This is a genomic window from Aquimarina agarivorans, assembly GCF_000218485.1.
Classification (GTDB): Bacteria; Bacteroidota; Bacteroidia; order Flavobacteriales; family Flavobacteriaceae; genus Aquimarina; species Aquimarina agarivorans.
Window position 1 is genome coordinate 1 of record NZ_AFPB01000181.1, and the last position, 93,843, is coordinate 93,843.

At 33.0% G+C, this 93,843-nt stretch carries 74 protein-coding genes, 1 tRNA gene and 1 pseudogene; 50 read left to right on the plus strand and 26 right to left on the minus strand.

What is annotated here, in order from left to right; translation table 11 throughout:
* Positions 1–192: 192 nt before the first annotated feature.
* The 4 genes from GMC_RS0117775 to GMC_RS0117790 all read right to left on the minus strand — a co-directional run bounded on the left by GMC_RS0117775 (position 193) and on the right by GMC_RS0117790 (position 6,364).
* Positions 193–2,787, minus strand: coding sequence for a carbohydrate-binding protein (locus tag GMC_RS0117775; protein ID WP_138940679.1), 2,595 nt, complete (start codon positions 2,785–2,787; stop codon positions 193–195).
* A 557-nt stretch (positions 2,788–3,344) separates the two neighbouring features.
* On the minus strand, positions 3,345–5,141 hold the full coding sequence (locus GMC_RS0117780; protein WP_010523413.1) for an ATP-binding protein: 1,797 nt from the start codon (positions 5,139–5,141) through the stop codon (positions 3,345–3,347).
* Positions 5,141–5,725, minus strand: coding sequence for a DUF4202 domain-containing protein (locus GMC_RS0117785; protein WP_010523414.1), 585 nt, complete (start codon positions 5,723–5,725; stop codon positions 5,141–5,143). The genes GMC_RS0117780 and GMC_RS0117785 overlap by 1 nt, the downstream gene beginning before the upstream one ends.
* 255 nt (positions 5,726–5,980) lie before the next feature.
* A complete protein-coding gene (locus tag GMC_RS0117790) occupies positions 5,981–6,364 on the minus strand; it encodes an SRPBCC family protein (RefSeq protein WP_010523415.1) in 384 nt (127 codons plus the stop codon).
* Positions 6,365–6,959: 595 nt separating this feature from the next.
* Between GMC_RS0117790 and GMC_RS0117795 the strand changes: the two genes are divergently transcribed.
* Positions 6,960–7,604: a transmembrane-type terpene cyclase gene (locus tag GMC_RS0117795; protein ID WP_010523416.1), complete on the plus strand. Its 645-nt coding sequence runs from the start codon at positions 6,960–6,962 to the stop codon at positions 7,602–7,604.
* Between the two features lie 59 nt (positions 7,605–7,663).
* Positions 7,664–8,617 (plus strand): methylenetetrahydrofolate reductase [NAD(P)H], encoded by a 954-nt coding sequence (gene metF, locus GMC_RS0117800; protein ID WP_010523417.1) that lies wholly within the window; start codon positions 7,664–7,666, stop codon positions 8,615–8,617.
* 85 nt (positions 8,618–8,702) lie between these two features.
* On the opposite strand, the gene nirD is transcribed toward metF, so the two are convergent.
* The 4 genes from nirD to GMC_RS0117820 form a co-directional block, all read right to left on the minus strand.
* Positions 8,703–9,080, minus strand: a complete 378-nt coding sequence (gene nirD, locus GMC_RS0117805) for a nitrite reductase small subunit NirD (protein ID WP_010523418.1) — start codon at positions 9,078–9,080, stop codon at positions 8,703–8,705.
* 64 nt (positions 9,081–9,144) lie between these two features.
* Positions 9,145–11,664 (minus strand): nitrite reductase large subunit NirB, encoded by a 2,520-nt coding sequence (gene nirB, locus GMC_RS0117810; protein WP_029489902.1) that lies wholly within the window; start codon positions 11,662–11,664, stop codon positions 9,145–9,147.
* 98 nt (positions 11,665–11,762) lie between these two features.
* The gene (locus GMC_RS0117815) at positions 11,763–13,115 is read right to left on the minus strand and encodes an MFS transporter (protein WP_010523420.1); all 1,353 of its coding nucleotides are present in this window, start codon (positions 13,113–13,115) and stop codon (positions 11,763–11,765) included.
* A 185-nt stretch (positions 13,116–13,300) separates the two neighbouring features.
* A complete protein-coding gene (locus GMC_RS0117820; RefSeq protein ID WP_010523421.1) occupies positions 13,301–14,725 on the minus strand; it encodes an alginate export family protein in 1,425 nt (474 codons plus the stop codon).
* Between the two features lie 456 nt (positions 14,726–15,181).
* Between GMC_RS0117820 and GMC_RS0117825 the strand changes: the two genes are divergently transcribed.
* A complete protein-coding gene (locus tag GMC_RS0117825; RefSeq protein WP_010523422.1) occupies positions 15,182–15,874 on the plus strand; it encodes a response regulator transcription factor in 693 nt (230 codons plus the stop codon).
* Positions 15,875–16,126: 252 nt separating this feature from the next.
* On the opposite strand, the gene GMC_RS0117830 is transcribed toward GMC_RS0117825, so the two are convergent.
* From GMC_RS0117830 to GMC_RS0117870, 8 genes are all read right to left on the minus strand, one after another.
* Positions 16,127–17,890, minus strand: coding sequence for a cytochrome c biogenesis protein (locus tag GMC_RS0117830; protein ID WP_010523423.1), 1,764 nt, complete (start codon positions 17,888–17,890; stop codon positions 16,127–16,129).
* Complete coding sequence (locus GMC_RS0117835; RefSeq protein ID WP_010523424.1) at positions 17,887–19,284, minus strand: cytochrome c biogenesis ResB family protein; 1,398 nt, start codon at positions 19,282–19,284, stop codon at positions 17,887–17,889. Before GMC_RS0117835 ends, GMC_RS0117830 begins: the two co-directional genes overlap by 4 nt.
* 32 nt (positions 19,285–19,316) lie before the next feature.
* Positions 19,317–19,700: a hypothetical protein gene (locus GMC_RS0117840; RefSeq protein WP_010523425.1), complete on the minus strand. Its 384-nt coding sequence runs from the start codon at positions 19,698–19,700 to the stop codon at positions 19,317–19,319.
* A gap of 3 nt (positions 19,701–19,703) precedes the next feature.
* Positions 19,704–20,420, minus strand: a complete 717-nt coding sequence (locus tag GMC_RS0117845; RefSeq protein ID WP_010523426.1) for a cytochrome c3 family protein — start codon at positions 20,418–20,420, stop codon at positions 19,704–19,706.
* Between the two features lie 14 nt (positions 20,421–20,434).
* Positions 20,435–21,472, minus strand: a complete 1,038-nt coding sequence (locus GMC_RS0117850; RefSeq protein ID WP_010523427.1) for a ferredoxin--NADP reductase — start codon at positions 21,470–21,472, stop codon at positions 20,435–20,437.
* Between the two features lie 25 nt (positions 21,473–21,497).
* Entirely contained in the window at positions 21,498–21,980 is a 483-nt protein-coding gene (locus GMC_RS0117855) for a hypothetical protein (RefSeq protein WP_010523428.1), read from the minus strand.
* A gap of 165 nt (positions 21,981–22,145) precedes the next feature.
* Positions 22,146–22,988, minus strand: coding sequence for a c-type heme family protein (locus tag GMC_RS0117860; protein WP_010523429.1), 843 nt, complete (start codon positions 22,986–22,988; stop codon positions 22,146–22,148).
* A 344-nt stretch (positions 22,989–23,332) separates the two neighbouring features.
* Complete coding sequence (locus tag GMC_RS0117870; RefSeq protein WP_010523430.1) at positions 23,333–24,169, minus strand: type IV pili methyl-accepting chemotaxis transducer N-terminal domain-containing protein; 837 nt, start codon at positions 24,167–24,169, stop codon at positions 23,333–23,335.
* Between the two features lie 264 nt (positions 24,170–24,433).
* On the opposite strand from GMC_RS0117870, the gene GMC_RS0117875 reads away from it, so the two are divergent.
* From GMC_RS0117875 to GMC_RS0117885, 3 genes are all read left to right on the plus strand, one after another.
* Positions 24,434–25,816, plus strand: coding sequence for a CmpA/NrtA family ABC transporter substrate-binding protein (locus GMC_RS0117875; RefSeq protein WP_010523431.1), 1,383 nt, complete (start codon positions 24,434–24,436; stop codon positions 25,814–25,816).
* Between the two features lie 177 nt (positions 25,817–25,993).
* Positions 25,994–27,079: an ABC transporter permease gene (locus tag GMC_RS0117880; protein WP_010523432.1), complete on the plus strand. Its 1,086-nt coding sequence runs from the start codon at positions 25,994–25,996 to the stop codon at positions 27,077–27,079.
* Between the two features lie 111 nt (positions 27,080–27,190).
* Positions 27,191–28,054: an ABC transporter ATP-binding protein gene (locus GMC_RS0117885; protein WP_010523433.1), complete on the plus strand. Its 864-nt coding sequence runs from the start codon at positions 27,191–27,193 to the stop codon at positions 28,052–28,054.
* Between the two features lie 86 nt (positions 28,055–28,140).
* Here GMC_RS0117885 and GMC_RS0117890 read toward each other — a convergent pair.
* Positions 28,141–28,213, minus strand: a tRNA-Gly gene (locus GMC_RS0117890).
* 153 nt (positions 28,214–28,366) lie between these two features.
* On the opposite strand from GMC_RS0117890, the gene GMC_RS0117895 reads away from it, so the two are divergent.
* Positions 28,367–29,188 (plus strand): ABC transporter ATP-binding protein, encoded by an 822-nt coding sequence (locus GMC_RS0117895; RefSeq protein WP_010523434.1) that lies wholly within the window; start codon positions 28,367–28,369, stop codon positions 29,186–29,188.
* Between the two features lie 868 nt (positions 29,189–30,056).
* On the opposite strand, the gene GMC_RS22435 is transcribed toward GMC_RS0117895, so the two are convergent.
* The 3 genes from GMC_RS22435 to GMC_RS0117905 form a co-directional block, all read right to left on the minus strand.
* Positions 30,057–30,161 (minus strand): hypothetical protein, encoded by a 105-nt coding sequence (locus GMC_RS22435; RefSeq protein WP_238528040.1) that lies wholly within the window; start codon positions 30,159–30,161, stop codon positions 30,057–30,059.
* Between the two features lie 20 nt (positions 30,162–30,181).
* Entirely contained in the window at positions 30,182–31,231 is a 1,050-nt protein-coding gene (locus tag GMC_RS20280; protein WP_010523436.1) for a molybdopterin molybdotransferase MoeA, read from the minus strand.
* Positions 31,232–31,591: 360 nt separating this feature from the next.
* The gene (locus GMC_RS0117905) at positions 31,592–32,422 is read right to left on the minus strand and encodes a hypothetical protein (RefSeq protein WP_010523437.1); all 831 of its coding nucleotides are present in this window, start codon (positions 32,420–32,422) and stop codon (positions 31,592–31,594) included.
* 168 nt (positions 32,423–32,590) lie between these two features.
* Between GMC_RS0117905 and GMC_RS0117910 the strand changes: the two genes are divergently transcribed.
* Entirely contained in the window at positions 32,591–33,100 is a 510-nt protein-coding gene (locus tag GMC_RS0117910; RefSeq protein WP_010523438.1) for a DinB family protein, read from the plus strand.
* Here GMC_RS0117910 and GMC_RS0117915 read toward each other — a convergent pair.
* The 6 genes from GMC_RS0117915 to rplS all read right to left on the minus strand — a co-directional run bounded on the left by GMC_RS0117915 (position 33,097) and on the right by rplS (position 41,308).
* On the minus strand, positions 33,097–33,327 hold the full coding sequence (locus GMC_RS0117915; RefSeq protein WP_010523439.1) for a DUF6095 family protein: 231 nt from the start codon (positions 33,325–33,327) through the stop codon (positions 33,097–33,099). The two genes, GMC_RS0117910 and GMC_RS0117915, sit on opposite strands and share 4 nt — an antisense overlap.
* A 2-nt stretch (positions 33,328–33,329) precedes the next feature.
* Entirely contained in the window at positions 33,330–34,139 is an 810-nt protein-coding gene (gene murQ / locus GMC_RS0117920; protein WP_010523440.1) for an N-acetylmuramic acid 6-phosphate etherase, read from the minus strand.
* 394 nt (positions 34,140–34,533) lie between these two features.
* Complete coding sequence (locus GMC_RS0117925) at positions 34,534–35,382, minus strand: DUF4249 family protein (RefSeq protein WP_010523441.1); 849 nt, start codon at positions 35,380–35,382, stop codon at positions 34,534–34,536.
* A gap of 2 nt (positions 35,383–35,384) precedes the next feature.
* The gene (locus GMC_RS0117930) at positions 35,385–37,760 is read right to left on the minus strand and encodes a TonB-dependent receptor (protein WP_010523442.1); all 2,376 of its coding nucleotides are present in this window, start codon (positions 37,758–37,760) and stop codon (positions 35,385–35,387) included.
* 519 nt (positions 37,761–38,279) lie between these two features.
* A complete protein-coding gene (locus GMC_RS0117935; RefSeq protein ID WP_010523443.1) occupies positions 38,280–40,505 on the minus strand; it encodes an NADP-dependent isocitrate dehydrogenase in 2,226 nt (741 codons plus the stop codon).
* Between the two features lie 452 nt (positions 40,506–40,957).
* A complete protein-coding gene (gene rplS / locus GMC_RS0117940; RefSeq protein ID WP_010523444.1) occupies positions 40,958–41,308 on the minus strand; it encodes a 50S ribosomal protein L19 in 351 nt (116 codons plus the stop codon).
* Positions 41,309–42,176: 868 nt separating this feature from the next.
* Between rplS and GMC_RS0117945 the strand changes: the two genes are divergently transcribed.
* From GMC_RS0117945 to GMC_RS0118155, 42 genes and pseudogenes are all read left to right on the plus strand, one after another.
* Positions 42,177–42,593 carry a hypothetical protein gene (locus GMC_RS0117945; protein ID WP_010523445.1) on the plus strand — a complete coding sequence of 139 codons (417 nt, stop codon included), beginning with the start codon at positions 42,177–42,179 and terminating at the stop codon, positions 42,591–42,593.
* 131 nt (positions 42,594–42,724) lie between these two features.
* Positions 42,725–45,205, plus strand: coding sequence for a DNA translocase FtsK (locus tag GMC_RS0117950; protein ID WP_029489906.1), 2,481 nt, complete (start codon positions 42,725–42,727; stop codon positions 45,203–45,205).
* 74 nt (positions 45,206–45,279) lie between these two features.
* On the plus strand, positions 45,280–45,909 hold the full coding sequence (gene lolA1 / locus GMC_RS0117955; protein WP_010523447.1) for an outer membrane lipoprotein periplasmic chaperone LolA1: 630 nt from the start codon (positions 45,280–45,282) through the stop codon (positions 45,907–45,909).
* Between the two features lie 6 nt (positions 45,910–45,915).
* Positions 45,916–47,367 (plus strand): LptF/LptG family permease, encoded by a 1,452-nt coding sequence (locus GMC_RS0117960; RefSeq protein WP_029489908.1) that lies wholly within the window; start codon positions 45,916–45,918, stop codon positions 47,365–47,367.
* A gap of 77 nt (positions 47,368–47,444) precedes the next feature.
* Complete coding sequence (gene ribB, locus GMC_RS0117965; protein WP_010523449.1) at positions 47,445–48,590, plus strand: 3,4-dihydroxy-2-butanone-4-phosphate synthase; 1,146 nt, start codon at positions 47,445–47,447, stop codon at positions 48,588–48,590.
* 70 nt (positions 48,591–48,660) lie between these two features.
* On the plus strand, positions 48,661–49,689 hold the full coding sequence (porQ, locus tag GMC_RS0117970) for a type IX secretion system protein PorQ (RefSeq protein ID WP_010523450.1): 1,029 nt from the start codon (positions 48,661–48,663) through the stop codon (positions 49,687–49,689).
* Positions 49,679–50,368, plus strand: a complete 690-nt coding sequence (cmk, locus tag GMC_RS0117975) for a (d)CMP kinase (protein WP_010523451.1) — start codon at positions 49,679–49,681, stop codon at positions 50,366–50,368. Before porQ ends, cmk begins: the two co-directional genes overlap by 11 nt.
* A 103-nt stretch (positions 50,369–50,471) precedes the next feature.
* Entirely contained in the window at positions 50,472–51,926 is a 1,455-nt protein-coding gene (locus GMC_RS0117980; protein ID WP_010523452.1) for a DUF1800 domain-containing protein, read from the plus strand.
* Positions 51,927–51,933: 7 nt separating this feature from the next.
* Positions 51,934–53,571, plus strand: coding sequence for a DUF1501 domain-containing protein (locus GMC_RS0117985; RefSeq protein WP_010523453.1), 1,638 nt, complete (start codon positions 51,934–51,936; stop codon positions 53,569–53,571).
* A gap of 98 nt (positions 53,572–53,669) precedes the next feature.
* Entirely contained in the window at positions 53,670–57,065 is a 3,396-nt protein-coding gene (locus GMC_RS0117990; protein WP_010523454.1) for a T9SS type B sorting domain-containing protein, read from the plus strand.
* 2 nt (positions 57,066–57,067) lie between these two features.
* Positions 57,068–57,985: a PorP/SprF family type IX secretion system membrane protein gene (locus tag GMC_RS0117995; protein ID WP_010523455.1), complete on the plus strand. Its 918-nt coding sequence runs from the start codon at positions 57,068–57,070 to the stop codon at positions 57,983–57,985.
* Between the two features lie 3 nt (positions 57,986–57,988).
* Positions 57,989–60,013: an OmpA family protein gene (locus GMC_RS0118000; protein WP_010523456.1), complete on the plus strand. Its 2,025-nt coding sequence runs from the start codon at positions 57,989–57,991 to the stop codon at positions 60,011–60,013.
* Between the two features lie 231 nt (positions 60,014–60,244).
* The gene (gene rpsA / locus GMC_RS0118005) at positions 60,245–62,056 is read left to right on the plus strand and encodes a 30S ribosomal protein S1 (protein WP_010523457.1); all 1,812 of its coding nucleotides are present in this window, start codon (positions 60,245–60,247) and stop codon (positions 62,054–62,056) included.
* Between the two features lie 610 nt (positions 62,057–62,666).
* The gene (locus GMC_RS0118010; RefSeq protein ID WP_010523458.1) at positions 62,667–63,296 is read left to right on the plus strand and encodes a GNAT family N-acetyltransferase; all 630 of its coding nucleotides are present in this window, start codon (positions 62,667–62,669) and stop codon (positions 63,294–63,296) included.
* 105 nt (positions 63,297–63,401) lie between these two features.
* On the plus strand, positions 63,402–64,595 hold the full coding sequence (locus GMC_RS0118015) for an argininosuccinate synthase (RefSeq protein WP_010523459.1): 1,194 nt from the start codon (positions 63,402–63,404) through the stop codon (positions 64,593–64,595).
* 80 nt (positions 64,596–64,675) lie between these two features.
* Positions 64,676–65,659, plus strand: a complete 984-nt coding sequence (gene argC, locus GMC_RS0118020) for an N-acetyl-gamma-glutamyl-phosphate reductase (RefSeq protein WP_010523460.1) — start codon at positions 64,676–64,678, stop codon at positions 65,657–65,659.
* Positions 65,660–65,776: 117 nt separating this feature from the next.
* Complete coding sequence (locus tag GMC_RS0118025) at positions 65,777–66,907, plus strand: aspartate aminotransferase family protein (RefSeq protein WP_010523461.1); 1,131 nt, start codon at positions 65,777–65,779, stop codon at positions 66,905–66,907.
* 159 nt (positions 66,908–67,066) lie between these two features.
* The gene (locus GMC_RS0118030; RefSeq protein ID WP_010523462.1) at positions 67,067–68,257 is read left to right on the plus strand and encodes a glutamate-5-semialdehyde dehydrogenase; all 1,191 of its coding nucleotides are present in this window, start codon (positions 67,067–67,069) and stop codon (positions 68,255–68,257) included.
* Positions 68,235–69,026, plus strand: a complete 792-nt coding sequence (gene proB, locus GMC_RS0118035) for a glutamate 5-kinase (RefSeq protein WP_010523463.1) — start codon at positions 68,235–68,237, stop codon at positions 69,024–69,026. The genes GMC_RS0118030 and proB overlap by 23 nt, the downstream gene beginning before the upstream one ends.
* 214 nt (positions 69,027–69,240) lie before the next feature.
* Positions 69,241–70,613 (plus strand): annotated as a pseudogene (locus tag GMC_RS20285) (UDP-glucose 6-dehydrogenase).
* Positions 70,614–70,651: 38 nt separating this feature from the next.
* Positions 70,652–71,659: a mannose-1-phosphate guanylyltransferase gene (locus GMC_RS0118045; protein ID WP_010523465.1), complete on the plus strand. Its 1,008-nt coding sequence runs from the start codon at positions 70,652–70,654 to the stop codon at positions 71,657–71,659.
* 4 nt (positions 71,660–71,663) lie between these two features.
* A complete protein-coding gene (locus tag GMC_RS0118050; protein WP_029489911.1) occupies positions 71,664–72,614 on the plus strand; it encodes a GDP-L-fucose synthase family protein in 951 nt (316 codons plus the stop codon).
* Between the two features lie 34 nt (positions 72,615–72,648).
* Entirely contained in the window at positions 72,649–73,761 is a 1,113-nt protein-coding gene (gene gmd / locus GMC_RS0118055) for a GDP-mannose 4,6-dehydratase (protein ID WP_010523467.1), read from the plus strand.
* A gap of 20 nt (positions 73,762–73,781) precedes the next feature.
* Complete coding sequence (locus GMC_RS0118060) at positions 73,782–75,062, plus strand: oligosaccharide flippase family protein (RefSeq protein ID WP_010523468.1); 1,281 nt, start codon at positions 73,782–73,784, stop codon at positions 75,060–75,062.
* A 10-nt stretch (positions 75,063–75,072) separates the two neighbouring features.
* Positions 75,073–75,570, plus strand: a complete 498-nt coding sequence (locus tag GMC_RS0118065) for an acyltransferase (RefSeq protein ID WP_010523469.1) — start codon at positions 75,073–75,075, stop codon at positions 75,568–75,570.
* A gap of 30 nt (positions 75,571–75,600) precedes the next feature.
* Positions 75,601–76,692: a glycosyltransferase gene (locus tag GMC_RS0118070; RefSeq protein WP_010523470.1), complete on the plus strand. Its 1,092-nt coding sequence runs from the start codon at positions 75,601–75,603 to the stop codon at positions 76,690–76,692.
* Between the two features lie 415 nt (positions 76,693–77,107).
* The gene (locus GMC_RS0118080) at positions 77,108–77,920 is read left to right on the plus strand and encodes an O-antigen ligase family protein (protein ID WP_157998181.1); all 813 of its coding nucleotides are present in this window, start codon (positions 77,108–77,110) and stop codon (positions 77,918–77,920) included.
* On the plus strand, positions 77,907–79,049 hold the full coding sequence (locus GMC_RS0118085) for a glycosyltransferase (protein ID WP_238528041.1): 1,143 nt from the start codon (positions 77,907–77,909) through the stop codon (positions 79,047–79,049). The genes GMC_RS0118080 and GMC_RS0118085 overlap by 14 nt, the downstream gene beginning before the upstream one ends.
* Before the next feature lie 24 nt (positions 79,050–79,073).
* Positions 79,074–80,477 (plus strand): Coenzyme F420 hydrogenase/dehydrogenase, beta subunit C-terminal domain, encoded by a 1,404-nt coding sequence (locus tag GMC_RS0118090; RefSeq protein ID WP_010523474.1) that lies wholly within the window; start codon positions 79,074–79,076, stop codon positions 80,475–80,477.
* The gene (locus GMC_RS0118095) at positions 80,474–81,637 is read left to right on the plus strand and encodes a polysaccharide pyruvyl transferase family protein (protein WP_010523475.1); all 1,164 of its coding nucleotides are present in this window, start codon (positions 80,474–80,476) and stop codon (positions 81,635–81,637) included. The genes GMC_RS0118090 and GMC_RS0118095 overlap by 4 nt, the downstream gene beginning before the upstream one ends.
* Complete coding sequence (locus tag GMC_RS0118100) at positions 81,624–82,166, plus strand: LbetaH domain-containing protein (RefSeq protein ID WP_010523476.1); 543 nt, start codon at positions 81,624–81,626, stop codon at positions 82,164–82,166. The genes GMC_RS0118095 and GMC_RS0118100 overlap by 14 nt, the downstream gene beginning before the upstream one ends.
* Positions 82,159–83,094: a glycosyltransferase family 2 protein gene (locus GMC_RS0118105; RefSeq protein WP_010523477.1), complete on the plus strand. Its 936-nt coding sequence runs from the start codon at positions 82,159–82,161 to the stop codon at positions 83,092–83,094. The genes GMC_RS0118100 and GMC_RS0118105 overlap by 8 nt, the downstream gene beginning before the upstream one ends.
* A 52-nt stretch (positions 83,095–83,146) precedes the next feature.
* Positions 83,147–83,905 carry a glycosyltransferase family 2 protein gene (locus GMC_RS0118110; RefSeq protein ID WP_010523478.1) on the plus strand — a complete coding sequence of 253 codons (759 nt, stop codon included), beginning with the start codon at positions 83,147–83,149 and terminating at the stop codon, positions 83,903–83,905.
* Positions 83,906–83,970: 65 nt separating this feature from the next.
* Positions 83,971–84,162, plus strand: a complete 192-nt coding sequence (locus tag GMC_RS0118115; protein ID WP_010523479.1) for a glycosyl transferase — start codon at positions 83,971–83,973, stop codon at positions 84,160–84,162.
* Between the two features lie 2 nt (positions 84,163–84,164).
* Positions 84,165–85,100 carry an MraY family glycosyltransferase gene (locus tag GMC_RS0118120; RefSeq protein WP_010523480.1) on the plus strand — a complete coding sequence of 312 codons (936 nt, stop codon included), beginning with the start codon at positions 84,165–84,167 and terminating at the stop codon, positions 85,098–85,100.
* 122 nt (positions 85,101–85,222) lie between these two features.
* Positions 85,223–87,517, plus strand: coding sequence for a GumC family protein (locus tag GMC_RS0118125; RefSeq protein ID WP_438829891.1), 2,295 nt, complete (start codon positions 85,223–85,225; stop codon positions 87,515–87,517).
* Between the two features lie 148 nt (positions 87,518–87,665).
* A complete protein-coding gene (locus GMC_RS0118130; RefSeq protein WP_010523482.1) occupies positions 87,666–88,088 on the plus strand; it encodes a lipocalin family protein in 423 nt (140 codons plus the stop codon).
* Positions 88,089–88,187: 99 nt separating this feature from the next.
* Positions 88,188–89,144: an N-acetylornithine carbamoyltransferase gene (locus tag GMC_RS0118135; protein ID WP_010523483.1), complete on the plus strand. Its 957-nt coding sequence runs from the start codon at positions 88,188–88,190 to the stop codon at positions 89,142–89,144.
* A gap of 118 nt (positions 89,145–89,262) precedes the next feature.
* On the plus strand, positions 89,263–90,042 hold the full coding sequence (argB, locus tag GMC_RS0118140) for an acetylglutamate kinase (protein WP_010523484.1): 780 nt from the start codon (positions 89,263–89,265) through the stop codon (positions 90,040–90,042).
* A 10-nt stretch (positions 90,043–90,052) separates the two neighbouring features.
* Positions 90,053–91,123, plus strand: coding sequence for a M20 family metallo-hydrolase (locus GMC_RS0118145; RefSeq protein ID WP_010523485.1), 1,071 nt, complete (start codon positions 90,053–90,055; stop codon positions 91,121–91,123).
* A gap of 101 nt (positions 91,124–91,224) precedes the next feature.
* A complete protein-coding gene (gene argH / locus GMC_RS0118150) occupies positions 91,225–92,502 on the plus strand; it encodes an argininosuccinate lyase (RefSeq protein WP_010523486.1) in 1,278 nt (425 codons plus the stop codon).
* A gap of 66 nt (positions 92,503–92,568) precedes the next feature.
* Positions 92,569–93,756, plus strand: coding sequence for a tetratricopeptide repeat protein (locus GMC_RS0118155; protein WP_010523487.1), 1,188 nt, complete (start codon positions 92,569–92,571; stop codon positions 93,754–93,756).
* Positions 93,757–93,843: the final 87 nt, after the last annotated feature.

Genomic DNA, 93,843 nt, shown 5'->3' on the forward strand with positions numbered 1-93,843 from the left:
TAAAAAGTAAAGCCACTTTTTGCAAAGTGACTTTACATCGCCTACGAATTTTAAATTTTTATTTGAAATAGTTTTTTTTCGCTTGAAACTTTAAAATAAAACAACAACTTGCCTAAGAGTACATTTGTTTTTTCTTTCTGATTCAAACAGAAATCTTAATTTTATTTAAGTAATTATAAATCAAAAATGCTATTACTCTTTTATTAAAGTGGCTTTGTAGGTGTTTTTGTGAGTATGCATTAGCGTGATATAAGATCCTTTTTTTAAACCATTCAAATTTAATTTTAATTCCCGTTGTTTGGTGCCTTTAAACATCCCAACAAATTTTCCAAAACTATTATGTAGTATTACTTTAGTAATAATTTCAGGTGCACTAAAAACTACATCGGCAATTGAAGGATTTGGATAAATACTAACATTATTTTCCTCAGTAATTGAATTTGAGTTATTGGCAGGCAGCTGAAAGGCTGTGGCTGCAGTAATATTAATTTTATCAATATTAAAACCACCAGTTAAAGAGGTGAATCGTAAAATTTTTTGTCCCGCGGTCAGTAAAATATTTTCTTGTGAAATGGTTTCAAAGTTTTCCCAGTCACCTGTATTTGGTACGTCATATTGCTGACCTACAACAACTCCATCAATTGTTAATTCAAAATTCCTTTCGGAAAAAATAGACGAAATTACAGCATTAATATTATAATTCCCTGTTTGTTCAATGTTTATGGTATATTCAATCCATTCATCCTTTTGTATCCATGCCACTATACCTGCATACATATCTACATCATCGGTTCTTAAATAATTACCATTATTTCCTGTGTCCTTATCATTATAAGCAACTCCTTGACCTCCAACATCGTAAAATTCCATTTCAATCGTACCTGGAATAGTTTGAGCAATGCCATTGTAGGGCAATTGTTCGGGTATTGAAGAATTTAATGAAAAATCTAGTTTGTCAAAATTAAATCTGCCAGAAGCTGTTTCAAATCGCAGTACTTGACGACCAGCAGTCAAACTAATATTTGAAATCGCAGTTTCTTGGTATGATTGCCAATTTCCAGTATTTGGCACCTTAAAATTTTCGCCTAATTTGTTATCGTTCATATAAAGTGTAAACGTATTATTGTTTGTAAGTGAAGCTACATTAGCAAAAATTGTATAATTCCCAGTTTCTTTCACTTCAACAGTATACTCCATCCATTCATTAGCATTAATCCAACCGACATTACCGTTAACTGATCCTTTTTCAACATCAACATCGTCAATTCTTAAATAATTACCATTATTACCATTACTAGTATCATAGTAAGCCACTCCTTGACCACCTAAGTCGTAAAATTCAGCCTCAATACTACCAGGAATGGTTTGAGCAACCCCATTGTAAGGTAATTGCACTTTCGTTTTAGGCGGTAATGATGATTTACTAAAGCTTAATTTATCGATATTAAAACCCCCAGTATTACTGGTGAATCGTAATGTTTTTATGCCTGCTTCTAACGGGATGTTTGGTTGACTTACGTTTTGATAATTTTCCCAGTTTATTGTATTTGGAACAATAAAATCATTTCCAATAACGGTATCATCAATACTCAATGTAAATGAACTACTATCAAAAACTGAAGCAATGTTTGCATTGACGGTAAAATTGCCTGATTCCTCAATATTTACAGTATATTCTAGCCATTCACCAGCTTGAATCCAGGCAACGCTACCTCCAGTAATGTCAACATCATCGTTTCGTAGCTGATTGCCATTATTACCAGTATCAGTATCATTGTAGGCTATTTCTTGTCCCCCCAAATCATAAAATTCCATTTCAATAATTCCTGGAATGGATTGCGTAACTCCATTGTAAGGGGATTGACTATTGGTTGGGATTTTTTTGAGATCATTTCTGTAATTTTCGGTCGTGAATCGAGCTTTTTCTAGTTGTTGTGGTGATAATTTTGTTCTGCAACTGTGTCTGGAGTAACTCATGATATTGCTAGTATCTGGATTGTATACATCTCCATTGCTATCCGTTTCAAAAAACGTATAGTTACAGTTAGTATTTACTTTGGCAAAAGATAATTGAGGGTCTGCGGGAGTGTCACAGATAAGATCCCCCGTGGTAGAACAATTTGTTCCATTGACATACTCGCTTCCACGGAAAGTTTCATGCGTGTGAAATAAATCTAAATAGTGACCAATTTCATGAGTAAATGTAGTTTCAGGAAAACCACCCATGCAGTCGTTATCCATAAAAATACGATTTAAATCATTTTCAAGATCCGATGGATTGGGAAAATAAGCGTAGCCACAATAACTACCGCCGTTAGCATTTAGGATACTATTTGCAAAAAATAAGTTTAAAACCTGATCTACTTCGTACGCATTGGTAATGGCAGTTTCATCGTTCATTATAAAATCGTAAAATTGATCTGAATTTATGTATTTAGGACTTTGATACTCCTTTAATTCTACACCTATATTGGCAAAAAAATCATTGGTGTATCGTATGCCTTCATTTATTTTTTTTAAAGATATGCCACCTGTGCCATCAGCTCTGGTGATAATTTGAGAAATAAAGGGAATAATAATTTTAGCTCTCGGTAAAGGATTTCCATTATGTAGGGTACGTTGTTGTAACTTTTGAGAGTCTATTGCTGCATTAATTAACAGTGCGTTGTCATAGTCTTTTTGAGTAACTTTTGTAGCACAGCCTTGGCTGTAAATTAAAATTGGTTTAGCTAATAAAAAAACGATAATCATCATTGTGTGTTTTAATGATTGTTTTAGTAAGTTCATTTTTAAGTAGTTTTATAGTTTATTTAGTGACGTTCATGTATCATTTTTTGAGCTACTTGAAACTACTTTATTGCATTTTTTTTTAAAATTGAGGCGTGATAAATTAAGGTTACGAAATTCGTTTTGTGAATTTTACAAAAAAAAAGGTTGAATTTTTTTAAGAAATCCTTTGAATAAATTTGAGGACTAGCGATTTGTTAAAATTTATATAATTAATTTATAAATCTGATTTTTAGCATTTTGTAAATTTTATACCAAAACTCATGAAAGTTATGAAAACGTTAAAATTATTATAAGAATTGGATTACAAAATAAATTTGAAAAATCCTGTCGATCTATTTTGTAGCGCATAAAGTTTTCAAAATGAGCATATTTATAAAGCCATTTTTTAAAGCTTTTCTAATAAAAAAGAATCTCGTTTTTAATAGCGCTTTGAAGATTTTTTTATAACGTAAGGCAGCGTTTCATTGACCTATTGAGTCATAAACAATTGCTTTAAAAAACGCTCTTTTAGCCTACTAAATAATACTAGTTGTGAATTAAAAAGCTGTTGAAAATTATTGAATAGGATAATTAATCACCACTCTAGTGCCGTTACTTGGAGTGGAATTTAAAAACACGCGACCATTGATATATTCCATGCGCTCTTTCATAAAAAATAGCCCCATACCACCTTCGGAACTATCTTTTGGGGATTCGGGCATTTTTGAAGCATCAAATCCTTTGCCATTATCAGTGATTGAAATACTTAATAATTGATCTGTTTTTTTCATTGAAACTAAAATATAGGTAGCCTCAGCGTATTTTATAGCGTTATTGATCGATTCTTGAGTTACTCTATATAAGTTGGTTTCTACTAAGGTTTCAAATCGAAAATTGTCTTCAACATTGTTTTCAAATAATATTTCGGTTCGGGTAAATTTGTTAAGTTGATTGGTCATTTTTTGAATGGCAGTAGTGATCCCATAATCCAACAATTCAGGCGGAGTCAAATTAAAGGTAGCCATGCGGACTCCTAAAATGATATTTTTTGTTTGGTCCTTTAAAACATTAATTTTTTCGGTTAATTTTTTTCCTTGCGAAAGGTCAAGGGATTCAATATTAAATTTTAAAGCTGTAAGCATTTGTCCAATACTATCATGAATATCTTTAGCAATTCGCTTACGTTCTTCCTCCTGAGCTTCTACAATTAAGCTAGCCTTTGATTTTTGTATTGCAGATTCTGTTTTTAATTTATCTTCTCTAAGGATATCAATTTTTTCTTGAGCTTTTTTTCGTTTTGTAATGTCCAGACAAACAATTAAATATTCAACAACTCCTTTATTTTTAATTATAGGAAAAATGGAAATGTCCATCCATTTAATCGGTGTATGTTTAAACGATACTTCAAATTCATGATTTAAAATAGTTCCCTTTCTTGCGTTTATAAGTTGTTTCAACTCTTGCTGTTGTACTATATTTAATCCCAAATTTTCATAAATAATATGCTTAAGGTTACCTTTTTCTTTATTAATTATCTCCTGCATTTTTTTTCCGCTGGAAATTATTGTACCGTCCTGATCAATTCTAGTAAAAAATAAATTTTGATTAATTGCTTTTTGTAGCACTTGCAACTCTTCTAACGTTTCATTTTTAAGTTTAACGGCTGTATTGGCTTTGTCAGCCATTTTAACAGCGTTATCTTTTGAATGTATTAATTCGGAAATAGTACTTCTAATTTTACTAGTAACGGGTCTAAATAACAAAAAGAATTCGGCCAATAATAAAAGGAATAAAAGGAAAAAAGCAACATATTCAATTTTTTTTATGGAACTCATTTTCCATGAAACATAAGATTCGTAGGCATACACATAATTATTCATGGTTGCCAAAAAACTAGGTTCTTTTTTTATAAAAGCGGTTATCCATTTAGTGGCTTCAGTTTCATTTCCGTATATGGAGGCTTGTATATTTTTGCTAATCTTTAATAATTCTTCAATTTGAAGATTGACTTCAAAAAAAATGTTTTCTAGATTTTTTTTGCGAGAAGATTTAGGGAGTTTTTTAAGGTTGTTTTTTAAAAGAAGATGCGCCTCAGACCACTCTTTTAAAGCATCATTCAATTCAGCATTATTATCCCGCGTGATATTAAGTGGTGCGTTCCAAAGTAAAATACTTTTACTGATTTTTTGACTCAGCATTCGTTGTTTACCAGCAATATTGATTATTTGTGCATCATAATCATTATTTGATAAAGCCCTTTGAATAAAAATTTGCGTTATAATGACTAAAAAAGCAATAAAGCCTAAAGCAATAACATAAACCTTACTTAAGGAGCTAAATGTTTTAGCATCTAAAGATTCTTTGGTGTTCATTAAGCAATAGCTTTTTGTATTAAAGCTAAACCTTGTTCAGAATATAAAATTGCAAGAGCAGCTTGATGTCCAGTTTTAGACATTTTTTTCCAGGTTTTTTTTACAATATCGATTACTTTTTCATCAGTGTGTTTTTGCCTAAAAGTTTCGTAATAATAGTTAAGAAAAACCAGACATATAACATCCTCTAAAGTTTGAGTGTCATTATCTTTTTTTAAGTGTTTTTTTTCCAACAAAAAGGCAACTCGTTCAATAATTGTTTGCTCAAAATTCAACCTATTCAAAATATCGGAGGCAATTTTTGCATGAAATTTTTTTAATTCAGTACGCCACTTTAAATACCCAACTCTGTTCATTTCATAAGCACTTCGAGGTATTTCCCAGCGGCAAATATGTTGACTGCGCGCAGCCAAGCGTAATGCTACGTTCGCATCTGGAGCAAAATCATTTAACACTTTCGTCATTCGCTGACCGTAAATTAATTCTTTAGATACTGATTTTCCATCAACAATTTCAGTATTTGGATCTTTTTTATTAGCGTGGTCAAATGCCTCGTAAGCTTTGTTAATTTGAAGTGTATTCATGCTTGTAAAAGTATAGCAAATTGAATTTAAAATAAAATTTTAAAACTTTTAACTATTTATGTAATCTATTTTTTGATTTCTACTGCGTCAGTTGTCAGTTGTCAGTTGTCAGTTGTCAGTTTTCTGTTGTGAATTGTCAGTGGAGATTTTCATAGATTCTAAGTCCTTCAGGTCTTAAGTCAGTTAATGCTCAAGAAAAGTCTATTCCTTATCATCTATAAATGTAGTGGTCAATATTTTTAATGTAATAAGTTATTATTTGTTTTCCAAAATCTGTTTTAGGTTGCTGAGTCCTTTACTAAAATCTTCGCCAATTGTCTTTTCAAAATTCATTATTAAAATTAAAGCATTAAATGGGTAATCCATGTGTCCATCAGAGCCCCAAGTTACTTTAGTTTGATTCTCAGTAATGGCACTTGTCAATAAATATCCATGGTCATCTGATTTAAATGGCTCAAAAAAGCGCAGTTTAAAGTCAATACTTTCTCCTTCAACAATTTTTTCAATCTCTTGCTCGCCTACACCAACATCTTTATGTGTGCTTGACCATGCCGACACAAAACCTTCGGTTCCATCTGTACCTTGGTAAGTTTGTTTCATATTAGGATCTATTTTGGCCCAAGGACTATAATTGTCCATGTTTTTTAAATATTTGATGTAGTTGAAAACTTCGTTTTTCGGTTTATTAATTGTAATTGATTTTTGAATTTGATAATCTTTTTTTAAGAAAAGCGCAACTATAAAAGGTAAGGCAATTAGGATAGCTACTACAACTAGAATTTTTTTGAGAGTTTCATGATGTTGTAATTAGGGTTAGCACTAAGTAAAAACTGACGTAAGATTTTTTCTAAAAAATTGTATTATAAATTTACGAAAAAGTTAAAAAATAATGAATATTTTACAATAAATATTTAATTATTATGATTTTACTACAATAGTATACTTTTTTTCATCAATTATTGTAAACTGTCTCTTTTGGAATTTTAGCTGTAAATTTTAGTAATTTTGTTTCTTGTTTTTGTTTGATTAAGGCATCCAGATTTGGTTTGTAAAGCTATTGATATAATGATTTAAAAATTAGTTTTGGATGTTAAGTGTGCAGCATTTTGTAAAGGTGTTCCTTGTAATATAATATGTGCAATGCAACAATAAAAGCCAGAAAATTAGATGACGATTTTAGGTTAACTGGGGGTATTTATGTACAACGTAATATTTAGTTTTAAAAATACATTCAATGAATATTAAAGTATTCCTTACCCTATTGTGCGGAATTTGTTGGACGGTTACCTATGTAGAATGTATCCGAATTGGTTTCAAACATAAAATTCATGCCATGCCCTTTGTGGCTTTAGTGCTAAATATTACTTGGGAAGCTTTTAATACATATCAAGGAGGATTTTTAGCAGGTTGGTCGCATATTTCTACATTGTTTGATGGATTGTGGTTTTTATTGGATGGAGCAATTCTTTACACTTACTTTGTTTATGGAAGAAATCCAAAAACTTCGTCAATACGTTTTTACGGTAAGGTATTGCTTGTTTTAATTTTGAGTTTTTTGTTCCATTATACACTCAGCGTACAGTTTGGTTTTATACCAGGTGCATTGTATTCCAGTTCTTTTATGGGGGTGTTAATGTCTTTGTTATTTATTAAAATGTATTTTGATAGAAAGGGCTCACGTGGACAATCATTAATCATTGCAATAAATAAGTGCATAGGAACTTTATCAGCAAGTGTATTAGTAGGCTTGGTAGGCGTAAATAGTTTGGGTGGTGCATACAGGAGTATTTTGTATGTAGGTATTGTGATTTTCATTATAGATCTGTATTATATTTTATTGCTGCGCAAAGAAAAGTATTTGGAAAAATCAATTTCTTAAGCTAATTATTAGCAAGGTTCAACTCTTCAAGTTATTTTTGTGACCGATTAAAAGTAATCATGAAAGTAACTGAGCACATTGAGAAAACATCAGGGAAAACCCTGTTTTCGTTTGAAATAGTACCACCGCAAAAAGGGAGTAATATTAACGATTTATATGCCAATATAGATCCATTAATGGAATTTAATCCTCCTTTTATTGATGTAACCACATCCCGAGAAGAATATGTTTATATAGAAAAGGACGGTTTATTTGATCGCAAAATTACGCGCATGCGTCCTGGAACAGTTGGTATTTGTGCTTCATTACAATATAAATACGGAGTAGATGCTATACCGCACGTATTGTGTGGCGGATTTACTAAAGAGGAAACGGAGTATCTATTGGTTGACTGTCATTATTTAGGTATTGATAACCTGGTAGCTTTACGGGGTGATCCTATGAAAGGTGAAAAGTATTTTGTTCCTGCTAAAGGTGGAAATACTTATGCTATTGATTTGGTAAAACAAATAAAGCAGATGAATGAAGGGCAATTTTTACATGGTAACGTAGCTATGAAAAACAAACCAGATTTTTGCATAGGCGTAGCTGGGTACCCTGAAAAACATATCGAAGCTCCAAGCATGGAGGCTGATTTAAAACGGCTGAAAGAAAAGGTTGAGGCTGGAGCGGATTATGTAGTAACACAGATGTTTTTTGACAATCAACGTTATTTTAAGTTTGTTGAAGCAGCCAGAAAAATTGGTATTACTGTACCCATTATACCGGGAATTAAACCAGTGGCGGTAAAAAGGCATTTACAAATATTACCTCAAGTTTTTTGGTTAGATATGCCACAAGCATTAATAACTGAAATTGAAAACGCTAAGGATAATAAAGCAGTGCGTCAAATTGGTATTGAATTTGGAATTCAGCAATCTAAGGAATTGTTAAACTACGGAGTCCCTTGTTTGCATTACTACTCTATGGGGAAATCAGATAATGTAAAGGCTATTGCCGAAGGAGTTTTTTAAAATTACAAAAAAAGGTCGTTACAAATGTAACGACCCTAGAAAAACAAAAATCAAAATTAATTGATTATTTACGGATTACTAATAGCTATTCAGCAAATCCAATAAATACAGTATCCCCTTCAACTTTTACAGGGTATGTGGCAATAGGTGCAATATCACCGTTTAGGTTTTCTCCATTTTCTAATGAAAATGTTTTTTTGTGTAAGGGGCATGCTACTTTAGGAGTACCTTTGTCATCACCAATCATACCACGGCTCAATACCATTTCCATTTTATGTGGGCATACATTTTGGCAGGCATACCACTTATTTGTTCTTGTAAAATTAAACACCGCTATTTGCTTGTCTTTGTATTTTACGCAAGCACCACCATCAATAGGGAAATCGCTTATTTTTGCGGCTTCAAACCAAACTTTAACTTCGTCTAATGAAGTACTATTATATCTATCTAGAATTGCTTCCATACTTTAAATTCTTGTTACATTAATTGCGTTAAAACGCGGAAATCATTTTGTTAATTGACTAGTATTATTTCCAGTGTTCTGGCATTTTTTGATCCCTTAACGGAACAAATACCAAATTATCATCCGATTCATCACTATTTACAAAGTGGCTGAAACGCTTCATCATTTCTGGACTTTCAATTGCTTGTTTCCACTCGCATTCAAATTTATTAACAAGAGTTTCCATCTCTTTGTCAAGGTCTGCAGCAATTCCTAATTTATCTTCAATAATTACTTCTTTTAGGTATTCAATACCACCTTCTAAACGGTCTTGCCATGCGGCAGTACGTTGTAAAGGTTTAGCCGTACGCATATAGTACATTAAGTATCGATCTAAGTATTTTACTACTGCTTCATTATCAATTTGTTCGGCCAGCAACTCAGCATGACGCGGTGTAGCACCACCATTTCCACCAACATATAAATTCCAGCCACCGTCCACAGCAATTAAACCAAAGTCTTTTCCACGAGCTTCCGCACATTCGCGGATACATCCAGAAACACCTCCTTTAATTTTGTGTGGAGAGCGCATTCCTCGGTAACGATTTTCTAATTCAATACCAAAACTTACGCTTTCATCCATTCCGTAACGGCACCATGTAGAACCTACACACGTTTTTACAGTACGTAATGATTTACCATAGGCATGACCACTTTCAAAACCGTAATCTACCAATTCTTTCCATATTTGTGGTAATTGATTTAGTGTAGCTCCAAACATATCGATACGTACACCACCAGTTATTTTAGTGTACAAATCATATTTTTTAGCAATTTCACCTAAAGCAATTAATTTATCAGGAGTAATTTCTCCTCCAGGAATTCTTGGTACCACTGAATACGTACCATTTCGTTGAATGTTGGCTAAAAAACGATCGTTAGAATCCTGAATTGCATATTCTTTATTGGCAGTGTCTGCATGAATTGTTGCCATTAATGAAGCCACTAAAGGCTTACATAATTCACATCCATGCCCACCATTCCCATGATGATCCAAAACCTCATTAAAAGTTGTATATCCTTTTACTTGAATAAGGTCATAGAGTTCTTGACGGTTGTAGTCAAAATGTTCACACACATTGTCCTTTACCACACGTCCTAATGATTTTAAGATAGCATCAACTAAATCTTTCACCATGGGTTTACAACCACCGCAACCCGTTCCTGCCTTAGTACAGGTAACAACATCGCCTAAATCATTAGCCTCGCCACTTTCAATAGCATTACATATTTGTCCTTTACTTACGCTTTCGCAAGAACAAATTTGAGCATCATCTGGTAAGTCCATAACATCACCTAATAATGATCCACCTTCGCCACCTCGACTGCCCAAAATTAAATCTTCAGGCTCTTCGGGTAGCTTCATTCCGTTACTATAAATTTGGAACAATGAGTTGTAGTCAGAAGAATCACCAACTAGGATACCGCCCAATAATTTTTTTCCGTCCTTAGTAACATTTATTTTTTTATAAATTCCATTACGTTTATTAACATAGGTAATTTCGTCTAAATCTTCTTTAGCATCATTCAAAGCGTCACCAAAACTAGCCACTTCAGTACCAATAAGTTTTAATTGAGTAGACATGTCAATATACTCAGGCATTGCATTATCATTGCCTGTAATTTGATCAACAGCAACTTCGGCCATATCATAACCTGGAGCCACCAAGCCATAAATCATGCTATTTAACAAGGCACATTCGCCAATGGCATAAATATTAGGATCGGAAGTAAGCATTTGTTGGTTTACAACAATACCACCTCGGGTACCCACTTCCAAACCACATTCGCGAGCCACTTCATCTCTTGGTCTAATACCAGCTGAAACTACTAGCATATCCACTTTTAGTTCCGTGCCATCAACATACTGAAGTCCTTCAATAGCTTTATCACCTTGTATATGTTGTGTTTGTTTTGATAAATGCACCTGTAATCCCAGACTTTCTATTTTTGCCTGTAGCATATCACTTGCGCCTTTGTCCAGCTGTCTTGGCATAAGGCGAGGAGCAAATTCTACTACGTGAGCGTTTAGTCCAAGGTTTTTAACTGCATTGGCAGCCTCTAAACCTAAAAGCCCACCACCTAATACAGCAGCATCAGTTTTGCCGGCAGCTTTTAATTTTTTAGCATAAGCTTCGGTCGCTTCCAAATCTTCAATAGTACGGTATACAAAAACACCTTCCTTTTCCACTCCGGGAATAGGAGGAACAAAGGCAGAAGATCCGGTGGCTAGTACCAAATAATCATACGCGTATTTATCACCACGATGATTGGCAACAGTTTTATTAACGCGATCAATTTCGGTAATCATTTCCGAAACATGAAGATCAATATTATTTTCAGTATACCAAGTTGCTGAGGACATACTTAAATCTTCAGCCGTTTTGCCATCATAAAATTCACTTAAATGTACACGATCGTAAGCGCGTCTAGGTTCTTCGCCAAATACAACAAGTTTAAAATCTGAATAGTTTGGGTGAGCGGCAAGTTTTTCGCAAAACTTATACCCAACCATACCATTTCCAATAACTATTACTTTCTTCATTTTAATTTGTTTTTCCATGACAAAAATACGTATTTGCACTTAAATCTAAGTATAAATACGTATTTTTTTACTGATTTAGTTTAAAATCTAAAAAATCCTTACGAAGTTGCTAGAGTGTCGATTCTTTTTTGGAGGTTTTCTAATTTTGATTGCTCATCTTTAGCAATTTGCTCTTCTTCAGGGGTAAATCGAACTAACAGGCCTAAGAATCCTACAGCGGCTACTATAAATCCAAATGCAAAAAATGCTTCTTGAAGACTAGCGCCACTTCTTAATAAATATTGCGCATAAAGTACTGCTCCTACGTTACCACCTGCGCCAACGATTCCGGCTACAGCACCTAAAGCTTTTCTGTTGATAAATGGAACAACTGAATAGGTAGCACCTTCAGCCATTTGAACAAATAGAGAGAAAAACACCATTGATGTTACCGCTAAACTTAATGAATTCATTTGCGAAAATAACAGTAAGGCTAACCCTTCAGCAACTACTACGTATACCAAAATTTTTACCCTTCCGTTAAGTCCTGAGTTTTTTCCGAATTTATCAGCAATCCACCCCCCAGTGGAACGGGCAAATAAGTTCATTGCACCAAAGAATAGTACAATAAATCCAGCAGTTTCTTGACTTAGGCTAAATTTTTCTTGATAATAGGTAGAAGCCTTCCCGGTAACAAATAATTCCATTCCGAAACATCCTGCGTACATTAAGAATAAAATCCATACTCTTTTATCCGAAGCTGCAGCCATGAAAGAACCTTTTTCACCTTTTTTGGTTTGCGGTCTTTCTTCCGGAAGGTCTTCATAATTCCCTTTTGGGCAATCTGTTGTGTATTTCCAGTATAAAAATGCGACTAGTAACATAATTGCAGCAGGGATATACATCGCAATTCTCCATGATGATGTAGCTTCAGCTAAGCCTAAGGCGGTAACACCAGCGGCTATTAATGGCATAGTAGCGTTGGTAACACCACCACCTAAATTACCCCAACCAGCAGTAGTTGCATTGGCTATACCAATTACATTGGGGGCAAACATAACTGAAGTGTGATATTGCGTAATTACAAAAGATGCACCAATAACACCAATTGCCAAACGAGAAAGCAAATAAGTTTCCCATGTATTAGCAAATGAAGACCCCGCAACAGCTAAGGCACCAAAAATTAGCAAGTATACGTAACTTTTTCGTGGTCCAATTTTATCACATAAAGGACCAATAAGTAAACGGGCAAAAATGGTAACCCCTACCGATGCAATAAATGCTAATGTAGTTTGTGCTTTGGTTAATGCCAAATCTGGTGCAATAGTTGATTTCATTAATGGCGCATGAGAGAACCATCCGAAGAAACATAAAAAGAAAGCGATCCAACTCAAATGGAAGGTTCGCATTTGTACACTTTTAAAATCTGTAAGCTTTATTTTAGTAGCTTTACTAGTAGTTAAATTTTTCATAATTTTAGGAAGTATTGAATAAATCGACCGCAAAAGTAAGCGTATTTTTTTTTAAATACGTAAGTATTTGTACTTATTATTTTGAATTGCGTAATTAAGGTTTAATGCAAAAAAAAGCTTGCCGATTGATCGACAAGCCTTTTTGTTGTAATAAAGTTAGTATTCAGTTAAGTGCTTTATATATGTTATTTAGCTTCTGGAGCAGCTTCTTTTTTCCATTTAAAAATGTTAGGGTTAACAGTAATCATTACCCATCCCCAACTTTGGTTACTGTCAGCTTCTAAAGGGATATCATTACCTCTACTTGCTCTTGCATTAGCAAAGTCATCTCCAAGAAACGACTGAGAATATCCAACTTTAATGTTAGCATATGGTGTGATTCCTTGCACATAAACTAAATCAACAGAAGTTCCAAGGTTTGAATCCATTCCATCACGCGCATCAGCAGCACTGAAATTATGAACAAAACCAATAAGTTTAGATTTAGCACCAGTTTTTATTACAGATTTAAGGTGGATGTCGATTAAACCAACATCATTGGCGTGTCTTCCAACATAAAAGAAATCCTGAAATCCGTTAAATTTGTGGTTTGTACCAAATAAAGGAAAGAACGCGGTAGTTTCTCCTCCGCCAACGCCATCTTTGTCGCCACTTAGGATTTCAGCTCCTAAACCAATTAATTTGAATGCGCCACTGCTTGGTTTATAGCCCGCAAATAAAGAAGCTTGATATGCAGAAATGTCTACATTTTTATTGAATTTCCCAAATTGGTAATAGACACTACCTGTTAAAGTGAAATTAGGGACATTGTATGCTCCGTAAAAACCAGTAGTTTGTCTTGATGATGTTCCATCTGTTGTTACTGATCTAGCAGGTGATGCAGGTGTTGGAAGTACTATTGGGAAAGACGTAAGGTTACCAGGAGTGGCTTCTACAGCAGGAATTGTTTCTCTATCCTGAAAAGTATTATTCATGAAAAGAAAGCTCCCTTTAAAATTTTCTGATAGTTTTCCTGACAAGTGTGCAAATTGCATTGCTTTATATTGAAAAATTTGTCCTCCAAGGCCTCTACCATTAAAAATTGTATTAAAATTGTTTCCACCATCTCTTTCTTGATTGAAAGCAAAACCAACATCTAATTTTAGACTAGATTTTTTATATCTAAACAAAGCAACGTCATGAGTTCTCTGTTGTTGTGCCCATCCAAGTCCTCCAAGAATCCTTTGGTCGTCATAGCTTAATAATTGACGTCCTAATTTTGTAGACCATCCTTTATTTCCTAATTTAATTTCAGCCCAAGCTTGATTAACTAAGAAACCAGTTTGATTAGTTGGGTCATCATTTGCTGATAATTGAGGGCGATCTCCCCATACACTTACATCCTGAAAATCTAAAAAGGCAGTAATTTTGCTATCAGAATATTTTACTAATAATGACGATCTTTGTGAAACGAAAGCCGCAGGCTCTACACCATCAGGTGCTACGTCTTGAAAACCATGTCTATATTCAAAACGCGGTCTAATCATTGCATCAATAGATAACTCTTGTGCTGATGCACTATAAAGCCCTAATCCTAAAAGAGCACTAATAAGTAAATGTGATTTTTTCATAAAATTTAGTTATGGTTATAAATAACAACGAGACAAATATAAGTATTAATACTTAGTTGATATCTAAGTATTTTTATTTTTTTTGTATAAAAGTTTATTTTTTGAAACGAGTAAGATCAGTAAAAGAGAGGTGTTATACTGTGTGTTTAGGTTTAATATATTTACTATCATTTATTTAGTATTCAAAAATACGTATTTTAAGTATAGGTACGTATTGTAAAATATTGTTAAAATTTAAAAAATTGGTACGCTCAGAAGCCTATTTAAAAACAAAATAGAATTCAAATATCTGTTTTTGCTACTAGAATTATCCGATTTTTTGTTATTGCATTATTTTGTTAGCTCAAATAGAAAAATTTATAGTATTATCATATTTTGGATTACTTATAAAAAAAGAATTTTGTATATTTCATTACTTAGTTATTTTTGTACTTTTTTATAAATAGAAAATTTTAAATGCATATAAATAAAATTTTACTTGTTGATGATCACTCCTTAGTGCGTGATGGAATTAAATCCTTGTTGGAGAATGAATCTGATTTAGAAGTTGTAGGAGAGGCTTCAAATGGTGAAGAGGCTATTCAGGCAACAGATACATTTAAACCTGACTTAGTCATTTGTGATATTCGAATGCCAAAAAAAACGGGTATTGAGGCAGTATCCTATTTAACTAAGCAGCATCCTACAATTAAATTTATCATGCTATCCATGCATGATTCTGAAGAATATATTTTGCAATCCATCCAAGCAGGTGCTCATGGATACTTGCTTAAGGATGCAGGTAAGGATGAAGTATTGAAAGCTATACATTCCGTTTTGGATGGAGGGAAGTATTTTAGTGGCGATGTTTCATCAATTTTGGTAAATAATCTTGTAAGTGGCGGATTAAACGTAAAGACAATTAAGCCAACAGAACCAGAAGCCAATACATCAGATGGTGTAGCCAATTTTAATTTAACCAAACGAGAAAAGCAAATTTTAGAAAAAGCCGTTGCAGGATTAAGTAATAAAGAAATTGCGGAGGAATTAGGTATCAGTAAACGTACAACCGAGGTGCATCGTTTTAATTTGATGAAAAAATTAAACGTTAAAAATATTCTAGATTTAAGTAACAAAGCTCGTAAATATGGGCTACTTGATGAGAAGTAAAATTAAATTAAGTAAACTGAGATTTATTAGTATACGTATTGATTCAAAAATACTTAAAAAGCCATATCAAGTTATATGGCTTTTTTGTTTTAGCATGTTATTTTTATTTAAAGTTTCCAAATAAAACTAAATTGTAGTTAGAGAGACCTATGTTTTTAGATTCAACAAAAATTCATAATTTTAATTTGAGTAATTTAAAATATAACTGGTAGTACTTATTATACAAAAAATGATAAAATATTTACTGACTTATTACTGTATGCGTTTCCATCTAATTTTTGCAAATACAGCTATTAAAATTAAAATAGGTACAACTATAAAAATCCACGTTGGTATAGGAACTGGGTTACCTTTGGCGTAGGAGTGAAGTCCTGATAAGTAATAATTCACTCCAAAAAAAGTCATTATCAAGCTGCTTAAGGCAAATAAGCTAAAAACATTATAAGTGTACAAAAAGTTGCTTTTAAAAATAATTCTTATGTGTAACACAAAAGAATAAATAATAATACTAATTAAAGCCCAGGTTTCTTTAGGATCCCAACCCCAATACCTGCCCCAAGACTCGTTAGCCCAAACACCTCCTAAAAATGTACCAACACTTAACATAAACAGACCAATTGTGGTGGTTTTTTCATTTATTTTGGTGAGCTCAATAATTTTTGGATGAATACGTTGTTTTTGGGCTTTTGAAATAAAGAGCATGCAAATTAATACGATTAGCGCCAGTAAAGACCCCATGGTTAAAAAACCATAACTTCCTGTAATAACAGCTACGTGAATCATCAACCAATAGGATTTTAATACGGGGACTAAATTGGTAATTTCGGGATTCATTAAATTTCCATGGGCAATTCCCATAAGGCAAACAGCAATGAGTGCAGTAGCAGCTGCTGGTAGTTTGGATTTTTTACTAAATGCAATTCCTGCAAGGACAGCTATCCATGAGATAAAAATTGTGGCTTCATATCCGTTACTCCATGGTGCATGACCTGAAACGTACCAGCGTAAAATAATTCCAAATCCATGGTAGGCAAAAATTGCAATTACTCCTATGAATCCAATTTTTCCGATAACAAAAATCCATTTTTTGTCAAAAAATAACTCAAAAAAACCGGCAATAAGGAGTATGATGCCCACTAACGTGTAAGCCATCATGCTTTTAAAAAAAATATGCTGTTTGTTATAGCTAATTTCCCAAGCAATTTTATTAGGAGATATTAGTAAATTTGGAGCATTCTTTTTCTGAAACGCAGTAAGTATGTCAATAGTTTCGTTGGCCGCGGTCCAGTTGTTACTAGTTTTTGCTTTTTGCAATTGCAGTAAATAATTTGGAATTATTTTATTGTATACTAATTGATCATCGCCAATAAAATTAGCCTCTTCTTTAGGAGCATACCAAGTATTATTTTCCGCAATAGGACTTGGAAAAATTTTTAAAAATTGTCCATTAAAAATAGCCCATATAATATTCAGGCGTTCATCAATTTTGATAATACTTTTATCCAGCGTGTTGCGTTTACCTTCTACTTTAGCATAAGCATCAGTAACTAAGGGTTTAATTAGGTAATTCCCATCAAAACTAAAAAATTGTGCAGGTTTTGCATATCCTTTATCGGATATGGGTAGGAGGTTGCTTATAGTGTCATGAACTGTTTTTTCGATCTTAATACAAGGTAGTAACTGCCAGGAGTCAGGTTTAAATTGCATTCCTAGAAAAGCCTGAGTAGCGGTTACTTTTTTTATCTTGTTGGATTGATCTTTATACTTAAAATTATCCTTTCCGTAAATTTTACGGAGCAAATCTACAGCAAGTGTATGCACAGGTTTTATGCGTCCTTGAAAGTCCTGTATTTGAATTTTTGCAAAATTTTCGGCGTGATCTGCATCAATAAGCTGGCGATTTATTAATTCATAAGGGGCTAATTTATGGAGCTGCTGCGCCACAGTAATTTGAATTTGTAAGCTAAAGATTAGTACAAATACAGTTAAAATTTGATGTTTTCTATTTGATTTCATACCATGTTGGTTTTAGGGATGAAAGCAAATAATTGGGTGTTCCACAACAAGCTACAAAACATACCTAAGGCGAGTAATGCATAACCAATGTAAGTGACAAAAGTGCCCCAATAATCGTGATTTACAGATAATATAGTACCACTTTCGTCAGGCAAATATGCCGACTGAAAAAATCGATATCCTTTGTAATCCAATACATTATTCATAAAAATTTGATAGTCCAATGTATCAGATGGGCTTGTAAGCTGTAAATCGCTATAAAAAGCTGATGGACTGTCCGAGCCCGGATAACGTTCCAAAGTAAAATTCTTTAATCTTACGGAAAAGGGTAAATGAATAGGGCGGGATCCGTACCGAAGTTTTAAATGCATATTGTTGATATATAAAGTGGTATTCGGATTCATGTATCCTTTTCCTCCAAATAATGTTAATTCTTTACTTTCAGTACCTGAAGTTACTTGAATTTTAATTGCGGATTCTGGATTTTTTACCTTTGGGTCAATCTCTTTTTGGATTAATTGTAGTGTCTTGTTATTTTCAACGCTATTGAAAACAATTGGCACCTTATTAATTTCGCTAAGCGCCTTAAATTTTAATGGGGTAAATGTATTTTTTTTATAAGAACCCGCTTTATTTTCAAGCATTGAAAAATAATTAGTGGTTTCAGGAAAACGTGCTACAACTGCAGAATCGGTTGTTTTAATATAGATTTCATTTAACAACTCATATGGGGTTTCAAAAGCAATGGTTAATCCATAAAAGTTTTTTCGGGTTCCTTTTTTTAAATAAAAGTCCTTGCGCTGAGCATCATCAGCAATAACAAGGTGTAAAAAATCATCCCCATTTTTAGCATCCTTTAACACGTAGGCAGCTCTAGGTATAAATTTATTGAGTGTTACATTAATTTTTTTGTCTTGAAAAGTGTAATTCTCATTTATATGGTTAAATCCAAGCTGACTCATTATTACAGGAGTGGGACTATAATTTTTAGTAAACTTTTCATCATCTGCCTGTAGTTGTAAAAAACTATCAATACTTAAAATACGGTTGGTATTTTCATTTTCCTTAATAGTTACCAATGCCTCAAAACCACGGTATTTAGTAATTCCAGCTCCAATAATTATAATAATGAATGCTAAATGTAACAGTAAAACAGGAGCCTTTTCCCAACTAACTAAATTGTATTTGGCTATATTTCCCATAAAATTAACACCTAATAATACTATAATAATCTCAAACCATTTGGCTCCATAAATTAAAGCTTTACTAGTTTCCGTTCCGTAATCATTTTCAATAAATGTGGCTATAGCCATGGCTAATGCAAAAATGATAAGTAAAACACCAGTAAGTTTAGTGGAAAAAAAGAATTTTAGAATAGTATTCAACAAGCGCATATATCAGAAGGGAAAAGATTGGAAGGTGAAAATTACTTTTTCATTCCTGTGGAAATCCAAGACGAAATCAGGGCTATGGAACAAGTATCTATTTTTTTATTTGCTTTATAAGGCATTGGAACAAAACCTCTTTTATGTGTTAATGCACCCAATAGAAAGCCACTTTCGGCCATTTTTTTTAAATTCTGATAATCGTATATTTTATTTCGCGATGCCTTTTGTTTGTATACATCTGGCGCATGGCATTTAAAACATTTTTCTTCAATTACAGCCGCTACGTCATTAGTATATGTAATTTGTTCGGAGGTATTGCAATTCACTTTAGGCTTGTTGTTGCAAGCCATTAAAAAGAGGCCTATAACACTATAAATTAACACGAATAATTTGGTTGCAGATGGGAATTTTAAAGTTTTCATAAGCTACTTTTTATACTTTGATTTAATTTTTTTCCACTCTTCTTCACTTAAAGGTAAATGTTTCTTATTTTTGGTAAAAGGATCATCGCCTCCAGCTAAGTAATCTTGTATTTTGGTAAGGGCTATAGTATCTTTAATTTTTTCGGCAGTTTTGTAAATATGATTTCCATGGAAATCATGACATTGCAAACAAGTACTCCATTGTTCATTAGCAATTAATTGACTATGAGGAACATCAATAGGGTCATTTTTAACCTTAAGATCATAGTGGCAATTTACGCAAAAGGTAGCATCGGCAAGTACAACTCGGGTATCGTTATGCTCACGGTGACAAGTTTCACATTGGGTAGCATCAATTTTGGCAATGGCATCTTTAAATTTAGGTTCAAAAAAACGATGCGTAGGGTGCCTATCATTAGGCCTGTCATGACATTCTAAACATTTTTTTGTATCCACATTTTCGGTTCCAAAATCCACAGGTTTTTTACGTGTGCCAAAAGTAAAAGCAACGTTAGCTTGTATTTGTTGCATTAAATTTCCTTTAGCATCAGTGTGGCAAGCATCACATGATAGTCCTTCATGTCCAGTGTTCATTGGACCCAGGCTTAAAAAATCTTCTGTAGCCTTTTGGGGCAGAATGATAAAAATAAGTAAGCCGATACCAATGCCAATTAATGAACCTATGTATTGTCTTTTACGAAGTGGATTTTTATTAAACATGAATTAAATTTACATTATTGAGGAAGCGTGATCGCTACATTTTCAGATGTAGGGAAACTGATACAAGTCAAAATATAACCTTCGGCAATTTCATTTTCGGGTAACAAATGACCATCTAACATTTTAACACTACCCGATGTACATTTTGCTTTGCAAGAGCTGCACATTCCTGATCTGCATGAATATGGAATTTCGACATTACTATCCAAAGCAGCTTTTAGAATTGTTTCACCTTTGTTAACAGTAATGGTAGAGTCAAATCCTACACCACTTAATGTTACCGAGGATGCATCAACACTTTCTGCTTCCATTTTGGAAAGGTCAGCCGTAAAGGCTTCCAGCATTATTTTATTTTCAGGAACACCGTTATTTGTAAGTATAGCTACTGCGGCATCCATAAATCCCTGAGGGCCACATAGCATGAATTTACCAGTACTATAAGCAATACCTTTGGTTTGAAGTATTTCATTTAATTTAGTTTCATTTAACCTTCCTTCATAATAATGCTTTTCAGGAGTGTCCACAGATTCTAAAAAATGGTGCATTACAATACGATCTGGGTATTTTTGAAGCAATGCTTCAAGCTCCTTTTTGAAAATGATCGTATTTTTATTTTGGTTAGCGTAAATTAATAAAATACTTGATTTGGGTTCTTTTTCAAGTACCGATAGAATAATTGAATATATTGGTGTAATACCACTACCGCCAGCAAGTAATATATATTGATTAGCTTCTTTTTTATTGGGAACTACAAAAAAGTTTCCCATGGGTTTATCAATTTCAATTTTTTGACCTTCCTTAAGTTGATCGCATATATAATTTGAAACCAAACCATCTTTTACTTTTTTTACAGTAATACGTAAATATTTGTGTAACCAAGGGCTGCTACTTAGGGAGTAGGATCTATTTTCGATTCTGTTTTTAACCGGAACTTTTAAAGTTAAAAATTGTCCAGATTTATATTTAATCGAACTAAAAAAGCCAGGTTTTTTAAAAATGACACTTACCGCATCATCGGTTTCTTGTACTATTTTGTCAACTGTTAATAGCATGCCTTTTAAGTATTTGTTAAACTAGTTATTCGTAATAAAAGACTACTCCAATGTGGAATAGACTAACAAATGTGATAATTATTGAAAAAGCAACATGGGTGATCATCCAGGATTGGAATACCCAGTTTTTTTTGGATTTTATGATATCTAAATTGACAACACCTAATAACATATTTGTAAAAAACAAATAGGAGAGTAGTGCTAAATACCCATACCCAAACTCCATAACATGTACGTAAAATAGTATGGGAGAAAAAGCCCCTATCCATTTGTGGATGGTGGTTAATTTTACGGAATATTTCCAAAGTCGCTTCCAAACTCTAGAAATAGTTAAAACCCATTGAAAAACAATAAGCAAAAATACTGCAAGACCTGACCAGCGCTTATACATTTGATTGTGTTCCTGCAATTCATAAAGCCACATCCATTTTACAGGTAAAAAGTATTGTACAATGTATAATACGAATAAAAAGATACCGATATTAAAAAAAGAAAACACTCGTTTCATAGCAATTAGGATGTTCTTGTTTTACCCTTTTTTGGGATTTGTTTTTCAGGAGTAAACCTTCGAATTTGCAGTAGTGCTTCGAAGGTTTAATTCTGATTCAAGCGCTAACATAAAATGCATGCAATTTTTTTTATGCAAATTATTTTAGAAAAAAAATTGTTTTATTTAATTTGAAGCTACTGGAACTCCTTTTTTAACCAATATTTCAAGTGATTTATATGATGTTAACTTACGTACACTATCAATAAATACTTCTGCTGTTGGTAAATTAAATCCTTTTGAAGGCCATGTATTACCAATTGCTGGTTTTGGACTGTTTTTAAAGTTGGCAATTTCAGCTAAATAAGCGTTGTAAATTGCTTTGGTTCCATTTCGGTAAGCGTTCAGTACACCTATAGCTTCTTTGTATGATAAAGAATCGGAAGGATATTGCCATGTTGTAGCTCCCATTACATCACCTAACTTCCAATCTTTTTTTGTAGTATTTTTATGATCATTGTGGCAATTTACACAAGGGGCAGCCATGGCCATATCAGCAAACATTGCCGTGTGTAATTTTTGTGATTCATCATAAAAAAATTGAGGCTTTTGGTTTGCTTTAATTTTTTTGAATAATTCGGCTTGCTTACCCTCTAATTTGTTGGATGCATTAATCGGAAAATCAGAACCTAAGTATAAGCCTAGCGGCACACTACTTTTTCTTATGTCTGATGAGATTCCTCTTAAAAATAAAGCAGGTAATGGTCCGGCTTCAACTTCATCATCTTGCCAGTCCTCATCAAATTTTAAACCTTGTTTTTTGCCAGCGCCTACGATACCTTTTGTATAAAGTGTTCTTGTAACATCGTTTTCTGATGCTACCATTTCTAAAACCTCTTCAACAGAAAAAGCTTTGTCATTAATAGCTATTTCTGTTGCACTTTCTTCAGGCATACTACCACCACATGATGTTAGTATTTTAGTCAAACTTAATACTAGTGCAAATTTTGTAAACTTTAGATTTTTCATAAACAAATGAATTTAATGGATTTTTATGTTAACAACTATGTAGGGAGTGTGCACATGATTTCAACAATAAATTCAATATCAAACTAAGTACAAATACTTAGTTATTTTTTGGTAAAAATAAGTAATAGTATCTAAATAGAATGTATGATTGTATTTTTTTTTCGCTGAAAAGTAAAGTTTTGATAATTGTTCATTTTTTAAAATCATTATTGCTTATTATGCAATAGCATTTAAAACCCAAAAAAGGGATTACCTTTACAGTAATCCCTTTTTTTAATTATCATTTATTAGTTAAATATCAATAAAAATAGTCTCTATGTAATTTTTAAGTGTTTTAAATTGTGTTATAATGAAGTATACTGACCGGTAATAATATTGTATAAATTGGTAATTTTATTACTCAGCATCATTATTTTTGATAGTGGTATTTTATTATTGAAAAAATCTCTTTTATTGTCTTCAATTTGGTTAAATAAAGTTAGCACCTCGCCAATTTTTTGTTCAATAGTAAAAGTGTTTAAATCATTTATAAGTAATGAATTTAAGGAGTTATTCATTTCTGCATAAATTTTTTCAACTTCAACACACAATCCTTTGTAATTTAGTTTTTCTTTTCTGAAAACCCTACATGCGGTGTAGTATAAGCATAGCCGTTGTGATAGCATGCGTTGTTTTCCAGATAAATTGACAGTTTCCACTTTTAACTGATCTTCGTTGTTGCTTTCAGAAAACTCTTTGCTGTATTTTGAGTCTTCTTCAATAGCTAATACTAAAGAGTGGCAGCGTTTCAATAATTCGTTTGAAGATGTCATTACATTGTTCAAGTTTTTGTTGGACCTGTTATTAATGATGTTTTTGAACGTTTCCCATTGTTCTTTTTCTCTTTTGACTGCTGCACGTACCTTTGGAGATGATTTTTTGGAATTCGTTTCAAGTATACTCAGGTTACGTTGAAATAATTGCAAACTTGAATTGTATTCGCTATTCACTTCATTTCCATTGGCTCCAGCCAAACGTAATAAGTAAATTTTTGCAATACGCTGTGACAGCATGCGTTGTTTTCCTGAAATATTTGTAGCTTTTTCATAACTAATATTTCCAAATTTTTCTTGCTCGTTAGCAAAACTAAAATTAATAACACAAAGTAGTGTTATTGTAGAAAGGGTAATTAACTTTTGCATTTGTTATAAATTGGGGGTTGTATTTATTTTTTTTCACAAATTTAAGTAATACTTATCTATAGAACTAAGTATTTTGTGTAAAAGTAAGTATTAAATGTATTAAAAAAGATCTTTACTGACTTTTTTTGTAGAAAATATCTTACATAAATATTTATTTAACAGTTAATTGAGTATTTATTTTAAAAAAATAAGTATTATCTACGTATTAATACGTAATTAATACTTATGTTTGTGGTGTTAAAGAAAATAATCAATCCTATATTTATGAAAAAAACATATTTACATATAGCAGCAGTAACTTTTGCAGCTATGCTAGTTTCTTGCGGAGGCGAAAAGAAAAAGAAGGCTTCAACGGAATCAACTCCAGAGCCAGAGTCAAATAGTGAGCAGTTAGTTATTGAAAAGCCACAGTTAAAGTTTGGTTTTATTAAACTGACAGATATGGCGCCTTTGGCAATTGCTAAAGAAAAAGGATTTTTTGAAGATGAAGGGTTGTTTGTTTCTGTGGAAGCACAATCAAACTGGAAAAACATTTTAGATCGTGTAATTGATGGTCAGTTGGATGGATCACATATGTTAGCAGGTCAACCTATTGCTGCTCAAGCAGGTTTTGGTCGTCAGGCAGAATTAATTACTCCCTATTCCATGGATTTAAATGGTAATGGTATTACCGTATCTAACGATGTTTGGGCTAAAATGAAACCTAATGTAAAAAAGGACGGAAATGGTAAGCCAGTGCATCCAATTTCAGCTGAATCTTTAAAGCCAGTAATTTCTGAATATAAAAAAGGTGGTAAGGCATTTAAAATGGGAATGGTATTTCCAGTATCTACGCATAACTACGAAATCCGTTATTGGTTAGCTGCAGCAGGAATTAATCCTGGAATGTATACAGCAGAAAATATTCAAGGGCAGGTAGATGCTGAGGTATTGTTATCAGTAACTCCTCCACCACAAATGCCAGCTACTTTAGAATCTGGTACTATTTATGGATACTGTGTAGGGGAGCCTTGGAATCAGCAAGCTGTATTTAAAGGTATTGGAGTTCCAGTGACTACAAATTATGATATCTGGAAAAATAATCCTGAAAAAGTATTTGTAATGACTAAAGAGTTTACTGAAAAGTATCCAAATACTACAGTGGCAATTACAAAAGCGCTAATTAGAGCAGGAAAATGGTTAGATACACCTGGTAACAGACCAGAAGCGGTTGAAATTTTATCACGTCCTGAATATGTAGGTGCACCAGTGAAAGTATTAGCAAACTCAATGACAGGTACCTTTGAATTTGAAAAAGGCGATAAAAGAGAGATGCCAGATTTTAATGTGTTCTACCGTTATAACGCAACTTATCCTTTTTATTCTGATGCAGTTTGGTTTTTAACACAAATGCGTCGTTGGGGGCAAATTCCTGAAGGGAAGCCGGCAGATTGGTATGCAAGCAAAGCAAAAGATATTTACAAGCCTGAAATTTGGAAAAAAGCAGCTGAATTGTTAGTGGCTGAGGGTAAAATACCAGCTACTGATATTCCTCAAACTGATGGGTATAAGCCAGCTACAACTGAGTTTATTGATGGTAATAAGTACGACGGTAAAGATCCAATAGGGTATATCAATAGTTTCAAGATTGGAAACAAGGATAAATAATTTAGGGAGTGTTGAATTTTTTTAACACGTGAATTTGGAGGGGTTGTGATACGCTCCTCCATTTTCTTCAAAAATTCAACAACCTATAATAGTGTAATCAAATTTTTAATATTATTTAATTTTTAAATAATTCAATACTCGATATCAGTCAGATATTAATCCCTAAAAATATATATTATGAAAGATAAATCGATCAATCTTTTAAACTTTGTTGGCTTAGGTATTTTTGAGCCAGTAGTTAGATTAGCAAGTGGCGAAGAGGTTAAAAAAAACCTTTCGCAGCTAATGAAAAGTATTGTATTTCCGATACTTTCAATTCTTTTGTTTTTGCTTTTATGGCATGTAGGTGCTAATGCACTTTACAATACAGAAAAAGAATTTAAAATTGAATCAGCTCGTGAATCAGGAGGCGAAGCAGCTGTAAAAAGAGAGTTAGCCCGAATTGATTCTGGCGAAAGCTCAATAAACTCGTTACCATCGCCAATAGCGGTAGTTGGAGCGTTTAAAACACTAATTGCAGATCACAAAGAAATTAGTGCAAAAAAGTCAGCTTTTTTAGAAAAAACTGCAGCAATGAATGAAAAGCGCGAAGCCCAAGGTTTGGCGCCAATTACATATACAGGTAGGCCGTCATTTATAGATCAAGTACTCACTAGTTTAAAAACAGTTTTTGCTGGATTCTTTTTGGCGTTGTTTTTAGCAGTACCTATTGGTATGATTTTAGGGTTGAGTGAATCTTTAAGAGCTTCATTCAACTGGCTCATCCAAATTTTTAAACCAGTATCACCCGTAGTTTGGTTTTTATTGGTGTATATGATTGTTAAATCATTAACCCTTACTTATGATGGAGATGTATCTTTTATCATTTCATTTATTGCAGTTGGATTATGTGCTATGTGGGCTACATTGGTAAATACTACTTTAGGGGTATCATCAGTGGATCAGGATTACATAAACGTTGCTAAAGTATTGAATTTAAGTGTAGGTCAAAAGGTGTTTAAAATTGTATTACCATCAGCATTTCCATTAATATTTACAGGTTTACGTATTACGGTTTCTGTGGCTTGGATGGTACTTATCGCTATTGAGTTATTATCGCAAAGTCCAGGACTAGGAACATTTGTTTGGGAAGAATTTCAAAATGGAGCAAACGATTCAAATGCAAAAATAATTGCAGCTATGTTTGTCATCGGTATTATCGGTTTCTTGTTGGATAGGTTAATGTTTTCTGTACAGAAATTAATGACGTTCACTGAAGCTTAATCGGTTATTAGTTGATCATTTGTAAGCCGTATGATTGGTTCTTTAAAAAAAGTTAAAAATAAATAACCAATAGGCGAATAACTGATAACTGACAACCATAAACTAAAATTTATGGCAGCACATATTGAATTAAGAAATGTATCAAAGTCTTATGGAGAAGGTGATGATAGAGTAGAGGTGTTACGAAATATCAATTTAGTAATTGAAGAAGGAGAGTTTGTAGCAATTGTAGGTTTTTCTGGTAGTGGAAAAACAACGTTAATAAAATTGATTTCTGGATTAGAATTTCCTGATGAAGGAGAGGTGCTTTATAAAGGAGCTCCTGTGACTGGTCCAAGTTTAGATAGAGGTGTTATCTTTCAGAATTATTCTTTATTGCCGTGGTTAAATGTTAGGAATAATGTAGGAATGGCGGTAAAGGAAAAATTCAAAAAATGGACTAAAAGTCAGGTAGGATCTCATGTTGAAAAATATGTTGATATGGTAAGTTTATCGCATGCGATAAACAAACTACCTAAAGCTCTCTCGGGTGGGATGCGCCAAAGGGTGTCAGTTACCAGAGCATTATCTTTAAGCCCTGATGTTATTTTAATGGATGAACCTTTAAGTGCATTAGATGCGCTTACCAGAGGTACGTTGCAAGATGAAATTTTAAATATTTGGAGTAAGGATAAAAAAACTGCGTTATTAATTACTAATGATGTTGATGAGGGTATTTATATGGCTGATCGTATTATACCATTGCGTCCAGGACCAAAGGCAACTCTTGGGCCCATATTTGAAGTAAATATTGAGCGTCCAAGAGATAAAACGGAATTGAATAATAACGATAATTTTAAAAAATTACGTAATTCAATTTTGGAATATTTAATTAAAATAGGTTCGGAGCGGGCAGCTAAACTGACTAATGAATATACGTTACCTGATTTAAAGCCAATTCCAAAGGGTAGGTTGTTTCAGGGAACAAGAGCTTAATGAGCTGTAAAGAGGTAATAAATTTATTTTAAGTATTATTTAAAATAAAAAAATCTCGTAAATAACTATCTACGAGATTTGTTTCGAGCGGGAGACCAGGTTCGAACTGGCGACATTCAGCTTGGAAGGCTGACGCTCTACCAACTGAGCTACTCCCGCATACGCTTATATAATTAAGCGGTTGCAAAAATACACTTTTTCTTCAATTTTAAAGGAGAAAACAAACTTTATTTGATAAAAAGTATAACAAGCAGTTTAATAAGTCAATTGTAAGTTTTTTATACTTTTTATAAAAATTTAAAGACACTAAAAATGGCAGAAACAACAATAAATAAAGAATCTCGAATAGATAATGGTTTATTTAGCAACGAGATTATGTTAGATATAAATCAATTAACTAAAATATACCCTACTCCTAAAGGAGATTATGTTGTTTTAGATGATTTGGATTTAAAAGTAAAAAGAGAAGAGTTTATTTCAATTATTGGGCATTCAGGTTGTGGTAAAAGTACCTTGTTAACAATGATTGCTGGGTTAAATGAAATTTCCAGAGGAACCATTGTTGCCGATAATACCACGGTAACTGGTCCTGGTCCTGATAGGGGTGTAATTTTTCAATCTCCTAGTTTATTACCTTGGTTAAGTGCTTATGACAATGTAATGCTTGGTGTAAAGCAAGTATTTGCGCACGGAACTAAAAAAGACCGCGATGATATTGTAAAGTATTACTTGGCTAAAGTTGGTTTGGAAGATGCAATGTTTAAAAAAGCCAAAGACCTTTCACAAGGAATGCAGCAACGTGTGGGTATTGCTCGTGCTTTTGCATTAAAACCTAAAGTATTATTATTGGATGAGCCTTTTGGAATGTTGGATTCATTAACTAGAGGTGAATTACAGGATGTATTGGTTGAAGTTTGGAATCAGGAAAAAATTACTGCAATTATGATCACGCATGATGTTGATGAATCTATTTTATTAGCTGACCGTGTTATTATGATGACTTCAGGTCCTAGAGCTAAAGTGGGTGATATCCTAGAAATTGATTTTGAACGTCCTCGTAATCGTGCAGAATTAATTGAGCATCCAGATTATTACAAATACCGTGAGCATTTAATTAATTTCTTAGAACATTAAGATAAATAGTTGATTATCCCGTTAGTGTTTTTAGTTAAAATTTTCATGATAGTAGCAAACGCTTTATAAGTTAGAAATCTGACGGGATTTTTTTAAATAACTAAGTATGTAAATAGATCTATTTTTTTTTATTATTTACTACTCTATAAGTTAAGAATATAATAGCTTAGCTAGCCAATTTGGGTTATCATATTTTAAGTCTGTACCAATGCGAACCTTTTTGATTGCGTTGGTTTTTTTATGTCCTTTGTTTGGTTTGGTATTTTTTTTACTTCAAGTAGCTAAGGCTTAAGGCTGAAGATCTTATAAAAAGTTAAATACGTTATATTGATACAAGAATGTAGAATGGAGGTATTAAAACTATGTTTGTGATTACTTCATTTTACAAGTCATTTATTTATACGCCTGAAGTAGTGGGCGTGACCAATAAAGTAAAAATATAACTGATACTTCCTATTTCTAAAACGTTACTATCTGTTTAATTACGATTTTTTTTTTGCAATTAGCTCAGTTTCATTTTTAGAATAACTGATAGTATAAAAGTTTATTAATAAATGATTTCTATAGAAAATTACTGTTATTAAAAGCGAGTAATTTGCAGTTTATTTTACATATATCCATCTAATTACGCTGTTTATGTATATAATTTTGTGTAAAATGATTGATTTTTTAAATTTTAATAAAAAATAAGAAAATAGTTAAATACTTATTTTTTATTAAGTATTAATGCGTAATTTTGAGATAGATTTACGTATAAGATTACGTAAGAAAAATACTATAAAATAGTATCCCTGTTTATTAGAATATTGTTAGTATTCAAAATAGTTAAGCTTTGACTCGTTTTGCAACAGGGATACTTGTTTTTTTATTATTTAGGAAGTAAAATCACTTCTACTTTTTCAAATGATTTGATAAAATTAGTGTTTTCAGGTATAAAAACCAAAGCATTCGCATTGTTGAAGCCCTGAATCATTGCAGAGCTTTGATAGCCTACTATTTCCACATTTTTTTTGTTACTATTGCTTTTAAAAATTGAGCTCGTACGCCTTTTACTTGGTAGTCATGACTTATTATCTTTTCTGTTTTGGGTAAATGAATTTGATGGTGTTGAGAAAAATTTCGTAGTAATGGAAGGGCATAAATATAAAAGCAAGTTAATGCTGAAGCAGGATTTCCCGGTAAGGCAAAAATATAAGTATGGTCTTTTTTTCCAAAAAATAGCGGCTTGCCAGGTTTCTGTTTGATTTTGTAAAAAATTTCAGTCGTGTTCAAATTTCTTAAAGCTTTTCCTACAAAATCATAATCTCCTACCGATATTCCACCGCTCACTAAAACAAAATCATTTTCAGCAATTACTTTACTCAATAAATCTTTAGTACTTTGATAATCATCTTTTACTTTATAAATACTGTAATCATGAATGTGATCATTTTCTAATGTAGTACTCAGTAGTATGGAATTACTTTCGTATATTTTACCTGCTGGAAGTGTTTTTCCTGGAGTAACAAGTTCGCTACCAGTTATTACAATGCCAACTTTAGGTTTTGGATAAACGTTTAGTTCGGCGATGCCCAAGCTGGCCAAAAAACTTAATTTTGATGGGGTTAACTTACTTCTTTCTGCCAAAGCAAGTGCTCCTTTTTTTATTTGTTCTCCTAAAGGGCGAATATTTTGTTCGTCAACAGGTGGTTCTTGCACTTGTAAGGCTCCTTTAACAACTTCGGTTTTTTCTTGCATAATTACTGCGTTGGCACTGTTAGGTACAGCAGCTCCAGTAAATATACGAACAGCATCTCCTACATTTAGTTGTACATCAGCAGCGTCTCCCGCTTTTATTTCGCCAATTATATTGTAAATATTTGTTTCATTAGTGTTTACGGCGTAACCATCCATTGCAGATTGCCTAAATGGGGGCATATTTATCAAAGCATGCACATTTTCAGCGGTAGTATAATTTAAGCATTTTGAAATAGGTAGCCTTATTGGAGTAGCTTTTTGTTTGTGAGCTTCTATTTTTTGTAAAGCTTCAGCAACTGAAATCATGGTATAATTTTTTGTAAAAATACGCAATGCTATGCATAACTTAAACAGACTAGATATTGAATTTTTTTTCTAGTGCAATGTTGATATGTCAATAATTAAAGGTACTGAGGTGTAAAGTTATTTTTTTGTGCTTAAGGCTACTCTAACGTGAATAAAATATTAATAGCTATTTCACAGTACGGATTAAAATTAGTAGCTACAAAATAATAAAGTGCGAATTTGCTTTGTATTTTTTTATTACACTTTGGGGCGAAATGTTGCTACTAAAGTTGAGCAATACAAACAAAAACGCACTTGTTTTAGGTTAAGTTTTTTATGGGGTAAATGAGCAATAAAAACGTTAGTTTTTTGAAGAGGTGATTAAAATCCTGAAGCACAGTTAGAAAAAAGTAACATAGCCTTTTCAGATATTTCATTTAATTTTTCGGTATATCTGAATTTAGTATCGTTTAACTTTTCAACTTTTAGTTGTTGTTGAGTAAAGGTGTAGTTTTGTTTTGCGGCTCTATAAGCTTGTTCGCAGCCAAGCGTTTTGGCTAATTTGGTGTAAGCACTTTCAATTTGAGCTAAGGCAGCTTCGGCGTTTGATTTTATAGATAATTGTTTTTGTAATTCTAAATGTTTTTCCTGTTTAAGTTTTAGCTCTTCTTGTTTTTTTAATTCAAGCTTTTGTTTTAGCTCTTTTTGAAGTCTAACTAGTTCTTCCTGCTCTGCCAATAATTCATCCCGTTCAGCGGCTATGTTGTCAAAATCATCATCGTAGCTATTGTCAGCTACTGCAAAGTTGTCCAAAGATTCACTTCTGTTTTTGTATTTGGAAACGTCTGTGTTAGCACATATGGATAATGCATCGATCATTTTTTTAGCTTTTTCTCTAGCTCTTTTGGCGTAAAAACGACTGCGTTCCCAAGTATTTTCTTCCAAAGATTTTTCAGCGGCTACAATTCCTTCGTAAGCATAATTTGAAGCATCATTACAACCACAATTTGCAGTTACTTGTTCAACTTCACTCAACGTTTCAATAGCTTTTTCAGTCCATTCTTGGACATGATCCGTATTGGTAGCCTCGTAGGCGTTGTTTGTATGTGCTACACTATAGTTAGCTGCACTAAAGGCATCATTACATTCCGATTGGCTGTAAATATTTACAAAAAAAAGTAGACTAATGATTAAAATTGAAAAATTTTTCATGCTATTAGGTTGATTTAATTTTATTTGTGTTTTACAAAGATAATATAATTTTGCATTTAATCGAATAAAAATGCTTTTAATCCATTATTTAATATGTTAAAATTTTCCAAAAAATAATTTAACTTACTTTAACTTAGTAGTTAATTTTATAATAAGTATATTTAAATTATGAGATCAGCCATAGTATCAGCAATCAATCAACATTTAAATCAAGCTAGTTTATTACTAGATGTAATTACTAATCAACAATATACTGATGAGAGTGTAGGCCCTTATTACTCAAGTGTTGGCTCGCACCTTCGACATACTCTTGACTTTTTTAATTGCGTTATTGACGGTTTGGATCATAATCAAATTGACTTAACGGCTCGTAAACGGCAAGAAGAGGTGGCTACTGATAAAGAAGTTGCTAAATTGCATATTGCAAGAATTCAAGAAACTCTTGTAAGTTTTTTGGATATAAATACCGATTATCTGCTACATGTTACCGATAATCTAGGGCAAGGGAATGTAACAGTCAATTATACACTTGACAGTATTATGGCGCACGCAAACAGTCACGCAGTGCATCATTTTGCAACTATAGGGTATGTTTTGCATCAATTAAATGTGGAACATACCATAAAAGGTTTTGGATACAATCCTACAACGCCAATAGAAAAAAGAAAGGGGATTTAATCAAAAAAACTTTTTAGCATAAGATTCAATCCTTTTAATATAAGGAATATGGCTAAAAACATGATCAGGACTCCTGGTATAAGTACGACTAAAAACCAAGGGTGATCTTTATTCATAAAAGCATTATATACAATTACTGGCCCCAAGGCAATAGCGCCTAAAGCCATTACTAAGGTTTTTACGCCTTTTGCCAGTAATTCTTTGTTGGTTTTTTTTTGATTTTGCATAGTTATTTTAGGGATTCTAGTGCTTTTCTTACATTACCATATTTACTAATAAGTTTTTTTGCTTCAATGTGTGGGATATTTGCAGTATCTACAAGCATTTGAATGGCTCTTTCCACTAATTTGTCGTTGCTTAGTTGCATATCAACCATTCGGTTTCCTTTTATTTTGCCAAGTAATACCATTGTGGCAGTTGAAATCATATTTAAGGTCATTTTTTGAGCGGTACCCGCTTTCATCCTGGAGCTGCCAGTCACAAATTCAGGACCTACGTTAATTTCAATAGGGAATTGCGCTTCTAACGCAAGTGGACTATCAGGATTGCAAGTAATGCAAGCAGTAGTTATTTGATTGTTATTGCATTTTTTTAATGCATGAATCACATAAGGCGTTGTACCCGATGCAGCAATACCTATAACAATATCTTTAGAGGTTATTTTTTTTTGTTGAAGATCTAACCACCCCTGAATGATATCATCTTCGGCATTTTCAACAGCTTTTCTAATAGCGGTATCTCCACCAGCAATTAAACCTTGTACCAATTCGTGAGAAACACCAAAAGTAGGTGGGCACTCGCTAGCATCTACAACACCCAGTCGGCCACTGGTACCTGCACCAATATAAAAAATTCGCCCCTCTTGCTTTAGCAAAAGCGCAGCGCGTTCAATAACACTACTAATTTGAGGAAGTGCTTTTTCAACCGCAAAGGCAACAGTTTTATCTTCATTATTTATACTCTTTATCAACTCAAGAGCAGTCATGTGCTCTAAATTTGAATAATTGGATTCTTGCTCTGTTATTTTTTTAAAAGACATATATGCAAAGGTATTTAACCTTTTATAAATACGTTGATGCTTCGTGTAAATTTTCGAAATTGTGCTTGTAATTTTTTTTAATTTCTTTTACTCATATTGAAAAGATGCTACACGAAAAACATTAAATAACAATCGGTATCATACTTTTTTGATTTTCAAATTTTTAAAAACATTTCATTAATAAAGGGACATTTTTTCTGTAAATAAATAGAAAATAATTAAATTAAAGATTGTAACAATTTGATTTGTAGGGGCTGTTTTTTATACCTTAAGTGAAATGGTTATTATTTTTAAAATTTCAAATGCTAGTGATTTTGAGTAAATTTTTTGGGGTGTAGCATTTATACCTTTTTAAAATAATGCGCTTTAAGTTGAAATTATTTGCTTTGAATTACTACTCTAGTTGGTTGTTTGGAATAAGGGAAACATCTTTAGTAAATACCTCGTTGACACGGAAGTATCCAAAGGGAAAATCATCAGGATCAGTGGTGTTTGCGATATTACCACGCGCATCAAATGGGGTGGTAGCAAATGGGCCGTTGCTTGATTCGCCAGATAATTCAATAATAGCGTTTACGTAACTATGAAAACGCTTGTCGGACCCCAAAAATCTAATTTTAAAAACATCTCCTTTAATTTCCTCGAAAAACTGAGTGGTAGGTGTTTGTGCACCGTCCTGAAAAAAATCCTCATGTTCAATGGCTTGCAAATTACCCCAGCCAAAATCGAAAACATAAAAATTTTCCATGTTAGGAATATCTGTATACTTAATTTCTACAGCAAATTCATCTGTATCAAAATCACTTTCCCGTTTTACTTGTACTGCTGAATCAATAGGAGTGGAGGGATTCAATTGCTCGGTACTTTCATAGGTGATATTATTATGTACTACTGTAAGCTTGTACGCACTATTGGGGTCAATAACAAGATTGTCACTAGGTGCATTTTTGTAAAGACCTTCATTAAAAGGAGTATTCAGTAAATTAAATATTTGACCTGTATTCAGGTGGGTAATGGAAACCGAAGCGTTTTCGACATAATTAGGCGCTGTAGAAAAAAAGGGAGTGCTAAATGATATTCTTACTCTGGCCTGGTCTTCAAACGTGTTGTTGGTTTCATAAACTCGCTCTAAAGCTGCGTTTATAACCAACCTCGCAGGAGATTTAGGGAGGTCAACATCAATAACTTCTTCGCAACCAAATAGTGCAAAAAATATAATGAAAAGTGAGCTTATTTTTTTCATAATTAAAAATTGAAATTATACGTAATCGAAGGAACAATCCCAAAAATAGCTAATCTGGTGGCTTCATTTTGTAAGGTTTCATTGTTAAAACCAAAACTAATGCTTGTTGCATTTTTTCGGTCATAGGCATTATAAACACTTAAAACCCATTCGCTTTTCAATCTTTTTTTAGAATCAGGTTTAGGGGTGTACCCTAAAGAAAAATCCAATCTATGGAAGCTGGGGAATCTACTTGAATTACGTTCTTCAAAATCGGGCACGATCACTCCATCTAATGGTTCAAATTGATTCGTGGGAAAAGCGGTAGGCAAACCAGTTTGAAAATTAAATGCAGCGTTGGCTTTAAATTTTTTACTTAGGCTGTAGGATGCAGTTAATGATATGTCGTGAGTTTTATCAAAATTAGTAACAAACCATTTGCCATTGTTGATGCCAGGTTCAATGGGTGTGCGGCCTTTTATTTGTTGTTCGGTTCTTGATAGTGTATAGGCTAGCCAACCTTTAAATCGACCTTTATTTTTTTGGAATAAAAATTCCAATCCATAGGAACGACCGATGCCATTTAACAACACTCTTTCGATGGCTTTATTGGCAATAATATTTGCGCCATCAATGTAATTAATTCGGTTTTTAATTGTTTTAAAATAGGATTCCACTGATAGACTATAAATATCATCTTTCAAGTTTTTGAAATATCCAACAGCAAATTGATTACTTAATTGCGGTTTTACAAATTGACCACTCGGTTCCCATATATCTAATGGAGTAGGGGCAGTTGTATTGGATATTAAATGAATGTATTGTGCTGTACGTTGGTAGCTCGTTTTTATAGATGTGTTATCGCCAAAACTCATTGAAAAGCTTAGTCGTGGTTCCAGATTGGCAAAAGACTCAGTAACTTTTCTTCTTGAAACGGAGGTAATACCAATTTCTTCAGCTTCTTCATATTTTCCTAGTTCTTCATTAAAAACCACCGCTTCATCGTTAGCGTATTGAAAAATTTGATTTTGTCCTAGTCTTAAAAAGGTACTAAGCCGTAAGCCTGCATTCATGGTTATTCTTTTGCTAAAATCAACTTCTGCCTCAGCGTAATATGCAGATTCAATAGCGAATTTTTTAGTTAGCTGTTCCTCGCGTATTGCAGAATCTTCAGTACTTGGGGCAATTTTACCAGGATTAAAATCGTAGTAAAGCTGATTGGTTCCAAATCTAAAAGTAGTAGCATTGTTCTTATAATTTACGAAATCATATTTAAAATTCAAATTCGAAATCCCAGAATTCCACGTAAAACCAACAAAATCTAAATCTAATTGATAATTGTAATTGGTGTAAATTAATGAAGCATTAGAAAATAAATTATTATGGAAAGTATTATTCCATCTTAAATTGACAAAACTATTTCCGTACTGATTAAAAAATTGACCGTTAAATTCGAAAATGTCGTTTCCTAAATAAGACGACAGGTATAATTTATTTTTGTCGTTAATTATATGTTTAAGTTTTAGGTTAACATCGTAAAAGAGCGCTCGATTATTAATATTAAATAATGGTAGAAAAAGATGAACGTATGAACTGCGTCCACCTAAAAGAAATGAGGTTTTTTCTTTTGCCAGTGGGCCTTCAATTAATAATCGGCTGGATACAAGACCAATTCCTCCTTTGGTGTGAAATTCTTTATTGTTACCATCTTTTTGAGAAATTTCTAAAACAGAGGCGATACGTCCACCATAGCGACTTGGAATACCTCCTTTATATAGCTTTAGGTCCTTTATAGCATCGGGGTTAAAAATTGAAAATACGCCAAATAAATGCGAAGAGCTAAATAGTGTAGCTTCATCAAGTAAGATTAAGTTTTGGTCTGTTGATCCGCCTCTAACATTAAATCCGGATGAACCCTCGCTGGAAGTGCTTACTCCTGGTAACTGAGTTAATGCTTTAATAACATCAACCTCCCCAAGTACAGCAGGCAGATCCTTTATTGTTTTTATAGAAAGTTTGTTGACACTCATTTCAGGAGTTTTTATTTTAAACTGTTTTGGAGTATTTTCAACAATAACTTCTTTTAACGTTTGTCTGTCTTTTATTAATTTGATATTAACATTTCTGTCAGCATTCAAACTCACTTGAACTTCATTAGTTTCATAACCAATGTAGCTGTAATTAATGATATGAGTGCCTGAGGGAATAGTAATTGAAAAAAAACCGTATTTGTTTGTTACAGTACCTTTGTCCAAATCTGTAATGTAGATAGTTACTCCAATTAAAGCTTCATTACTATCCGCATCAGCTATAGTTCCACTTAGTGTAACTTTTTGTGCTAAAATTAGTAACGGGAAAGTAAAAAAAAGAAAACCTAAAAAGGAACTTTTAAGATTCATGAAGGTTTGATTTATATAGTTACTAAGGTACTATTTGATTTTTTATTAATAAGGATCGTTACTGTTTTAAATTGACTTTATAAAGTAATTGTTGACTGAACCGAATAACGGTAGCTAACTTAAATGTGCTAGCAACCTAATAATTTCAGTAATTACTATTTATTTTAATTAAAACAATTTAAAATCATCAGTAATATTACTAATAATGCAGACGTATTATTTTGCGATTTGTTACAATCAAAGTTGATTTTAAATTATTGGTAAAGGTTTTTAGTGTTGTTAAATTTGTAGCATCATTTATAAAAAAATAAAACAGCTCATTTTTTACTTGATATTCAAAAATAGAACAACATCGTAGTTAGGGCTATGCTTATGGTTTCTTGCTCATTAAAACAAAAAGCCACTAACTTTATTTGAGCAACTTAAAATCAGGACTAGTAAAGTGATTTAACGGGGTAAAAATAACAAAGCCAAATCAAAATAGATTTGGCTTTGTTGTAAAGTTAAAGTGTTCATTTTTTAAATACTGGCTAAAATAGTATTTAAAGTTTCACTTGGTCGCATAGCGTTTGCTACTTTATCTGTATTTGGCAGGTAATACCCTCCTAAATCAACAGCATTACCTTGAGCGTTATTTAATTCTTCAATTATTTTAGTTTCGTTATTACTAAGCTTTTCGGCTATAGGCGTAAAAAGTTGTTTTAACTTTTCATTTTTTGTTTGTTTGGCTAATGCTTCAGCCCAATACATTGTTAAATAAAAATGACTACCTCGATTATCAAGTTCATTCACTTTACGTGAAGGTGATTTTTTGTTTGTTAGAAATTTTTCCGTAGCTGCATCTAAAGCATGAGCTAAAGCGAGTGCCTCAGCATTATTGTTAGCTTCAAATTCATGTTCCAATGACACTGCTAAAGCTAAAAATTCCCCTAAAGAATCCCAGCGTAAATGTCCTTCTTCAACAAATTGTTGTACGTGTTTTGGGGCAGAACCACCGGCACCGGTTTCAAATAGTCCACCACCATTCATTAATGGTACAATAGATAACATTTTAGCACTTGTGCCTAATTCAAGAATAGGAAATAAATCGGTATTGTAATCACGTAAAACATTACCTGTTACAGAAATAGTATCTTCGCTATTTTTCATTCGAGCCAACGAAACCTTAGTAGCTTCAATAGGTGATAAAATTCTAATATCCAGGCCATCAGTATTGTGGTTCGGTAAATAGGTGTTCACTTTTTTAATTAATTCAGCGTCATGTGCTCTGTTTTCATCCAGCCAAAAAATAGTGGGAACATTTGTTGCTTTAGCCCTGTTAACAGCTAATTTAACCCAGTCCTGAACTGGAGCATCCTTGGTTTGGCACATTCTCCATATATCCCCTTGTTCCACAGTATGTGAAATTAACGTAGTACCGTTGGAGTCAATAACAGCAACAGTTCCGTTAGCTGTAATTTCAAAGGTTTTGTCATGTGAACCATACTCTTCAGCCTTTTGTGCCATTAGGCCAACATTGGGAACAGTTCCCATGGTACGAGGATCAAATGCGCCATTTTCTTTACAAAAATCAATAGTAGCTTGGTATATACCAGCGTAACTACTATCTGGAATTACAGCTTTGGTATCTTGAAGTTTGCCTTCAGTGTTCCACATCTTACCTGATGTACGGATCATAGCTGGCATTGAGGCATCAATAATTATATCACTAGGCACATGTAAGTTGGTAATTCCTTTGTCAGAGTTTACCATAGCTAAATCAGGACCGTTTTCAAGCGCTGTTTTTATATCAGATTCAATTGCTGCTTTTTCATTTGCAGGAAGGTTTTCAATTTTGGCAACTAAATCACCAAAACCATTATTTTCTTCTACTCCAATTTTTTCTAATTTAGCTGCATGTTTCTGGTACACGTCCTTAAAAAATACTTTTACAACATGACCAAAAATAATAGGATCAGAAACCTTCATCATGGTAGCTTTCATGTGTAATGAAAATAGTATTCCATTACTTTTTGCATCAGCGATTTGTGTTTCAATAAATTTTAACAAAGCTTTTTTACTCATTACAGTAGCGTCAATAATTTCGCCACTAAGCAAATTTAAGTTGTCCTTTAACGTAGTTTTAGTTCCGTTTTGGTCAGTGTGTACAATATTAACAGTGGTGGTATCCGAAAGTGTTACAGATTTTTCATTAGCTCTGAAATCACCACCATCCATTGTAGCTACATGGGATTTTGATTCTTTAGTCCATGCACCCATGCTATGAGGGTTGTTTTTAGCATATTGCTTTACCGGTTTAGGAGCTCTTCGATCGGAATTTCCTTCGCGTAAAACAGGGTTAACAGCGCTACCTAATACTTTTGCGTAACGTGCTTTGATTGCTTTTTCATCATCGTTCTTAGGTTCAGCAGGGTAATTCGGTATGTTGTAACCAGCATCTTGCAATTCAGCAATAGCAGCAGTCAATTGGGGTATTGATGCACTAATGTTTGGTAATTTTATGATATTAGCATCTGGGGATTTAGCTAAAGTGCCTAATTCCGCCAGGGCATCAGATATTTTTTGATTGTCAGTTAAGTTTTCAGGGAAATTGGCAATAATTCTTCCTGCTAAAGAAATATCTTTAATTTCGATATCAATATTTGCAGTACTACTAAAACTTTTAATTATTGGTAAAAATGAATAGGTAGCCAAAGCAGGTGCTTCGTCAGTTTTAGTATAAATGATGGTTGATTTATTGGCCATGAATTTTATATTTTTTTGAATGAACTTACTTTAATTATAACGTTTTATTTACAAAATAAATTATTGTAAATAAATGCACGCGAATATATGAAAATAAGCGCGTTTATATTTGAATTGCTAGTGATTTTACGTAATGTTAAAAATTAGCAAGCGTTTGAGAGTTAGAATTCGTAATTTGTCAATAATTGTCTTAGATAATTGCTTCTTTGGCAAAATGAACTTTAGTTAATTTAGGTGATTATAGTGTTTATAAAGCACTATGCTGAATTCATAATTAAGAAATACCTCTGTAATTGTATTTTATATTGTTTGTGGCATTAAATTTTTTATTTAAAGAGTTTCTTTTCTCGAAACTTTATAATAATGCAGTAGCGTAGTTAAAGCTAAAATTGGAAATAAAAAAGGCTACCAAATGGGGTAGCCTTTCTAATATATTTGAAGATGTGGGATAATTACCCTCTTCTCTCTTTAATACGTGCTTTTTTACCTGTAAGTTCTCTAAAGTAAAAAATACGAGCTCTACGCACTTTACCTCTTTTATTTACTTCAATTTTTTGAATTGCAGGTAAATTGATTGGGAATATACGTTCTACTCCAACAGTTCCAGACATTTTACGAATAGTAAAAGTTTCAGATGTTCCTGAACCTCTTCTTTGTATTACTACTCCTCTAAAAAACTGTGTACGTGATTTTTCACCTTCTTTAATTTCGTAGTATACTGTAATTGTATCACCAGCAGAAAATTCAGGCAATTCATTTTTTGTTACAAATTCGTTTTGAACAAATTTAATTAAGCTTTCCATAAATGGGTGTTATAAATGTTTTTTTAAACAACATTCACGATTTTCGCCAGAGGTTGGATAATTATTTTGCAAAAGTAATGGTTTTTTTAGAGCTACCAAAACGATTTATGCAAGTTCTTTGTATATAAACTTCTGCAACGAATTTAATAGGCTGACTAACATTAATTTTTTATTTGAATGATGCTTTTACACTTAACTTAAAATAAAAAATGTGTTTTAGGCTTGTATTTAAGTTTTTTCCTTGTTCAGAGAAAAAATTTCTAATTTTTTTAGTGTGCGGACTATCTTAAAATAACTATTAAAGTCTGGAGAGGGTTTAGAAGATGGAAGCTTGATATGCTTAAATTATAATTGCAAATAGCAGCATTTCAATAAGCTAGTCTAATTAAGATCAGAATAAAAAGAATCGGTAAGTATTATATTTTTTATGAAATCATCTGCATAACTTTAATAAGTTCATTCAATTTGGGAGTACGTAAATGTTACACCGAGGCAAGGATTGTGAAAATATAGTATAAATGCAATAGTACTGTCAGATAATTCGGATTGTTTTTTGATTTAGGGGTATGGCAAATTTTTTTATACAAACATAAAAAAGAGGAAGTTAGTTAAAAAAATTAACATTTATATTTTTAAAAAAAACTTTGTAGTGTAATACTAAAACGGCAAAATACCGTTTTACTAAATAGGACTTTTTTTTTATTATTTTATCGATAAAAACTAACTCTTTAACGATATTTTTACTTTTTATTCGTAAATTTTAATTTTTGGCAAGCTTTATGGATTGAAATAGATGTTAAATATTTGTAAAATACACTAATTAAATTAACCTGAATATAATACTAAAACTAAACACACAATTACAATTATGAGATTAACAAAAATTTTAAGTTCAGCCCTGCTAGTAGTAAGTTTGTTGTTCCTATGCTCATGGAGCGCTAAAGAAAGCACTGATGGATATAGTATTCAAAAGAAAAAAGAAAATGTGGTATACATTGGTAGTAAAACATTTGATATCAGTCGTCAATTGCAATTTCAACTACAGTATACAGCTAAAAGAAACAGAGAAGTTGTAGTAGCATTAAAACGTAAAGGAGTCTGGATTGCCAATGGGGTAGTTTCCGTTAAAAAAGGATCTGGAATTATAAAAGTTCCTATAAGCTTAACATCGAGGCTTAAGCGAAGTAAAAAATACGAAATCGATTTTTACATTCGTCCAGAGGGAACAACATGGAAGGAAGCCGTAACAAGCATTAATAATATGCCTAACATCACTATTGAATAAAACTACGATACTGTAAACAATACGTACGGTTATTTTAGTAACTGTTAACATTAATAAATACGATGAAACTTTGTGTTGAGTATACTCAACACAAAGTTTTTCTTTTTTATATTTGGCTATATTTTTTTTCAATGGCTTTAAAAAAATCTTCAACTAAAACAACTTCCAAAAAGGCAAAAAAGCCTACTACAAAAAAAGTAGTTGTAAAAAAACAATTAACAGATAAGCAACGTCTTTTACTTGGCAGTGGTTTTTTATTGTTAGGAATAGGTGTCTTTATCTCGTTGGTTTCTTATTTTTTTTCATGGAAAGCGGATCAAAGTGTATTAGATAGTTTGGATAGAAATACGGTGGCTAAAAATTTATTACAAAAATTTGGCGCTTTTGTTGGGGATCTTTTGGTGTTTAAGGGTTTTGGGATCATGGCCTTTGTTTTTTCGGCATTACTTATATTAACTGGAGTATCATATTTTTTCGGAATTGGGAAAAAACAACTCAAAGAACGTTGGTTTTGGGGGTTGTATCTGATGCTATTAGGAAGCATTATTTTTGGTTTTTTTGACAACTATTACGGATTATTGTCTGGTACCGTAGGTTTTGAAGTTAATGATTTTTTACAGGATTATGTTGGCAAAGTTGGCGCTATTTTATTAGTAGTATTTTTTGGATTGTTGTATTTTATTTTTAGATTAAATTTTAGTCCAAAAGCGGTTAGTACCTTATTTTATAAAGCAAAGGATAATATAAAAGAAGATCTAAAAACAAGTGCTGCTGAGGGTGTATCCTTTAGCGAAGAAACCTCACTCGATAAAAAACGAAATGATGTTGTAAAAACTGAAGATTCAAATTTTGAGATAGCTCAAGTTACGAATACTACAGAAGAGGTTAAAGAAACAGAAATGTCGGAATTGAAAGTTTCTGTTACTGAGCCAGAAACTAGTTTGGATGATTTTGTAGAAAGAAAATCAAATTCTGGAGTAGGTAAAGATTCATTTTCCGTAGAAATACCAAAAGAAGAACCTTTGGGAATTGAAGTAGAACAGGTAGTTCAGGAGGAAGAAGAAACTGAAAATTTAAGCAAAAAACTGGTTGAAGATTTTGGAGAATTTGATCCAAAGCTAGAATTGGGGAATTACAAGTTTCCAACCATAGAGTTGTTGAAAGATTATACATCGGGGCAAAACAACATCACTATAGATCAAGGTGAATTAGAAGAAAATAAGAACAAAATTGTTGAAACGCTTAAAAATTATAAAATAGAGATAGCTCACATAAAAGCTACTATTGGTCCTACAGTTACGCTTTATGAAATTGTCCCAGAGGCAGGTGTGCGTATTTCTAAAATTAAAAATTTAGAAGATGATATTGCGTTGTCCTTAGCCGCTTTAGGGATTCGAATTATTGCTCCAATTCCTGGTAAAGGAACCATTGGTATTGAGGTGCCCAATAAAAAATCAACCATAGTATCCATGCGCTCTGCTATTGCATCAGCAAAATTTCAAAATGCTGAAATGGAGTTGCCCATTTCATTTGGAAAAACAATTTCAAATGAAACCTTTGTAGTTGACTTGGCAAAAATGCCACATTTACTTATGGCAGGTGCTACGGGTCAGGGTAAGTCAGTTGGGTTGAATGCTATTTTAACATCATTATTATACAAAAAACACCCCGCAGAAGTAAAATTTGTTTTGGTTGATCCAAAAAAGGTAGAGCTTACGCTGTTCAATAAAATTGAGCGCCATTTTTTAGCAAAACTCCCAGACTCTGATGAAGCTATTATTACCGATAATACTAAAGTAATTAATACATTAAATTCACTTTGTATTGAAATGGACGCGCGTTATGAATTGCTTAAAAATGCATTTGTACGTAATATTAAAGAGTATAACACAAAATTTAAATCCAGAAAGTTAAATCCAGAAAGTGGACATCGATTTTTACCTTATATTGTGTTAGTAATTGATGAATTTGCAGATTTAATTATGACAGCAGGTAAAGAGGTGGAAATTCCAATAGCGCGTTTAGCGCAATTGGCGCGTGCCATAGGTATTCATTTAATAATTGCTACGCAACGTCCTTCTGTAAATGTAATTACAGGTATGATAAAAGCAAACTTTCCTGCGCGTTTGGCGTTTAGGGTGATGTCTAAAATTGATTCACGTACCATTTTAGATACTGGAGGAGCAGATCAACTCATTGGACGTGGTGATATGTTGTATAATAACGGGAACAATGTTATTCGAGTGCAATGTGCTTTTGTAGATACACCCGAAGTGGAACGTATTACAAATTACATTGGTGCCCAAAAAGCATATCCCGACGCACATTTATTGCCTGAGTACGTTGGTGAAGAAAGTGGCACAAATCTTGATATTGATGCTAAAGATCGCGATGCTCTTTTTAGGGATGCCGCCGAAGTTATTGTCACAGCGCAACAAGGTTCAACGTCTTTACTTCAGCGTAAGCTAAAGTTAGGTTACAACAGGGCTGGACGTATTATTGATCAATTGGAGGCAGCTGGAATTGTAGGTCCGTTTGAAGGGAGTAAAGCTAGACAAGTATTAATAACAGACTTGGTTGCTTTGGAGCAATTTCTTTCGGAAGGGAACTAATTAGAATAATCGCACTACAATTAATTGGTAAATTCAGACAGGACACAGTATTTTTGTCTAAAAAAAAACACAATATGAAAAGATTTTTTTTATTAGGTACTTTATTTTTTTTCACTTTAGCTACACACGCACAGTCAGCAAAAACCTTGTTGGATGAAGTTTCTGAAAAAGTGAAATCATACTCCAATATTGTCATTGATTTTAAATACACAATCAGTAATAATTCTGCCAATTTAGAGCAAGAAACTAGGGGGGATGTTACTTTAGAAGGAGAGAAATATGTACTTAATTTAATGGGTACTAAACAGATTTATGACGGAAAAAAATTACACGTTATAGTGCCAGAAGATGAAGAAATATCGATTTCTACACCAACTGCAGAAGAGGGATTAACGCCATCAAAAATGCTTACTTTTTACAAAAAAGGATATACTGCAACTATGGATATTGTGCAAAATGTAAATGGGCGTAAAATCCAGTATGTTAAATTAGTGCCAGAGCAAAAATCAGGAGATATTACATCCATTTTATTGGGTATTGATAGTGAAACAAAACATATTTATAAGCAAATTTTAAAGCAAACTAATGGTACGGAAATTTATGTTACTGTAAACCAATTTAAAACAAATCAGCCCCTTTCTAACACATTGTTTGTATTTGATGAAACCAAATACAGCGATTATTATATTAATCGTTTAGATTAGGATATTTTGAAAATTATAGATAGGTATATATTTAACAGGTTTTTACAAACTTTTTTTGTAGTATTCTTAATTGTAATGTTTGTTATGATTTTGCAAATGATTTGGCTTTATATAGCCGAACTTGCAGGTAAAGACTTGGAATTTTCTGTAATTGTTAAGTTCATCGTATATGCTTCGCCAACATTGATACCGCTAACATTGCCGTTATCTATTTTAATTGCTTCAATCATGGTATTCGGAGAATTTTCCGAGCATTATGAGTTTGCAGCAATGAAATCCACGGGGATTTCATTACAACGCGCTATCCGCTATTTAATAGTCTTCATGATTTTTTTGAGCATAGGGACTTTCTTTTTTGCGAATAATGTCATTCCTGCTTCACAACGAAAATTTATTGGGCTTAGGCGCAATATTGTACGGTTAAAACCTGCCGTAGCTATTACTGAAAATCAGTTTAACGAAGTTGGTGATATAAATATTAAGGTAGCTAGCAAATATGGGGATAATGATCAGTATTTGGATGATGTTATTATTCATAAACAAAAAGCCAATTTAAAGGGGAATTATACGGTTATAAAATCGAAATCAGGAGAATTGGTTAGTGGTAAAGACTCCGATGTATTGTCGTTAATTTTACGTGATGGATTTTATTATGATGAAGTAGTTCCAAAAAAAATTAAAAATCAAAAGAAGCATCCGTTTGTTAAAAGCGATTTTAAGGAATATGCCATTAACTTGGACTTAAGTTCATTTAACGATGTTGATATGTCTAAGAATGACTATATAAAAAATCGTAAAATGCTAAATGTAAATTTACTGCGAAAAGATATTGATTCTTTCTCAGTAAAATTAAATAAGGATAGGGAGGATTTTGCCAAACGAACAGTACAGCGATTAAAAATTGGTACCATTGGCGGAGGAATAAATTTTCCATGTTATACTTCGACATATCCCGAGTCTATTGAGCATATTTTACAGTACGAAAAGCAACTTATGGTACTAAATGAGGCAAATCGGTTAATAAAAAGTAATTTAAATAGGATAAGACAAGAGGGAACTGATGTGCAGCGCAATAAGGAAAATCTCAACAAGTTTGAAATTGCATTACACGAAAAGTATGCACTTGCGTTTGCTTGTATTGTATTGTTTTTCATAGGTGCTCCTCTTGGGGCAATAATTCGAAAAGGAGGGTTGGGGTTACCATTGCTGTATGCAGTCGGTATTTTTTTGGCGTATCATTTTATTGGAATTTTTGCAAAGTCAAGTGCCGAAAATGGGGCGATAAGTCCATTTTTATCAAGTTGGTTATCTACATTAATTATTCTTCCTTTAGGGGTTTTACTAACTTATAAAGCAACGACTGAAAAGAATTTGATCACATTAAATTTCGGAAAATTTAAATGGGTTGAAATTTTAGATCGGTTTTTTATAACTATTTTCAAGAAAAAGAAGGAGTAGCACGATAAAGTATTTCTCGCTTAAGCGAAATAGAAATCAAAGTAATATATTTACATAGAATTTCAACACCCTAAAATTTGAATTTAGCACAGCACGCCAATTTTAAGCTGGATACTATTGAGTCAGCTATTACTGATATACGAGCAGGTAAGATTATCATTGTTGTAGATGATGAAAATCGTGAAAATGAAGGGGACTTTGTAGCAGCTGCAGAAAAAGTAACACCTGAGATGATTAATTTTATGGCAACCCATGGTAAAGGTTTAATTTGCACACCTTTAACTGAGCAGCGTTGCGATGATTTAAAATTAAGTATGATGGTAGGGGATAATACTGATCCTATGCAAACAGCATTTACGGTTTCAGTAGATTTAAATGGAAAAGGAGTTACTACAGGAATTTCAGCGGCAGATAGGGCTAAAACTATTCAAGCTTTAGTAGATTCAAATACAAAGCCGCATGAGTTGTCCCGACCTGGTCATATTTTTCCATTAAGGGCAAAAGAAGGCGGAGTGCTCCGAAGAACTGGCCATACCGAAGCAGCTATTGATTTTGCCCGTTTAGCGGGTTTTCATCCTGCTGGTGTAATTGTTGAAATTATGAATAACGACGGTTCCATGGCTAGGGTTCCAGAATTGCTTGAAATTGCAATAAGATTTGACCTAAAAATAGTTTCTATTGAATCCTTGGTGTCCTACAGGATGCAACATGATTCTTTAATTATTAAAGAAGAGGACTTTAATATTAATACGCGTTTTGGGATTTATAGGTTACGGGCATACAAGCAAACTACAAATAATCAAATACATATTGCGCTTACTAAAGGTTCGTGGAATACGGGCGATGAAGTGCCAACCCGAATAAATTCTACCTTATTTAATAATGATATTTTAGGAACGTTAACCAATAATGCTGACGAACGTTTGGAAAAGATGTTTTCTGTCATTGATGAAAAAGGCTTTGGAGCCATTGTTTTTATAAATCAAGAAACACAGTCTTTAAATGTATTAAATAGATTAAAAGCATTAAGAGAAACACAAAAAGATACCGAAATAGCCCGACCTCCAAAACTTACCATGGATGCCAAAGATTTTGGAATTGGAGCTCAAATTTTACATGATTTAGATATATCAAAAGTGAGTTTAATTTCCAATAGTATTCAAAAAAAGCGAGTAGGGATGATGGGTTATGGTTTGGAAATTTGTAATTACATTAAATATTAACGTTGTTTGTCTTTTGAAAAGTTAAAATATTCAAAATAATATCACGTTACTAGTATTCATCGTATAATAAATGAAAAAAAGCTTAGTAGTATTCTTCTTTATCACATTATGCTTTTCTGCGCAAGCACAAATAGGTGGTAGGGCTACTTATCAATTTTTGAATTTAGAATCCTCAGCAAGGCAAGTTGCGCTTGGCGGAAAAATTGTTACGGATTTTAAAAAAGATCCAACTTCAGGTTTATTCAATCCGGCCACTATTAATAGAACGATGAATAAAAATTATGCTATTAATTATGTAAATTATTTAGCAGATATAAATTACGGTTCCGCAGCTGCGGCATTTAGGTTAGGAAGGACTGAAAAAATGGTTCATTTTGGGGTGATATATGCAAATTACGGAAAATTTGATGGCTTTGATTTGTTAGGAAATGAAACTGGGGAGTTTTCTGCAGCGGAAACTGCTGTTTCTTTTGGGTATGCGCAACAAATTCCAAAAACAGATTTTTATTTGGGATCTAACTTAAAATTTATCAGTTCAAGACTGGAACAGTATACCTCTTTAGGCATTGCTGCTGATTTTGGTATTTTATACTATAAGGAAGATACGGATTTGAATATAGGGTTGGTTATTCGTAATGTAGGCACACAAATAACAACGTTTGCCGATACCAGAGAAAAATTGCCGTTAGAAATAAATGCGGGTATTTCTCAAATACCTAAGCATGTTCCAGTACGTTGGTTTGTAACATTGCAAAATCTTCAATTTTGGAATTTGGCATTTTCAAATACAAATAGGAACACTGATAATTTACTACGAGGAGAATCTGAAGTAGATGACCCAAGTTTTCTGAATAATGTGTTAAGGCATGTAAATTTGGGGGCTGAACTATTTCCAAGGGGAGGTTTCAATTTGCGAATTGGCTATAATTTTCGTAGGTCTGAAGAATTAAGCATACAAGATCAAAGGTCTTTTGCTGGTATTTCGGCCGGATTTTCTATAAAAATGCGTAAGCTTACGTTCAGTTATGGATATGCCCGCTATAATTTGGCGGGATCATCAAGTGTATTTGGTTTAAATTTGAATTTGGGTGAGTACTAAAATTATTATTGCAATCGATGGACACTCTTCCACTGGAAAAAGTACTGTGGCTAAGCAGTTGGCCAAACATTTAGGGTACACTTATGTTGATACGGGTGCAATGTACCGATCTGTAACTTGGTACGCTATACAGCACGAGATAATATCTGCAAATGAATTAGATGTAGAATTACTTATAAAATCACTACCCAAAATCACACTTCGATTTAAATTAAATACTGAAACGGGTTATGCAGATGCGCATATAAATGGTGAAAATGTGGAAAAAGAAATCCGCTCGTTAAAAGTTTCAGGTTGGGTAAGTAAAGTGGCTGCTATTTCAGAAGTCAGAAAAAAATTAGTTGAGCAACAACAACAGATGGGTAAGGAAAAAGCCTTGGTCATGGATGGGAGAGATATAGGGACAGTGGTATTTCCTGATGCCGAGCTTAAAATATTTATGACTGCGTCTCCTGAGGAGAGAGCCAATCGTCGTTTTCTTGAAATGATAGCCAATGGGGAGCAGGTAAGTTATGATGAAGTTTTGCAAAATGTGAAAGAAAGGGATTATATTGATACCACCCGACAGGATTCTCCATTAATAAAGGCTGAAGATGCTATAGTAATCGATAATTCCACAATGTCTAAAGAAACACAATTCAAAAAATTAGTAGCTTTAGCCGAAAATTTAATTAACTAATTTTTAATAAAAATTATATTTTTCTCTTATTGTTTTAATAAAATATAATAATTTATTATATTTTATGCCGTTATATTTATTAATCACCCCAAATTAAAAGTATATGGCAACGTGTAATATTAGCTCGTTATTACCTTATGTGCCCAACGCTACAAAACCTTGGAACAGGACAAGGGCACAACACTTATATAGGCGACTTACTTATGGTGCATCACCAACAACAATAACTGAAGCGTTGAGCCAAAATCCACAGGAACTCATTGATCAGTTAATGGATGAGGCTATGGCAATTGCGCCTACGGCAGCACCGTCATGGGCATTTAAAGGGAAACAGGAAGTAGAAGATGAAGGTTTGGATTTTGAAGAAACCAATCAGGAAAACCTGATGGAATGGCGTGTCAGAACTGTAAATGATCAATCTGCTAATGGGTTACAATCCTTACTAACTATATTTTGGCATAATCATTTTGTAACACAACTCAGCACTTACAATTGTGCTCATTTTGTTTTTGAGTATTACAATATGCTTCAAAAACATTGCCTTGGCAATTTTAAAACTTTTGTGAATGAAATTGGATTGACAAGCGCTATGTTAATGTTTTTAAATGGAAAGGATAATAAAAAAAATAAGCCCAATGAAAATTATGCGCGCGAGCTTTACGAATTATTTACCTTAGGAGAAAATAATGGATACACTCACGCTGATATTGTTGAAACTTCAAAAGCATTAACTGGGTATAATGAAGGGAGGTATTGTGAATTTGTAACTTACAATCCTGATACTTTTAATAATGCTGAAAAAACAATTTTTGGAAGAACAGGAAATTGGAATTACAATGATGTAATTGATATTCTTTTTGATGAGAAACCACTGGAAATTGCCCAATTTATCGTTGCTAAATTGTATCGCTTTTTCGTGAGTCCAAGCGAAAGTGAAAATATAATAAATGAACTAGCAATTGATTTTGCCAAGGATTTTGAAATAGCCCCATTACTGAGAAAATTATTCAAGAGCGAGCATTTTTTTGATGACAACGCTATAGGAACTTTAATTAAAAGTCCTTACGATATAAATTTAAATTTTTTAAAGACCATTTCTTATGAATTGGACGATGAAAAAAAATTGAATTTATTTTGGCAATCAGGCGCAGCAGGACAAAGCTTTTATCAACCTGTTGACGTGGCAGGTTGGCAAGGAGATTATGACTGGATAAATACAAGTACGTTAACTGCTAGGTGGTCCTTTAATGATAATTTGACATGGCAATTGTGGGATAGTGAAACAGGAGACAGGGAAAAGTTTAGAAGTTTTGCAAAAGAAGCCTCCAACAATAGTAAGGATGTTTATACCGTAGTAAAAAACATTGTGGATACGTTACTGCCAAGGGGGCTAAATACGGAGTCTGATTACGCTATTGCTACAGATATATTTATGGCAAACGTTCCCGAAAATTACTTTACTGATGGTACCTGGAATTTGGATTTTGAATCTGTACCATGGCAAGTAGTTTTATTATTGCAACATATTTTTAGATCACCCGAATTTCAACTTAAATAACTTACTTATGTGTACAAACCATATAAAAAAACATACGGCTAAGCCAGGTTCAGATATACACAGGCAAGAGCATGAACGTTGGAATCGCAGGTCTTTTTTGCAAGCCTTGGGGTTAGCAGGTGGAGGAACAATGATGTTGGCAAATACAAATATTACAGCTTCAAAACCATCTGAACTTACAGCTGCGATTGCAGCGGCGGATACTGAAAATATTTTAGTGTTAATACGCTTAAAAGGGGGTAATGACGGACTTAATACAATAGTACCAATTTACGATTATGATACCTATGCTAATTTAAGACCTACCTTAAAAATACCCGAGAGCCAGTTGTACAAATTAAATGATGATTTTGGTATCCCTCCAGCAATGAAAGATTTTGAATACATGTGGGGTGAAGGTGCCATGAAAGTGATTCATGGAGTAGGGTATGAAAATCAAGACCTTTCCCATTTTAAGTCATCCAACATTTGGGCAAATTCTGATCCTGAAGATATTGAGGATTCTGGTTTTATGGGACGTTATTTTGAAGAACTTTATCCAGATTTTTTAGCCAATCCGCCTGAAATACCCGCAGCCATACAAATTGGAAGCATTGGGAATTTAATTTTTGATGGTCGTGGTGTAAGTAATTATGCTATTACTGTTGCCAATCCACGTCAATTGAGAAATATTGGTGAAAATGGAACACTACACGGTCTGAACGATATCCCTGATTGTACTTATGGTGATCGCCTTAAGTATTTACGAAGCGTTACTAATAATACATTTACCTATGCAAAAAAAATTAGCAAAGCATTTGATCAGGCAGGGGAAGCTACGGTGCCCTATGAAGTTTTAGAGGAAGGTCAACGCGGAGGATTAGGGGAGCAACTAAAAATTGTAGCACGAATGATTCGAGGGGGTCTAGGGACAAAGGTATACATGGTGGCATTAGGGGGATTTGATACTCATGGCAACCAAGGAGAAACGCATCCAGATCTTTTAAAAAGCTTATCGAATTCTGTGAAAGTTTTTTTTGATGATTTAGCAACAGCAGGTTTAGAAAAAAATGTAATGGCAATGACTTTTTCAGAATTTGGACGCAGGGCAGAAGAAAATGGCTCCAATGGAACTGATCACGGGCAGGCAGCACCAGTAATGTTATTTGGCCCAACATTAGATGATAACGGTTTTGTGGGTAGTCACCCTGATCTTAGCGATCTTGATGTTATTGGTAATTTAAAATATAACTTTGATTTTAGAGAAATTTATGCAGCCGTAATGAAGGATTGGTTATGTGTAGATGCCGATGCCGTGGATAGGGCACTTCTTTTAAAATCTCCTTTTGAAACCAAAAACTTTGGTTTTACCTGTAGGGCAATTGATGCTGAGGTAAATTCAGATTTGAATTTTTTTCATTCTACAAGTATCCAAAACGATCAAACTTTTTTGCATATTCAACAATTAGGTACTGCTCATATAAATATATCGCTTTATGATATGACAGGCGCTTTTATCAAGGTGGTAAAAAATTCAATGATGTTTGAAGGCAGTGAAACCATAAATCTTTCTGAAGTAGTTGGAAAAGGCTACAGTTTAGGAATCTATATTTACCGTATTCTCGTAGGCGATAAAAAGTTTAGTGCTAAAGTATTTATTAAGTAATAAATTACATGAATATGATTTAAGCGTTTTGTGAAAAATATTTTTTTTACACAAAGTTATTAACATTTTTTATATTTTCGCCGCTTAAACATGTAGTCTTGAATTTTATAAAAAAAAATTTACTTTTTTTTCTTACATTTTATTTCTCCTTTTCAACATACGGACAATGTAATGTAGAAGAAACTATTACCATTTGTAATATGGAATCTATCGATTTTGATTCTGATGGTGATCCCGATGGAATTATTAATTTAAATGATGAGTATGTCAGGCAAACAGGTACCACTTTAGAATCAGGTACTTGGTCAATTGGTGCAAGATTTCGTATAGCCCTTGATGAAGCATCGGGAAACGTTTCGTTATGGGCATTACAATCAGCTACTACTGATGAAAACGCAACAGATTACAGGTTTGAGTTATCCACTGCTTCTTGTGGTACTGATGTTGCAGCTACTGTTACTATTGTACTAGGGCCGTTTTCAGGTGTTCCCATATCATCGTTTGTGGTTGAAGCTTGTGATCGCGATCCTTATGATTTATTTGAAACCTTAGCCTCTAATCAAACTACACCACCACCTCATTTGAATGGCCAATGGACCTATAATGGTTCTAGCGCTAGTTTCCTTGGGTTTGTTGAAGAAGGTTCATCGGAATTTATTGCAAAAATACCATATCAGTCAGGATTGCCTTTGGTGGATCAGGAAGTTTTTGATTTTACCTACACGGTAACAAGTAGCGCTACCTGTCAAATGGTGTCAAGTACTAATGTTAGTGTGTCTGTAGTGCGTCAGGTGAGTGCAGGTTTTGCATTTGATACGCCAGTATGTGAGAGTCAGATTTTGAATGGCGAATTTGATTCTGAAATTGATCTGAGAGATGATCAATATTTGATAGCTGAAGATCAGGAAGGTATTTGGAGGCAAGATCAAGACCCAACTGGAGAAATTGAAGATGAGTTGGATTCATTTATTGACTTAAAAAGAATTTATGAGGAACGCGTTATTAATGATGGTCCGCGATTTGGACATCGAGATTTTGAATTCGCTTACACCGTAGAGCAGCGTTCAGGTGTTTGTAGGGATAGTACAGCCAGAGTTTCATTTACCTTTTTTGAAAGCCTACGACCTTTCAGTCAAAGTACAACAAATAGTAGCTTTTGTTTAAATGACAATGCTCAGTCTTCAGTAAATTTATTAGACCTTATTGAATTTGCAAATGAAGATGGTACAGATTTTATTTATGATAATATTTCAGTACATACTACCTGGTCACAATTATCTGGACCCGAATCTATCGATATTCAGCCTGAAATAGGCACAGCGGGTATTGTTAATTTTAGAAAAGAAGGAGCAACTGGAAATAGCCCAAGTGCATTTATAAGTCCTGGAGAGTATGTTTTTAGGTATTCGGTTGATCCTTGGATTAATGCACCAGATATAAGGGTGGCTTGTCTGGATGGTACAACGACTAGAGTCAATACATGTGTAAATCCTTGTCAACCTCAGTCGGCAGAAATTACTATTTCTATGCTTCCATTTGAGTATGCAGGTATTGGTACCAGTGGTTTAGAATTCTGTGAATCTGACGATCCAGTAAATTTAAGAAGCCTTTTGGAAACCAGTAATCCGAGCGATTCAATTTCAACAACTGGTGTATGGACAGATAATGAAGGGAACGTTGTGGCTAATGAGTTTGTATTTACTGAAATTGATGCGGATCAAAACCTCACATTGACTTACACAACGACGCATCCAACTAGTGGTTGTGTGGATACGGCTACTTTAAGTTTTACCATAAATGATAGGGATTCTTTGGGCGGAGCAGGCGAAAGTGTTGCAATTAATGTGTGTTCAAACAACAAAAATCTAAATTTATTTGATAAACTTGGCGGGAGTCCTGATGATGTAGGAAGCTGGTCAGGGCCTGATGATTTTTCATCATCAGAACATGATTTTGAATTTCAGTTTAACAACGCTGATTTACCAAAATTACAAGCAGGTGTGTACACATACACCGTAGGAGGTGCCACAAACTGCGAACTTGTAAACGAAGCAACGGTAACAGTTCAATTTGTTGATCCGGTCACTTTTAGTGCGCCTATTATGCGTTTTTTCTGTAAAAATGACGGTAACATTGATTTATTAACTGTAATTGAAAGCGCTTTACCTAATGACGGTACTTTTATTGATACAGATGCCTCTGGTGCTCTTGATGGGTCAACACTAAATGTGGATGCTTTGATTGGTGGGATATATAATTTTGAATATGTTTTTGATAATTCGCCGTGCGATTCCCCAGTAAGGGAGCTAATTATTGAAATTATTGACGATGTAACTCCACCAACAGCTGGTATTGGTCCAGATGAACCTATACGGGTATGCTCAAGTAATTTAACAATCAATTTATTTGATCAATTAACAGGAAACCCATCAATGTCTGGTAGGTGGAATGGGCCTTTTAGTTATGAGTCGGATAATTTTTTAGGTGAATTTGATAAGGATAATATTGAATTACCCATTTTAGGACCTGGTGTATATACCTATACCGTTGGTGGTAGGGGTGAATGTGGTATTCCAACACAAGTACAATCAAGGGTTCAAATTGAAATTGTTGATCCTATAAGCATAGGCGAAGATGTAAATGCATCTTTTTGTAAACTAGATGGTCGGGTAAATCTGTTTACATTATTGGATGAAGATACTACACGAACGGGAGCGTTTGTTGATATTGACAATACAAATGCATTGGATGCTGATGGAAACTTGGAGTTTGCTACTTTGGACTCTGGTATATACAATTTTCAATATGCAGTAACTAATGCAGCTCCATGTGATGTTTCTTCACTTAACGTAGAAATTGATTTGGTATCCCTTCCAGTACCAGTCGTGGCAAACCCCACCTTTTGTATTTTGGACGGAAAGCGATTAGAAGATATTCCAGTAACAATTTTTGATAAAGACGGGAATATTATAGATGCCTTAAATTTAAATTGGTACGCAACATCGGAGACTTCGGAAAAAATAGTAAATAATCCTAAACTTTTTGATGGAGATGTGTTTTATCTTGCCAATGGTGGTGTAGCGATCAATGATCAGGAATGTGAATCGGAAAGAGTTGCGGTAACTGTTACTATATTAAATGTTGGTGAAACTGCTCAAAATGGTGCTATTATCTGTCCGTTAGATTTGCAGGATGGTGTTTCTCCAAACGGAGATAATCAGAATGATACGTTTAAGTTGGTGCAAATGGGAGCACTTGTCAACGGAAAACAATTTAATATTCCCGAAGCATTTCCTGATTTTAATTTAGAAATTTACAACCGATACGGAGTTAAAGTTTACAAAGGAGAAATTAACACACCTGAGTTTAATGGCACCAGTAATCAATCCTTAAGCATTGGAAGTGATTTGCCAACGGGAGTTTACTTTTACATCTTTAGTCCAAATTTTAAAAATAACGCGCCAATACAAGGTAGCTTCTACTTAAGCAAATAACAATGAGATTTAGTATATTTTTTATAATCGCACTGGTTTTTTGTACAGTAGCTACAGCACAGCAAGAACCACAGTATTCCCAGTATTTGTACAATATGAGTACGGTAAATCCGGCTTATGTAAAGGGGCAAGCAGGATTATTTTCATCAGGTATTTTATACCGAAAACAATGGCAAGGTATTGAAGGAGCTCCTGAAACAGCTAATATTTTTGGTAGTATTCCTTTTGGAGAAAAAATTGAAATGAGTGTTAATTATGTGCATGATGCTATTGGCGATGCTATACAAGTACGCAATGATTTTTTAAATGTGGATTTTGCCTACATTACAAACTTATCCGAAAGTTTACGTCTATCCTATGGTTTAAAAGCGGGTATTAATAGTTTTAAACTAAATGCACTTGGATCAGATGTTGCTAGTGATCCAGCTTTTCAGGACAATACTTCGCAACTAAATATGTCAATAGGGGCAGGGGTGTACTTATTTGATTCAAACTTTTATGCAGGGGTATCATCACCAAATTTATTACCAAGTGATGCTACATTAAATACTATTAAAGTAACGCAAACAGCTATTCATTTATATGGGGTTTTTGGTTATGTTTTTGATATTTCGGACTCGGTAAAATTAAAGCCTTCAACCGTTATCAAGCAAGTAGTAGGAGCGCCAGTAACTTTTGATATTTCTGCAAATACTTTAATCTATAATCGTTTTGAGGTAGGAGCATCCTATCGTTATCAAGATGCGTTTGTAGGGTTATTAGGTTTCAAAATTACTCCTGACTTGCGTATAGGATATGCTTACGATTTTAGCTTAAGTAATTTGAGTAGTACAAGTAATGGAAGTCATGAAATTATGTTATTGTTCGATTTTGATTTACTTCATTTAGGAAATAAATATACATCACCAAGATTCTTTTAAGCCATGAAATTAAGACTAGTAACTACAATTGCCTTGTTGATTTCAATAGCAGCAATGGCACAAAAAAAGAGCAGAGGAGATCGTTATTTTAAGAATGGGGATTATTTAAATGCTATTACTGAATATAAGAAACAGCTGAATAATAAAGAATATACAAAACATATTTTTGAAAATATTTCTACTGCTTACTACAACACTTTTCAATACCGAAAGGCCTACCGTACACTTAGAAGTTTGTTGAAAGGAAAATTTCAAGGAACTGATAAAACTTATGATAATGAGTTCAACTTTAAAATGCATCAAGTGTTGTCAGCTTTAGGCGAATATGATAAAGCAGTTGAATTTTTGGCTTTATATAAGAAAAATGAAACTGATGGTGTATTTGACAAGCAAGAAGCTATTTCAATTATTGAGGCTTTCAAGTTAAAGGATGAAGATTATAAAATAAAAAACGACAAATCACTTAATACAGCTTCAGCAGAATTTGGAGCAGTTAAAAAGGATAGTATGCTATATTTTGTCTCGGACAGGTCGCCAAATGGTATTGAAGGAGTGCTTAATAAATTCAATAAAACATACCGTTGGACGCATCGTCCATTTTTAGATATTTACCAAGTAAGTGTGGATAGTTTAAATAAGCCAGTATCGGAAGTGACTCCATTTTCAAAAACAATAAATTCCAGTTTACATGAGGGTAATTTTTGCTTTTCAAAGGATGGCAACACCCTGTATTTTTCAAAAAGTAATGCTGAGCGCGGAAGGAAAAAATTTGATACAATAAGAAATAATGCCATTCATCTGTACCGCTCCGTGTTGTCGGACAGTTTAAAAGTGTGGTCTAAGCCTGAAAAATTACCTTTTAATAATGTAAATTATTCCGTGGAGCATCCCTCCTTAAGCCCTGATGGAAAAAAGTTATATTTTGCCTCTAATATGCCTGGTGGATATGGAGATTTTGATCTTTACTACGTTGATATAACTGGGGAAAATACTTTTGGTGTTCCAGTAAATTTGGGTCAGGTAGTAAATACGGCAAGTAGAGACCAATTTCCATATATAAATGAACAGGGGAATTTGTTTTTTTCATCAAATGGCCATTTAGGATTAGGGATGATGGATATTTTTGTATCTGAAAAAGTATCTGAAAATTTTACAAAACCTATAAATTTAGGAGCGCCTATCAACTCAAGTTATGATGATTTTTCGTTGACATACAGTAATGAAACGGAAGGTTATTTTGCTTCAAACAGAAAAAAAACTGATGACATCTATCGATTTACTCAAATAGGAGAAATTTATTTAAGAAAATACAAAGCAAAATTTGAAGTGCGAGATGTTGAAACAAAAGAGTTTGTGGAAAATGTTGAAGTAAGTTTGTGGAACAAAGAGGAGGTTTATAATAAAATACTAACAAATACTGCTGAATTTAGTTTGTCAATTTTTCCTGGGAAATATACTTTTAAAGCATCAGCCGAAGGGTACGAGTCTCAAACTAAACCTATATTAATTCAGGAAAAGGCAAATAAAATTTATGTGATTTATTTACAGAAAAAGGTGTTGACGGTTGCAGAAGTTAAAAAAAAGAAAGCAGAAGTAAATTCGCCGAAAGTAATTAAAAGTCAATTAATTAATGACAAGGTAGGTCCTCCAGTAACTGAACGTAATGGAAAATTATATTTTGATTTACCACCGATATATTTTGACTATGATAAATGGAATATTCGAGCCGACTCAAAAAAAGTACTCGAAGAATTTGCTTTAAAGTTGGAAAAGTATAAATCGGTATACATCAAAATTAGTTCACATACGGATAGTCGTGGTACAAAAACTTACAACCAATTACTTTCGGAAAAAAGAGCAGAGTCTACACGTAATTATTTGGCATTGGTTGGTTATGTAAATGCTCGTAGAATGCAATTTGAAGGCTTTGGTGAATCGGTGCCCTTAATTAGTTGTGATGGAAAAGTATGTTCCGAAGAAGAGCACCAAACCAATAGGCGTAGTGAGTTTGAAATTATAAAGTATTAATGAGAATAATAGAACGGTATTTAATTTATTAAGGATAGCAGCTCCTTTGGGTGTTAACCATAATGTTTTATTAAAATCATTTTAATAGTGATTAAAAAAGTAAAAAATTCTTTGTACTTTTGCACTCCATTTGTGGTGTTAGGTTAAACATTTGGAAATAAACTTTATAAAACGCTTTTACAACGTAGCCATAATTAACCTTATCGTTGTAAAATACAAATTTTATCTTCAATGTCTGAAGAAACAAAAAACACAGAAGTTCAGGAAACTGAAGCTGTTGCTACTCCAGTAGTAGAAACTGTAAATCCTGAACAATTCCTTAAAGATTTTAACTGGCACAATTACGAAGAGGGTATCGATCCAATTGAGGATGATAAACTTGAAGAGTTTGAAAAGCTTGTAGCTGAAAACTTTGTGGATACGTTAAATGATGAGGTAGTTAACGGTACTGTAATTAACCTTACTGATCGTGATGCTATTATTGATATCAATGCTAAATCTGAAGGTGTAATTTCGTTAAACGAATTCCGTTACAACCCAGATTTAAAAGTAGGTGATACTGTAGAGGTATTAATTGACATCCGTGAGGATGCTACAGGTCAATTAGTATTATCACACAGAAAAGCACGTGTAATCAAAGCTTGGGATCGAGTAAATAATGCACATGAAACTGGTGAAATCGTTAATGGATTTGTTAAATGTCGTACTAAAGGTGGTATGATCGTTGACGTATTTGGTATTGAAGCTTTCTTACCAGGTTCTCAAATTGATGTGAAGCCAATTCGCGATTACGATGTTTATGTTGGTAAAACAATGGAATTCAAAGTGGTTAAAATTAATCACGAATTCAAAAATGTGGTGGTTTCCCATAAAGCGCTTATCGAAGCAGATATCGAAGAGCAGAAAAAAGAAATTATCGGTCAGCTTGAAAAAGGTCAAGTTCTTGAAGGAACAGTTAAAAACATTACTTCATACGGAGTATTTGTTGATCTTGGAGGTGTAGACGGATTAGTACATATTACAGATCTTTCTTGGTCTCGTATCAACCACCCTAATGAAATGGTTGAATTAGATCAAAAATTAAACGTGGTAATTTTAGACTTTGATGAGGCTAAAACACGTATTCAATTAGGTCTTAAACAATTAAAGCCGCATCCATGGGAAGCACTTAATGGTGACCTAAAAGTTGGAGATAAAGTAAAAGGTAAAGTAGTTGTAATTGCAGATTACGGTGCATTTATTGAAGTTGAAGAAGGAGTGGAAGGATTAATTCACGTAAGTGAAATGAGCTGGTCTACACACTTGCGTTCTGCACAAGACTTTGTAAAAGTAGGTGATGAGGTAGATGCTGTAATTCTTACTTTAGATAGAGAAGAGCGTAAAATGTCACTTGGTATTAAGCAAATGACTCCAGATCCTTGGACTGATATTACAACTAAATACCCAGTAGGTTCTCGTCACACAGGTGTGGTTCGTAACTTTACTAACTTCGGTGTTTTTGTTGAATTAGAAGAAGGAATTGACGGATTAATCTATATTTCAGACCTTTCTTGGACTAAGAAAGTGAAGCATCCATCTGATTTCTGTTCAGTTGGTGATAAATTAGAAGTTGTGGTTCTTGAATTAGATGTTGACGGACGTAAGTTAAGTTTAGGTCATAAGCAAACTGATGCAAATCCTTGGGATAAGTACGAAGGTGAATTTGCTGTAGGTACTAAGCATACTGCTGCTTTAGGTGATGTTAATGATAAAGGTGCGACTATTGAATTTAATGAGGATGTAGTAGCATTTATTCCAAGTCGTCATTTAGAAAAAGAAGATGGTACAAAATTAGCTAAAGGAGACTCAGCAGAATTTGTTGTTATTGAATTTAACAAGGAATTTAAAAGAGTTGTAGCTTCTCATACGGCTATCTTTAAAGAAGAAGAAGTTAAGGCGGTTAAACAAGCAGCTAAAAAAGCTCAGTCTCAAGAAAAAACAACTCTTGGTGATTTAGATGCATTAGCAGAGTTAAAAGCCAAATTAGAAAAGGGAGGAAAATAATTTTAAACTATTTCTAATTCATATTTTAAAAGCTGCCCATTAAGGGCAGCTTTTTTGTTTTATTATTTTAAAGGGAGGTGTTTTTTGTTGATATTTTTTAAAAGAGAACTTAATAAGGAGAACAGTAGCGTCAAATTTGTGAATTTTTTAAGGATAACGGTATTAAAATTGAATTAGAATCAATTAATGTTACTCATTTGCCTTAATAAAATTTTCAATTATAAAAAATTATTAGAAAATTTTAATAGATTTAGATCGTTATATCTATAAATAGTATTATTTTTGCAACCTTAATATTAACGAAAGGGGCTTAGGCCGACGATTTAGAGTTAATAATTACTATGGAAACTTCAGTGAAAACAGGAAACCACATATCAATTATTTCTTCCACTTTGGTAGTTGTTGCCAAAAGAATCGTTGTGCGTTTTCCGTTATGTCGCCCCTAGGGGTGGGTAAATTCAAATGTGAAAAGTAATCACTTTTCCACTTTCAGGTTAATTTTAAAAAAAACAAATTTAAGCGCAATTAGTGTGTTTGGTTGTTTTAAATGTAGTGTATTAAAATAAATTTGGTTGACAGCCTCAAGCTTGTTGCCATAAGCTGATAGATATTGAGCAAAGTAGAAGTTATTATAGCAAATGAAAGTCATTTTAAGTTTGCGACTCAAATTTGTAAAGTGATTGAATCCTCAGCTAAGGATAGAGGAACGGGTATTGCTAAACGAACACCAGAGTATATTGAAAAAAAGATGAGCGCTGGCAATGCCGTTATTGCATTAGAAGGTGATGAATTTGCGGGGTTTTGTTACATCGAAGCTTGGAGTCATGGAAAATATGTGGCTCATTCAGGTTTAATAGTACATCCAAATTTCAGAAAACAAGGTTTGGCAAAGCGTATTAAAGAATTTATTTTTAATTATTCATTAAAAAAATATCCGGAAGCAAAAATCTTTGGAATCACTACGGGTTTAGCAGTAATGAAGATCAATTCAAAACTAGGTTACAAACCAGTTACTTTTTCAGAATTAACTGATGATCCAAAATTTTGGGCTGGATGTAAAACATGTACAAATTTTGAGATTTTAAAATCTAAAGATTACAAAATGTGTATGTGTACGGGAATGTTATATAATCCTAATGATAATGATGATTCTCATTTTGAATTAAATAAGGATAATTGGTTCAAGGAAAAAGTAATCAAACGATTAAAACGAATTAAACATTTAATGTTAAAACAATAATAATGTATTGACCGTAAGGGTTTTAAAATAATATAATTAAAGAGTAATTAAAAGTGCTAAGTAATGTCTTACTAATTTGTACTTAATACTCTGTACTAATAACATATGGAAAAAGTAGTAGTTGCCTATAGTGGAGGTTTGGATACCACGTATTGTGTAAAATATTTAATGCATGAAAAAAATATGGAAGTGCACACGGTGTTAGTAAACACTGGTGGATTTTCAGATGAAGAGTTAAAAGCTACTGAAGAGCGCGCTTATGCCATTGGAAGTAAGTCTCATGCAAATCTTACTATCTTAGATAAATTTTATGATAAGGCAGTAAAATATTTGATTTACGGGAACGTATTAAAAAATAATACGTACCCATTATCGGTAAGTGCCGAGCGTATTTTTCAAGCAATTGAGGTCATTGAATATGCAAAATCTGTAGGGGCAAAATATATAGCTCATGGTAGTACGGGCGCAGGAAATGACCAAATTCGATTTGATGTTATTTTTCAAACTCTAGCACCAAGTATTGAAATTATTACCCCAATTCGTGATTTAAGTTTAACACGTCAGCAAGAGGTAGAATATTTGGAAAAATATGGGGTACATTATTCTTGGGAAAAAGCGCAATATTCCATTAATAAAGGAATCTGGGGAACAAGTGTTGGAGGGAAAGAAACCTTAACGTCCAATGAGGCCTTGCCAAGTGAAGCGTATCCTAGTCAATTACAACGAGAAGATTCAGAAAAAGTAATTCTTAACTTTGAAAAAGGAGAGTTAATTGGTTTAAATGGAGAAAAAGAGAGTCCAGTAAAAAATATTCAAAAGTTAGATGAATTAGCAAGTCAGTTTGCTATTGGTCGAGATATTCATGTGGGCGATACCATTATTGGTATTAAAGGACGTGTGGGTTTTGAAGCGGCAGCTCCCATGGTGATTATAAAAGCACATCATCTACTGGAAAAACATACCCAAACAAAGTGGCAACAGTATTGGGGAGATCAACTAGCCAATTGGTACGGAATGTTGTTGCATGAAGGGAATTATCTAGATCCTGTAATGCGTGATGTAGAAGCTTTTATGGAAAGCTCTCAAAATTCAGTAACAGGAGATGTTATTGTTGAATTAAAACCATATAATTTTAGTTTAGTAGGAATTGAATCCGAATATGATTTAATGAAATCTGACTTTGGTCAATATGGCGAGGTAAATAAAGGTTGGTCCGCTGATGATGCCAAGGGATTCATTAAATTATATGGTAATGCCAATAAAATTTACCATAATGTAAATAAAACTTTTTCGGAGTAGTTAATAGAAGTTAAGAAGTAAGAAGTTAAGTTAATTATGGCTTAACTTTTCTAACTTCTTAACTCCTTAAATTCTTTTTTATGAAAAAATTAAAAATAGGAATCGTTGGAGGTTCAGGCTACACCGCAGGTGAACTGTTGCGTTTATTAATTCATCATCCAAATACTGAAATTGATTTTGTGTTTAGTACCACTAATGCAGGAAAACCATTGCACGTAGCACATGCAGATTTAATGGGAGAATCGGAAGTATTATTTACTGATACCGTCAATCCTGATGTTGATGTATTGTTTTTGTGTTTAGGTCATGGGCGTTCTAGGGCGTTTTTGGAGGCCAATGAGTTTTCTGAAGCAACAAAAGTAATTGATTTAGGAAATGATTTTAGATTACTTGTTGACAAGGAATTTCAAGGGCGTGATTTCGTATATGGTTTGCCAGAATTGAATAAGGAGGCTATTGTTAAAGCAAAAAATATTGCAAATCCAGGTTGTTTCGCCACAGCAATTCAACATGCTTTATTGCCATTGGCAAATGCTTCTAAAATAAATGACGCAGTGCATGTAAATGCAACTACAGGAAGCACAGGAGCAGGAGTTTCCCTTTCGGCAACAACCCATTTTAGCTGGAGAGATAATAATTTTTCAAGTTATAAAGTGTTTTCGCACCAGCACTTGGGCGAAATAAATCAAAGTGCTAAGCAATTGCAAAATAATCATGATCAGCCAATTTTCTTTATTCCAAATAGAGGAAATTTTAGTCGGGGAATTTATGCAACGGTATACACAAAATTTGAGGGCACTGTTGAACAAGCAGTAAAATTATATCAAGATTTTTACAATGATGCTACATTTATTGTAATTTCTGAAACCCCAATCGCACTAAAGCAAGTAGTAAATACCAATAAGTGTATTTTACATGTAGATGTCAAGGACGGAATGATTCTAGTTACTTCAGTAATTGATAACCTTGTAAAAGGAGCATCAGGACAAGCCATTCATAACATGAATTTAATGTTTGGATTGGAAGAAAAAACAGGATTGAATTTGAAAAGCTCAGCTTTTTAATAGTGAGTAGAAATTAGATTTTAGATCGCTTCGCTGTGAGAAGATTTTAAAAAGTATAATGTGGTTATCTTGGAAGTTGTACTGACAACTGACAACTAACAACAAACAACTAAAAAGATGAAACTATTTGACGTATATCCGTTATATGATGTAGAGCCAGTAAAAGCTGAAGACTGTACAGTTTGGGATAAAGAAGGAAAGGAGTATTTAGATTTATACGGAGGTCATGCCGTTATTTCTATTGGACACGGACACCCACACTACGTGCATAAATTAAAATCTCAATTGGATACTATTGGGTTTTATAGCAACGCAGTACAAAATTCGTTACAAAAAGAATTAGCAGACAAATTAGGAAAACTTTCAGGCTGTGATTCATATGAGTTGTTTTTATGTAGCTCAGGGGCAGAAGCAAATGAAAATGCTTTAAAATTAGCTTCTTTTCATACAAGGAAACACCGTGTAATCTCATTTCAAAATGGATTTCATGGCCGTACTTCTGCTGCAGTTGCGGCTACAGATAATAAGGCAATTATAGCGCCTATTAATGCTCAGCAAGAGGTGACTATTTTGCCATTAGGTGATATCGGCATAGTTGAGGCTGAATTAAAAAAAGGAGATGTTTGTGCAGTAATTATTGAGCCAGTGCAAGGCGTTGGAGGTTTGGATCAAGCAGAGACAGAATTTTTTCAAGGCTTATCTACGTTGTGCAAACAACATAATACTTGTTTGATTTTGGATGAAGTACAATCTGGTTTTGGTAGAACAGGAAAGTTTTTCGGTTTTCAGCATCATGCGATTGAGCCAGATATTATTTCTATGGCTAAGGGAATGGGGAACGGGTTCCCTATCGGTGGAATTTTAATTGCACCTCATATCAAATCAAAATACGGTTTGTTAGGGACAACTTTTGGAGGAAATCATTTGGCGTGTGCGGCTTGTATTGCGGTATTAGATGTGTTAGAAAAAGAATCGCTTATTGAAAAAGCAGCCATGACTGGTGAATATTTTATGAGCAAAGCGAATGAAATTCCAGGGATAAAACAACTGAAAGGAAGAGGCTTAATGTTGGGAATTGAATTTGAATTCCCTGTTGGAGAAATGCGCAAGCAATTGATTTACGAAAAACAGGTGTTTACAGGAGGAGCAAAAAACAAAAATTTGTTAAGAATTTTACCGCCTTTAACAATTCAAACAGCTCAAATAGATACTTTTATTGAAGCGGTTAAAGATGTAGTTAAGCAATAAGAAACTAAAAGAAGTTAAATTGACTATTAAATTAGTGTTAGCTTCCTTTAATTCTAAAATAAAAAGATGTTTAGATTGTAGTAAATGTTTTTAGTTGATAAAAGATCATGAAATCGTCTTTCAACTCATAACTCACAACTGACAACTAAAAATTACAAAATGATGCTAACAATAGAAAAAAGAAATGCAGTATTGAAAACCATGATGACTTTGGTTAAAGATAATGCACCAACTATTTTAAAGGCAAATAAAATAGATATGGACAGTTACAATGGTGAAGATTTAGCCATGGGTGACCGTTTAAAAGTTAATGACGCCAAAATTGAAGGCATGATCGAATCCTTACGTCAATTGGCAGTATTGGAAGATCCAGTAGGTGTAGAACGTTTTAGCTTCAAGCATGATAATGGAATGCAGGTCTACAACCGTACGGCTTCTTTTGGGACGGTGATGATTATTTACGAATCTCGCCCCGATGTTACTATTGAAGCAGGAGGTATTGCATTTAAGTCAGGAAACAAAATTCTCCTAAAAGGAGGAAAAGAAAGTTTGCATTCCAATTTAGCTATTGTGGACTTATGGCATAAAGCATTACAAGAAAATGAGGTATCAACGGATTGGATGGAGTATTTAAATTATAATAGGACAGAAACACAAGCCTTTTTAAAAAATCCAACACAGCGAATTGATTTGATAATTCCACGTGGTGGGGAGCGTTTAATTCAATTTGTGAAAGAAAATGCACAATGCCCAGTCATTGTCAGCGGTCGCGGAAATAATTTTGTGTATGTGCATAAACATGCTGATCAACAAATGGCATTAGATATTATTGTAAATGCTAAAACGGCTAAAATTTCAGCTTGTAATGCAGTAGATAAAGTATTAATTGATGCGGATTTACCAAATAAGGTTACTTTTGAAGCTGAGTTATTGAAGCGCTTACGTGCATCAAATGTAGAAATTTTAGGAGACGCTAATTTTGCAAAAGATAATAATGTAAGTGTAATTCCAAATGATGCTATTTGGCATGAAGAATTTTTAGACTATAAAATAGTTATCGGTAATATAGCAAATACACTAGAAGCTATAGAAAAAATTAATGAATACTCAGGGGGGCATTCGGCAACCATAGTAACCACAGCTGAAGCAGCTGCAGATAATTTTATGGCAGCCGTAGATTGTGCAGCAGTATACCATAATGCCTCTACACGATTTACAGACGGTTTAGAGTTTGGTTTGGGTGGTGAATTGGCTATAGGAACAGATAAATTACATCAGCGAGGACCAATAGGTTTGCAACATTTGGTAACCAATAAATGGTATGTGCATGGCGAAGGACAAATCCGTTAAAAAACGTTTATTGCTAAAAATAGGGAGCAATACCCTTACTAAGGAAACCAATGCGATTTCTCGAGAAAAATTAGCCGATATAGCTAGGCAAATAGCAATACTAAAAAAGGAGTATGATTTTATAATTGTAAGTTCTGGTGCTGTAGCAGCAGCAAAAGAATTTGTACAGCTTCAGGATGGTGATGCAAACATTGTTGTAAAGCAGGCATTAGCAAGTATTGGTCAACCTTATTTGATGCGTTTGTTTCAAGAAGCTTTTTCAGAAGAAAATTTGCTTACCTCTCAATGTTTGTTATCATACGCTGATTTCGAAAATAAGGATACGCAGCTAAACATTTCAAATACAATCTCAGTATTATTAGATAATGGATACATTCCTATAATTAATGAAAATGATACCGTTTCCACAGAAGAAATTAAGTTTGGAGATAATGACAAATTAGCTGCGTTAACTGCAGCTTTGTTGGATGTAGATTTATGTGTAATTGCCACCAATACGTATGGTATTTATACAAAAGCATCAATGAAAACAGGAATCCCTAAAACAATTTTGGAAGTCACAGACTTAAATGTGCTTTTGAACGAAGTATCCGATGATAAATCATCGCACGGGACAGGCGGTATGACCTCAAAAATACAAGCGGCAGAAATTTTACAGGCGAATGGAATAGAGCTTTGGATCGTCAACGGTTTGGTTGATAATTTTTTGATTGCTTCCTTAAGCAACAAAGATTGTAGGACTAGTATAAAACCATCAAAATTTTTGTGATTATCAAACAATATTTCATTGGGTTACCAGTTATTAAACAAAAAGAGCAAATAAAAGTTTGCTCTTTTTTTGTACGAAAAGGTAATGGTTATATCGTTGTAGTTTAAGAAGGCTTTAACATATCGTAAATAATTGCATCTGAGCGTATGTGCTCATTAGGTAAAATTACTTAAAACTATTACATTCGTACGCAATTAATTTTGTTACAAAATAAATTATGATAAAAAACATTTGTTGTATTGGAGCTGGTTACGTTGGAGGTCCAACGATGGCTGTAATAGCGAATAAGAGTCCTGAAATAAAAGTACACGTAGTAGATTTGAATGCGCAGCGCATAGCCGATTGGAATTCAGACGATTTTAGCAAATTGCCAATTTATGAGCCAGGGTTAGATGAAATAGTAAAAGCAACACGTGGCAGAAATTTATTTTTTTCAACAAATGTAGATCAAGCGATTCAGCAAGCGGATGCAATTTTTATTTCAGTAAACACTCCAACAAAGACTTACGGAGTAGGGAAAGGGATGGCAGCAGATTTAAAATATATTGAATTGTGTGCGCGTCAAATAGCAGCAGTAGCAACTACGGATAAGATTGTTATAGAAAAATCAACACTTCCAGTACGAACAGCGGAAGCGATTCAAAATATATTAAAAAATACAGGGAATGGCGTCAATTTTGAGGTGTTATCCAACCCAGAATTTTTGGCGGAAGGAACCGCGGTAAGCGATTTAATGAACCCAGACCGAGTGCTTATTGGTGGTAACGAAACGGTAGCAGGGAAAAAAGCCATTCAGGCTTTAGTTGATGTATATGCCAATTGGGTACCTACAGAGAATATATTAACCACCAACGTTTGGTCTTCGGAATTGTCCAAACTAACAGCAAACGCATTTTTGGCACAACGCGTATCTTCAGTAAATGCTTTGTCGGAGTTATGTGAGCATACTGGAGCGGATATTAATGAAGTGTCAAGAGCTATAGGTACAGATTCTAGAATAGGGCCAAAATTTTTAAAAGCTTCCGTAGGATTTGGAGGATCCTGTTTTCAAAAAGACATATTGAATTTAGTGTACATAGCAAAGTCATACGGATTGACTGAAGTGGCGGATTATTGGGAGCAGGTGATAATTATGAATGATCATCAAAAAAGACGCTTTGCTGCAAATATTGTTAAAACATTATACAACACAGTATCTGGCAGAGACTTCGCTATGCTAGGTTGGGCGTTCAAAAAGGATACTAATGATACCAGAGAGTCTGCAGCAATATATGTTTGTGATGAATTGTTGAATGAGAGGGCTAATATACGCGTGTATGATCCAAAAGTATCCAAATCAAAAGTATTTACGGATTTAGAGTATCTATCAACACGCAGTAATCAGGAAAACGAGGACTTAGTCACTGTAGTAACAGATCCTTACAAGGCGTGTAAAAATAGTCATGCGATAGCTGTTATGACGCGAGTGGGATGAGTTTAAAACTTATGACTGGCAAAAGATATACGATAATATGCAAAAACCCGCCTTTTATATTTGATGGGAGAAATTTGTTAGATGTTCCAAAATTAGAGGAAATTGGTTTTTAAGGTGTATAGTATAGGAATTGGAAAATAATAACACGATCGTGAGTTCAGAAAAAATAGTAAAACACGTTATTTTAACAGGAGGAGTAGGGAGTAGACTTTGGCCATTATCCAGAAAAAGCACCCCAAAACAATACATTAAGTTGTTCAAAGGGAAGTCGCTTTTTGAAATGACTATAAAACGAAATTTGCAAATAGCAAATGATGTGGTGGTAGTGGGCAATATAGATAATTACCATTTAAGTAATGAAGTAGTAAACTCTTTGGGGGTTACTCCTTTAAATATCATAGAAGCTACACCACGAAATACAGCAGCAGCCATTGCTTTTGCAGCATTTGCCACGGCTAAGGATACCATTTTAGTGGTTACACCATCGGATCATATTATTCAGAATGATGAGTTGTATGAATTAGCGATGAAAAATGCGATTCAATTAGCGGAACAAGGTAATATAGTTACCTTCGGAATTAATCCTACCAAACCCGAAACAGGCTACGGATATATAGAATTTGAGGGGAATGATGTGTTGTCCTTTCGCGAAAAGCCAAATAAAGAAACCGCAGAATACTTTATTGAAAAAGGCAATTTTTTATGGAATAGCGGAATGTTTTGTTTTAAAGGGTCAGTATTGCTGGAAGAACTAAAGAAGTTTGAGCCAGAGGTGTACGAGGCCTCCAAATTAGCATGGGAAAATTCCATAGACGGTAAATTGAGTATTGAAGATTCAAAAAAAATACCCTCGATAAGTATTGATTATGCGGTTATGGAACGCAGTAAAAAAATAAAAGTAGTTCCAGGTGCCTTTGAATGGTCGGACTTAGGTTCGTTTGAGTCCATTTATGATTATTTAGAATCCACAGGGCATTCCGTGGATGAAAATGGCAATATGGTGATAGGCACAGATATATATACCGCGTTTTTAGGACTTCGAGATACTATTTTTGTGCATACAAAAGATGCCATTTTAATTTTACAGAAGGAAAAAGCGCAGCAGGTAAAAAAATTATATAACGCCTTGGATCGGGTAGATTCTAGATTATTAGATTAACATGATAACAAAAGCATCTAAAATATATATAGCAGGACATCGCGGAATGGTTGGTAGTGCCATATGGCGACAGTTAGAAGGTTTGGGATATACTAACTTACTGGGTAAAACAAGTAAAGAGCTCGACCTTCGTAATCAACAGCAGGTGAATACTTTTTTTGAAAAAGAACAACCAGCAGTAGTTATAGATGCCGCAGCCAGAGTTGGAGGGATATTGGCAAATAATGATTTCCCATACCAATTTTTGATGGAGAACATGCAAATACAGAATAATTTAATTGATGCGTCACTACAATTGGGGACAGAAAAATTTATTTTTTTAGGAAGCTCATGTATTTATCCCAAGTTAGCGCCACAACCTTTAAAAGAAGATTATTTACTAACCGATGCGTTAGAACCCACTAATGAGTGGTACGCCATAGCTAAAATATCGGGCGTAAAAACTTGTGAGGCTATACGAAAACAATTCAATAAAGATTATGTGAGTTTGATGCCTACAAATTTATACGGAACACACGATAATTTCGATTTAAAAACATCACATGTGTTGCCAGCAATGATTCGCAAATTTCATGAAGCCAAACTTAATGGAAATACTCCTGTGAATTTATGGGGGAGTGGTACCCCAATGCGCGAGTTTTTGTTTGTAGATGACATGGCAGCGGCAGTAGTGTTTGCTTTGGAAAACAAATTGCCTGAACATTTGTATAACATAGGTACAGGGGAGGATTTAACCATTAAAGAATTAGCCGAAACGATACAAAAGGTAGTTGGACATACAGGAGAAATTGTTTGGGATAGCTCAAAACCGGACGGTACACCACGTAAGTTAATGGATATTTCAAAAATGCATGCCTTGGGTTGGCAGCACAAAGTAGATTTAGCATCTGGTATAGAAAAAACATACCAGTGGTTTTTAAATAATAGTGAACAAATCAAAGAAGTAAAAATGTAATTTTTACTTTTTAAAGACATAACACAATTAGTAGATGAAAGTAGCATTAATAACCGGCGTTACAGGTCAGGATGGGGCTTATTTAAGTGAATTTTTATTAAAAAAAGGATACCAAGTACATGGTATGAAGCGAAGGACTTCATTGTTTAACACTGATCGGATAGATCACTTGTATCAGGATCCACATGTGGATAATCAAAATTTCTTTTTGCACTACGGGGACATGACCGATAGCACAAACATCACTCGGTTAATTAAAGAAATTCAGCCAGATGAAATTTACAATTTGGCAGCCATGAGTCATGTACATGTATCGTTTGAAACACCAGAGTATACTGGCAATGCCGATGGTTTAGGTACCTTACGTATCTTAGATGCAGTGCGTTTATTAGGTTTGGAAAAAAAGACACGTATTTATCAAGCATCTACCTCAGAGTTGTATGGAAAAGTACAAGAGGTGCCACAATCTGAAACTACCCCATTTTACCCACGGTCGCCATACGCAGTAGCAAAAATGTATGCTTATTGGATTACGGTAAATTATCGTGAAGCTTACGGTATGTACACCTGTAATGGAATATTGTTTAATCACGAATCGCCATTACGAGGGGAAACTTTTGTAACCCGAAAAATTACCAGAGCCACAGCGCGTATTGCCTTAGGATTACAGGACAAATTATACTTAGGAAATTTGGATGCTAAGCGCGATTGGGGGCATGCTAAAGATTATGTGCGTATGATGTGGATGATTTTACAAGCGGATAAAGCAGAGGATTGGGTTATTGCCACTGGGAAAACGACTACCGTACGCGATTTTGTGCGTATGAGTTTTGCTGAAGTTGGTATTGAATTGGAGTTTAAGGGCGAAGGAGTAAACGAAAAAGCATTTGTAAAAGCATGTACAAATGCAGAATACCAAGTCGAAATAGGGAAAGAAGTATTAAATGTAGATCCTCAATATTTTAGACCAACAGAGGTAGATTTATTAATTGGCGATCCTACAAAAGCCAATGAAAAATTAGGATGGATACCCGAGCATGATTTGCAATCCTTAGTAAAAGACATGATGCAAAGCGATGTAAAACTGATGAAAAAAGATCAGTACCTGAAAAATGGTGGGTATGTGACGCTTAATTATTTTGAGTAAATTTTAAAATATAAATTACTTTGAAAGCTGTACTTGGAATGAAACTTATAGACAAGATTAAAAGCAATAGTTTTGCTATGGATTCATTTTGGGCTGTAGCAGGTAATATCGTTGCAAAAGGGGCTTCAATTTTAGGCGTTATTTTGATTGCTAGAATTTTAGGTAAAGATCTATACGGAGAATTTGGATCAGTTAAAAACACACTTACTAACATAGCAATATTTTCCTCATTAGGTTTTGGTTATACTAGCACAAAGTTTGTATCGGAATATCTTTATGATAAAAAAGAGTATATAGGAGCACTATCAAAATTTGTCATAAATTTTACATTTTTAGTTAGTCTTGTTACTAGTATTTTTTTGTTTTTTTTGGCTGATTTTGTTTCAAATAAAATGGTTGGAGACGATTCTCTTGTGTTATACTTAAAATTGTTATCGGTATGGGTCATTTTTTATACAGTAACCGTAGTGCAAATAGGAATACTTGCAGGGTATAAAGCATTTAAAGAAATGGCAAAAATAAATCTAATCGTTGGCGTTTTTGGATTTATTGCAAGCGTTGCATTAACCTATTATTATATGCTCATTGGTGCATTAATTGCCCTATTGTTAACCCAAATAGTTAATTTTTCTGCAAACTTTATATTATGTAGAAAAAAAATACAGAAAAGCGATAAAAAAATTTCAATTCAAGAGAAATGGAATTTGCTAAAATTTACTTTTCCTATTTCGTTACAAGAATCAGTTTATGCATTATCATCATGGTTGAGTGTTGTACTGTTATTGAAATATGGTAATTATGGAGATGTTGGTTTATATTCTGCAGCTATCCAATGGTCAGTTGTAATTTTATTTGTACCAGGAATATTAAGAAATGTGATTTTGACACATCTATCTGGGAATTTGAAGAATGTTGAAAGTCATAATAAAATATTGAAAAGAACATTGATTTTAAACCTTGTTCTGACGCTTACTCCTACTGTAATAGTTGCTTTATTAAGTTCTTTCATTGCTGGTTTTTACGGCAAGACTTATGAAGGTTTACAAATAGTACTAGTAACGGTAGTCACATCCACTATTTTTATGAGCATGAGTAATGTTTACGCGCAAGCTTACATGAGTAAAGATAAAAATTGGCTAATGTTATTTTTTAGGCTAATAAAAGATTTTGGAGCTTTACTCTTGTTTGTAAACTTAAATCGATCTTTTACTAATGTTCCATTAAATATGGCTTGTAGTGTATTAATTATGAACATCATTTTTTTATTCATTATAGCAGGTTTTTATAGACGAATAATTTAATTATCAATTTATGAATAGCTTTAAGCTTTTTTTGGTTAAGCTCATCCTTCCGATTATTCCTGAAACAAGGCTATTCGGTTTAAAAAGATTTTTATATCGTTTTGCAGGAGCAGATATAGGTAAGAATGTTCGGCTTTGTTCAAGTGTTTCTATTTTAGGAAATGGAAAGTTAAAAATAGGTGAAAACACTTGGGTTGGCCATCATGTAAAAATAGTTTGTAGTTCAAAAATTAAGATTGGAAAAAACGTAGACATAGCTCCAAATGTATTTATTGGAACTGGGAGTCATCATGTTGATATAACAGGAGATAGGATTGCAGGTAAAGGTAAATCCGAAGAAATTACAATTAATAATGGATCGTGGTTATGTGCAGGGAGTATTATTTTGCCAAATACATCAATAGGTGAAATGTCTATAATAGCACCAGGTGCTGTGGTAAGAGATGCTTTTGAAAGTTATAACTTACTAGGAGGTATTCCAGCTAAAGTAATCAAATCTTATAAATAAAATTTTAAATCACTATTAGTCTATTTCAGCATGAAATTTATTTTTTGGCAAAATGTTGTAAGTATACATCAGGTTCCTTTTCTAAAAAGTTTGTCATCTTCAAATGAAGTTGTGTTGATTGTTGAGAAAGAAATTGATGAGTTTAGGCAGAATCAAGGCTGGACTATTCCTGAATTAGGAAATATAAAATTGATTATTCATCCGACAGATATGGATATAGATCATATCATAAAGAAGAATCCTAATGCATTTCATTTTTTTTCAGGATTTTCGTTAAACAAAATGCTTAATGTTGCTTTGAAAAAAGCCATACAGAATAAAACAAAATATATTGGTGTAATTTTAGAACCTTTCAATAATAAAGGGTTTACAGGTTTTTTAAGAAAAATCAAATACACGATTTATGCAATAAAATATAGAAATAAAATCAAAGCATTACTAGTAACAGGAAAATTAGCTAGAAGTTGTTATGAAAGCGTAGGATTTTCAAATAATAAAATTTATGATTGGGCTTATTTTACCAAAGAAAATCAACCTAAAAATAGATCTTTTAGTTATAGGACCAAGAAAAATTTATTATTTGTAGGAAGTATAAATGAAAGAAAAAACTTACTAGGTGTTATTGATGGAATTATTGAGAATTTGAATTATTTTAATGAGTTTTATATTGTAGGAAGCGGAAATAAAGAATTTGAATTAAAAAATAAAATTGAAGGAATTGAAAAGGTTAAATTACTTGGAAATATTACAAATAATGAGGTCAATAAAATAATGAACAAGTCAGATATTTTAATTTTGCCTAGTATTTTTGATGGATGGGGAGCAGTTGTTAATGAAGGTTTGCAAAATGGAAATCAAGTACTTGTAAGTGATGACTGTGGCTCAAGTATTCTAGTTGACGGTAATGAAAGAGGAGAGGTATTTAGCAATTCAAAGAATGATTTTAGCAAAGTGTTAAAAAAATGGTTAACGGAAAAACCACTGGATGAAGAACAGAGGATTTCAATAATGGATTGGAGTTCAAAATCAATTTCTCCGAAGGTTATACCTTTTTATTTTCAATCTATTATAAATCATGTAATAAATCAAAGTGATAAAAAACCTACAGCTCCATGGATTTAATTTTTAGTTTTACTATAAAATTGTATTTCAATTAATACCATTATGAAGGTAGTTCTAAAAATAATATTGGTATTGGTTGTTTTTCTATCAAGTTTTTCCAATGTAAAAGAAATTAATAGGGCTTTAAACGCTAACTATTTTGCGCCTTTTCAATATGCTAGAGATCACGCCCTTGTTATAAAATTATTCCTAATTTTATGCTTATTTGTAATCTCTTATTGCTATTACGATAAACATAAACCAGATGTTAAGATTCTCTATTTATTTAAAACTTTATTTTTATTTAAAGTATTGGTTTTCTTAAAATATATTTATCAGGTTAATTCTTTTTTTGGACTTTTTTGAGTTGATTTTATTTTCAATTATTGCACTAAGTTTTTCTTTAGTTTATTCAGTTTTTGATCAGCAAGATTATATGGATGTTTTAAATTATCTGGTATCCATATTTATTATATTTAACTTAATTCAAATAGTTTTAGGTTTTCAAATGATGTTTATCAATGGTCGATTCGTATCCTTTACGGGTAATCCTCAACATGCAGCTATGGCTATTGTTGGTTTAATTCCAATACCCTTAATAAATTTAAAGGAAAGTTCGACTAGTTTATTAAATGTAAAGAATATTGTTTATCTAATATTTCTATTAATATTGTTATTATTAACAGGTTCAAGAACTGGACTGGCTACGTGTTTAGTCTTATTTTTATTTTATTATTACAATAATTCTAAGAAGATTCTATCTCATAGCATTATTGCGATTATAATTTTTTTAATAACATTTCAGTTTATAGGCAATTTTAATTTTGAAGTAGCAAACGTTTTTGATAGGCTTGAAGAAAATGGTTTAGATATTAATAGAACTTCTGGTTTTACCAAAAGCTTTAATATTTTTTTAGATCATCCGTTATTTGGAGGAGTTGTTCAAGATCGCTTTGTATACGTTGAAAATAGTTATCTAGCCTGTTTGTCAAATTTTGGTTTAGTAGGATTATTACTTTTAATAATACCAATATCAAAAGTTTTTCAAAAAGCCATATCTAATTTCGATTCTGCAAATAGCTTAATTAATATTACTTCTGCAATCTTAATAGCGTATTTTGTAGGTGCTTTATTTGAAGCTTATTTACTTGCAAACATATCTTTTTCTTATTTCTGTTTTATAATATATTATATGTTACTATCAAAAGCTAGCATATCGAACTTAAAAAATAATAATGATGCTAATTAATCAAGTAGTAACATCAATTGATATATCAACAGGGGGGCCTGCGAGGAGTGTAACGCATTTGATTCGTAGTATATGTACAATTTCGAAAGAAGTCGCTATTAAATTAGATACTATTATTTCAGACAAACCAATTATAAAAGATACAGGATTACCTAATGCAGAAATAAGATTTAATAAAAAAGCAACATTAGGAAAAAGTAAAGAGCTAAAAAATAATTTAACTTTAGAGAAAGTTGATTTATTCCATGGTCAAGGTATTTGGCAAATACCTGTACACCAAATGTGTAAAGTGGCTAGAAACCGTAATATACCTTATATAATAACACCACGAGGGATGTTAGAACCTTGGTCCTTAAAGCAGCGAGCATTGAAAAAGAAAATTGCAATGCGTTTATATCAACATAACGATCTTATAAAAGCATCTTGCATACATGCTACAGCAATGTTGGAAGCACAAAATATTAGAAAATTGGGGTATAAAAACCCCATTGCTATTATTCCGAATGGGATAAAATTAGAAGATTTTCCTGAGTATGAAAAACCAAAACGAAGCGAGAAAAAACTGTTATTTTTATCTAGAATTCATCAAAAAAAAGGAATAGAAATACTTTTTGAAGCATGGGGAAAATTGATGCCTCAAATTAAAAAAAATTGGAAGATTGAAATTGTAGGTAATGGTGAGAGTAGCTATATCGATAATTTGAATTTGTTAATAAAGGAAAAAGGTCTAGAAAGAGAAATTAATATTACCAAACCTGTCTTTGGAAATGAAAAAATTAAAAAGTATCAAGAAGCCGATTTATTCGTTTTACCTACTCATAGCGAAAATTTTGGAATTGTTATCGCAGAAGCGTTGGCATGTAAAGTGCCAGTAATCACAACAAAAGGGACGCCATGGGAAGATTTGGAGTTATATAATTCAGGAAAATGGATAAATATAGGTGTTGATCCACTTATTGAAGCTTTAGAAAGCATGTTAAGTAAAACTTCCGATGAATTGACTTTAATGGGTGAAAATGGAAGAAAATTGATTGAAGAAAAATATAGCATGAATTCTGTTGCAGAACAAATGATATTATTATACAAGTGGATCATATTTAAAGGAGAAAAACCAGCCTTTGTTATTTAATTAATATAAACGCATTAATATTATATGAGTACAATTAAAAAAGTTGTTGAGTCTGGATATTGTGTCGGTTGCGGAGCATGTGCTTATGCCACAAAATCTAAAATGACTATTAACAAATATGGAGAATATGAACCTGAAATAATAAAAAAAGGTCTTGAATCTTTTAATGCAGATTCAAATGTAGAAAAAGTGTGTCCTTTTTTAAGTCCTGATTTAAATGAAAATGTTTTAGCTGAAGAATTTTTAGATGGGAAAGATAATTTTAGTTCAAAAATTGGATTCTATAATAACGTGTTAGCTGGACATGTTAATGAAAGTGAATTTCGTAAAAATGGAACCTCAGGTGGTACTGGAACTTGGATAGGTGCGGAGTTACTAAAGCTCGGGTATATTGATGGGGTTATCCATGTGAAAAAAAATAAAAGATTAGCGTTTGGCGATCCTTTTTACAAATACGCAATTAGTAACACTCTAAAAGAGATACAAGATGGAGCTAAAACTAAATATCATGTTGTTGAAGTTTCAGAGGTGTTAGAACTTGTCAAAGATAGACCTGGTAAATATTTATTTATAGGAGTACCATGCTTAGTCAAAGCAATACGTAGAATTCAATTAGTAGATCCAGTAATTAAAGAAAGTTTACCTTTTTTAGTTTCTTTAGTTTGTGGTCATTTTAAAAGTATTAACTGGACACTCTCTTTAGGATGGGCTAAAGGGATACATCCCAAAGATTTGTCTGAATTCCAGTATCGAACAAAAGGTGATAATATTCCTGCTCGGAAATATGTTTTCAGAGCACAAAATGAAAAAGAAACAATACAAGAGGATTCCTCAAAAGTTACTGGAGGTAAATTTAATCAAGGTGCGTTAATGTTATCAGCGTGTAATTTTTGTGATGACGTGGTAGGAGAAACAGCAGATCTTACCATTGGAGATGCTTGGCTTCCTCAATTTGAAGCAGATGATAATGGAACTAATTTATTAATTGTAAGAAATAAAATTCTGCAAAATATTTTTGAAGTAGCAAGGTCTGAAGGTCGGATGACTTTAGTGGATATTACAGAAAAAGATGCTATTGATTCCCAGTCTGGAGGTTTTAGGCAAAGGCGAGAAGGGTTAAGTTACCGTTTGTCGAAAAAACAAAGCAAAGGGGAATGGTATCCAGAAAAAAGAATACAGCCCAATCAATTTTCAGTATCAATGTTACGAAAAATGATTTATACTAACCGAGCAGAGGTATCCGACTTAACAAGGGCATCATTCTTGGAAGCAATTGAATCAGATAATTATAATATTTACAAGAATACTGTTGATACTAAGATTAAAAAATTAATGAAATTGGAATTATCTAGTATTTTCTTTAAAGCATTAAATAATAAAATATCTAGAAAAATTCAAAAATACAGACGTAAAGCATCCAATGTATGAGCAAAAAAATAGGAATTGTAACTATATTAAGTGTCAACAATTATGGAGCAGAATTGCAAGCTTTTGCACTGCAGAACAAATTAAATAGTTTAGGTTATCATGCAGAGATAATCAACTATTTATTTTATAAAAATCCTGATTTCAAAGCGACTAAAAAATCAAAATCATTTGTGAAATTGGGTTTCAAGCAACAAATGAAAGAGCGGTTATACCCTCATTATAAAAAAATTAAGTCTCTTCCTTATCATAAACAAAAACTTAAACGAGATCGCAAATTTGAGAATTTTCATGTAGAACATACGAATAGGACTGCCGTAATTAATACTATAGATAAACTATATGCTAAAACTTTCGATTATGATGTATACATGGTAGGAAGTGATCAAGTTTGGAACCCGAATACTCATGTAAATTTAGAACCTTATTTTTTAACATTTGCTCCAGAGGATAAGTTGAAAATTGCTTACGCTTCTAGTTTTGGTGTAAGTGAAATTCCTCCTATTTATGAAGGGCATTATCAAAATCTGCTAGAAAATCTAGATCATATTGGTGTTAGAGAAAAGCAAGGGGTTAGTATTGTTGAAAATTTAGTAAGTAAACCAGCTAAATGGGTACTTGATCCTACTTTTTTACTTAGTAATAAAGAGTGGTCTAGTTTCGAATCTGCATCAACAATTAAGGAGCCTTATTTGTTAATGTACATATTAACTGATGCCGAGTACATCACCAATTTAGCTAGACATATCGCTAAAGTTAAAAACCTAAAAATAGTTAGAATTTGTAAAAATGCTTTTGTAGAGGATAAATCATCAGATGTAATTAATATTATTGATGCAGGGCCAAAAGAATATTTGGGTTTATTTAAAAAAGCCAGCTTTGTTTTAACTACATCTTTTCATGGAACCTGTTTTTCGGTAAATTTTAACATTCCCTTTTTTGTTGTCTTAAAAAGAAATAAAACAAACAATTCAAGACAAATAAATTTATTGAAGGAATTAGAAATTAGAAATAGAATTTTATATGTAGGAGAAGAATTTCCACAAGCTGAAAATTTTGATTTTAATTTTTCAAAATCAAATTTACTATTAACTGAATTTGTAACAAACTCAATTGAATATTTGAAAACCTCGATTAATACATTAAAAAATGGAGTACGTTAAGTATACTAATACTCTAAGTGCTAAAAATAAAGTAGGAAGATTATTTTGGGGGATTGTTTGGAAATTATTTTTTAGGCCATTTTCGCTACCTATGTTCAACAAATATAGGATAATGCTATTAAAACTTTTTGGCGCAAAAATAGGGGAGGGTTGTAAAATTAATTCTTCTTTTAAAATTTGGGCGCCTTGGAATTTAGAAATTGGAAATTTTGTTGCAATTGGTTTTGATGTTTTTTGCTACAATCCTGGAAAAATTACAATCGGAAATATGTGTACAATATCCCAAAGGACTCATCTATGTAGTGCATCCCATGATACTGCGCTAGCTAGTAATCCTCTTATTACTGCTCCTATTGATTTAAAAGATCGAGTCTGGGTTGCGGCCGACGCATTTGTAGGTATGGACGTTACTATTGGAGAAGGTGCAGTTATAGGAGCAAGAGCATGTGTATTTAAGGACGTGGAATCTTGGACCATAGTTGGTGGAAATCCAGCAAAGTTTATTAAAAAAAGAGAACTAAATGGATAGCGTTAAGGAAAATAAAAATAAAATATCCATTACGGCTATTATTTTAACTTATAACGAACAACAACATTTAGCGCGTTGTTTACATTCGCTAAAAAATGTATGTGGTGAAATAGTGATTATTGACTCATTTTCTACAGACAACACAGCTCAAATAGCCAGTCAATTTGGGGCAAGATTTTATCAAAATGAATTTGTAAGTCAGGCTAATCAGTTAAATTGGGGTATTGAAACCATTGAAATTAATACGGAATGGGTAATTAGGGTAGATGCAGATGAGTTTTTAAATAATGAATTACAGTCGGAGTTACTAAAACTTAGTAAATTTGGAAATCAAGTAAACGGTGTAAGAATTAACAGAATGATGTATTTTATGGATATGCCTTTAAAAAAAGGTGGAATGTATCCCATTAAGCATTTGAGAATATGGCGAAATGGAAAAGCATTTTGTGAGCAACGTTGGATGGATGAGCGCATGGTGTTGACTGAGGGAGTTTCCGAAGAAATAAAAGGCGACCTAATTGATCATAATTTAAATGGCATTACCTGGTGGACCCAAAAGCATAATAATTATGCCACGCGTGAAGCTATTGATATATTAGATAAGCTTTATAATTTTACAAATTCGGAAGTATTGAAATCTAATTTCTTTGGAAATTCTGAAGAAAGGAGGAGGTGGTTAAAATACAACTACTTAAAACTGCCACTATTTGTAAGGCCGTTCCTGTTTTGGTTTATACGGTACTTTTTACAAGGAGGTTTTTTAGAAGGCAAGCGCGGCTTTATTTGGAATATTTTGCAATGCTTTTGGTATCGATTTTTAGTAGATGTCAAAATTTTTGAAGCTTACCATAAGGGTGGTACCAATAAAGAAGCATTAATTCGTTATTTTAAGGACGAGTTTGGTTACGATGTAACAAAAATTGGTTAGTTTTATTTATATAAATGTTTGTTAAAAATATTTTAGGGTTAAAAATGAATATATGGGGCTAAAATTTACCATTATAACAGCAACTTACAATAGCGATCAATTTATTGAAAGTTGCATGAACTCTGTCTTATCGCAAAATTATAAAAACATAGAGTATTTAATTATTGATGGCGCTTCAACGGATGATACTGTTTCCAAAGTACATCAAATTAAGGGGACAAGTAGTACAATCAAAGTGATTTCTGAAAAAGACAATGGGATTTATGATGCACTTAATAAAGGGGTGAGTTTGGCAACTGGTGACATTATTGGTTTTGTGCATTCGGATGATTTTTTAGCGTCAAACAATATACTTTCTAAAATAAAGAACGTTTTTGAATTAAATAATTCCGACGGAGTGTACGGTGATTTGGATTATGTAGATAAGGAGAATGTTACTAAAGTAGTAAGAGCTTGGAAGAGTTGTGAGTTTTATCCTTCACTATTAAAAAAAGGATGGATGCCTGCACATCCAACCTTGTTTTTAAGAAAAAAGGTCTACTTAAAGCATGGCTTTTTTAATTTAAAATATAAAATTGCCGCAGATTACGATTTTATGCTTCGTATTTTCAAAGATACAAATTTACAATTTGATTATTTGGAAGAGGTAGTTACAAAAATGCGCGTAGGTGGAGCGTCAAACAAAAGCATTAAAAATATTATTCACAAAACCAAAGAGGACTACTCAGCCATACGGCAAAACAAGGCTGGAGGTTTGGATGCAATTTTGAATAAAAACGTTTCTAAAATCAAACAATTTTTTGTGAAATAGATTTATTCGATTAATTATAAGTATCTCATAAAACAGTTTATATTTGTTGCCTAAAAAAAGTCATTTTGAGTGATCAAATTTTATCAATAATTTTGTTAGTTATAGCTTCATTTTTTGGGGTTATTTTTTCAATTCCTGAAATAATTCGGGTGGTTTTAGGTAAAAAAATTTTTGATGCCCCAGGAGGAAGAAAAATACATAAAAAAGTGACTCCAAGTATGGGAGGCATCGGTGTTTTTTTAGTTTTATACTATTAGCATTGTTTTGTGTAGATACCACTGAAATTGAAGGGGTGAATTATTTTTATGTCTCATTAACCCTGCTTTTCTTTACAGGATTAAGAGATGATTTACTACCCATTGATTCTTTAAAAAAATTATTACTTCAAATAGTAGCCGTAGTTTTTGTAGTTGTTATGTGCGATGTTAAGCTTGAATCCATGTATTCGTTAGATTATTTTAATTTAGGTCAATTCCCTGTATGGATTTCTTATCCTTTAACAATATTTACAATTGTAATATTAGTTAATGCGTTTAACCTAATTGATGGAATTGATGGTCTAGCAGCTTCGGTAGCCACTTTATTATGTGTTATTTTAGGGTTTTGGTTTGCAATTAATGGATTTTGGGGGTTTGCTTCTTTATGTTTTATAATGCTAGGAGCCTTATTAGGCTTTTTATATTACAACTGGTCTCCAGCGAAAATTTTTATGGGCGATACAGGTTCACTTATCATTGGATTCTTTTGCACGGTTATTTTAATTACTTTTTTAGAATTAAATACGCAAGCAGCTTTTAAAATTAAAAATTCTATATCATTTACAGCTCTTTTGTTCATATATCCTATTTTTGATACGATTAGAGTAATTATTTTAAGAGTACGTAGAAAAAAATCACCATTTGCACCTGATAAAAGACATATTCATTTATCATTAAGGCGATTAGGGTTATCACACAGACAAGTAACTTCAACCATTTTTTTAACAAGTTTGTTGCTAATAGTGTTTCATTATCTTATCAGCTTGACAAACTTAAATGAATTTATTGTTATTGCGCTAATCCTTATCATTTGTTTAAGTCTTCATTATATTTTAATGCAAAGAATTATGAAGTTTAAAAAAGATAAAAAAAGAATTGATTTAAAAAAGCTGTCTATTAGTAATGTACAGGTTATTTTAAAAAATAGAGAAAATTAAATTGTAATGTTAATTTATAGCTAAACAAACTTGAGATTCCATTTTGAATATTATTAAATTAAATATTTATTTCTACTAATTAAAATAAAATATCTGTCTTGAAACTTAATGTAAAACGCTATTTGAAGAATTGGATTTGGTTTTTTGTAGCGATTATTTTGATGATTGTTTTTACCAATATTTATATTCGATTTACTTCTTTAATTTATAATACTTCTGCAATTATTTTAATTAAGGATCCTAATAATTTAAATAAAACTTCTGAATTTGCTGCCTTTTCAGATGTTTCTCCAATACCCATTAATAGTAACGCTGTCAGCGATGAATTAGAATTTTTTAAATCTAAGAAGTTAATTTCAAAAGTTGTAAATAATTTAAATTTGAATGTTGTTATTTATAAAAATAATATTAGAAAAAATGATGTTTATGGTATTACTCCATTAGAAGCAAATTTTGAAAAAAATATTGGGGCCAGGAAATTAAAAGCAAAAGAATATAAATTCAATGTTATTTCTAACACCGAATATGAATTAATTGACCAATCTAGCAATGTTGTCAAAGGTTTTTTTGACACTCCATTAAATGTTAACAATGGTATTTTAACGTTGACTTTAAAAAATAATATTAGTTACAATGATTCTAAATTAAAAAATTTAATATTAAAATTGTATTCAAACGATGCCTACACATCATTTTTGCAAAAAAAGATTGATATAACTTTAAAAGACAAAGGGAGCTCAATAGTTAAGTTGTCTACAAATAGTTCAAATAAATTAAAGAATGAAAATATATTAAATTCTTTAATAGATCAGTATAATAAAAATGCTGTAGAGAAACAGAATATTGTAGCAAAAAACACAGCTAATTTTATAGAAGATAGATTGTCAATAATTAGTCAAGAGCTTGATAACGTTGAGTTAAATAAAGTTTCATTTAAAAAAAGAAATAATATCACTAATATTTCTTCTGAAGCTAATTTATTTATCGAGAAATTTAGCGATTCTAAATCTAAATTAGACAATTACTTAGTCCAACTTGATTTGATCAAATCCACAATTAAATATTTGCAAAATATTGAGAATGATCAAAAGTATATACCTAACAATATAGCATTAAGAAATATTGAATTAAATAATTTGATTTTAAATTATAATAATTTATTGTTTGAATGGAAAGAATTAGCTAAATTTTCAACAGAAGAGAACCCTTTGGTCATAAATCTTTCTAATGAAATTGAAAGTAAAAAGGAAATTTTATTAAGGTCTCTTGAAGGCGAAAAGGATAATCAACTCGTTATAATTAAAGAAGCAAAAAAGGCAATCAAAGTAATAAATAATAAAATTTTATCAATACCAAATCAAGAAAAAGAATTTAGAGTAATTGAAAGACAACAGAATCTCAAAGAAGAATTATATTTATTTTTACTTCAAAAAAGAGAAGAAACATCCCTTTCGATGGCGCGAAAAGAACCTATGGCAACTATTGTTGACTCTGCATTTTCATCTGATACTCCATTGTATCCAAAATCAAGAGTTCTTTATCTTGGAGGAATAATTTTAGGTTTTCTAATTCCTTTCTTAACGATTTATGCAAAAGATCAATTGAACACTAAAATTAACGATAAACTTGAGTTGGAATCATTATTAAAAGAAATTCCAATTTTAGGTGAATTACCGAAAGTGAAGAGTGAAGGTATTGGAGTCATTACCAAAAATGATCGATCAATTTTGGGAGAATCTTTTAGGGTGCTACGTTCTAATTTAAATTATTTCTTAAAAATAAAATCGAAAGAAAAAGATGCACTAAAAATATTTGTAACATCAACAATCAAAGGTGAAGGAAAAACTTTTGTAGCTTACAATACGGCATTATCCTTAGTGGAAGCTTCAAAAAAAGTGTTATTGGTCGGAGCGGATATCAGAAATCCACAATTACACCGATATTTAAATGTAAACAAAAAACTTACGGGCATATCTGAGTTTTTGTATGATGATGAAATTGAAATTGACACCATTTTAAACACTATTGAAGTGAACGGTAGTACTATGGATTTTATCCTTTCGGGTGCTATTCCACCTAACCCATCGGAATTGTTAATCAATGGTAGATTCAATTTATTACTGGATCAATTAGAACTTTCTTACGATTATATAATTATTGATACGGCACCTACTATGTTGGTCGCTGATACGTTATCGATTTGTGATATAGCTGATGTAATGATGTATGTTGTTAGAGCAGGATTTACTGACAAAAATTTAGCCAGCTACATTTATAAGCTACAGAATGAGGGTAAAATCAGTAATGTTACTCTTGTTTTAAATGATGTAAAAGAAAGTAATATAGGCTATGGGTATAGCTATGGTTATGGTGAGTATAACAAAAGATCATTTTGGAATAGAATAGGTAGGTCATAATTAACAATACATTTAATCGATTAAATATGTATTATGCGGAAGTTTTATTAAGTTTTAAATAATTTTAATGTTTTATTTGCAGCATATTTAAAACCAAATATTTAATTATGAGAAATTTAAAATTACTTTTTTAGCCTTTGTAGTACTTTTGTCAAGTTGTAGTGATGATGATGAAGCAGGGTCTGGTGCTATTACTGATGGTACTGGCGGAGCAGAATTTTTAATAGGTACATGGCAACTTACAAATATTAGATATGACGATGGTTCAGATATAGATGATTGTGAGAAAAATAGCACCTTAGAAATTACTACTACAGAAGCAATTTATGTTGGTTTTAATGAATTTAGTGAAAATGAATGTTCTGCTGGATTGGAAGTGACTTCTGAATACACAGTTGAGGGAAATGAAATTGAAGCAACTTTTATTTCAAGAATAAGAGGAAGCAATGCTAAAACGACTTACACCGCTACTTCCAATTCATTAACTATTGTTAAAACAGAATCCATTTTTAATGGTTTAAACGGAGATGAAGAAGAAGAAAAAGTTGAAATTTCATTAAAAAAAATGTAATTAAAATACTCTTTCAAAAATTTACTGTATTAAAAAGGATAAGCAATCATATTGCTTATCCTTTTTTTTATAATATTTTTGAGGTTAGAAAAGAAAAAAATGAATTACTTCGATATAAATGATATTAACAACCTATCCGAGTGGATAGATGAAGCAATAACTTTAAAAAAAGCTCCCTTATCACAAAAGTCATTAGGGAAAGACAAAACAATTTGTTTGTTATTTTTTAATAATAGCCTTCGTACACGTTTAAGTACTCAAAAAGCAGCCATGAATTTAGGAATGAACGTTATGGTTATGAATTTTGGAGCTGAAGGTTGGCAGCTGGAGTATGGCGATGGTGAAATTATGGATCAAGGAAAGTCGGAGCATGTAATTGAAGCAGCACAAGTGGTATCCCAATATTGTGATATTATTGCTATTCGCGCTTTTGCCAAATTTGAAAATAAAAAAGACGATTATCAGGAGCAAGTGCTAAGTGCATTTATAAAGTACGCTTCGGTTCCAATATTGAATATGGAAAGTGCTATTGGTCATCCATTACAAGCATTAACGGATATGATCACTATAGCGGAACACCATAAAAAATCAAAACCCAAAGTGGTATTAAGTTGGGCGCCACACCCCAAATCATTACCTCAGGCAGTAGCAAATAGTTTTGCACAATACGCCAATGCTTCAGATTTTGATTTTGTAATAACTCATCCCGAAGGTTATGAACTAGATCCTCAATTTGTTGGGAAAGCTACGGTAACTAATAATCAAGAAGAAGCCTTTAAAGATGCCGATTTTATTTACGTAAAAAACTGGAGCCCATTTGCTGATGCGAATTATGGGAAAGTAATTAATACAGATTCAAGTTGGAAAATTACTGCTAAAAAAATGGCATTAACCAATAACGGGAAGTTTATGCACTGCTTACCAGTGCGTCGAAATGTTATTGTAGATGATGCAGTTATTGATAGTGAAAATTCACTTGTAATTCAGCAAGCCAATAACCGAACTTACGCGGCTCAAGTAGCAATTAAAAAAATATTGGAATCAATTAATAATTAATTTGTAACCAAATCATAATTTTTTATTATTAGCCAACAGCCAACAGCCAACAGCCAACAGCCAACAGCCAACAGCCAACAGCCAACAGCCAACAGCCAACAGCCAACAAAAAGACTAAATGGAAAAATTATTAGTAGCTAAAATAGGAGGTAACATAGTTGATAATGAAGTAGCTTTAGAACATTTCTTAAAAGAATTTGCAGCTATTGATCAGCCCAAAATATTGATTCATGGAGGAGGAAAAATTGCTACGCGTATCGCGGAAAAATTGGGAGTAAAAACTCAAATGATTAATGGTCGCCGTATCACGTCCAGGGAAAATTTGGATATTGTAGTTCAGTTATACGCTGGATTAATAAATAAGAATATTGTGGCGGCTTTACAAGCAACGGAAAATTGTAATGCTATTGGGTTTACAGGAGCCGATGCTAACTTAATTAAAGCAATTAAAAGACCCGTAAAAGATATCGACTATGGTTTTGTTGGTGATGTTACCGAGGTAAATGAGGATCGGATTCATCAGTTTTTAGCCAATGGGCTAACACCAGTTTTTTGTGCCATAACGCACGATCAAAACGGACAGCTGTTTAATACCAATGCGGATACAATAGCATCTAAAATTGCAGTAGCTTTAAGTGCGTATTACGAAGTCTCTTTGTATTATTGTTTCGAATTAAAGGGAGTGTTGAAAGACATTAATGATAAAGATTCCGTTATTGAAAAGATTAATACCGCTACATACAACGAATTAAAATTGAAGGGTATTATTGCCGACGGCATGCTTCCTAAAATGGAAAATTGTTTTGACGCCCTTCAAAAGGGTGTGGCTCAAGTTCACATAGCAAATGCAACCTTTGTCACCAATCAAAATGTAGTGCATACTACTTTAACAATGTAATTTATAATTAATGACTATAGCCGAATTAACTGAGGAAGCCATTGAATTTTTAAGACAATTAATTCAAACACAATCCTTTTCAAAAGAAGAGCAATCGACAGCCCTTTTAATTGAAGATTGGTTTAAAAAGAAAGAAATTCCATTTCAAAGACAAGGCAACAACATTTGGGCTTTTAATAAATTTTATGACAAAGCTAAGCCAACTATTTTACTAAATTCACATCATGATACGGTAAAGCCCAATAAAAATTATACCAGAAATCCTTTTGAAGCTACTATTGAAGATGGAAAGTTATATGGCTTAGGAAGTAACGATGCAGGAGGGTGTTTAGTTTCGCTTATGGCTACTTTTGCTTATTTTTATGAGCGTGCAGATATGGTATATAATTTGATTATTGCACCAACTGCCGAAGAAGAAATTTCAGGACTTAATGGAATCAAAAATATTGTGAATCAATTTGAAAATATTGAATTCGCAATTGTTGGCGAACCTACATTATTGGATTTGGCTGTTGCCGAAAAAGGACTTTTGGTGCTTGACATAACAATAAAAGGAACGGCGGGTCATGCAGCACATCGTTATGATGATCAAGCAATATTTAACGCACTTCCTGTGTTAGAATGGTTTAAAACGTATGAATTTCCTAAAATTTCGGATCAACTGGGTAAAGTAAAAATGACTGTAACTCAAATTAATGCGGGTTCTCAACATAATGTAGTCCCTGGTGAGCTAAATTTGGTAGTTGATTGTAGAGTGACTGATAAATATCAAAATAAAGAAGTGTTCGAAATTATAAACACTGCTATTGGAACGGATAAAGTACTCGTAAAGCCACGATCTTTTCGTTTAAATAGCTCGTCTATTTCTCCTGAGCACCCTGTTGTAAAAGCAGGAATAGCAATGGGTAAACAAACCTATGGATCTCCAACGCTTTCTGATCAAACAAACTTGACCTGTCCTTCATTAAAAATGGGCCCTGGAGACAGCAAACGTTCGCATGCTGCAGATGAGTTCATTTTTATAAATGAAATTGAAGAAGGAATAAAAACGTATATTGAATTATTAGATAAAATTCTTTGATTTTTTAAACGGTACGCTTTTAGCAATTGACTATTAGCTATTTTAAATCAAAAACATTGAAAAGCTAAAAGCCAACTGCTTATAGCCTAAAGCCATAAAATATGAAACTTTGGAGTAAAGGATTACCAACAGATCAAAAAATCGATTTTTTTACCGTAGGAAATGATCGGATATTGGATTTAGTAATTGCAAAATATGATGTAAAAGCTACGTTAGCGCATGGTAAAATGTTGCATAAAGTAGGTTTGTTGTCTGATAAGGACATTCAAGGAATTGAAAAAGGGCTAAATGAACTTGCTGCAGAAATTGAAGCGGGTACATTTATTATTGGTAATGAATTTGAGGATGTACATTCAAAAATTGAATTTGAATTAACCCAGCGCATTGGCGATGCAGGTAAACGAATTCATACAGCGCGTTCTCGTAACGACCAAGTGTTAACAGCCATGCATTTGTACTTAAAGGATGAGCTTTCGGACATTAAGGCAAGTGTAAAGGAATTAGGTGTGGTACTTCTGGCTGCAGCCGAAAAATATAAAACAATTTTATTACCAGGATATACACATTTACAAATAGCCATGCCAAGTTCATTTGGTTTGTGGTTTTCTGCTTATGCTGAAAGTTTTGTGGATGATTTATATTTCGTAAATGCGGCTTACAAAGTAGTTGATCAAAATCCATTGGGTAGTGCGGCAGGTTACGGTAGTTCGTTTCCAATTGATAGGGAATATACTACCCAAGCACTTGATTTTACTACTTTAAAATACAATGTGGTAGCCGCTCAAATGAGCCGCGGAAAAGCCGAAAAGTCAACGGCTTTTGCCATGAGTGCCGTAGCAGGAACGTTATCAAAATTAGCCATGGATGTATGTTTGTACATGAGTCAAAATTTTGGTTTTATGAGTATTCCTGGCGAGTTTACTACGGGCTCAAGTATTATGCCTCACAAAAAAAATCCTGATGTTTTTGAACTAATTAGAGGAAAATGTAATCGCATTCAGGCTTTGCCTTATGAGTTAAGTTTACTTACAAATAATTTGCCTAGTGGGTATCATAGGGATTTACAACTTTTAAAAGAAGGTATCGTTCCAGCCATTCAGGATTTAAAAGCATCATTGGAATTAGCAATATATGCACTTAAAAATGTTGAAGTAAATGATGGTATTCTTCAAGATGATAAATACGATTATTTATTTAGTGTGGATACCTTGAATGAACTTGTTCAACAAGGAATGACCTTTAGGGATGCGTACGTTAAAATTGGATTAGCAATTGAAAACGGAAACTACAAGCCTATAAAAAACACTAAACACACGCATATCGGTAGCATCAATAATATAGGATTGGATGCTATAAAAGAAAAATTAACGGAAGCATAAATACTAAAAAACTTTCTGATTAGTTTTAATAATATTGTGTTAAAACCACCACTAAAAATAGTACTTATGAAACTAATTACAACATCACTGTTATTATCGGTTACCTTTTTTTCGCTTGCGCAGAAGAAAGAAATAAAAGAAGCTGAAAAATTAATAAATGCTTCAAAATTTGAAGCAGCCAAACCTTTTATTAAAGCAGCAGAGGCCAATGAAGCGAAAATAAAGCCAACAGACAAATCTAAATTATACCGATTGAAAGCGTTGGCATTTTCTGGAAATAAGGATAAAGCAACCTTGTCGGATTATAAAACGGCTATTGATGCTTACAACAAAGTATTATCTGTTGAAAAAGCTACAAAAAGTATCAAGTATACCACGGAAGCATTGGATGGCTTAAATAAAATTAACTATGCTATTGAAACAAAAGCACAAAATTCAATAGGTAGCGGAGCTTATGATGAAGCGGCTACGTTATTTGAGTATTTATATAGCCAAAATGCCAAGGATACGATCTATTTGTACAATACAGCCATAAGTCAAGTAAAGGCGAAAAAATACGAAGAATCCTTAGCTACATACCAAAAACTATTGGATATGGGATATACGGATCAAGGGGTTAAATATATTGCGAAAAATATATCTACTGGTACTGACGAAGAAATACAAACTAAAGCCGATATGGATGCTTTAGTAGCAAAAGGAATGTATACAAATCCTAGAGAAGAGGAAAAGTTGTCAAAAAAGGGCTTGATTGCGAAGGATATGGCTTTAATTTATAAAAGCCAAGGGAATGAAGCCAAAGCAGCTGAATATTTTGCAATCGCCAAGCAAGAAAACCCAAAGGATGAATCTATTACCGCAGCTGAAATTAATATGTACTTAGTAAAAGGTGTTGAATATACAAAGGTAAAAGACGAAGAGAATGCGATTAAGTATTACAAAAAAGCACTTGCCATCAATCCTGCAAATGCAGATGCTAACTATAATGTTTCAGCAATATACTTGCAAAAAGATGGTCCATTAGTTGATAAAATTAATGCGTTAAATAAAACAAAAGCTGCGGATAGTCAATATCAAAAATTAAGAAAAGAGCGTAAAGAAAATTTTACTAAAGCTATTCCTTACATGGAAAAATACTTAGAAGCTAATCCAGAAGATAAAGCTTATGCAAATAACTTACTGTCCATTTACAAATTAGTTAAAAGTGAAAAAGTAGAAGCTTTTAAAAGCAAAATATGGTTTATAATGCGTTAAATATTAAACGTTTTAATGATCAAAAAAAAGAGGCTATATTTATGATAGCTCTTTTTTGTATCATTTTTTATTTTTTCTTATGACTAT

Coding starts and splice junctions, on each gene's coding strand:
- GMC_RS0117995 (WP_010523455.1), top strand. CDS start 57,068: ATGAGATTTAGTATATTTTTTATAATCGCACTGGTTTTTTGTACAGTA.
- GMC_RS0117775 (WP_138940679.1), bottom strand. CDS start 2,787: ATGAACTTACTAAAACAATCATTAAAACACACAATGATGATTATCGTT.
- rplS (WP_010523444.1), bottom strand. CDS start 41,308: ATGGAAAGCTTAATTAAATTTGTTCAAAACGAATTTGTAACAAAAAAT.
- GMC_RS0117795 (WP_010523416.1), top strand. CDS start 6,960: ATGAATATTAAAGTATTCCTTACCCTATTGTGCGGAATTTGTTGGACG.
- argB (WP_010523484.1), top strand. CDS start 89,263: ATGGAAAAATTATTAGTAGCTAAAATAGGAGGTAACATAGTTGATAAT.
- GMC_RS0117885 (WP_010523433.1), top strand. CDS start 27,191: ATGGCAGCACATATTGAATTAAGAAATGTATCAAAGTCTTATGGAGAA.
- GMC_RS0117875 (WP_010523431.1), top strand. CDS start 24,434: ATGAAAAAAACATATTTACATATAGCAGCAGTAACTTTTGCAGCTATG.
- GMC_RS0118105 (WP_010523477.1), top strand. CDS start 82,159: ATGGATAGCGTTAAGGAAAATAAAAATAAAATATCCATTACGGCTATT.
- GMC_RS0117860 (WP_010523429.1), bottom strand. CDS start 22,988: ATGAAAAATCTAAAGTTTACAAAATTTGCACTAGTATTAAGTTTGACT.
- GMC_RS0117930 (WP_010523442.1), bottom strand. CDS start 37,760: ATGAATCTTAAAAGTTCCTTTTTAGGTTTTCTTTTTTTTACTTTCCCG.
- GMC_RS0117815 (WP_010523420.1), bottom strand. CDS start 13,115: ATGAAAAATTTAACTACTAGTAAAGCTACTAAAATAAAGCTTACAGAT.
- GMC_RS0118065 (WP_010523469.1), top strand. CDS start 75,073: ATGAATAGCTTTAAGCTTTTTTTGGTTAAGCTCATCCTTCCGATTATT.
- GMC_RS0117840 (WP_010523425.1), bottom strand. CDS start 19,700: ATGAAAACTTTAAAATTCCCATCTGCAACCAAATTATTCGTGTTAATT.
- lolA1 (WP_010523447.1), top strand. CDS start 45,280: ATGAAAAGATTTTTTTTATTAGGTACTTTATTTTTTTTCACTTTAGCT.
- GMC_RS0117785 (WP_010523414.1), bottom strand. CDS start 5,725: ATGAATACACTTCAAATTAACAAAGCTTACGAGGCATTTGACCACGCT.
- GMC_RS0117790 (WP_010523415.1), bottom strand. CDS start 6,364: ATGGACAATTATAGTCCTTGGGCCAAAATAGATCCTAATATGAAACAA.
- GMC_RS22435 (WP_238528040.1), bottom strand. CDS start 30,161: ATGATTCAGGGCTTCAACAATGCGAATGCTTTGGTTTTTATACCTGAA.
- GMC_RS0118155 (WP_010523487.1), top strand. CDS start 92,569: ATGAAACTAATTACAACATCACTGTTATTATCGGTTACCTTTTTTTCG.
- GMC_RS0118085 (WP_238528041.1), top strand. CDS start 77,907: ATGATGCTAATTAATCAAGTAGTAACATCAATTGATATATCAACAGGG.
- GMC_RS0117850 (WP_010523427.1), bottom strand. CDS start 21,472: ATGCTATTAACAGTTGACAAAATAGTACAAGAAACCGATGATGCGGTA.
- GMC_RS0118100 (WP_010523476.1), top strand. CDS start 81,624: ATGGAGTACGTTAAGTATACTAATACTCTAAGTGCTAAAAATAAAGTA.
- GMC_RS0117825 (WP_010523422.1), top strand. CDS start 15,182: ATGCATATAAATAAAATTTTACTTGTTGATGATCACTCCTTAGTGCGT.
- GMC_RS0117820 (WP_010523421.1), bottom strand. CDS start 14,725: ATGAAAAAATCACATTTACTTATTAGTGCTCTTTTAGGATTAGGGCTT.
- GMC_RS0117835 (WP_010523424.1), bottom strand. CDS start 19,284: ATGCGCTTGTTGAATACTATTCTAAAATTCTTTTTTTCCACTAAACTT.
- GMC_RS0117910 (WP_010523438.1), top strand. CDS start 32,591: ATGAGATCAGCCATAGTATCAGCAATCAATCAACATTTAAATCAAGCT.
- GMC_RS0117915 (WP_010523439.1), bottom strand. CDS start 33,327: ATGCAAAATCAAAAAAAAACCAACAAAGAATTACTGGCAAAAGGCGTA.
- GMC_RS0118135 (WP_010523483.1), top strand. CDS start 88,188: ATGAATTACTTCGATATAAATGATATTAACAACCTATCCGAGTGGATA.
- GMC_RS0118090 (WP_010523474.1), top strand. CDS start 79,074: ATGAGTACAATTAAAAAAGTTGTTGAGTCTGGATATTGTGTCGGTTGC.
- GMC_RS0118070 (WP_010523470.1), top strand. CDS start 75,601: ATGAAATTTATTTTTTGGCAAAATGTTGTAAGTATACATCAGGTTCCT.
- GMC_RS0118000 (WP_010523456.1), top strand. CDS start 57,989: ATGAAATTAAGACTAGTAACTACAATTGCCTTGTTGATTTCAATAGCA.
- GMC_RS20280 (WP_010523436.1), bottom strand. CDS start 31,231: ATGATTTCAGTTGCTGAAGCTTTACAAAAAATAGAAGCTCACAAACAA.
- GMC_RS0117925 (WP_010523441.1), bottom strand. CDS start 35,382: ATGAAAAAAATAAGCTCACTTTTCATTATATTTTTTGCACTATTTGGT.
- GMC_RS0117905 (WP_010523437.1), bottom strand. CDS start 32,422: ATGAAAAATTTTTCAATTTTAATCATTAGTCTACTTTTTTTTGTAAAT.
- murQ (WP_010523440.1), bottom strand. CDS start 34,139: ATGTCTTTTAAAAAAATAACAGAGCAAGAATCCAATTATTCAAATTTA.
- gmd (WP_010523467.1), top strand. CDS start 72,649: ATGAAAGTAGCATTAATAACCGGCGTTACAGGTCAGGATGGGGCTTAT.
- GMC_RS0118080 (WP_157998181.1), top strand. CDS start 77,108: ATGGATGTTTTAAATTATCTGGTATCCATATTTATTATATTTAACTTA.
- GMC_RS0118015 (WP_010523459.1), top strand. CDS start 63,402: ATGGAAAAAGTAGTAGTTGCCTATAGTGGAGGTTTGGATACCACGTAT.
- GMC_RS0118145 (WP_010523485.1), top strand. CDS start 90,053: ATGACTATAGCCGAATTAACTGAGGAAGCCATTGAATTTTTAAGACAA.
- GMC_RS0117780 (WP_010523413.1), bottom strand. CDS start 5,141: ATGAACACCAAAGAATCTTTAGATGCTAAAACATTTAGCTCCTTAAGT.
- GMC_RS0117830 (WP_010523423.1), bottom strand. CDS start 17,890: ATGAAATCAAATAGAAAACATCAAATTTTAACTGTATTTGTACTAATC.
- GMC_RS0117895 (WP_010523434.1), top strand. CDS start 28,367: ATGGCAGAAACAACAATAAATAAAGAATCTCGAATAGATAATGGTTTA.
- GMC_RS0117945 (WP_010523445.1), top strand. CDS start 42,177: ATGAGATTAACAAAAATTTTAAGTTCAGCCCTGCTAGTAGTAAGTTTG.
- GMC_RS0117845 (WP_010523426.1), bottom strand. CDS start 20,420: ATGTTTAATAAAAATCCACTTCGTAAAAGACAATACATAGGTTCATTA.
- porQ (WP_010523450.1), top strand. CDS start 48,661: ATGAAAAAAAGCTTAGTAGTATTCTTCTTTATCACATTATGCTTTTCT.
- GMC_RS0117880 (WP_010523432.1), top strand. CDS start 25,994: ATGAAAGATAAATCGATCAATCTTTTAAACTTTGTTGGCTTAGGTATT.
- argH (WP_010523486.1), top strand. CDS start 91,225: ATGAAACTTTGGAGTAAAGGATTACCAACAGATCAAAAAATCGATTTT.
- argC (WP_010523460.1), top strand. CDS start 64,676: ATGAAAAAATTAAAAATAGGAATCGTTGGAGGTTCAGGCTACACCGCA.
- nirD (WP_010523418.1), bottom strand. CDS start 9,080: ATGGAAGCAATTCTAGATAGATATAATAGTACTTCATTAGACGAAGTT.
- rpsA (WP_010523457.1), top strand. CDS start 60,245: ATGTCTGAAGAAACAAAAAACACAGAAGTTCAGGAAACTGAAGCTGTT.
- GMC_RS0117870 (WP_010523430.1), bottom strand. CDS start 24,169: ATGCAAAAGTTAATTACCCTTTCTACAATAACACTACTTTGTGTTATT.
- GMC_RS0118025 (WP_010523461.1), top strand. CDS start 65,777: ATGAAACTATTTGACGTATATCCGTTATATGATGTAGAGCCAGTAAAA.
- nirB (WP_029489902.1), bottom strand. CDS start 11,664: ATGAAGAAAGTAATAGTTATTGGAAATGGTATGGTTGGGTATAAGTTT.
- GMC_RS0117950 (WP_029489906.1), top strand. CDS start 42,725: ATGGCTTTAAAAAAATCTTCAACTAAAACAACTTCCAAAAAGGCAAAA.
- GMC_RS0117985 (WP_010523453.1), top strand. CDS start 51,934: ATGTGTACAAACCATATAAAAAAACATACGGCTAAGCCAGGTTCAGAT.
- GMC_RS0117855 (WP_010523428.1), bottom strand. CDS start 21,980: ATGAAACGAGTGTTTTCTTTTTTTAATATCGGTATCTTTTTATTCGTA.
- GMC_RS0118030 (WP_010523462.1), top strand. CDS start 67,067: ATGATGCTAACAATAGAAAAAAGAAATGCAGTATTGAAAACCATGATG.
- proB (WP_010523463.1), top strand. CDS start 68,235: ATGGCGAAGGACAAATCCGTTAAAAAACGTTTATTGCTAAAAATAGGG.
- GMC_RS0117935 (WP_010523443.1), bottom strand. CDS start 40,505: ATGGCCAATAAATCAACCATCATTTATACTAAAACTGACGAAGCACCT.
- GMC_RS0118095 (WP_010523475.1), top strand. CDS start 80,474: ATGAGCAAAAAAATAGGAATTGTAACTATATTAAGTGTCAACAATTAT.
- GMC_RS0118110 (WP_010523478.1), top strand. CDS start 83,147: ATGGGGCTAAAATTTACCATTATAACAGCAACTTACAATAGCGATCAA.
- metF (WP_010523417.1), top strand. CDS start 7,664: ATGAAAGTAACTGAGCACATTGAGAAAACATCAGGGAAAACCCTGTTT.
- GMC_RS0117980 (WP_010523452.1), top strand. CDS start 50,472: ATGGCAACGTGTAATATTAGCTCGTTATTACCTTATGTGCCCAACGCT.